This is a genomic window from Paenibacillus sp. P13VS, assembly GCF_015143645.1.
GTDB lineage: Bacteria > Bacillota > Bacilli > Paenibacillales > Paenibacillaceae > Paenibacillus > Paenibacillus xylanilyticus_A.
The window spans coordinates 57,672-173,014 of record NZ_WYEV01000002.1; the positions used below are offsets into that span (position 1 = coordinate 57,672).

General features: G+C 47.4%; 121 protein-coding genes and 1 pseudogene (2 of these 122 cut by a window edge). 14 read left to right on the forward strand and 108 right to left on the reverse strand.

What is annotated here, in order from left to right; genetic code table 11:
* On the forward strand, positions 1 to 465 hold the 3' portion of the coding sequence (locus GUA98_RS01325; RefSeq protein ID WP_193721852.1) for a LysR family transcriptional regulator. The gene continues 411 nt to the left of window position 1, outside the view; the window shows 465 of its 876 coding nt (coding positions 412–876); the start codon falls outside the window, past its left edge; the stop codon is at positions 463 to 465.
* Positions 466 to 598: 133 nt separating this feature from the next.
* Here the strand turns inward: GUA98_RS01325 and GUA98_RS01330 are convergent, their stop codons facing one another.
* The 6 genes from GUA98_RS01330 to GUA98_RS01355 all read right to left on the reverse strand — a co-directional run bounded on the left by GUA98_RS01330 (position 599) and on the right by GUA98_RS01355 (position 5,419).
* Positions 599 to 1,081 (reverse strand): tetratricopeptide repeat protein, encoded by a 483-nt coding sequence (locus GUA98_RS01330; RefSeq protein ID WP_193721853.1) that lies wholly within the window; start codon positions 1,079 to 1,081, stop codon positions 599 to 601.
* A 138-nt stretch (positions 1,082 to 1,219) separates the two neighbouring features.
* Positions 1,220 to 2,077: a heme o synthase gene (gene cyoE / locus GUA98_RS01335; RefSeq protein ID WP_193721854.1), complete on the reverse strand. Its 858-nt coding sequence runs from the start codon at positions 2,075 to 2,077 to the stop codon at positions 1,220 to 1,222.
* A gap of 154 nt (positions 2,078 to 2,231) precedes the next feature.
* Complete coding sequence (locus GUA98_RS01340; protein WP_193721855.1) at positions 2,232 to 2,798, reverse strand: hypothetical protein; 567 nt, start codon at positions 2,796 to 2,798, stop codon at positions 2,232 to 2,234.
* Between the two features lie 198 nt (positions 2,799 to 2,996).
* Positions 2,997 to 3,341, reverse strand: coding sequence for a DUF3243 domain-containing protein (locus GUA98_RS01345; RefSeq protein ID WP_095287616.1), 345 nt, complete (start codon positions 3,339 to 3,341; stop codon positions 2,997 to 2,999).
* 234 nt (positions 3,342 to 3,575) lie between these two features.
* A complete protein-coding gene (locus GUA98_RS01350) occupies positions 3,576 to 3,977 on the reverse strand; it encodes an MFS transporter (RefSeq protein ID WP_227779348.1) in 402 nt (133 codons plus the stop codon).
* Positions 3,974 to 5,419 (reverse strand): FAD-binding oxidoreductase, encoded by a 1,446-nt coding sequence (locus GUA98_RS01355; protein WP_321573821.1) that lies wholly within the window; start codon positions 5,417 to 5,419, stop codon positions 3,974 to 3,976. The genes GUA98_RS01350 and GUA98_RS01355 overlap by 4 nt, the downstream gene beginning before the upstream one ends.
* A 123-nt stretch (positions 5,420 to 5,542) precedes the next feature.
* On the opposite strand from GUA98_RS01355, the gene GUA98_RS01360 reads away from it, so the two are divergent.
* A complete protein-coding gene (locus GUA98_RS01360) occupies positions 5,543 to 5,737 on the forward strand; it encodes a hypothetical protein (protein WP_193721856.1) in 195 nt (64 codons plus the stop codon).
* A 128-nt stretch (positions 5,738 to 5,865) separates the two neighbouring features.
* Here GUA98_RS01360 and GUA98_RS01365 read toward each other — a convergent pair whose 3' ends face one another.
* From GUA98_RS01365 to GUA98_RS01505, 30 genes are all read right to left on the reverse strand, one after another.
* Complete coding sequence (locus GUA98_RS01365; RefSeq protein ID WP_193721857.1) at positions 5,866 to 6,795, reverse strand: NAD(P)/FAD-dependent oxidoreductase; 930 nt, start codon at positions 6,793 to 6,795, stop codon at positions 5,866 to 5,868.
* Positions 6,796 to 6,983: 188 nt separating this feature from the next.
* A complete protein-coding gene (locus GUA98_RS01370) occupies positions 6,984 to 8,615 on the reverse strand; it encodes an S-layer homology domain-containing protein (RefSeq protein WP_321573822.1) in 1,632 nt (543 codons plus the stop codon).
* 104 nt (positions 8,616 to 8,719) lie between these two features.
* Positions 8,720 to 9,322, reverse strand: a complete 603-nt coding sequence (locus GUA98_RS01375; RefSeq protein ID WP_153978099.1) for a nitroreductase family protein — start codon at positions 9,320 to 9,322, stop codon at positions 8,720 to 8,722.
* 124 nt (positions 9,323 to 9,446) lie between these two features.
* Complete coding sequence (locus tag GUA98_RS01380) at positions 9,447 to 9,695, reverse strand: hypothetical protein (RefSeq protein ID WP_153978098.1); 249 nt, start codon at positions 9,693 to 9,695, stop codon at positions 9,447 to 9,449.
* Positions 9,696 to 9,805: 110 nt separating this feature from the next.
* Positions 9,806 to 10,561, reverse strand: coding sequence for an acyl-[acyl-carrier-protein] thioesterase (locus GUA98_RS01385; RefSeq protein WP_193721858.1), 756 nt, complete (start codon positions 10,559 to 10,561; stop codon positions 9,806 to 9,808).
* A 76-nt stretch (positions 10,562 to 10,637) separates the two neighbouring features.
* Positions 10,638 to 11,495: an AraC family transcriptional regulator gene (locus GUA98_RS01390; RefSeq protein ID WP_193721859.1), complete on the reverse strand. Its 858-nt coding sequence runs from the start codon at positions 11,493 to 11,495 to the stop codon at positions 10,638 to 10,640.
* Between the two features lie 101 nt (positions 11,496 to 11,596).
* Positions 11,597 to 12,145: a glutathione peroxidase gene (locus GUA98_RS01395; protein ID WP_127536166.1), complete on the reverse strand. Its 549-nt coding sequence runs from the start codon at positions 12,143 to 12,145 to the stop codon at positions 11,597 to 11,599.
* 109 nt (positions 12,146 to 12,254) lie between these two features.
* Complete coding sequence (locus GUA98_RS01400) at positions 12,255 to 12,890, reverse strand: hypothetical protein (protein ID WP_193721860.1); 636 nt, start codon at positions 12,888 to 12,890, stop codon at positions 12,255 to 12,257.
* 108 nt (positions 12,891 to 12,998) lie between these two features.
* The gene (locus GUA98_RS01405; RefSeq protein ID WP_193721861.1) at positions 12,999 to 13,652 is read right to left on the reverse strand and encodes a GntR family transcriptional regulator; all 654 of its coding nucleotides are present in this window, start codon (positions 13,650 to 13,652) and stop codon (positions 12,999 to 13,001) included.
* 157 nt (positions 13,653 to 13,809) lie between these two features.
* Complete coding sequence (locus GUA98_RS01410) at positions 13,810 to 14,814, reverse strand: tyrosine-protein phosphatase (RefSeq protein ID WP_193721862.1); 1,005 nt, start codon at positions 14,812 to 14,814, stop codon at positions 13,810 to 13,812.
* 46 nt (positions 14,815 to 14,860) lie between these two features.
* Complete coding sequence (gene phnE / locus GUA98_RS01415; RefSeq protein WP_193721863.1) at positions 14,861 to 15,700, reverse strand: phosphonate ABC transporter, permease protein PhnE; 840 nt, start codon at positions 15,698 to 15,700, stop codon at positions 14,861 to 14,863.
* A complete protein-coding gene (gene phnE, locus GUA98_RS01420) occupies positions 15,697 to 16,488 on the reverse strand; it encodes a phosphonate ABC transporter, permease protein PhnE (protein WP_193721864.1) in 792 nt (263 codons plus the stop codon). Before phnE (GUA98_RS01420) ends, phnE (GUA98_RS01415) begins: the two co-directional genes overlap by 4 nt.
* Before the next feature lies 1 nt (position 16,489).
* Positions 16,490 to 17,257, reverse strand: a complete 768-nt coding sequence (phnC, locus tag GUA98_RS01425) for a phosphonate ABC transporter ATP-binding protein (protein ID WP_193721865.1) — start codon at positions 17,255 to 17,257, stop codon at positions 16,490 to 16,492.
* A 32-nt stretch (positions 17,258 to 17,289) separates the two neighbouring features.
* Positions 17,290 to 17,820, reverse strand: a complete 531-nt coding sequence (phnD, locus tag GUA98_RS29910; RefSeq protein ID WP_193721866.1) for a phosphate/phosphite/phosphonate ABC transporter substrate-binding protein — start codon at positions 17,818 to 17,820, stop codon at positions 17,290 to 17,292.
* Positions 17,790 to 18,209, reverse strand: coding sequence for a PhnD/SsuA/transferrin family substrate-binding protein (locus tag GUA98_RS30115; protein ID WP_193721867.1), 420 nt, complete (start codon positions 18,207 to 18,209; stop codon positions 17,790 to 17,792). Before GUA98_RS30115 ends, phnD begins: the two co-directional genes overlap by 31 nt.
* Positions 18,210 to 18,590: 381 nt before the next feature.
* Positions 18,591 to 19,142, reverse strand: coding sequence for a GNAT family N-acetyltransferase (locus GUA98_RS01440; RefSeq protein WP_193721868.1), 552 nt, complete (start codon positions 19,140 to 19,142; stop codon positions 18,591 to 18,593).
* 51 nt (positions 19,143 to 19,193) lie between these two features.
* On the reverse strand, positions 19,194 to 19,688 hold the full coding sequence (locus tag GUA98_RS01445) for a hypothetical protein (RefSeq protein WP_193721869.1): 495 nt from the start codon (positions 19,686 to 19,688) through the stop codon (positions 19,194 to 19,196).
* A 289-nt stretch (positions 19,689 to 19,977) separates the two neighbouring features.
* On the reverse strand, positions 19,978 to 20,175 hold the full coding sequence (locus tag GUA98_RS30120; protein ID WP_321573823.1) for a GNAT family N-acetyltransferase: 198 nt from the start codon (positions 20,173 to 20,175) through the stop codon (positions 19,978 to 19,980).
* 9 nt (positions 20,176 to 20,184) lie between these two features.
* Positions 20,185 to 20,403, reverse strand: coding sequence for a hypothetical protein (locus GUA98_RS30125; RefSeq protein WP_321573824.1), 219 nt, complete (start codon positions 20,401 to 20,403; stop codon positions 20,185 to 20,187).
* A gap of 33 nt (positions 20,404 to 20,436) precedes the next feature.
* Positions 20,437 to 21,213, reverse strand: a complete 777-nt coding sequence (locus GUA98_RS01455; protein ID WP_193721870.1) for a class I SAM-dependent methyltransferase — start codon at positions 21,211 to 21,213, stop codon at positions 20,437 to 20,439.
* 66 nt (positions 21,214 to 21,279) lie between these two features.
* The gene (locus GUA98_RS01460; RefSeq protein WP_415752990.1) at positions 21,280 to 21,843 is read right to left on the reverse strand and encodes a GNAT family N-acetyltransferase; all 564 of its coding nucleotides are present in this window, start codon (positions 21,841 to 21,843) and stop codon (positions 21,280 to 21,282) included.
* Positions 21,844 to 22,014: 171 nt separating this feature from the next.
* Positions 22,015 to 22,512 (reverse strand): GNAT family N-acetyltransferase, encoded by a 498-nt coding sequence (locus GUA98_RS01465; protein WP_193721872.1) that lies wholly within the window; start codon positions 22,510 to 22,512, stop codon positions 22,015 to 22,017.
* 50 nt (positions 22,513 to 22,562) lie between these two features.
* On the reverse strand, positions 22,563 to 23,459 hold the full coding sequence (locus GUA98_RS01470) for a hypothetical protein (RefSeq protein ID WP_193721873.1): 897 nt from the start codon (positions 23,457 to 23,459) through the stop codon (positions 22,563 to 22,565).
* Complete coding sequence (locus GUA98_RS01475) at positions 23,456 to 23,707, reverse strand: hypothetical protein (protein WP_153978082.1); 252 nt, start codon at positions 23,705 to 23,707, stop codon at positions 23,456 to 23,458. The genes GUA98_RS01470 and GUA98_RS01475 overlap by 4 nt, the downstream gene beginning before the upstream one ends.
* A gap of 314 nt (positions 23,708 to 24,021) precedes the next feature.
* Positions 24,022 to 25,104: a Gfo/Idh/MocA family protein gene (locus GUA98_RS01480; protein WP_193722232.1), complete on the reverse strand. Its 1,083-nt coding sequence runs from the start codon at positions 25,102 to 25,104 to the stop codon at positions 24,022 to 24,024.
* Positions 25,105 to 25,171: 67 nt separating this feature from the next.
* Positions 25,172 to 26,344, reverse strand: a complete 1,173-nt coding sequence (locus GUA98_RS01485) for a Gfo/Idh/MocA family protein (RefSeq protein ID WP_193721874.1) — start codon at positions 26,342 to 26,344, stop codon at positions 25,172 to 25,174.
* Positions 26,341 to 27,231: a sugar phosphate isomerase/epimerase family protein gene (locus GUA98_RS01490; protein ID WP_193721875.1), complete on the reverse strand. Its 891-nt coding sequence runs from the start codon at positions 27,229 to 27,231 to the stop codon at positions 26,341 to 26,343. Before GUA98_RS01490 ends, GUA98_RS01485 begins: the two co-directional genes overlap by 4 nt.
* A 266-nt stretch (positions 27,232 to 27,497) precedes the next feature.
* Complete coding sequence (locus tag GUA98_RS01495) at positions 27,498 to 27,995, reverse strand: metallophosphoesterase family protein (RefSeq protein ID WP_193721876.1); 498 nt, start codon at positions 27,993 to 27,995, stop codon at positions 27,498 to 27,500.
* Between the two features lie 33 nt (positions 27,996 to 28,028).
* The gene (locus tag GUA98_RS01500) at positions 28,029 to 28,463 is read right to left on the reverse strand and encodes an Rrf2 family transcriptional regulator (protein WP_110822552.1); all 435 of its coding nucleotides are present in this window, start codon (positions 28,461 to 28,463) and stop codon (positions 28,029 to 28,031) included.
* 41 nt (positions 28,464 to 28,504) lie between these two features.
* Positions 28,505 to 28,882: a DivIVA domain-containing protein gene (locus tag GUA98_RS01505; RefSeq protein WP_095287646.1), complete on the reverse strand. Its 378-nt coding sequence runs from the start codon at positions 28,880 to 28,882 to the stop codon at positions 28,505 to 28,507.
* A 252-nt stretch (positions 28,883 to 29,134) separates the two neighbouring features.
* Between GUA98_RS01505 and GUA98_RS01510 the strand changes: the two genes are divergently transcribed.
* Entirely contained in the window at positions 29,135 to 29,701 is a 567-nt protein-coding gene (locus GUA98_RS01510) for a TraR/DksA C4-type zinc finger protein (RefSeq protein ID WP_153978078.1), read from the forward strand.
* Between the two features lie 131 nt (positions 29,702 to 29,832).
* Here the strand turns inward: GUA98_RS01510 and GUA98_RS01515 are convergent, their stop codons facing one another.
* The 4 genes from GUA98_RS01515 to GUA98_RS29310 all read right to left on the reverse strand — a co-directional run bounded on the left by GUA98_RS01515 (position 29,833) and on the right by GUA98_RS29310 (position 33,790).
* The gene (locus GUA98_RS01515) at positions 29,833 to 30,477 is read right to left on the reverse strand and encodes a winged helix-turn-helix domain-containing protein (RefSeq protein WP_193721877.1); all 645 of its coding nucleotides are present in this window, start codon (positions 30,475 to 30,477) and stop codon (positions 29,833 to 29,835) included.
* Between the two features lie 98 nt (positions 30,478 to 30,575).
* Entirely contained in the window at positions 30,576 to 31,853 is a 1,278-nt protein-coding gene (locus tag GUA98_RS01520; protein ID WP_193721878.1) for an MFS transporter, read from the reverse strand.
* 405 nt (positions 31,854 to 32,258) lie between these two features.
* A complete protein-coding gene (locus GUA98_RS01525) occupies positions 32,259 to 33,242 on the reverse strand; it encodes an LLM class flavin-dependent oxidoreductase (protein WP_193721879.1) in 984 nt (327 codons plus the stop codon).
* Between the two features lie 278 nt (positions 33,243 to 33,520).
* Entirely contained in the window at positions 33,521 to 33,790 is a 270-nt protein-coding gene (locus GUA98_RS29310) for a hypothetical protein (protein WP_227779349.1), read from the reverse strand.
* On the opposite strand from GUA98_RS29310, the gene GUA98_RS29315 reads away from it, so the two are divergent.
* Positions 33,777 to 34,205 (forward strand): hypothetical protein, encoded by a 429-nt coding sequence (locus GUA98_RS29315; protein WP_227779350.1) that lies wholly within the window; start codon positions 33,777 to 33,779, stop codon positions 34,203 to 34,205. The genes GUA98_RS29310 and GUA98_RS29315 overlap by 14 nt on opposite strands.
* A 373-nt stretch (positions 34,206 to 34,578) precedes the next feature.
* Positions 34,579 to 34,932, forward strand: a complete 354-nt coding sequence (locus tag GUA98_RS29320) for a transposase (protein ID WP_227779377.1) — start codon at positions 34,579 to 34,581, stop codon at positions 34,930 to 34,932.
* A 121-nt stretch (positions 34,933 to 35,053) separates the two neighbouring features.
* Here GUA98_RS29320 and GUA98_RS01535 read toward each other — a convergent pair whose 3' ends face one another.
* The 3 genes from GUA98_RS01535 to GUA98_RS01545 form a co-directional block, all read right to left on the reverse strand.
* On the reverse strand, positions 35,054 to 36,058 hold the full coding sequence (locus GUA98_RS01535) for a Gfo/Idh/MocA family protein (protein ID WP_193721880.1): 1,005 nt from the start codon (positions 36,056 to 36,058) through the stop codon (positions 35,054 to 35,056).
* A gap of 2 nt (positions 36,059 to 36,060) precedes the next feature.
* The gene (locus GUA98_RS01540) at positions 36,061 to 36,435 is read right to left on the reverse strand and encodes a helix-turn-helix transcriptional regulator (RefSeq protein WP_095287651.1); all 375 of its coding nucleotides are present in this window, start codon (positions 36,433 to 36,435) and stop codon (positions 36,061 to 36,063) included.
* Between the two features lie 305 nt (positions 36,436 to 36,740).
* Entirely contained in the window at positions 36,741 to 37,889 is a 1,149-nt protein-coding gene (locus GUA98_RS01545) for an acyltransferase (RefSeq protein ID WP_193721881.1), read from the reverse strand.
* A gap of 63 nt (positions 37,890 to 37,952) precedes the next feature.
* Between GUA98_RS01545 and GUA98_RS01550 the strand changes: the two genes are divergently transcribed.
* Complete coding sequence (locus GUA98_RS01550; protein WP_193721882.1) at positions 37,953 to 38,357, forward strand: YidH family protein; 405 nt, start codon at positions 37,953 to 37,955, stop codon at positions 38,355 to 38,357.
* A 191-nt stretch (positions 38,358 to 38,548) separates the two neighbouring features.
* Here the strand turns inward: GUA98_RS01550 and GUA98_RS01555 are convergent, their stop codons facing one another.
* The 11 genes from GUA98_RS01555 to GUA98_RS01605 form a co-directional block, all read right to left on the reverse strand.
* Entirely contained in the window at positions 38,549 to 39,151 is a 603-nt protein-coding gene (locus GUA98_RS01555) for a general stress protein (protein ID WP_193721883.1), read from the reverse strand.
* A 232-nt stretch (positions 39,152 to 39,383) separates the two neighbouring features.
* Positions 39,384 to 41,903: an ATP-dependent helicase HrpB gene (gene hrpB / locus GUA98_RS01560; protein ID WP_193721884.1), complete on the reverse strand. Its 2,520-nt coding sequence runs from the start codon at positions 41,901 to 41,903 to the stop codon at positions 39,384 to 39,386.
* 112 nt (positions 41,904 to 42,015) lie between these two features.
* Positions 42,016 to 42,822 (reverse strand): SDR family oxidoreductase, encoded by an 807-nt coding sequence (locus GUA98_RS01565; protein ID WP_095287656.1) that lies wholly within the window; start codon positions 42,820 to 42,822, stop codon positions 42,016 to 42,018.
* A 211-nt stretch (positions 42,823 to 43,033) separates the two neighbouring features.
* Entirely contained in the window at positions 43,034 to 43,864 is an 831-nt protein-coding gene (locus tag GUA98_RS01570) for a protein phosphatase 2C domain-containing protein (protein WP_227779378.1), read from the reverse strand.
* A 20-nt stretch (positions 43,865 to 43,884) separates the two neighbouring features.
* Positions 43,885 to 44,637: a vWA domain-containing protein gene (locus GUA98_RS01575; protein ID WP_095287658.1), complete on the reverse strand. Its 753-nt coding sequence runs from the start codon at positions 44,635 to 44,637 to the stop codon at positions 43,885 to 43,887.
* A 33-nt stretch (positions 44,638 to 44,670) separates the two neighbouring features.
* The gene (locus tag GUA98_RS01580; protein ID WP_193721885.1) at positions 44,671 to 46,764 is read right to left on the reverse strand and encodes a hypothetical protein; all 2,094 of its coding nucleotides are present in this window, start codon (positions 46,762 to 46,764) and stop codon (positions 44,671 to 44,673) included.
* 156 nt (positions 46,765 to 46,920) lie between these two features.
* Positions 46,921 to 47,196, reverse strand: coding sequence for a WXG100 family type VII secretion target (locus tag GUA98_RS01585; RefSeq protein WP_017689071.1), 276 nt, complete (start codon positions 47,194 to 47,196; stop codon positions 46,921 to 46,923).
* A 197-nt stretch (positions 47,197 to 47,393) separates the two neighbouring features.
* Complete coding sequence (locus GUA98_RS01590) at positions 47,394 to 47,942, reverse strand: WXG100 family type VII secretion target (protein WP_193721886.1); 549 nt, start codon at positions 47,940 to 47,942, stop codon at positions 47,394 to 47,396.
* 6 nt (positions 47,943 to 47,948) lie between these two features.
* Positions 47,949 to 48,779 (reverse strand): hypothetical protein, encoded by an 831-nt coding sequence (locus GUA98_RS01595; RefSeq protein ID WP_193721887.1) that lies wholly within the window; start codon positions 48,777 to 48,779, stop codon positions 47,949 to 47,951.
* A 16-nt stretch (positions 48,780 to 48,795) separates the two neighbouring features.
* Positions 48,796 to 52,800 (reverse strand): type VII secretion protein EssC, encoded by a 4,005-nt coding sequence (essC, locus tag GUA98_RS01600; RefSeq protein ID WP_193721888.1) that lies wholly within the window; start codon positions 52,798 to 52,800, stop codon positions 48,796 to 48,798.
* Between the two features lie 55 nt (positions 52,801 to 52,855).
* Positions 52,856 to 53,176, reverse strand: coding sequence for a hypothetical protein (locus GUA98_RS01605; RefSeq protein WP_062326145.1), 321 nt, complete (start codon positions 53,174 to 53,176; stop codon positions 52,856 to 52,858).
* A 422-nt stretch (positions 53,177 to 53,598) separates the two neighbouring features.
* Between GUA98_RS01605 and GUA98_RS01610 the strand changes: the two genes are divergently transcribed.
* Complete coding sequence (locus tag GUA98_RS01610) at positions 53,599 to 53,838, forward strand: hypothetical protein (RefSeq protein ID WP_095287663.1); 240 nt, start codon at positions 53,599 to 53,601, stop codon at positions 53,836 to 53,838.
* Between the two features lie 100 nt (positions 53,839 to 53,938).
* Here the strand turns inward: GUA98_RS01610 and GUA98_RS01615 are convergent, their stop codons facing one another.
* From GUA98_RS01615 to GUA98_RS01640, 6 genes are all read right to left on the reverse strand, one after another.
* Positions 53,939 to 54,091 carry a hypothetical protein gene (locus GUA98_RS01615; RefSeq protein ID WP_167301694.1) on the reverse strand — a complete coding sequence of 51 codons (153 nt, stop codon included), beginning with the start codon at positions 54,089 to 54,091 and terminating at the stop codon, positions 53,939 to 53,941.
* 202 nt (positions 54,092 to 54,293) lie between these two features.
* On the reverse strand, positions 54,294 to 55,769 hold the full coding sequence (locus GUA98_RS01620; RefSeq protein ID WP_193721889.1) for an aldehyde dehydrogenase family protein: 1,476 nt from the start codon (positions 55,767 to 55,769) through the stop codon (positions 54,294 to 54,296).
* 101 nt (positions 55,770 to 55,870) lie between these two features.
* Positions 55,871 to 56,419 carry a GNAT family N-acetyltransferase gene (locus GUA98_RS01625; RefSeq protein WP_162009925.1) on the reverse strand — a complete coding sequence of 183 codons (549 nt, stop codon included), beginning with the start codon at positions 56,417 to 56,419 and terminating at the stop codon, positions 55,871 to 55,873.
* Between the two features lie 113 nt (positions 56,420 to 56,532).
* Complete coding sequence (locus GUA98_RS01630; protein WP_193721890.1) at positions 56,533 to 56,871, reverse strand: L,D-transpeptidase; 339 nt, start codon at positions 56,869 to 56,871, stop codon at positions 56,533 to 56,535.
* A gap of 55 nt (positions 56,872 to 56,926) precedes the next feature.
* Complete coding sequence (gene rsgA / locus GUA98_RS01635) at positions 56,927 to 58,006, reverse strand: ribosome small subunit-dependent GTPase A (protein ID WP_193722233.1); 1,080 nt, start codon at positions 58,004 to 58,006, stop codon at positions 56,927 to 56,929.
* A 525-nt stretch (positions 58,007 to 58,531) separates the two neighbouring features.
* On the reverse strand, positions 58,532 to 59,125 hold the full coding sequence (locus GUA98_RS01640) for a metalloregulator ArsR/SmtB family transcription factor (protein ID WP_095358552.1): 594 nt from the start codon (positions 59,123 to 59,125) through the stop codon (positions 58,532 to 58,534).
* Between the two features lie 170 nt (positions 59,126 to 59,295).
* On the opposite strand from GUA98_RS01640, the gene GUA98_RS01645 reads away from it, so the two are divergent.
* The 3 genes from GUA98_RS01645 to GUA98_RS01655 all read left to right on the forward strand — a co-directional run bounded on the left by GUA98_RS01645 (position 59,296) and on the right by GUA98_RS01655 (position 61,439).
* Positions 59,296 to 60,294, forward strand: coding sequence for a YpdA family putative bacillithiol disulfide reductase (locus GUA98_RS01645; RefSeq protein WP_153978062.1), 999 nt, complete (start codon positions 59,296 to 59,298; stop codon positions 60,292 to 60,294).
* A gap of 5 nt (positions 60,295 to 60,299) precedes the next feature.
* Complete coding sequence (locus tag GUA98_RS01650) at positions 60,300 to 60,743, forward strand: DUF441 domain-containing protein (RefSeq protein WP_095287669.1); 444 nt, start codon at positions 60,300 to 60,302, stop codon at positions 60,741 to 60,743.
* Positions 60,744 to 60,926: 183 nt separating this feature from the next.
* The gene (locus GUA98_RS01655; RefSeq protein WP_193721891.1) at positions 60,927 to 61,439 is read left to right on the forward strand and encodes an ADP-heptose synthase; all 513 of its coding nucleotides are present in this window, start codon (positions 60,927 to 60,929) and stop codon (positions 61,437 to 61,439) included.
* Between the two features lie 84 nt (positions 61,440 to 61,523).
* On the opposite strand, the gene GUA98_RS01660 is transcribed toward GUA98_RS01655, so the two are convergent.
* Together GUA98_RS01660 and GUA98_RS01665 are read right to left on the reverse strand one after the other, a co-directional pair.
* Positions 61,524 to 61,973: an NUDIX domain-containing protein gene (locus GUA98_RS01660; RefSeq protein ID WP_153978061.1), complete on the reverse strand. Its 450-nt coding sequence runs from the start codon at positions 61,971 to 61,973 to the stop codon at positions 61,524 to 61,526.
* 125 nt (positions 61,974 to 62,098) lie between these two features.
* Positions 62,099 to 62,395: a HesB/YadR/YfhF family protein gene (locus tag GUA98_RS01665; RefSeq protein ID WP_095358555.1), complete on the reverse strand. Its 297-nt coding sequence runs from the start codon at positions 62,393 to 62,395 to the stop codon at positions 62,099 to 62,101.
* 495 nt (positions 62,396 to 62,890) lie between these two features.
* Here GUA98_RS01665 and GUA98_RS01670 point away from each other — a divergent pair, with 495 nt between their 5' ends.
* Both GUA98_RS01670 and GUA98_RS01675 read left to right on the forward strand, forming a co-directional pair.
* On the forward strand, positions 62,891 to 64,636 hold the full coding sequence (locus tag GUA98_RS01670) for an ABC transporter ATP-binding protein (RefSeq protein WP_193721892.1): 1,746 nt from the start codon (positions 62,891 to 62,893) through the stop codon (positions 64,634 to 64,636).
* 12 nt (positions 64,637 to 64,648) lie between these two features.
* Entirely contained in the window at positions 64,649 to 66,739 is a 2,091-nt protein-coding gene (locus tag GUA98_RS01675; protein WP_193721893.1) for an ABC transporter ATP-binding protein, read from the forward strand.
* A gap of 164 nt (positions 66,740 to 66,903) precedes the next feature.
* Here the strand turns inward: GUA98_RS01675 and GUA98_RS01680 are convergent, their stop codons facing one another.
* The 5 genes from GUA98_RS01680 to argS form a co-directional block, all read right to left on the reverse strand.
* The gene (locus GUA98_RS01680) at positions 66,904 to 67,551 is read right to left on the reverse strand and encodes a YdcF family protein (protein ID WP_227779352.1); all 648 of its coding nucleotides are present in this window, start codon (positions 67,549 to 67,551) and stop codon (positions 66,904 to 66,906) included.
* On the reverse strand, positions 67,544 to 68,083 hold the full coding sequence (locus GUA98_RS01685; protein WP_193722235.1) for a hypothetical protein: 540 nt from the start codon (positions 68,081 to 68,083) through the stop codon (positions 67,544 to 67,546). Before GUA98_RS01685 ends, GUA98_RS01680 begins: the two co-directional genes overlap by 8 nt.
* A gap of 115 nt (positions 68,084 to 68,198) precedes the next feature.
* Positions 68,199 to 68,909, reverse strand: a complete 711-nt coding sequence (locus GUA98_RS01690) for a hypothetical protein (RefSeq protein ID WP_153978057.1) — start codon at positions 68,907 to 68,909, stop codon at positions 68,199 to 68,201.
* Entirely contained in the window at positions 68,906 to 69,973 is a 1,068-nt protein-coding gene (locus GUA98_RS01695) for an ATP-binding cassette domain-containing protein (protein ID WP_153978056.1), read from the reverse strand. Before GUA98_RS01695 ends, GUA98_RS01690 begins: the two co-directional genes overlap by 4 nt.
* 6 nt (positions 69,974 to 69,979) lie before the next feature.
* Positions 69,980 to 71,707 carry an arginine--tRNA ligase gene (argS, locus tag GUA98_RS01700; protein ID WP_193721894.1) on the reverse strand — a complete coding sequence of 576 codons (1,728 nt, stop codon included), beginning with the start codon at positions 71,705 to 71,707 and terminating at the stop codon, positions 69,980 to 69,982.
* A 139-nt stretch (positions 71,708 to 71,846) separates the two neighbouring features.
* On the opposite strand from argS, the gene GUA98_RS29325 reads away from it, so the two are divergent.
* Complete coding sequence (locus GUA98_RS29325) at positions 71,847 to 72,248, forward strand: hypothetical protein (protein ID WP_227779353.1); 402 nt, start codon at positions 71,847 to 71,849, stop codon at positions 72,246 to 72,248.
* A gap of 77 nt (positions 72,249 to 72,325) precedes the next feature.
* Here the strand turns inward: GUA98_RS29325 and GUA98_RS01705 are convergent, their stop codons facing one another.
* Both GUA98_RS01705 and GUA98_RS01710 read right to left on the reverse strand, forming a co-directional pair.
* On the reverse strand, positions 72,326 to 72,661 hold the full coding sequence (locus GUA98_RS01705; protein WP_095287680.1) for a four-helix bundle copper-binding protein: 336 nt from the start codon (positions 72,659 to 72,661) through the stop codon (positions 72,326 to 72,328).
* 67 nt (positions 72,662 to 72,728) lie between these two features.
* Complete coding sequence (locus tag GUA98_RS01710; RefSeq protein WP_193721895.1) at positions 72,729 to 73,799, reverse strand: CobW family GTP-binding protein; 1,071 nt, start codon at positions 73,797 to 73,799, stop codon at positions 72,729 to 72,731.
* Between the two features lie 173 nt (positions 73,800 to 73,972).
* On the opposite strand from GUA98_RS01710, the gene GUA98_RS01715 reads away from it, so the two are divergent.
* The gene (locus GUA98_RS01715) at positions 73,973 to 74,491 is read left to right on the forward strand and encodes a molybdenum cofactor biosynthesis protein B (RefSeq protein WP_193721896.1); all 519 of its coding nucleotides are present in this window, start codon (positions 73,973 to 73,975) and stop codon (positions 74,489 to 74,491) included.
* Between the two features lie 99 nt (positions 74,492 to 74,590).
* Here GUA98_RS01715 and GUA98_RS01720 read toward each other — a convergent pair whose 3' ends face one another.
* The 39 genes and pseudogenes from GUA98_RS01720 to pnp form a co-directional block, all read right to left on the reverse strand.
* The gene (locus GUA98_RS01720; RefSeq protein ID WP_193721897.1) at positions 74,591 to 75,148 is read right to left on the reverse strand and encodes a hypothetical protein; all 558 of its coding nucleotides are present in this window, start codon (positions 75,146 to 75,148) and stop codon (positions 74,591 to 74,593) included.
* Positions 75,149 to 75,225: 77 nt separating this feature from the next.
* Positions 75,226 to 76,082 (reverse strand): annotated as a pseudogene (locus GUA98_RS01725) (alcohol dehydrogenase catalytic domain-containing protein).
* A 37-nt stretch (positions 76,083 to 76,119) separates the two neighbouring features.
* Positions 76,120 to 76,773: a hypothetical protein gene (locus GUA98_RS01730; RefSeq protein WP_153978051.1), complete on the reverse strand. Its 654-nt coding sequence runs from the start codon at positions 76,771 to 76,773 to the stop codon at positions 76,120 to 76,122.
* Between the two features lie 383 nt (positions 76,774 to 77,156).
* Positions 77,157 to 78,611 (reverse strand): nicotinate phosphoribosyltransferase, encoded by a 1,455-nt coding sequence (locus GUA98_RS01735; protein ID WP_153978050.1) that lies wholly within the window; start codon positions 78,609 to 78,611, stop codon positions 77,157 to 77,159.
* Positions 78,612 to 78,776: 165 nt separating this feature from the next.
* Entirely contained in the window at positions 78,777 to 79,340 is a 564-nt protein-coding gene (locus GUA98_RS01740; RefSeq protein ID WP_153978049.1) for a cysteine hydrolase family protein, read from the reverse strand.
* 71 nt (positions 79,341 to 79,411) lie between these two features.
* The gene (locus GUA98_RS01745) at positions 79,412 to 80,215 is read right to left on the reverse strand and encodes an NUDIX hydrolase (protein WP_095287688.1); all 804 of its coding nucleotides are present in this window, start codon (positions 80,213 to 80,215) and stop codon (positions 79,412 to 79,414) included.
* Between the two features lie 58 nt (positions 80,216 to 80,273).
* Positions 80,274 to 80,699, reverse strand: coding sequence for a PaaI family thioesterase (locus GUA98_RS01750; RefSeq protein WP_153978048.1), 426 nt, complete (start codon positions 80,697 to 80,699; stop codon positions 80,274 to 80,276).
* 298 nt (positions 80,700 to 80,997) lie between these two features.
* Positions 80,998 to 81,411, reverse strand: a complete 414-nt coding sequence (locus GUA98_RS01755; protein WP_193722236.1) for a RicAFT regulatory complex protein RicA family protein — start codon at positions 81,409 to 81,411, stop codon at positions 80,998 to 81,000.
* Between the two features lie 266 nt (positions 81,412 to 81,677).
* Positions 81,678 to 83,234, reverse strand: a complete 1,557-nt coding sequence (miaB, locus tag GUA98_RS01760) for a tRNA (N6-isopentenyl adenosine(37)-C2)-methylthiotransferase MiaB (protein ID WP_127536216.1) — start codon at positions 83,232 to 83,234, stop codon at positions 81,678 to 81,680.
* 413 nt (positions 83,235 to 83,647) lie between these two features.
* On the reverse strand, positions 83,648 to 84,220 hold the full coding sequence (gene pduL / locus GUA98_RS01765) for a phosphate propanoyltransferase (protein ID WP_017689107.1): 573 nt from the start codon (positions 84,218 to 84,220) through the stop codon (positions 83,648 to 83,650).
* A gap of 200 nt (positions 84,221 to 84,420) precedes the next feature.
* Entirely contained in the window at positions 84,421 to 85,386 is a 966-nt protein-coding gene (locus tag GUA98_RS01770; RefSeq protein ID WP_193721898.1) for a dipeptidase, read from the reverse strand.
* A 103-nt stretch (positions 85,387 to 85,489) separates the two neighbouring features.
* Positions 85,490 to 85,750, reverse strand: coding sequence for a stage V sporulation protein S (locus GUA98_RS01775; RefSeq protein ID WP_019005392.1), 261 nt, complete (start codon positions 85,748 to 85,750; stop codon positions 85,490 to 85,492).
* A gap of 117 nt (positions 85,751 to 85,867) precedes the next feature.
* Entirely contained in the window at positions 85,868 to 86,662 is a 795-nt protein-coding gene (locus GUA98_RS01780) for a TIGR00282 family metallophosphoesterase (protein WP_095358572.1), read from the reverse strand.
* 156 nt (positions 86,663 to 86,818) lie between these two features.
* Entirely contained in the window at positions 86,819 to 88,360 is a 1,542-nt protein-coding gene (gene rny / locus GUA98_RS01785) for a ribonuclease Y (protein ID WP_153978046.1), read from the reverse strand.
* Positions 88,361 to 88,666: 306 nt separating this feature from the next.
* Positions 88,667 to 89,404, reverse strand: coding sequence for a regulatory protein RecX (locus GUA98_RS01790; protein ID WP_153978045.1), 738 nt, complete (start codon positions 89,402 to 89,404; stop codon positions 88,667 to 88,669).
* Between the two features lie 279 nt (positions 89,405 to 89,683).
* Positions 89,684 to 90,748 carry a recombinase RecA gene (gene recA / locus GUA98_RS01795; protein WP_095287695.1) on the reverse strand — a complete coding sequence of 355 codons (1,065 nt, stop codon included), beginning with the start codon at positions 90,746 to 90,748 and terminating at the stop codon, positions 89,684 to 89,686.
* 237 nt (positions 90,749 to 90,985) lie between these two features.
* Entirely contained in the window at positions 90,986 to 92,242 is a 1,257-nt protein-coding gene (locus tag GUA98_RS01800; protein WP_153978044.1) for a competence/damage-inducible protein A, read from the reverse strand.
* 108 nt (positions 92,243 to 92,350) lie between these two features.
* Positions 92,351 to 92,938 carry a CDP-diacylglycerol--glycerol-3-phosphate 3-phosphatidyltransferase gene (gene pgsA / locus GUA98_RS01805; RefSeq protein WP_153978043.1) on the reverse strand — a complete coding sequence of 196 codons (588 nt, stop codon included), beginning with the start codon at positions 92,936 to 92,938 and terminating at the stop codon, positions 92,351 to 92,353.
* Between the two features lie 322 nt (positions 92,939 to 93,260).
* On the reverse strand, positions 93,261 to 93,752 hold the full coding sequence (locus GUA98_RS01810; protein WP_153978042.1) for a YajQ family cyclic di-GMP-binding protein: 492 nt from the start codon (positions 93,750 to 93,752) through the stop codon (positions 93,261 to 93,263).
* A 149-nt stretch (positions 93,753 to 93,901) separates the two neighbouring features.
* Positions 93,902 to 94,066, reverse strand: a complete 165-nt coding sequence (locus GUA98_RS01815; RefSeq protein WP_164764158.1) for a hypothetical protein — start codon at positions 94,064 to 94,066, stop codon at positions 93,902 to 93,904.
* Between the two features lie 73 nt (positions 94,067 to 94,139).
* Positions 94,140 to 95,195 carry a helix-turn-helix domain-containing protein gene (locus GUA98_RS01820; protein ID WP_153978041.1) on the reverse strand — a complete coding sequence of 352 codons (1,056 nt, stop codon included), beginning with the start codon at positions 95,193 to 95,195 and terminating at the stop codon, positions 94,140 to 94,142.
* Between the two features lie 71 nt (positions 95,196 to 95,266).
* Complete coding sequence (locus GUA98_RS01825) at positions 95,267 to 96,034, reverse strand: DUF3388 domain-containing protein (RefSeq protein ID WP_095287700.1); 768 nt, start codon at positions 96,032 to 96,034, stop codon at positions 95,267 to 95,269.
* A gap of 187 nt (positions 96,035 to 96,221) precedes the next feature.
* On the reverse strand, positions 96,222 to 96,485 hold the full coding sequence (locus tag GUA98_RS01830) for a DUF3243 domain-containing protein (RefSeq protein WP_095287701.1): 264 nt from the start codon (positions 96,483 to 96,485) through the stop codon (positions 96,222 to 96,224).
* Between the two features lie 120 nt (positions 96,486 to 96,605).
* On the reverse strand, positions 96,606 to 97,355 hold the full coding sequence (gene ymfI, locus GUA98_RS01835; RefSeq protein WP_397332215.1) for an elongation factor P 5-aminopentanone reductase: 750 nt from the start codon (positions 97,353 to 97,355) through the stop codon (positions 96,606 to 96,608).
* Positions 97,356 to 97,377: 22 nt separating this feature from the next.
* Positions 97,378 to 98,658: an EF-P 5-aminopentanol modification-associated protein YfmH gene (yfmH, locus tag GUA98_RS01840; protein WP_153978039.1), complete on the reverse strand. Its 1,281-nt coding sequence runs from the start codon at positions 98,656 to 98,658 to the stop codon at positions 97,378 to 97,380.
* Between the two features lie 3 nt (positions 98,659 to 98,661).
* Positions 98,662 to 99,942 (reverse strand): EF-P 5-aminopentanol modification-associated protein YfmF, encoded by a 1,281-nt coding sequence (gene yfmF, locus GUA98_RS01845; protein WP_193721899.1) that lies wholly within the window; start codon positions 99,940 to 99,942, stop codon positions 98,662 to 98,664.
* A 130-nt stretch (positions 99,943 to 100,072) separates the two neighbouring features.
* Entirely contained in the window at positions 100,073 to 100,900 is an 828-nt protein-coding gene (gene sleB, locus GUA98_RS01850; protein WP_193721900.1) for a spore cortex-lytic enzyme, read from the reverse strand.
* 190 nt (positions 100,901 to 101,090) lie between these two features.
* The gene (locus GUA98_RS01855) at positions 101,091 to 103,820 is read right to left on the reverse strand and encodes an FtsK/SpoIIIE family DNA translocase (RefSeq protein WP_193721901.1); all 2,730 of its coding nucleotides are present in this window, start codon (positions 103,818 to 103,820) and stop codon (positions 101,091 to 101,093) included.
* A gap of 90 nt (positions 103,821 to 103,910) precedes the next feature.
* A complete protein-coding gene (locus GUA98_RS01860; protein WP_095287706.1) occupies positions 103,911 to 104,141 on the reverse strand; it encodes a YlzJ-like family protein in 231 nt (76 codons plus the stop codon).
* Entirely contained in the window at positions 104,138 to 104,911 is a 774-nt protein-coding gene (locus GUA98_RS01865; RefSeq protein WP_227779354.1) for a ClpP family protease, read from the reverse strand. Before GUA98_RS01865 ends, GUA98_RS01860 begins: the two co-directional genes overlap by 4 nt.
* Positions 104,912 to 105,127: 216 nt before the next feature.
* A complete protein-coding gene (locus tag GUA98_RS01870) occupies positions 105,128 to 106,807 on the reverse strand; it encodes a ribonuclease J (protein WP_095287708.1) in 1,680 nt (559 codons plus the stop codon).
* A gap of 473 nt (positions 106,808 to 107,280) precedes the next feature.
* Complete coding sequence (gene dapA / locus GUA98_RS01875) at positions 107,281 to 108,159, reverse strand: 4-hydroxy-tetrahydrodipicolinate synthase (RefSeq protein WP_153978034.1); 879 nt, start codon at positions 108,157 to 108,159, stop codon at positions 107,281 to 107,283.
* A gap of 46 nt (positions 108,160 to 108,205) precedes the next feature.
* A complete protein-coding gene (gene dapG, locus GUA98_RS01880; RefSeq protein ID WP_095358586.1) occupies positions 108,206 to 109,423 on the reverse strand; it encodes an aspartate kinase in 1,218 nt (405 codons plus the stop codon).
* 417 nt (positions 109,424 to 109,840) lie between these two features.
* Positions 109,841 to 110,437 carry a dipicolinate synthase subunit B gene (locus tag GUA98_RS01890; protein ID WP_153978033.1) on the reverse strand — a complete coding sequence of 199 codons (597 nt, stop codon included), beginning with the start codon at positions 110,435 to 110,437 and terminating at the stop codon, positions 109,841 to 109,843.
* Positions 110,434 to 111,333, reverse strand: a complete 900-nt coding sequence (gene dpsA, locus GUA98_RS01895) for a dipicolinate synthase subunit DpsA (RefSeq protein ID WP_095358588.1) — start codon at positions 111,331 to 111,333, stop codon at positions 110,434 to 110,436. Before dpsA ends, GUA98_RS01890 begins: the two co-directional genes overlap by 4 nt.
* A gap of 139 nt (positions 111,334 to 111,472) precedes the next feature.
* Complete coding sequence (gene dut / locus GUA98_RS01900) at positions 111,473 to 111,919, reverse strand: dUTP diphosphatase (RefSeq protein WP_170948039.1); 447 nt, start codon at positions 111,917 to 111,919, stop codon at positions 111,473 to 111,475.
* Positions 111,879 to 113,162: a M16 family metallopeptidase gene (locus tag GUA98_RS01905; protein WP_193721902.1), complete on the reverse strand. Its 1,284-nt coding sequence runs from the start codon at positions 113,160 to 113,162 to the stop codon at positions 111,879 to 111,881. Before GUA98_RS01905 ends, dut begins: the two co-directional genes overlap by 41 nt.
* Before the next feature lie 94 nt (positions 113,163 to 113,256).
* Entirely contained in the window at positions 113,257 to 114,252 is a 996-nt protein-coding gene (locus GUA98_RS01910; protein WP_193721903.1) for a polysaccharide deacetylase family protein, read from the reverse strand.
* 177 nt (positions 114,253 to 114,429) lie between these two features.
* A protein-coding gene (gene pnp, locus GUA98_RS01915) for a polyribonucleotide nucleotidyltransferase (protein ID WP_153978031.1) crosses the window boundary here: on the reverse strand, positions 114,430 to 115,343 show its final stretch. It continues 1,189 nt past the right edge of the window; the window shows 914 of its 2,103 coding nt (coding positions 1,190–2,103); its start codon lies beyond the right edge, outside the window; it ends in the stop codon at positions 114,430 to 114,432.

The following is a 115,343-nucleotide window of genomic DNA, read 5'->3' on the forward strand; positions in this document are numbered from 1 at the left end:
GGCGGGGCTATTGATCTCGGCTTTTTATCCCTTGGTGAATCGATGTCTTATGAGACCATCCCATTGCAAAAAGACAGGATGATGTGCATCCTGCCTCTAGATCATCCACTTGCAGATGAGACTTCCGTATCGTTTGAATTGCTCCTGGAACAGCCTTTTATCCTGCCCCGCTGGGGTGGTGACAATGAGATTGAACGTTTGATTCGGCAGCACGCCGCCAAGCTGAATGTAGTCTATGAAGTTGCTGAAGATCAGGCTATCATGGCCATGGTTCGAAACGGACTCGGGATCAGTCTCCTGCCTGAGATGGTATTACAAGGTCATACGAATAAACTGGCTCTTGTACCACTCAGCGGAGACCCTTACCGTACCATTGGGCTGGTCTGCCCTTCTCTTGCCAATTTGTCTCCAGCTACCCGCCGTTTTATTGAAGCTGTACAAGAATGGCTGGCGCAAAACCCTTAGTCTGAAAGGAGGATTAAAGATAAGCTGCAGGATTCCCTTCATTTTTCGAGCTTATGTACATGCCACGTTTCTTCTTAAGTGGGGAGTGAACCTCCCCGGTTATCTTTGCTGTTTTCATAATTAAAAATCCGTTTTACTCCCAGATGCGATCCAGTTGATCCGAATAAAAGCGAATGGCCTTATGATAATCATGTATTCCTGGATCTGTCGATGTATCCGCCAGCTGTACCAGCAGCCGTTTCATGGCTTCCGCATGTTCCCCGGTATTGTAGAGTACCATGGCATAGAAGACTTCGAATTCCCGCTGTTCCAGAAACTCTTCCATTCCCGTTTCCAACCACTTCTTAGCCTGTTCATATTGACCCAAAGTCCGATATGTACTGCCGAGACCCAGAATGGCTCCTGCTCTGTCTTCCCCCGTTAATCCCTGGCTTAGCGCTGTTTCATAATATGGAACGGCTTGGCGTTCCAATCCAAGTGAATCATGTGCCCAGGCCAATTGATACCATACGTCCGCGTTACCCGGTTCCTTCTCCGCCAAGGTATGTAATAACTCGATCGCCTCCTGCGCCTTGCCTTCCTGTCTTAACCGTATTGCCTGCTCTAGTTGACCCATATCTCTACGTCCTTTTTCCAATAATTATGTACTTCATATGAAACATCTGATAATTATAACAAAAAAACACCTCTGGTCCTTAATGAAGACAATCAGCTTGTCAAACATTGTTCCAGAAGGCGTTCGTTTTTGGATGGATTACCTCCAGGTCGTGTTCACAACCATCAAGATAAAAATAAGCATTAAGTAATTAACTGAAATCAAAAAGTTGATTTTGGCCCATTTCTCGTTATCCTGCGTCTTCAACCCGCTAAGGGTATGGACGAACCAGACCACACTGCTTAGCAGCGACACGATCAGAAAAACAAGTCCAACGTAATCGTAGTAGTACAACAAAAATACAGCAGGGAGCAGCAGGAACACATAAGGCACCATTTGAAACTTGGTCCGTGTAATCCCCTTCACAACAGGCAAAAGCGGAAACCCCGCTGCACGATATTCCTCAACCCGCCGGATCCCGAGCGACCAGAAGTGTGGCGGCTGCCATAGAAATAACAGTGCAAACAGCAACCATGCTCCCATATCAATCTGATTGGTCACCGCACAGTAACCAATGACCGGCGGCATCGCCCCGGCTATGCCGCCAAGGGAAGTGCTCCAGGTAGAGCTGCGCTTCAGCCACATCGTATAGATCACGATATAAGCAAACCAACCAAGAAGCGAAAGCCAGCCTGACAACGGGTTGACCCAGACGTATAACACGGCGAAACCGGCAACACCCAGAATAATACCGTACCATAGCACAAAGGCGGGACGAAGATGGTTGATATACTCGATGCGTTTTTTGGTTCGCTCCATCTTCTGGTCGAGCTCTCGATCCCAGTAATTATTGATGACACATGCCGAGGCGATAACCAGAGTGGATCCAATGATGACAAGCAGCAGGGATAACCACGAGATATCCCATTTTGAAGCGACCCAGAATCCTACCGCCACCGCAAATACATTGAGCCGCAGAAGTCTGGGCTTCGTTAATGCAATCATGTCTTTAAGCATGAGAAGCCTCCTGAACTATGTAAAAACACCATTCCAATAATGATACATGTACCTCCAATGAATTACAATCTTCTTTAACATTTTGTCATAATCAAAAAAGCATTCCTCACTGTTCTGACGAACAGGAGGAATGCTTACGAAGCTCATAATGATGTTATGGGATATATTGCTGAACGATTTTTGTAACCTTACCATCCTGCACCGTAAGGTGATATGGGAATACGGACAGATCCACAATGTTTTTGTTGTCGTACAGGGATTCAAATTTGCTGAGAGCAATCGGTTCATTCCACTGAATCTCTGTTCCTTTGACCGTTCCATCGCGATCATACAGCTGCATCAGCACTTCGGCATTGCTGCTGACTTCAATCTTGTCCTGCTCCTTGCTGTCGTTGATAATATAGTATCCATCCGGAGCTCCATCTATACCCGAATCAGGGTTGCGCTGCTCGAACACTTTATCCGCTTCTTCTCCCTGATACCAACCAATCCGGTCCACGATTAAATAGAGTTTGCCATTCTCCTGCTGAAGCTCATCCACATAGGCTGTATACATCTCGGAATTGGCTGCCTGAGCTTCTTTTGCAGAAGCCTGTGAGGAACCGGCACTTTCCTCGGCATTCGCCGGTGTAAGCAAATATGTAGTAAGCACGATGATACCAAGCAACAGTGCAGCAGTACCGAGTATTTTTAATTTCCATTGTTTCGCCGCGTTCTTCATAGGCAGCATCTCTCCTTATATGAACGTTACTATTTCCTTAACCGGAAGGGTTTGTCTTCAAACGGTCATGTGAAAAATCATTTCAACTTTTACTAAAATCATCATACTTGTTTACAATCATTTAAAAGTATCAGCGAGATGAAAAATAGTTACAATAAAAAGAACCTTGAATGCCTCGCATCCAAGGTTCTCTTGTTTTTAATGAGTGTGCTGTGCAAGACGGACCAGCATATGAGCCAACATATGTCGTTCCTCTTCCTTACCTACATTCCATAGCTCCTGCAGCAATTTCTCTTCACGGTTACGCGGCTCTTCCTTCGCTGCCAGATAATCGGCTACCTTCTCGGCAATTTTCGCCATCTGCTCTTCACCCAGGCCAATGGATTCTCCCATAGCAATCCGTTTACCCAAATACTCTTTAAAGGCATCGAAGTTTTGCAGAATCTGTTCTCTTTCCTCTGGTGCAATTTTATCAATTGCATTCTCAACCTTCTCCGTTGCCACTTGACCATCTTTATGAATTACATGATTACTCTCATTCATTTTGAATTCCTCCTTGAGCTTAATATTTGGCTTGTCATCTATAATATAAACGTCTCGCTGGAGTTTAATCAGGCTATTTCTATACTTCATTTATTAACGGGTTGTTGCATCATTTGACCGCCATATGGATATACTTCCCCAAACATACAACATAGCACTCAGATAAAACAAAACATCAATTGTAAGCCAATCGATCAGCAGTCCACCGATAATTACGGCAAATCCTGATGCAGCTTATGTCCAGAAATGATAATTGCCAACCGGCTTGCCCCGCTTACCTGGCTCCGTATAGTCTGCAAGCAGCACCCGTTCACTCATTCGCTGCATGGCATTGCAGAGCCCCATGATGATCTGCAGCAGCAATACCCATATGTAGCTTGTAATCCACGGAAAAGCAATCATTGCTCCTGCCATGCCCAGCGAACTCATCATTAGCCACCGTTTTGCATACACGTCCAGCCGGGGGCCCAGCCACTGTGATGCAGCCGCTGAACTGATTGTAAAAACAGCAAAAGCAAGTCCATATTTAGAGAAGCTGTTACCGAGATTTTTAAGAAACAACAAATAATAAGGATAAATCATACCTGAAGCAAGGGTAACCATGCTCTGTGAACGGACCAACCACTTCATATTCATTTACCGTTCCCTCCGTATTGCTCCATAAAATAGTTCATAAATACATGCTCTGGATCGTACTGATCCTTTGCTGCAAAGAAAACGTCCTTATGAACGTAGGCCTGATCGAATTGATCCGCTGTGGCATATGCCTCATAGGGCAAATAATAGGTCCCTTTGAAGCGAATCACCGAATCTATGATCCTCTGCAAACTAGCCTTGAACTTACTCTGTTCATCGTCCGACAGCGAGGCATGGAATAGGCATACCAGGCCGAACATATCCTGTGTTGCATAGGATAAAACGGCTTCATCGTCTTTCGGCACATAACGAACGGTTATGTTCAGCAGATCGAGTTTCTCTTGGGAAACGATCTCCCCCATCTCCTTAACGAAAGCAGGAAAAGCATCCATAGGGATAAAATACTCCTGCAGCAAGTCGTTAGTGCCGGGCTGATGATATTCCATAAACGCTGATGGGGAAGCCATCGCATTATTCCGGCTGATCCTCGTTCCGTCCTGTGATTCGAAATATCGCTGCTGCAGTTCCCAAAACCACTCTCTGCCCCAAACCGTTCCGCGATTAAGGTTGAATATAATTTTGGCAGGCAGCACGCCAGGTTCGCGTACAGACATTTTATTATAATCCTGAAGCGAGGCCCTCGTATCCATCGCATAATTAAGAGCATACATATCGCTAAAATACCCTTTACCCGGCTGAAGTGAGATGCGGGCCAGATGCATCCGCATGTCCGGATCGCCGAGTACATTTCTACGGAAATACGTTGGGTACGCTGCGGCCTGAATTCGGTCTACGCTAAGTTGATATAATTCATCGTCCGTCAGCGTCAGTGTCACATCCAAAATCAGGCCAAAGAGTCCATATCCGCCCAGAACCAACGGAAATAGTTCCGAATTGGACGTACGACTCACTTCCCGGATCTGCCCATCAGCAGTCAGGAGACGAAAGGACTCCACGCTCTGAATCAATGATCCGTTGCGAAGCTCCCTCCCGTGGGCATTCACACTAATCGAACCTCCGACCGTAAAGATATTTTGAGACTGCATATTTTTGAGCGAAAGGCCATACGGATTGATTGCTCGCTGCACATCCGCCCATGTTGCACCGGACTGAACGGTTATCCTTTTGGCTTCCGGCTGAATGTCCAGTATACGGTTATAAGAAGTCATATCAATAATGATGCCGTCTCGGTAATAGGTGTGTCCGCCCTGACTATGACGTTGTCCTGCTATGGACACCGTCAGATGATTCTCCCTTGCATCCTTGAGCAGCTCTACAAGCTGCTGTTCCTGATGACCCTGCACGACGCGTTCTACTTTTACCGGGTGTAGGCGACTGTAATCTGTAATGAGATATGGATTCTGATCTTCTCCACCCGTTCTCCAATACGTCCAAATGCATAGAACAAGGAGCAGCAGGAGTACACTCATTTTTTTGAACACATAACGACCTCCTTCCACCCAAAACGTTTCAAACCCATTCCAGCGGTTAATCGTTTACATATACATTACAACGTTTGGAGATGTTAAGGAACACCCTAGACCTGATTGATAAGGAGGATACACATGAGTGAACCTAAAAAAGAAAAGAAAAACAAAGATCTTGAGCCAGGTGTCAATACTGTCCTACATCCTGATCCCAACAATCCTGGCCCAACAGACATGATTGAGGATGCGATTGGAGATATCGTGGACAATATTTCCGGACATCCCAAAGACAAGCCGGCAGCAAACAACCACCAAAATCAATCAAACAAATAGATTCTCAACCTATTTGCAGCTCAATTTGCTGCTCAATTTGCTGCTCAATCAAAAAGTCCTTCAACCTAAACAGGCTGAAGGACTTTTCGTATATCTATAAAAGGAAAACCTGATCGTACCTGCTTTGTCTACAACTGCTTCACTTTATTTTCCTTTTTGATCTTCTGTAACTCCTTGTGAATCCAGATAGCTGCTATAGAGCCTTCGCCCATCGCTACCGTAGCTTGCTCCGCATGAAGTCCCAAATCCCCTGCAATCCAAACATTTGGGGCTGCCTGCAAACTTCGATGATCCGCTTCAACATGCTTATTATCAGTGATAACCGCTCCAAGCTGCTCTGCAAGCTCGAAATGCACCCGGTTGCCACCAAAAGCAATAAATCCGCGTTCTGATTCATAGATCTGCCCATCTTCGGTCAGTACCCCTGTAATATATCCGTCCTCTGTTTGTTGTACTTCCTGGACCGCAGCTTCAAGATAACGCACGCCTGCCTCCTTCATGCTTCGGTGAAGCTCAGCAGAGATTGGTTTCTGTTCATGGTTGATATACAGAAGATCATTGGTACGCTCGATCAGAATCATGGCCATATTGGCACCAGCTTCTCCTGATCCCAGCAATATGGTGCGACGATCCTGAATTTCATATCCATCACAGTCCGGGCACACGTAGACTGATCTGCCCAGTGTTGGCCGGAGTCCCGGAATCGCAGGGAAACGGTCACTAAGCCCGGTTGCCAGTAGCACAGTCCTTGCTGAATATATAGTGCCAGAGGAACCCGTTAATTGAATCTGTTCCCCAATCCGTTCTGCTTTAATAATACGATCCTTTTCAAATGCAACTCCAGTCTTCTCGGCTTGCATTCTGCCTTTGGATCTTAATTCTTCACCTGATACACCCTCTGGAAATCCCAAAATATTATGATAGGTTCGGCACAGGGTTGACCTGCCTTCTCCAGCATCCACCACCAGCAGCTGATGCGAACTGTAACGTCCCAGCTGAATGGCAGCCTGAAGTCCTGCGAGCCCGCCACCTACAATGATGCAATCATATTCTCGCAACCTTCATCTCCTCCAGTCCATCCTTTTGTCTTGGTATATGTAGATCGCTTCCGATCCTTCTATACATTAAACCGCTCAATCAGACTCAAACGTCCTAGCTCTAGCTTGTACAAAAAATAAATAACCCAAACCGTCCGCATGGTTCACAGTCCGGTTTGGGCCCCTTATTCCTTAGATCCCGATAAAAATTAAAACAGATATGATTCAAAGCGAGAAGCGTTGGAGATGGCATTCCAGACATCTGCGGTTTCCCCGCCCATATACCAATAAGCCAGCCCCGCTATCTTCCGGTCTGTACTCATTCTAACTTTGGCAGTTAAGGAGCGGCTCTCCTCTGCCCAGATGTATCTTGCCAAGCCGTTACTCGAATACCCAATAACATATTGCTCCAGACTTGCATTCCACTGTCTCACAGAGCCCGCAGCATGTGCCCGTGTTCCCTGCTCCGCAAGGGTAATATCCCATGAAGTTGTTGCCGGGCTAGCCGATGACCAGTCTCTGGTGTAGAGCGGAAGCGCCAAAATAACTTTGGCACGCACAACGTCCGTAAGCATGGTATCGAGGGCATTTTCTACCCAAGGAAGTGAGGCAACCGACCCGGCTATAGGATCTCCATTCCAATGTTCTTCATATCCCATAAGAACCATGTAATCGGACACGGCGCCAAGCTTGGCATAATCGAATGCTTCGGTCCAGTCCGTACCCAGATCAGGGGATACATCCACCGAGACGACAGCACCAATCGTATGCAGCGAAGCAGCAAGCGACGTCACAAAAGCAGTCATGCCTGCCCGGTCTTCTGGCAACACGTTTTCAAAATCCACATTAATACCATCCAATTGGTATTTCTTCACATAAGCAGTAACCTGAGTCACGACCGACGTCCTGTTCGCTGAACTGGATAACATCTGGTGCGTCATCGCAGCATCAGAACGGTTGCCAAGCAGAGGCCAAACTTCCCGATTGGTTGACGATGCCCATGTGAGCAGCGTAGCGTCTGTATGATCTGTAATCTGCATGCTGCTGTTCAAAAAGAACCACCGGGGAACCAGAGTATTCACCTCGGATTGTTCAACCTGCTTCTTGAATTCGGCTGTAGTGGAGTTATACTGCCAGCCCAGCTGTATTCCCAAGGAATCAGCATTCCCAAGCTGCTGCGACCATTCTTTCTTTTGTAAAATCGCATCCAGCATCACAGCAGCTTCCTCGCGAGTCACCTGATCCTGCGGTCGGAATAAACCATCACTACCACGCATCAGGCCGAGCTGATATACCTTCTGTACATAAGGCTTCGCCCATACCGAAATATCCGATGCATCAACATAAGTTGTAGATAAAAGTCCTGTAGAACCGGACGTCTGTTTCAGCATTCTCACAAGCAGGGCAGCCGCCTCTTCTCTCGTTATGGAAGCGTTCGGTTGAAACGTTCCCTGCCCTTTCCCCTCCAGAATGGAAAGGTTGGTCATTGCAGAGACATTGCCGTAATACCAAGCTGTGGTACGGGTATCACTGTATGGACTAATATTATTTTTAACAGGTTTCAGGCCGAGCAATCGAACTGCAAAAGTCGCAAATTCAGCTCGTGTCACGGCCTTCTTGGGCTCAAACCTGGTTTCAGACGTTCCGGCAGCAATACCCTCGCTCACCAAATGAGTTATCGCTTCTTTCGCATAACTGGTGCTAATATCCTGGAACTGCTGTTTAGACACTGCTGCTTCCACCGAGATGGGGAAGAATGGTACCAGTACAAGTATACAGAGAGCAACAAACAAGACTGTTGCCACTTGTCGACCAGCACGTTTCTCTATTCTATTGTTCACATCAAAAAGCCTCGCTTCATTGGAGTACGATCTTACTCATCGTATCAAATTGAAGCGAGGCCGTATGTGTTTAAATGTTGGAAATCCGCCTAAAAGTTATTACTTTATTTGTGTACTTTAACACGTTCTTCAATCGGCTGGAATTCTTTCTCGCCTGGTGTTGCTGTTGGCTTACCAAATGGCATTTGAGCGATCAGTCTCCAGTGTTCTGGAATATTCCATTCTTGTTTCACTTTCTCATCAATCAGTGGGTTGTAGTGCTGCAGGGAAGCTCCAAGACCTTCCTGCTCGAGTGCTGTCCAGATCACGAGCTGCAGCATGCCGTTGGATTGATTAGCCCAGATTGGGAAATTATCCGCATAGGCTGCAAAATTTTGTTGAAGTTGTGCAATGACATTGTTGTCTTCGAAGAACAATATTGTACCGTATCCGCTGCGGAATCCGGCCATTTTCTCAGCTGTGGATTTGAAGGCTTCTGCATCCCCAACCACTTCACGCAGGATTTCTTCTGTGTGGTTCCACAGTTTATCATGTTGTTCACCAAGCAAAACCACTGCACGGGAAGTTTGTGAGTTAAACGAAGTTGGCGTATACTTTACGGCTTCTTCAACGATTTCTTGAATTTTCGCATCCGAGATTGTGGATTCCTTGCTGATTCCGTAATAGGATCTTCTGTTTTTCAAAGCGTCAAAGAAAGATTTAGACATAACGATTCGCCTCCACATTGGTTTAATATCAAGATTTTTAAAACTAACATTAGTAACTATAATATAGTAACATACATTAGTCAACAAACTATTTTAATCTCACTGAATATCCAAATAGGCAAAATCAATCTTGATTCGTCTCCCGATAATCCGCACGGTATTTCTCTTCAGTCGAAGAGTTGCTCTTGGTTTGATCCTTATTTTTCTCTTCCTGCTGTTCCATATTCAGATCCTCCAAGGGAATGGGGTCCACGGTCTGCTCTTCTTCATACTGGTCAAGCAAACTTTCCTTCTCCGTCGGGAATTGTTCAGGATTATCGTGCGCATGTGCCTTATTCGATTCTTTATTCTGACCTGGAATCTGATTTTTCATTCTTAAACGCCTCCTCTGGTTTCATTACCCTTTCTTTACCTTTTCTGCCTGTCTTCTAAACACAACAAAAAGACCACCCCGAGGATTTGGGCAGCCTTTAATCTCAGTATTTAAGCAGCAACATCTTCAAAACTTAACTTTGCTTCAAAAATAATATGCTGCGCATCAGCTCCTGATCGTCCGCGAATCCAGATAACGCCATCTATCGCTTCTGTTCGTTCCACAACCAGTTCTTCCTGCATTCGAATTTCCCGGTGATACGATATCTGCATGCCTGTCAGACGAGCAGCAAGCTCTTCAGCCGTAAGTGCGTCACAGCACACATCGGCATATCTCGCATTATTCATATGACCGTTGCTGTCCGTGCTGCTGTATCGAACGATCAGACGGTAGTCTTCCTGTGTCTCCAATCCTGAAGGAAGCATCACTTTCTCCGGGGGTTCACCCAGCGATAATTCAGGATGTGACTTGACTTCAAAAGGCAGTGCTGCTGGTCTGAGGAGCTTTCGTTTCTCCAGATCAACAAGCGCCCAGGAAGTACGTGCCTCTGCGATATGATTCCCCTCTGTATCGGTAAGAACATAATCCCTCAGCCACATGACTCCTTTATTGCCTTTATGCCAGGTCTGGAGACTGACTTCTTCCTCCAATCGAGCTTGGCGGAATAGGGTCAAATCCGTCGTGATTAACATCCAGCCCAACCCCTGATCCAGCATTTCCGATACGGTAATACCCATCCGCGCCAGATCGCGGTCTGCTGCAAGCTGCATATGTTCCAGCAATGCAGAAGGCCTGTATAATGACTTATAGTCTGATTCGGATGACCCAATTCGGTACTGAAATGCATAAGGTAATTCCGTTGTCATTCGTTAAAACCTCCTTCGGTTCGCACCAATTGTGTGTATTGATAAAATTGATAAGAGTAATATCATGCCGCATTCATCACTGGGTCTTGTGTAAGCGAGTACGATACAAGTCAGGGGCACAGCCCACGTTTTGTTTGAATATGCGGCTGAAATGTGACAAACGCTTAAACCCCGACAACCGACTTGCCTCAGTAACCGAAATATCAGGTTGAAACTGAAATAGCAGTTTGGCCTGATTGATACGGCGGTCATACAGATACTTGAATATAGTGCTGCCTGTCATTTCTTTGAACAACCCCGCCAAGTAAGGCTTGGATAAATGAAGCTCGTTCGCGAGATCATCCAGACCGATATCCTGCATATAATGCGTATCTACATAACCCATGATGTGCTGGACATGACGCTCCTTATCCGATGAAGGGCGATGATCCACCACGATCCCATGGCAAATACCAGCCACAAAATATAACAGGTCGCACAAACGTGCTGTCATTCGTTCCTGTTTGAAATCACCCGAATGGACGGATAGCTGATCCAGGTTCAGCAGCAGGGATTCGAATTCCGCACGGATGTCACCCGTCAGATTGATTCGGCAGTTTCGGAGCTCATCAAAAGGCATAAGTACCTCGCTGATTCGATCGGGATGAAGGCTGCTGCGAATAAGTGATGGATCAAAGTGCAGTGTTGTGCGTTCATATAATCCGCCAGGTACCGGATGAGCCCGGTGAAGCGTCATCCCATGCATTAGAATGAGGTCTCCTGGTTCCAGGCTGTATACACGGTCGCCTATAATATAGGTGCACTCTCCGGCATGAAAATAATAGACCTCATAGTGCGGATGAGAATGGAATCCGTCTGACGCCCCACTGAAAAAAGTGCGCGTTGAACGATAACTGTATTCCAGCGGTGCATTAAACTGATGCATACGTGTCATTTTGAGCGCCCCCTATGGGAGAGGTTTTCTTATCTAGCATAGAAGCCATGAACGTACCGCTGTTCACGGTTCAACTCATGGCCTCTTCTAAATCTCTATAATTACAACAGCTGCTCAATGCTAGCCTGAACTTCATCCATGGAATCCACCGGTTCGAAGCGTTTAACGACTTGCCCTTCGGCATTAATCAGGAACTTCGTGAAGTTCCACTTGATTGCATCACCGTGCAGCCATTCAGGCGCCTTATCCGCGACCATTAACTTCAGCAGCTTGGCTTGCACATCGGACTCGTCAAACCCGGCGAAAGGCCCTGATTTTTTCAGAAAGTCATACAGGGGATGTGCCGTGTCTCCATTTACGTCCATTTTGGAGAACATGGGGAATTTCACTCCATAATTAATCTGGCAGAACGAAGCCGCTTCTTCACTGCTTCCAGGCTCCTGTTCAGCAAATTGATTGCACGGAAAACCGATAACCTGAAGGCCTTGATCCTTATACTTATCGTACAGCTTCTGGATATCATCAAACTGATGCGTATATTTGCATTTGCTTGCCGTATTCACAATCAGCACGGGCTTTCCTTCGTATTGATAGAGCGGGAATCGTTCTCCGCTAGTTTTGGTAACTGTAAAATCATAGATTGTTGCCATAGATTGGTGCACCTCGTTGTTATGTAGTATGTAGAATGATACGTGTCCTCTATTATATACGAAATGGTCTCTGCTGTATTAAAAAAGTATGGACCCCATCATTTCAGTACTACCTTAACGGATAGACCAGTTGAATCGGTTCTTGGATTAGTGTCTCTTGGAACAGATCATTATGATCGGCTCCTACAATACACAGAATTCTCTTATCCGGATTCGAATCAATTGTGTTTTTCACCCGCTGAATCATAATTTGATTACGCACGACCCAGCGAATGTTGTGAGCTGTTGGATTGATCTGGTTTAACCATTCATATTTCAGACGGGTCATCTCATCAAACTCCACTGAATTGAAGGGTATGTTTCCCGCTGCATGTGTACTCATTTGTTTCAAAAACCATTCATCGTCGATCCGCTGTAATTCTTCACGCTTCTCTTCGGAATAACCTCCAAATGGATCGAAATGATTCCACACATCTAGTTCAAACCAGTCAATGGGTACAAATTCAATCTGGTTTTCCTCACATAATGGAAATATGGGCTCCCAATATTCGCTTGCCGGCTCTCCCCAATATCCCTTATTATTGCGGTCCTTGAGGTATTTCTGCCAGCTTAACGGGTGTACTTCTCCGCATATGATATCCGGCTTAAATTCAGTAATAAGAGATTCATATAGGGCGAGTGAACAATGATATGTTTCTCTCAATTCCGGATTATGAATGGTTCCGAGTATACCTACAACCGTCATTTTCTTCACCTTCCTCTAACAAAATAAGCAGCCCGTGGAGGCTGCGTTATAACCTTCTGAAGCATGTGCCATATGAAAATAACCCATACCTTTTTCATAGAAAAAAAGTTAAAACTGACCTGTTGCAAGCATACGCTCTCTGGTAATAGGAATGAGAGATAACACAACCTCTTGAGCTGCGCTATAATCATTACTGGATAAGGCGTGCAGCGTATCCCGATTAATCCCGATCGCACTGTAATGTTTGATATGTGGAGTTCGCTTGAAGCGGACGATGGAATACATGTAGAGTTTATCCCGAAAGGAATCAAATGTGTTCAGCATGACACCATTGTTCAAGGATTCTACGATCTCCCGCATGAAAAGAAAATGATGCTCGGTGTATAAAGGATAATCATTCCTTTTCTCGGCGGTTCGCTGAGCCTCCACATGAGCTGCGAGTGATTCCAGATTTAAATAGATCTCTCGGTTCGGATTTTTCATCATTTCAAAAGAATAAAAAAGCATGGATTGTATCTGTTCGATTAGATCTAGAAATTCTTTCCCGCCGACATCCTTAACCAAGACACCGCGATTTTTGAGAGCAGTTACATAACCTTCGGATTCAAGACGAGCAATGGCATGACGAATTGGGGTACGGCTCATCTGGTACTCCTCGGCCAACTCGTTCTCCGATAGCAGGGTTTCGGGCATTAATTCTCCGCAGACCATTCGCTCACGCAGCATCATATATGCTGTATCGACAAGCGATATTTTGTTCATATCATAATCCCTTTCTCCCATTGATGAGGACTTCACTTGAATTTTAACGCAATCTACACATTTCACCCTATATTACCAGTCTTAGGAGAAGTTACGCAACCAGACGGAGGCAAGAAGGAGTCCGAGCACTGTATTCCAGTGTCTGGACTCCATTTTATTAAACCAGATATTTGTTTTGAAGAGCTGTCCTTTGCTCTGAGGTAATGCCTAGTCCCTCTGAAAGATATAGCTCGAAAGACCCGTAGTTTTCATCGATTGCTTCGAGTGCAGCCTGGATGAAGGCCGCTTTCATCATTTCCGGAATCGCTCCCTGTAGTTCAGGCATTTGATCCATATATTTCTGATAATCCTTGTTGTTTCCGGATAGGAAACGCTGCATGAGACCTTCCACCGCGAGATTCGTCAGCTCATAGTCTTCAATAACTACTTCTCGAGGCACACCCAGGGTGAGAAGAATCAAGGCACATACAACTCCGGTTCGGTCTTTGCCAGCGGCACAGTGGAATAAGGAAGTATCCCGCTCTTCTTGTAATAGTTCATTTAGAATGAGTGCACATTTCTCCGTATTTAAAATCATGGCTTTGTAGCCTGCATGCAGATCATGTCCGATCTTCTGCATTTCCTCCGGACTTGCTTCCGCCATAAAGGGAATATTCGTATTGATCTCATGGCCAATGGCTGGACTTGGACGGCTGGCTACTTCAAAATCGCTGCGCAGATCACAAATCCAGTCAATGCCAAGCGCAGCTGCCGTTTGCAGGTCCTGCTCACTAAGCTCATGCAGATCAGCAGATCGCAGCAGCATGCCCCAACGGGTCGTACGACCATCTTCTGTAAGGTAACCACCCATATCCCGGAAATTAATTACGCCATCCGTGTAGATCATGCGGTCGTTAATGGTGGACACCGACCCATCCGTGAATTTCACATGATAATAGTTGCGGCCAGGAGACACCGTTCTCGTAAATACCGCTCCTGCCGGGTCAATCTGTATATCTAGCAGCGTGCAGTTGGATTCAATAAATTCCGGACTCACAGAATGGTAAACTGCCTCCACCTCCATGGACTCTGCCATATTCCAGGCTAATGCTATCCCGTTATTCTCGCTATACTTAGCCTGAACCTGAGGGCCTTGTTTTAAAAGTGAATTAGATGTTGACATTGTGCTTCCTCCTCCAAATGGTACTCATTATATGATTTTATATGAATCAGTTCTGACGTGTTTTTAGCTTCATTTTGTATCGGTTTGCCACAAACTCCACGCTGAATACCATGACGAAAACGACCAATCCCACAAATAAAGCCGCTGCAAAGTTATAGGATTTCATGGCATGAGTCATCTCATATCCAATACCTCCTGCGCCAACCGCACCAAGAATTGTGGATTCGGCAATGCCGCCTTCCAGCTGCAGCACACACCAGGCGATAAAGGCTGTTTTCACCGTAGGCAAAATACCCTGCATGACAATCTGCAGCCAGCTGGCACCGGTAGACTGCATTGCTTCGAGTACGCCCTTGTCGATCTCCTCCAGTGACTGGGCAAATACTTTGACAAGCATACCTGCCGCAGACACAGCGATCGCAAGCACTCCGGGAAGCGGTCCAAGACCCACAGACACGATAAAGATGAGAGCCCACACGATAGTGGGAATCGCACGAAGCAAGGAAGCAGCGCTTCGAATGATCCAGGCAACGAACGGATGAGGCGTCAAATTGCTTGCAGCCAAAAAGGAGAGAAAGAACGCTACGACTATCCCCAGCACCGATCCAAGAATGGCCACCTGCAATGATTCTACAGCTGCTAGCAGGACATGCCGCCAGGCGGAGAAATCAGGTGGAAACATGGTTCCCATGTAACCGCCGAGTTTCGTAAAGCCTTGGGCAATCTTGGCATAATCGAACTGCAGCTGGACGAGACTGAATACAAAAAGCACAGCAATAAGCGGCAGACCGATCACTAACAGCTTGTTCCTCTTCGGCTTGGGTGGCTCTGGCATGGAAGTATACAGCGTAAAAGATGGCTTCACTTCGTTCATTTGCATACTCATATGATTCGCTCCCTTACGCGATTGGTGATCGTTTCCACAACAAGAACGATAACGAGCACAAGCAGCACGACCATGCTGGCTTCCTGATACTGAAACAGCTTCAGCTTGGATTGCAGGATAAATCCGAGGCCACCGCCTCCAACCATACCTACAATCGTGGATGCGCGTACGTTGATTTCGAAGTTGTACAAGCTCCAGCCGATAAACCCGGGAAGGAATTGTGGAAATACGGCTTGGGACAACACTTGAAAATAACTTCCGCCGGCAGCACGAACCGCTTCTACCTGCCCCATATCAATCTCTTCAAGCACCTCGGCAAAGGAACGTGTCAGCATACCGATCGAGATCAGGATCAGTGACATTGTACCGACTACAGCACCCAGTCCAAACGCTGCAACAAGCAGTATCGTCCAGATAATGACCGGAATGTTACGAAACAGCGATGTAGCTGCACGAACAAATACCTGAAGGTAAGGGTGCGGGCTTGTTGTGGCTGCGGCTAAAAAGGATAACATTCCTGCTACAACCGACCCGATGACCATCGCTACCACGCTCATATACAGAGTCTGCAGAGCAGGTTCAATGAGCTGGGAAAGTGTAGAAAGATCAGGTGGAAGAAAATCGAAAAAGATAAATCGGAAGCTCTCTCCTATCCCTGCAAATAAAGCACCTAATGAAAACTCTGCGCCGATGGAAGACCAGATGATGAGAGCGAGCAGCACAATAACAAACAATATCGTCTGGGTGCGTTTCATTTTTCGGGCAGATTGCAACTGAGCCGCATTCATGTCAGGCTGTCTCCTTCACTTGGGGATTGGTCTGGTTGTAAATGAGCCGGATCATATCTTCCGTCAGTTCTTCAGGTGTTCCGTCAAAGACCTTGGACCCTTTATGAATGCCGATGATACGGGTTGCATATTTCTTCGCGATATCCACCTGATGCAGATTGCACAGACAGGCAATGCCTTCCTCTTTGCAGATCGTATACAGGTAATGCATGATCGTCTCCGAGGAAGCAGGGTCGAGACTCGCTATCGGTTCATCTGCCAATATCAAATCCGGCTTCTGCGAAAGCGCTCGTGCAATGCCTACTCTCTGCTGCTGACCTCCACTGAGTTCATCTGCCCTCTTGTACATCTGTTCATGTAAACCAACACGGTGGAGCATAACCTTGGCTGCCTCTGTATCAGCTTTGGAGTAGAGACCCAGTGCGCCTTTGAGCGGATTCATGTAGCCTAATCGTCCATGCAGCACGTTATGAAGAACGGATACGCGAGTGACCAGGTTATATCCCTGAAAAATCATACCCATATGGCGTCGAAGTTCCCGGAGCTTTTTCCCCTTGATGCCCATGGTTTCACTGCCTTTGAACAGAATCTTTCCGTTTGTCGGCTCGATCATTCGGTTCAGGCTTCGCAGCAAAGTGCTCTTCCCGGCGCCGCTCGGTCCAATGACGACAACAAACTCTCCGGCATTAATCGTCAGGTTCAAGTTATCAAGTGCTTTGGTTCCGTCAGGATATACCTTGGACAACCCTTCCACCTGTAAAAGTGTCATATTATTTCCTCCTTATCTTTCACGTTTGAATTCTATTTCTTGAGCAGTTCCTCTGGGGACATATCCAGTGCTTTGGCGACTTCCCGGATTGGATCAAAATCACTGTCGCTGCCTTCTACAAAACGGGCTGCGCCTACACTGTCGAGGAATTTAGGGTTTTTCGTATCATAGTCCAGCATGAGCTCACGCAGCTGTGTAACCAATTCTTCTGGCAAGTCTTGACGGTAAAGCAGTGGAGCCCCACCGACGATCGGATCCGATTCGGCAATCACGCGGAAATCTTCCTCTTTAACAAGTCCGGATTCAGCCATCATCGGCACCATGAGACTTGACGTACCAATCGCATCCGCATTGCCGTTGGCCAGTGCAAGCAGTGATTTGTCATGTCCACCGGAGAACGCTACACTGCCGAAGAAGGAATCCAGCTCCTTATTGGAAAGACCCAGCTCTTTCATCAATGTGGCACGTGGGTACAAATTGCCGGAGGTCGATGCCGGATCAGCAAACAAAAAATCTTTTCCTTTAAGGTCCTTTACACTTTGATATGGAGAGTCTTTACGCACGAGGATGACCGTATTCGATTGTTGATCACTTCAGAACGAACAAGCAGCTTGGCATTGGCCCGTTCCGTAGCGATGATGTAACCAAACGGCCCGATCAGTCCAATTTCGATTTTACCTGCACGCAGGGCTTCGATAACCATGTTATAATCTTCAGCTACAAAAATTTCAGCAGGGATACCGGTTGCTTCCGTAATATCTGTTGCTAGCTGTTCCTGGGAACGGTTCATCTCGCCCTCTTCGCTTGGCATAATTCCGATGCGGATGACTTCGGGCATTCCACCTTCACTCGAGCTTGAGCTAGCTGAGGCCCCGCATCCCGACAGGATGACAAGCATAAATACAAGCGAGAGGATCAAGCTTTGATAACTTTTGCGTTTACTATTTTTCACAATGTATACCCTCCTGAAATGTGGTTGATTCCATACCGAAATCTCTGGTACACAAGTAGGATACAAGTTGAATGTAAGAAGAATGATTTGGTAAATCACCGAATTTGTAAAACATTCTAGGGTATTAGTAGTCATAAAATTGAATAAACATACTAAATTATGGGCCGAACCATTATCTTCAGGGAGAATATTTGTTGGTTTCTGAATGGAAGGAGACGTGCTGATTTATTCATATCGGAGGGATCAATTTAACAAAAATGAAGCAGAAAATGAACCGATGCATCATGTACCGTCAATGTCTGCTCGTTCATTTTAATGATGCGAAATAAAGCTGTGAAATTTCTATCTTCTGTTTACAACCCTGAGGATCATAAGCTCCGTTTATTCCTCTTCTTTTTTTACAATTCCATAATAGATCAGACTTTCGTATTGGCCCTCTTTCTTTACATGATCTATGAGGACACCTTCCTGAACCATACCTATCTTTTGAAGAATTTTTCCAGACGCCGGATTAGAGGCAAAGTGTCGTCCATATACTTTATGAAATCTCTTCACATGAAAGGCAAAGTGCAATATCGCTTGTGAAGCTTCTGTCGCATAACCCATCCCCCAATACGCCTCACCGATCCAATAAGCCATTTCGCCATGATTATACCGATGATCATAAGATAAGGCTATCGCGCCATATAGTGTTCCTGTTGCCCTATCGCAAATCGCAAATTCATAGTGTTTCTCTTTCTCGAAATTCTGTCGGTGATGCTGAATCCAGGATAACGCACAATCCAATGTGTAGGGATAGGGTAACGTAAGTGTGCTTTTATAAATATTGTAGTTGTTACACAGCTCAGTGACGGTGGCAGCATCGGATTCCTCGAACAATCTCAGGCACAGCCTCTTCGTAGTCAACGTTTGTTGAATGTCATCATACTGCATGAGGGCCCCTCCTTTCCATTGATGCTTAGCTTTTGATTCTCTTCACAACAACTATGGATGGATTAACTCCAGTTTTTTGTTATCCGTTAAGATGATCAGTTTATGATGGTATGGTTGCAATCTTTTTTCAAACTCAACTCGATTTCGCTCAAAATCCCTTGTCCATTTGTACATCATTTTTAACATCTGTACATCAGCTGTGTAATGACTCTTTTCAATGCCTAGATTTTGTTTGATAAATCGCAATAAGATTCTCGTTTTTCTTTTCCACAAGGGTGTATCCAAAAAGATAATGGTATCTGCCATGTCCCATAAGCATCGGTAAGATGCCCGATCCGTTCCATCGAATATCCATGCTCCGTGACGATCAATGTCCTGAATCACCGCAATTTGCTCATCCGGTGTTCGTTTATTTCTTCCATGAGGTGTCTCATGATGGACGATCGTATCCAGCTCATACCACGGTATATTTATCTTTTGAGAGATTTCCTTAGCCAATGTCGTTTTGCCGCTTGCCACAATACCCAGAATTAGAATCTTTTTCATTTAAAATCTCTCCTACGAATTACGCTCTAAGGACCGTGCCGAACGAAATTTTCATACTGGGTGCATACGTTAGCCAGGACTCCTGATTGAATCTCTTGGAAAACGTTAATTCAGCTTCATACTGCTCGCTTGTTTCCTCAGGCTGCATTTCTCTATTCACTAAGTTGTCTAAGATCTCATCGGAATCACCAGGTTCCTGTCCAATTCCTGTCCAATTCCTGTCCCAATAGTATTCATAGATGATCTCATACTCCCCTTTGGTGTGTAGAATGCTGTGTATAAAGTTTATTTACCGTTCCCTTAAATCATCCGGAAGTCTTACCATGAATCGATCCTGGTTTCTATGGAATTGATACTGTTCGTATAGTTCATGTGCATCTAATGTTCCGAGTAATCCCATTACATTTTTGAAGCGGTCCGATTGTGTGATTACTTCAATGAGTTTTTTCCCCAGGCCCTGTCCCCTATAATCTTCATGGATAAACACATCACAAAGCTAGAACATGGTAGCCTCGTCTGTTACCACCCTCGCAAATCCCACTTGAATCTCCGCTTTGTAGATTCCATAACATATGGAAGAATGGATGGATTTCTCAATGATTTCCTCTGAGCGCTTGTTCGCCCAGTAGCTCCTTGCAAGAAAGCATTTTACCGTAGGGAGGTCAATCTTCTCTTGGTTATCGCTAATAAGATATTCTCCATATACGAAATTCATTGTCCCATCTCCTTCGGATATGTTTCTCTCTTCCTACAATAATTTTCTCCCTAAAAATAATGCCACTCTGTGATCTTTACAAATCGTTCCGCCTGATCTATCAATTGAATTTTTTATCTTATTTAATAAGATATCTTTTTGTTCATTAGGAAGCTGTCTATGCTTCGAATTCGTGTTAAGCAATGCAACGTAGTCGTCGCTTGAATATGTAAGGAATTGACTATATTCTCTAACCATTATATTTGTAAAGATTCCTGTCTCCTCCGTGATTGCTCTTCTTTCATCGATGGTTTCTTCGGGGGTTTGGAACGTTGAATCGTCTAGATGTGGTGCAAGTTCTTTATAGTGAGATCGTATTTCGTTATGGAGCTCATCAAACATGGGCACATGTATAGTCCAAAAAAAGGCAGTCGAACCCGAACTCTCAAGAAGTTCCCATACTTTTCGATAACCAAACTTGGGTTCGATAAAATGAAACGCTGTGCCTGAAATGGCTAACTTAAAAGGACTCCCTTCACCGTTCCATTCTTCAAAGGAGCTATTAATCACCTTGATCGTTTCATAGGATTTAAATTTCTCTGCAGTGAACTGGGCCAATCTATCACCATATTCAATACAGGTAATTTGTTTGTAATCTCTTTCGACCATTCCTCCCGTGGCTTGGCCTGTCCCGCAACCAATCTCCAGAATTTTATCTTCTCTATCCAGATTTGAATAATCAAATATATCGTTATACATTTCATTTGGGTAGGTAGGTCTATATTTTTCATATTCATTTGCAATTGAATTAAACGTCTCTTTATTCTCCAATTCAATAACCTCCTACGATTCTAATTTAATATTCATCTGCATGACTGAAGTGAATGGCAAGTATACTCAAAATTGTTGGCTCATCCATTCCTCTCTTAATAATCCCATACGGATCGAATCATAGTATGTATTATTGTAAAAGCGGCACTTCCGAAGTCTTCCTTCCAGCTGCATGCCCAGTTTCTCTGCGACCTTCATCATCCTTTCATTTCCTGACCATGTTGTTAATCCTACTCGGACTATAGGTAGCTTATTGAACAAATAGTCGATCCACATCTTCAAAACAGCCGTTCCATATCCACCATTCCAATACTTTGGTTTATATATGACGATCCCCACTTCCATCCAATTGGACGGTTTGTGCTCCCAATAATAATTCACTGTGCCTACGATCTCATCATTAATTTGAATGATCATTCTATGAGCGGGCTCACCGTCTTCTAGCATTTCCTTACTCGTATATTCTTGAAACACAGTATAACTGACATGCTCCAACGGAAAATAAGGTGCGTCCCACTTTTTCCACTCGGGTTGTTCATCTTCATATATCAGCTCGTAGAGCTCAGGGATATCTTCGTGCTCTATCTCCCTAATTAGAACGTTATGATTTAACACCATGGTTTCGCTTATGATCATAGAGGGTTTAACTCCTTTTCTTTTTCGATGTATTAGTTCTATGTTCAGTTAATTGTGCAGTGGTGTTCGTATAATCGAACAATATATATCACCCTTCTTTTTAATCCATCTCATGACTTCATTGTCTGTACCGCTATTACTTTCATGAAGATCCAGCTTTCACATCTATAATTCCAATTCATATTTAAGCTGTTTTTTGGTATTACCTCCGATTACTTCAACCTTTTCTTCTGTTTCTATAAATCCACACTTCTCATAGAACCCTTTTCCTATATCATTGTCTTTCGCTACCCAGGCAAATAGATGCTTTATCGGTGCTAACACTTGAATATATCTCTGAATGAAGCCTGTTCCAATTCCCAGCTTGTGATACTCTGGCCGTATATAGATTCGGGTTAATTCATACTCTTCTTCATGAACTTGAGTTGTTTGAGCAAATCCAGCGATGACGTTGTTATATTCCGCTATTAAAAACTTTCGTTTGGAACTTTGCTGGTCTCTCTCTACAGAACGACTTAAGTTCTCAGTCGAATAAGCAACATTTAGAAAGTTATGAATGTAATCTTTGGAGTAAATGTCCCCATAAGTAAACATCCACGTATCGCGAGCAATAGATTGGATATGAGAGATATCCTCGTCCGTAACAAATCGATATGTAATCATGTGGTCACCTTTCTTCCGTTAAAATTGTAACTTACACGGAAATTCATGAGTTACACGGTTTCTTCTTTTCGGTATATCTCGAACTTGTATGCCTCCCACTCCTGCCTAAGTTCATCCCAGTTCATAATTCTCCATGGATTAAAAAATGTCTGACCATTTTTATTAAAGAATACATTGTGGCTAATATGGTAGGATGCATGCTGGACCATTCCACCTTCGTTCACCCAAACGACAACATCGCCATGATGTAATTCTTCAGTGTTTATAATAGAATAGTTAGCTCTATTTAATCCTTCCAAAAATGTTTCGGGATGAACCCACTCATGGATGATCCATTCTTGTTGATTTACAGCAAATAATGTTGCAGACAAGCAATTGCCACCTGAAAGTAAAGGAAAAGTATTCGCATACACTCTTAAATGAGGCGGTGCCGATTCAGGCAATTCAACACATGTCCAATCATCCCATTTGGATGCGTATTCAATTAGTAAATTTTCTTTGATCTCATAAGGGAGTGTTCGCCATATCTCCCGATGCAGCACGATATACTGCTCCTCCTGACCCTGTACTAAATACTCCTCCGGAAAAGAATAATTACTGCAGAAAGGCGTAAGCGGCAAAATTAAGCCTCTGTTTAACTCGAATTGAATATGATTGATTTGCTTTTGTACATTCCTAGATAGATTGGCAAACCATTCAGAATTACTTATAACAACATATTGAACTTCATTTGATAAATTCCAATACTCGAAACTGTTTACCAGTTGAATTTGCTTATAAGAAGCGTGGTTAAAGAATTCTTCCTTAGGGATAATTAAAGTACGGCTAAGAGAATCAGCTATTAGCGATAAGTCCTCTTCTTTAAGAAACAGAAATTCTCTTACTGGTACATATATCTCCAACCAATGATCAATCACTCCATTTGGTGGTTCTATCTTTATTTTCATTTTTCTCTCCTCCGATAACTTCCCGGAAAGCCGGAAACGAGCAGCACAAATCCGATAAAAAAGAGGAAGTAGACAAGCCAGCCTGATCCATTGTCATTCAGTGATACAATCTCTCTTGGATTGCCACCGGACGCATAACCTGCTTCCACAATTGCTGCAGAAAGTCTTACGGAGATTCGCTCTACGGTTACCAAACCTACACTTCCCAACATTAGCGCCGCACCTAGTATCTTATTCGTATTATTCATAAGTTAGCACTCCTATTCAGCAAATTCTGCAATATCTCATTATCCTCATTAAGGACGATTACACTTGCAGAAACGATAAATTTCATAAAAATCTCTCCTTGTGTTTGATGTACTTACGACTCTCAATTCTAAAAAACACCCTTCTAATCTATGTAATCATATTTACTATTATTTTTAACAACTCACTAACTTCATCCATGATAACCCATATAATGCCATTTGCGAAGCCGTCTAATAAAAAAAGCAGCCTGGCTGCAGGCTGCCCACTCAACATTGAAGATGACTCATAAACTATAGATTCACTTGAATAACCTTTACTTCGCGCCGGTGCTCCAGACAACTCTTTCACTCATGGCTTTATGCTGGGCAATCAGGCTAAGCTCTGCTGCCTTAAATGCATGTTCCTGTGTCATAGCCGTCTCCGTCCGCTCCAGACAATCCCGGATGAGATCTCCGAAGAACGGATAGCCGACCTGTCCTTTGACACTGTAGCGGTATTCACCTTCATGGTTAACCAGATAGACCTGATCTCCCACCCGCTCTCTCGCGACATCGATGTATTTCCGCAATTCAATGTACCCGTCTGTTCCCAAGATTACAGTACGCCCATCTCCCCATGTTCCGAGACCGTCCGGTGTGAACCAGTCTACCCGTAAGTAACCCGATGCCCCATTGTTTCCAATGAGCGACGCTTCGCCGAAGTCCTCCAGTTCAGGGAATTGTGGATGATGGAAGTTATGCACCCGGCTGAACGCCACTTCCGCATCCGTACATGAGGCGAACGTGAGGAACTGTTCAATCTGATGACTTCCAATGTCACAGAGGATACCGCCATATTTATCATGTTGGAAAAACCACTCTGGCCGTCCTGGAGCATTCAATCGATGCGGCCCTGTTCCCATCACCTGCACAACCTTACCGATGGCTCCTTGCTCAATCAGCTGCCCGGCATAGATTGCACTTTCGACATGCAGGCGCTCACTATAATAAACCATGTATTTCTTCCCGGTCCGTTTAACTTCTTCCCTTGCCTTAGATAATTGGTCCAATGTAGTGAATGGGGCTTTGTCCGTAAAATAATCCTTGCCTGACGCCAAAACCCTCATGCCTAGTGGCGCACGTTCCGAAGTAATGGCTGCTCCGGCCACTAACAGCACCTGATCATCTGCCAGCACTTGTTCTTCCGAAGCTGCGACCTGTGCTTGTGGGAACTGTTTGCGAAATGCCTCCACTTTGGCAGGATCCGGATCATATACCCACTTAAGGGTTGCCCCTGCTTCCAATAAACCTCCAACCATACCATAGATATGCCCATGATCGAGTGCAACAGCAGCAATAGTGAACTCACCTGGTCCGCATACCACCTCTTTTTTCACACTTTTGGGTGCATAAAACATTCCATCCTTAGCCACGTCATCTCCACCTTTTTCATTAGATTCAAGTACAACGCTTGATATAAACTGTCTACTTAAATGTTTGCGTCAGGTCCGCAGGCTGGCTGCTGCTGTAACTTTTGTCTTTCTTGGTGTTCGAACTGGCAATACGCTCCTGCAAATGTTCATAAAATAACTCCTCATCGATGGGCAGCTCAACCCAATTGTCCGTCCAGGTCGAGAGAAGCATTGCATTAGACAAGGTTAATCCGTGTATACCTTCTTCTCCTGGAGCAATGAGCGTGGCACCTGTTCGGATGGCGTCAATCCAGTTTCGAATCAGTCCTGGGTGGCCGGATTCTGTACCTGTAATCGGAACTTCACACTTCCAGCATTCCGGCTGTCCAAAACCTCCGGTAAACCGTTTATTAAATTCAGGCTCGGATTCCCGAAGGCGCCAGAAGGTCAGCTGACCATCCTCAATCACGATTTTACCGCGGTCTCCGTTGACCTCGAATCGGTTGGTACCTGGAGCTTCACCCGTAGTTGTTACAAATACGCCTGTTGCTCCGTTTGCGTACTCCACATAAGCTGTCACATCATCTTCCACTTCAATATCCCGGTACTTGCCAAACGAACAGAATGCACGCATTCGCACAGGCATCATGCCGACAGTCCACTGCCACAGATCAAGCTGGTGAGGATCCTGATTGATCAGCACGCCGCCTCCTTCACCTGCCCAGGTTGCCCGCCAGCCGCCGGAGTCATAGTAGCTCTGGGATCGGTACCAATTCGTGATGATCCAGTTCGTGCGTCTTACTTCCCCGAGTTCTCCTGAAGCAATAAGATCTCTCAGTTTGATATATAGAGGATTGGTCCGCTGATTGTACATCATGGAAAACACTTTGCCGCTGGCTGCAGCAGCTTCATTCATCTTGCGCACCTGTTTGGTGTAAACACCGGCAGGTTTCTCGATCATGACATGCAAACCGTGCTGAAAAGCCTGGATTGCCTGCTCAGGGTGATCATAATGAGGTGTTGCAATAATGACCGCATCTATAGTGCCGGATGCCATCATCTGCTCCGCATCCTGCCAGTAACTGACCGAAGCCGGGAAATGACTGGCCACCCAGCTCTCCATTTCCTTTCGGACATCACATACGGCTACCAACTCCGCACCAGGCACATCTCCGGCAATCAGGGTTCTGGCATGTGCGGCACCCATGTTTCCAATGCCAATTACGGCTACTCGAATCAAACTCATACCTGTACCTCCTCTTCCAGACGACGCCCAATTTCGCCGAATACCTCAGCAAAATGCTGCAACATCGCTTGGGAATTAAACTCTCCACTGAAATCTTCAATACCGTAGTATCCGTCATATCCCACTGATTTCAGATCACGGAACACTTGCATCCAATCCACGATACCTTCAGTCAGCGGTGACCATTGACATCTCCATTTCGTGGATACAGAACTCTCCGCACTCTCTCCGTTTTGTTCCTCCTTATACCAAGCTGCATTCTTCACATGAACGTGGGCAAGGTAAGGACCCAGCAGCTCCAGTCCCATTCGATAATTTTCATATCCTTCGTGTACCATGTTGCCTGGATCATACAACACGCCAACATGCTGGGCATCCAGCGACTGCACCAGTCGGTAGGCCAGTGAAGCGGTTGGAGCGATCGTCTGGTGATGCGTCTCTACCACGGCTTTAACATGATACTGCTGAGCCATCTCCTGCACTTCGGATAAATACCTAACGGCTTGGCTGTACAGCTCGGGATAACTGGTACTCCGATCATATCCCGGCACACCCACACGCATCATGGATGCACCCAGATCAGCCGCTGCCTGAAACGCCTGCTCGGTCGATTGAAGATCTCCACAGCTCAGATACGGTACCAGCGCAATGGAACGTCGACCATGTTTTGCAGTTGCTTCACGAAAACCAGGGACCTGTTCCTCCCATTTGGCCGGATCAATTGAACTCCGGTTATGCCTCCAAAAAGAGGGTTCCTCCGTACGTGCGTCTTCCGGTATTCCGCGGAACCTCCACTCGATTCCGTCGATACCTGCTGATGCTGCCGCTGCAGCGAGTTCTTCTGCGTTCAGGTCAGGCGTCGCTACAGTAAATACAGACAGTTTCATCTTGGTCATCTCCTTATGTAAACGTATTCAAAATTATTAGATAAACGAATTGTATCATTCCTGAATATGTACAAATAGTGTTCTGCTCCAACAGATGAATAAGAGATAAACGTGAGGCAACATTCCCCATTCAGGGATAACTGTAACTTGGCTGTGGTGGATGTCTCCTTACTTCTCCAGGGTCATTCATAAACAAAAAAACATCCCTGTTCAGATGTTCATTCTGAATGGGGATGTCATGGTTATTTCATTCATTTAGTCGTTACTTATTTTCGATCAAAAAAAACATGCTCCGCATGCAATTTTCCAAGACGAGTCGTCATGATTCCAAACGAATACTGCGGCTGTCGGCGCCGATCCGTCGGTGAACCCGGATTAAATATCAGCACATCGTTGACGGTATGCATCAAGGGAATGTGCGAGTGGCCAAATATGATGGCATCCACCTGCTGACCGGCAAATGTATGAATGGCATTCTGCTCGGTCGTTTTCGCCCCCTGGTGCCCATGCACCAGACCTAGACGCAAACCGTCCGCCTCTACGATGCGGGAAAAGCCCAGCTTCTTCCCAATTTCCGGCGGATCCGTATTGCCTGCAACGCCAGCAACGGGAGCATACTCGCTTAACAGCTTATATACACTCCAATCCGACCAGTCGCCTGCATGTAATATGAGGTCAGCCTCCGGCAGCACTTGAAGCAGTGGTTCTGGCAGCTGCTTAGCTCTCTTGGGCAAATGTGTATCCGAGATTACAATTATTTTCATATCCAAGCACACCTCCCTGGTTCAGACAGTAGCCTACTCTGCAGACGGAGGCACAGTCTCCATCTGGGAGCAGGAACGTTCCATATCTTCAAGCGTAATCGATGCGAAGAACTGTTCGACTTTTGCCTCTGCCACCTGATACAGATTCGTCAGCAGACTGTCTATGCGAAGTCCAACATCACAATTGGGGTTGCAGTTGCCATGAATCGGAAATAGCGGACCTTCGTCCTTGGCAGCCTGATAGATCATGGCCAAGGTAATTTCACTAGCCGGTTTGGCCAGATAAAACCCTCTCGTTCCGGGAGAGGATTCGACCAAACCAGCCTTTTTCAGCCCGCCCAAAATACGCCGGACAACAACAGGGTTGGTGTTGACGCTTCCTGCAATCATTGCGGAAGTGATTCGTTCAGGCGCGCTGAAGGACAACAACAACAAACAATGCACACTGACCGAAAAATGTGTACTCATGATTAACCACCTTTAACGTAATATAATCCTGGTGCTTCAATCTATTCAGGGAAAAGACTCTGTTCCGGGCGTGCCTTGATTTTCAGCTGCCGCACGCTGTATTCCAGCTGCTTCACAATATCATCCAGCTGTTTGCGATCGATTTTCGTCGGATCATCGACGGGTCTGGCCGTCGACTTAAGATCTCGGATCGTAAGCTGCTGCTCCTGCCATTTATCCATCAGATCGGCAATATTGGCATAAAAGCGTTCGTAATCCTTGATGACCAGGTCAAGATATGCATCGACTTCATCCGGATCATAGCCACGGAGCTTATAATTGAACTGTTTTTCATGAATTGATAAGGCATCGAGCTGTACGCCCAGTTGTTTAAACAATTGTCTCTGTTTATCCAATCTTCGTTTCATATGTTCATCCATCTTGACAACCTCCATTATAAGAAAAACGTCTATCGACGTATGTTCAAAAGTAGCCGGGACCGTCTCTTCGAGGAGCACGGTGCAATACGACTTCGCGGGGAAATCGCGGCAGTTTCTCTCTCTATTTTTTATAACACATTATCGGCCAGATATAAAATCAAACGCCTCTTCAAGATGCAAAATGATTGTATACCTCCAAAATCGGGTAAGGACAGACTACACACCCCTAAAGCGGGAAAGGAGCATGTCGTTATGAGTACATTAACCAAAGATCAACTTCAGGAACTTAAGAGCGCTCTTCTGGAGCAGCGTGATAATCTGCAGCGTCATTTTGAATCCAACATGGAAGATGGTGCTCCAACTGCGTCGCTCAAAGATTCTACAGGCGAGCTGTCATCATACGATAATCACCCGGCTGATGCGGGGACGGAGACATTTGAACGCAGCCGTGATCTGGCTGTAGACGATACATTAACGGATGAATTTAACCAAGTAATTGATGCCCTGGAGCGTATGGAAAAAGGAACCTACGGAACATGTGTCACTTGTGGACAGGATATTCCGTTTGAGAGGCTTCAGGCCATTCCATACACGGCCTACTGTATTGACGATACACCGAACCGGGAGCTCAGCAATGACCGCCCTGTGGAAGAGCAGGTGATGACCATGCCCCCAAGTGGTGCCGGGGAGGTCAGACAGCGGAATGCCGGCAAGTTCGATCATGCCGAAGCTTGGGAAGCTGTTGAGGATTATGGTACATCCAATTCGCCAGCTACCGCAGCCAAACGTGAAGTTCGGGATTACGATGAGAACATGTAGTTCTGAACATGATTGCCGACCTCTCTCCATGTAGATATGGTAGGGTTGAGCAGTGACCATTGGTCCTCATCACACATCAAAAAGCCGCCTTCAGGCGGCCTTTTCTTTGTTGTCGCTTCGGTCTCCCTGGATCATTTTTCCTTTGCATCGTCCTTCAGATCAGAACCCTGGTCTCCCGGCTGATGCGGTGGCACTTTACTTTTCGGAGATTCAGTCGGTTCATCCACATGTTGCGACAATGTCGTAAACAGCTGAAAAACCTCCTGATTTTCCTTCTGATCATTCCGCTTCGTATAAGGCTCACACATTTTCGTGATATCCTTGTACAGCTTCTCGACTTCCTCACGGCTCGCATATAACGTCATGTCCGAGATTTGTCCAAACATGTTCTCACCGTGCTTGGCCTGTTTCATAAACATCTGGCGGCTCTGTTCATACATTTCATTTAACAGTTTAAGCGTCTCAGAACGAAAAACCTGCTTCAGTGGGGAGTGCTCCCCATCTTCATGACGAAGATGTATTTCTCCCTGAAAAGGTTCGTAGTATTTGGCAATGATGCCATTAATCTCTCGTGTGGATACGATAGTAAGCAAACCAATCTTCTCCAGCTTTTTCACGTGATAATGTACTTTCGCGGGCACTTCCCCAAGTTTATCGGCTATTTCTTTCACGGTAGAAGGTCTTCCCTGTTTATTAAACATATTCAGGATCTGGATCCGATACGGGTCGGAGTAGATCTTGATCTCTTCGATCGTTGACAGTACTTTCTGCTGCATACCTGTATCCTCATTTCCGGAGTACCGTTTGTCCTTATATATGCATATTATACCGTTCAGTCTGGTCCCCGGTCAAAACAGGTCTTACAGGAATTAGGCTACATACTGCGCCGGAATGTTTTGCTGAGCAGGAGCGATATGGCTGACATGGCAAGCAAAATGCCAAAAGCAATAAATAACACAGGCGTGGACAGCACTTCTGCTGCAGCACCCGCAACCAGACTTCCAAGCGGTATAGCACTTACGATCAGCATACTTTGTAGTGCAGACACCCTGCCGAGCATACCCGCTGGCGTAACCTCCATCAGATATGAAGCGAGAGGGGTCGTAGCTAATGGTATGCCGAGCCCCATCATCAAGCAAAACATAGCTGCCAGCGGTAGCTGATAAGTGGACATATACGCAGGAAGCGCGGTCATGGCATAACTAAGACCCAGCATGGTAATCCCACTAATAATCAATACACTCTTCCGATATCTGCTGCCTCTGTGAGTCATCCACAATCCACTCAGCACCATACCACCCACCATTAACCCGCTCAGCAAACTTAAGCCCCCTGCTCCAGCATGCAAAATATCGATAACATATGGAGTTCGGAGAACATTGAATGGCATCAGGCAGAAGTTGACAAAGGCAAATAAAAGGGAGCCAATTAGCAGCAGGGCATGCTTGCGCATGAAATGAAAGGCTTCAATCATATCCGAAAGCAAACTTCTGGGAGCATCTGTGGAGGATAACTTCTCAGCTGATCCTTCTTCCATGCTGGGATCGGATGGATAGACAACCCGGCTCATTAGCACAGCACTTAATGCAAATAGGCCAGCATCCATCAAAATCGTCCACGTTATTCCAACAGTTGCAATAAGAGCACCTGCTAAGGCAAGCCCGGCAAGTTCAGCCAATCGGGTAGCCGAAGACGACATGGCATTGCCGGATAGCAGCATGGATTGCGGCAGCAATCGCGGCACGCTGGACATTTCGGCAGGTGACGTGAAACATTCAAGCAGCGAATTGAGAATCGTGACGACGAACAAATGCCATACTTGCAGTTCTCCCATACCAAATAACAGAGCAGTTATGCCAACAAGCAGTCCACGGCCTGAATTCGTCAGCACGATGACCTTCTTGAGAGATATGCGATCCACGACCGCTCCGGCAAAAAGGCCAAGCAGAATGTTCGGCAGAAAGTTGACTGCGAGCAGCGTACCCATCAATAGTTTGGAACCCGTTAACATGTACACCATCCAGCTATATGCAATGGAGTCAATGGAATCCCCAAACCTCGCTACCATCTTCCCCAGCATAAACTGCATATAAGATTTAACTCGTATTAATTCCCCAATCCCTGGCTTGTTTACCGCTGTGCCTTCTCTCATTATTGGATTCCGCCCTTCAACGTTAAAATATTTTTAATGTTAATATTATTTTAACGTAGAATCTCTGGAAATCAACCCTCTCGTGAAAATTTTTTTAACGTTTTGCCGATTGGGTTTACACTAAAAAGGGGGTGTCTCAAAAGCCATGAAATGGCTGCTTGAGACACCCCCTTTGAGTTGGAGATACGTTAGCTCTTGGTGAGGACGCCCTGCGGACGGACCAGACTGGCCGATCCACGGCTGGAACATAGGCCTTGTCCGCCTCATTGCCAAACCGAACGTTTACTTTCAACACATCTCACCCAAAAAAAATGGTTATACAGCTAACGATTCCAGCCGGAGGTTAAACCGTTTCGGCAGAAAAGTCCTATGTCCAAAGTCCGTACGCAGCCAGCAAAGAAAGGCTCACGCCTGCCTCATTACCTCAGCGAGCAGCTCATACATCCGGCATTTATGTCCAAAATCCGGCGATACCGTAGCCAGCATAATCTCATCGGCATTGTACCGGTCCGCCAGTCGGATCAGCTGGCGCTTCATCCGTTCCGGGCCGCCGACAAGCATCCGTCCGCGTCCGGCCGCCATGATCTGCCGCTGCTCTGGCGTATACTCTCTGGCAGCGACATTCTCGATGGACGGAACCCTCAGCAGTCCGCCGCCTTCCCGGATGTTCAGCAGATAATCGTCGAACACGCCGGCCTGCTTCTTCGCCTGCTCGTCCGTCTCCCCGCAGACGGCAAAAGCGGACACCAGCACCTGCGGTTTCCCGCCTGGAGCTGCGGGAACAAATTGCTCCCGGTATGCCTTCACGGCCTCCGGTCCCCCTTGCCCGCTGATGAAATGGCCGAACGCAAGGCCCATCCCGTGCCGCGCGGCAATTTCAGCGCTGCCGGAGCTGGAGCCCAGCAGCCATAAGTCCGGCGGCTCCGTTGGAACCGGCCTTGGCAAGGGCTGCTCGTCGGAGCGGCGGACATAACCGGCCAGCCGGGCAATCTGATCCGGATAGTGCCGGAACGAGCCGCTGCGCCCGTCCAGCAGCACCCGCGACACATCCGCCGGGCCTCCGGTAGACCGGCCAACGCCGAGGTCGATCCGCCCCGGGTAAAGGGCGGCCAGCACCGCGAAGCTTTCTGCCACCTTGAACGGGCTGTGCATCGGCAGCATGACGCCGCCGGATCCGGTCCGGATCCGGTGGGTGCCGGCAGCAATAGCCCCTGCGAGAATTTCCGGCGCAGAGCCTGCCAGCACATTGTTGCCGTGATGCTCTGATACCCAATACCGGTGGTACCCCCACCCCTCTGCAAGCCGGGCCAGCCGGACGGAATGAGCTAAAGCCTGTTCGGGAGTCTCCCCTTCGGCAATTTCCGAATAATCCAGGATCGACAACTTCACTATGATACCTCCTATGACAACAGGCGCCTTCTTTCCGACACCGGTGCTCACTGATTTCTATTCATTCCTGTTTAGTTTATCCATGTTATGCCCAGGCGTCCAATGAAGGAATAGAATGCCGGCTGGCCACGCCCTTTAAATACGTTTAGCGGTTATTCCCTGCCCCGTGATTCATGCCGCCAAAGACGAAAAAAGACGCCCCCTGCGACGCCAGCACAGGAATCATCTTCTGTTAATACACAGCCTTCCTTTCCGTATTACATTTTTCCGCAGCGGGACTATTCTGCCTGCACCTTCAGATTAGTGAGAATTCCCTCAAACCACCCTGCTGCATAATAATTGTGAATCGCCTTTTCGGCTAACGATGTACTTTCTTGTCGTTGGTTTTCAACAAGAACACATGGTAACGCTCCGACTTCCGCACCCTGAATCGCTTCCGTTCCCAGCGCATGAAAAGTGTTCTTGAAACCGTATTCACTGCCGTGCTTCAGTTTCTGGTTGACGAAAAAATACGTATCGCTGGAGCATTGCTTTGTGGATGGCACCAAGATCGAGGCCAATGCCAATCGCTACACCTTTGTTTGGCGCAAAGCGGTCAGCAAACACAAAGCGAAGTTGCAGGAGAACGTCCATGCTCTGTTTGCAGACATTCAAGCGGCAGAGCACCAAGAAGAACAGGAGTGCCGAGGAAAAGACCTTACCGAACTCGGCGAATGTGGCGAGATGAGTAGTGAGAAACTGGAACACCTGACCCAGGCGCTGGAGTCAAAGCTCATGGACAAACCCAAAGACAAGCCTCTGAAAAAAGCCGTTCGGAAGCTTCGCAAGGGTTTGCTGCCCCGGCTGCTGAAATATGAACAGTACCAAAGGCTGCTTGGCGACCGGAACAGCTTCAGCAAAACCGACCCGGATGCGACGTTTATGCGAATGAAGGGAAGACCACATGCGAAATGGTCAACTTAAACCGGGTTACAATGTACGAATCGGAACCGAAAACCAGTTCATTTAAGCCTATAGTCTACACCCCAGACCGACCGATACCCGCTGTTTACAGCCACATCTGGAAAAGGCGAGGCAGATGCTGGGAAAACTCCCGAAGACGGTCATTGCGGATGCAGGTTACGGTAGTGAGAAAACTACGCCTATCTGGAGAAGAAAGAGATTCAAGTGGTCGTAAAATACGCCAGCTATCACAAAGAAAAAGTAAAATCCTAGAAATCAAATGTCGGCAAGATTGAGAACTGGACGTACAGCGAAACCCAGGATACGTGGACGTGCCCCGCCGGAGAAACGCTGCATTTCCGCAAAGAGAGCAAGGAGACTCTCCCAAGTGGCTATGAAATTCACAAACGTATTTTACCGAAGCCAGAGCTGCGAGGGCTGTCCGCTGAAGGAACGCTGCACGATGGCCGCAGGAAATCGGGAAGTGGTTGTCAGTCTGGAGAGGCTGCATTACCAGAATCAGGCTCGAGACCTCCTGCGAAGCGAAGAAGGTTACTCCCTGGCCGTACGTCGAATGACGGAACCGGAAAGTGTATTTGGACAACTGAAGAACAACCGGGGCTTCCGGCGTTTTCTGCTTCGCGGCATGGAGAATGTGACGCTCGAGGTCGGTTGGCTTTCGCTTGCCCATAATGTACTGAAGCTAGCAGCAACGGACCAAAAACGCAGAGCAGCGATTCTCCAATAACAGGAGAATCGCTGCTCTGCTTAAATTTTAGACTTTTGAGAAGAGAATGAGCCTGTCACTATCAGTAGAATATCTACTTATGGGACAGCCTCCTGGTGTACATATTGTTTTAATCGTTTTTTTAAATCAATGAAACGCGCTGCCGTGTCCGTGCCGATTGCAAACAGGCATCAATCACCCGCATATTTGCTATCGTATTATCCGGAGTAAATGGCAGTGGTGTCCCATCCAGCACTGCGGCAGCAAAGGTTTCCGCCTGCAGAACATAAGAATTGGATACGGATACCCGTTCTTCCCGACTGACCGAATCCGTGTGAACGATAATTTGCGGTGGAATATCACTATTCTCCCAGCCGAAGACTTTTGGCAACTCGATTCGTCCATCTGTCCCGAGGATCTCCATCTCCGCCCTCCCGGAAGCCCACATGCCGCAATCAAACGTTAACGCCACGGATCCTGGAAATTCAACAAGCCCCGAAGCCATCATATCCACTCCATCATGTTCCTCGGAGAATAAGGCATGTACCGTAACCGCTTCGGGTTCCTGGCCCAGGTACATCCGTGCTGCCGAGATGGGATACACACCAAGGTCAAAGAGCGAGCCTCCGCCCATGTCCCGTTTGAACCTTACATTATCCTTATCATCCGCTGTATTACAGGTAAAGTTGCCATGGATCGCACGAACAGCACCAATCTCTCCACTCGCGATAATCTCCTGAACACGCCGATGCTTGGGATGATAACGATACATGATTGCCTCTGCGAAAAGAACGCCGTGATCCTTGCATACCTGAATCATTTCAGCAGACTCGTCCGCGTTTAGTGCAGCTGGCTTTTCGCATAATACATGCTTTCCGGCCTGAGCAGCTTTTATCGTCCATTCCTTGTGCATATGGTTAGGCAACGGAATATATACGGCTTCAATATCGGGATCTGCAATGAGCTCTTCGTAACTTCCATAACATCTAGCAATGTCCAATTCTTCGGCGAGCGCTTCAGCCTTCTCCTTGCTTCGACTCGCAATAGCAAGCACTTCTCCCCGTTCGGATTGCTGGATTGCCGGAATTACTGCATTCTTGGCAATGGTGGAAGTACCGAGTACTCCCCACTGTAGCTGCTTATTCATGCTCATCTTCCTTTCGTCCCGTAATTGTCCTCTTCTGCCTTGTGCAGCATGCCCAGACAACGGTCTAGATCTGCCTTGACCTGCTTTTTGTACAATTCGGCTTTTTCCGCTCCATCATCCGTAAAGTGATATAAAACGATTTCCTGAAAATCCACTTTGGGATCGCTGCCCTTCAGCTTCTTCGTCCGATAAAATACACCCTGCTGTACCAGTTCATGCAATGCCCGATATACCTCACTCTGAGGCGGAACATAGCCGTAATCTTTAAATTCCTGCTTCATGGCCTCCAGCATTTCGTATCCATATCCTCTATGCTGTTCAACCATGGTAATGAGATACAGCTTGATAAATGCCCGCTGGGCGATCATAAAAGCCATGCTTGTTCCCCCTATCCTCTACCGCTCTACTTCATATTATAAAACTTGTGTTCGGTTTCTGCCATCATTCTCCGTTTTTCCCGGTGAAGCAGCAGGTGAGAACAAAGCACAGGATAGATACGCATACAAGTGTGATAGAACGGCATTAGGGTTTTTATTATGAATTTTTCATATAATGATTTTTTAAAATGTAAACCCAGATAAGCTTCCGTTCGACAAAAGCAAACGCTGACTTACATCACAACCCTAGATCACTACCTTCAAGAATGATCACTCTATTGTGAATTTTTCATTTATTGCCTCTTTCACTTTCTGAAATTGGCCTTCGGTACAGTACCCACGATCCATTTTCCCCAGCTTACACGTGAAATGCACCAAGTGAGCACACAGGATAGCGCTAAGGCAAGTACCCACGTTAGAATCATTCGTAAAGTCGGATTCAGGCCCCATGTCACGTAAACATATTCATCTGGAATGTAACTGTACCGCAGCATGAGCATATGCATGAGATAACCGCCGTAAGAAACGCTGCCGATCCATCCAAGCCAGCCCACGGCCAGGTGATTATGCAGTTTGCCTGCGAGCTGATACATGACCATGATCGATGCGATTAGAAAGAGAGCCATATCCGGCCTAATCAAGCTAACGGTATAAAATGAGATCTGAATGCCTTCCGGCTTTTGAAATTCCAGCATTAATAAATATGTAAACCGAAGACCCATGGTTATAAACACGGTCCAATATACCCAGCGCAGCCGATGTATCCACATGTTCCAGCTTTTAACAGATAATCCGGCAGCAGCACCTAACACAAAATAGAAAAAGAAATACAGGAAATTGCGATCGGCATAGGTTGTGAATACATCGGTCAGTACAGGAATATTGAGTCGCTCCATAACTCTTGCAATATTCCCCAATTGATCGGCTAACACGAGGTATACGGCTCCCGTAATCAGGACAGCAACCAGGCGTCCCCGTGAATCATAACGGTTATATACATATCTTACGGCCTTTAGAAACAAGGGAAACAGCAAATAAAATTGAATCAGCATGATAATGTACCAAAAATGAGATGTGGTCTTGCCGGTAAGCAGCTTCAAACCAAGTTCAGGGAGATCCTGCCAGCTAATGCCAGCCCACCCCTGTGGTGTCAAGGTGAAGTACACCAACGACCACACGACATAAGGTGCAATGACATCCGTTAATCGTTTCTGCATGAAACGGCCGTATTTCAGCTGCTCTCCTGTGTTATAAAACAATACCATGCCCGTGATGAAAATAAATAAAGGGACGGCAAATTTGGAAGCCATCAGCAGGATTGCAAGCAGAACCCCATCTTCCAGTCCGGCTTCCGGAACCAGCGAAAAATGGGCAATGGAATGCTGGAGTACAACAGCTGCAAAGGCAATCCCTCTTAAACTTTCAATTTCAGCAATTCTTTCTTTTCGTGGCATAACGTCCAGCCGCCTTTCTTGGTTTTACAGCAAAAAATAAGTACAATGATAATCGTATAAAAGATGAACGGAGGGATTCCTATCGCTGATTCCGAACTAGACACCCCCACGATTGACTCTCAATACGTACAACAGCATATGGCCAATGAACGGACATTCCTGGCCTGGGTTCGTACAGGAATAGCCATGGTCGGCGTCGGATTCCTGGCTGCCGGATTGGGGTTCAATTCTTCCTCTTATGACCAGATTGCACACATTGCAGCCATTATAACCGGAGTAACCTCCTTGGTCAGCGGCATTGCCATTATTCTGTGTTCTGCTGCTTCGTATCACCGCAAACGCAAACAAATTAATTGGCAAACCTTTCAAGCCTCTACCCGATTGATTCGCTTCCTGACACTTACTCTGTTGGTCATTGGCCTAGCGCTTGCTATTCTGCTCTATGTATTGTTATTCCCTGCTCCTTAGACTTACCTTTAAACACAGTCAACACTTCATCATGATTACAGGATGGGATTACAGGGACAAAAGCCGGCTTCCTCGAAGGAAACCGGCTTTTTGAACGCCTGACGGCTCACATAAACCAAATCATGATTTATATGTGGGCCCCTGTTTAACCTTGTATACCAATCCAGTGTACTAGCCTGAACAATCCAAGCTTACAGGAACGTGTTGTTTCCAAATCGTGCTGCTTTCTCCTGAGCTTCCAGTCTCCGCTCTTCCATGTCGAGATCCGTTCGCTCTGCTGGCACATCCGTACCATGAGCTGCGTATCGATCACGATTCAGATAGCTCGTGTTGCTGAATACATCATAGACATCCGAATCGCGATCGGTGGAGTCAACCAAGAGAAGGATTTTGCCGTTTTGTACATACTCCTCATACTGTTTGGCATCCTCTTCGGGAATACCGAGTCCGACAAGTCCACCGACCAAACCGCCTGCACCGGCACCTACTGCCGCTCCCGTAAACGCTGCTGCAATCGGACCCGCCGCTAGAATTGGACCTATACCTGGAATGGCCAGAGCCCCGATACCCGCCAACAGCCCGGCTACGCCACCTAATACGCCACCAGTGGCTGCACCTGCTGCCACACCTTCCGGCGCCTTGGTTCCCGTCTCTTCCCGGATGGCCTTCAACTCGTCCCGGTCCTGCGTCACTACCGAAATTTCATCTAAACTGAATCCTTGCGCTTTCAAGCCCTCTATGGCTTGAGATGCCTCACGTTCTGTATCAAAAACACCTACGATTTTCTTCTGCATAGTGAATTCCTCCTAATTATTTAAGAGTTCGCTTCGCTATGTTATTACCCGCACCATTTTCTTTCAAACGCTTCCAGCCATTATATCGTGCGCAAATACGAATATATACAGCTTTATTCCCTCATAAAACATAAGCTTATGAAGCCATTTTTATCAAAGGGTTCTCTGAAAAGCCAGATCAATATCCAAGCTTTTGAATATGATTGGTGAGCGAAAAAAAACATCAAGCTCTCTATGTGCGCGGCTTCGCCCGATTGGTCGCCATGGCCTCCAACGGATTGTCTGGCCAGTAATGCTTTGGATATCGGCCTTTCAGGTCTTTTTTCACCTCGAAATACGTCTCCCGCCAAAAGTTCGTCAAATCCCGGGTCACCTGGACAGGACGGTGCGCAGGGGACAGCAGATGCAGGGTTAACGGCACCCGACCTCCAGCAATACGCGGTGTATCCTGCTGCCCGAACATTTCCTGAAGTCGTACCGCCAGTGTAGGATCTTCAGGTCGGCTATAATCAACCGGAATGCGTGATCCGCTGGGAACCTGAATATGAGTTGGCGCCTCCCGGTCCAATTGCTGCCGTTGTTCCCAGCTCAATCCGCTAAGTAACACGTCCTGCATGGACAGTTTCTTCAGATCCGAAGCTGAACGCATTCCTGCCAAAAAAGGACTGAGTTGATCTTCGAGTTCCGCTGATACATGATCCGCCGCGAGATCCGGCCACCCCGGCAGATGACGATGCAGAAAACGCAATCTGTCCGCCAGCTGCCTGGATGATTTGGTCCAAGGCAGACAGTCCTGACCTTCTGTGCGGATTCCGCTTAGCAGCGCCTCCAGCACCAGATCTTGCGGAGGCTGTGCGATACTGCTCTCCTTCATCAGGATTGCTCCAATTCGCAGCCTTCGATGAGCCCGCACACTTCGTGTACTGCGATCCCATGCAATCTGCACATCCTCTTCTAGGAGATCAGCACCATAGTCCAGCAAGAGCTGCTCACCCACCGGTGCAGCCAGCAGGATGCGTGCATCCGCGCCCTGGTCGTCCGCCTCGGCAGCGACCAGATAGGCTGAACGGCTCAGCGACTCCGCCTGGCTGAGCCGTACCCCGCGGCCGCTGCTCAGCAGGTAGCGGCCGTCCTCCCGGCGCTGCCCGATCCGGTCCGGATAGGCGAAGGACAGCAGCAGCCCGCAGCTGTCCTCATCCGGCCGTTCCGGATCCTCCGGCGCCGGGCCGAGAGCCGTGCGCAGCTGTCGGCTCTCCTGAAGGATGCGCCGTACGGCAGCGAGGTCTGCGACCGACGCTGCCGCTTGCGGCGTCCCGCTGCTGCTGGCCATCAGCAGCGCTTCCACGCGCGGGCGCAGATCGGTGCCCGCGCCTGCACTGCCACTGCTGCGGAGGCCGGCAGGCTCCTGCAGCAGTGCCGCCAGCATGCTGGCGTAGCTGGCCAGCCCAAGCTCCGCCGCGCGGAGCAGCATGCTGGCCAGTCGCGGATGCACGCCAAGCGCGTTCATCCGCCGCCCGAAGGGCGTAATGCGGCCTGTGTCATCCAGGCCGCCCAGCTGGCGCAGCAGCGCCTGTGCCTGGCCGTAGGCCGCGGCAGGCGGGATGTCCAGCCACTGCAGTTCTGCAGGGGACTGGACACCCCAGGCGGCAAGCTCCAGCGCCAGCGGTGCGAGGTCCGCGGAGGCAATCTCCGGTCTGGCTGCATCTGGCAGACCGTCATGAACCTCTTCGCTCCACAATCTATAGCACACCCCAGGTGCAATTCGCCCTGCACGCCCCCGCCGCTGATCGGCTGAAGCCTTGGACACCGGCTGGGTAACAAGCCGGCTCATGCCTGTGCGCGGTGAAAATACGGATGCACGACTCTGTCCGGCATCGACAACCACTCTGACACCCGGAAGCGTAAGGCTTGATTCCGCAATGGAGGTAGATAGCACGACCTTACGATTTCCTTCCACTGCCGGGCTCACAGCCTCATCCTGACGTTCAATCGGCATGCTGCCATACAGGCAATGCACCTCGACATGAGAAGCAAGATTAAGCTTCGACAGTTCTCGCTCTGTCCGGTGAATCTCTCTGGCTCCTGGAAGAAAGACCAGTACGTCTCCTTCCTGCTGTGCCAAAGCTTTTACAACCGCTTGAGCCGTGAACGCCTCCAACACAGCTGAAGCGGGTTTTGATACATAACGGGTTTCCACTGGAAACGTGCGTCCCGGACAATCAATCGAGCGGGTCCCTTCCCCAAGCAATGTACAGATCGGGTCAGGGTCGAGCGTTGCCGACATAATCAGAACCTTCAGATCTGGACGCAGCATCGCCCGTGATTCCAGAGCCAGAGCCAAACCAAGATCGCCGTGCAGATGACGCTCGTGAAACTCATCAAAGATAATCATCGCTGTATCTTCAAGCCCCTGATCCTGCTGAAGCATGCGTGTAAGTACCCCTTCTGTGACAACTTCGATCCGCGTGGCCTGACTGACCCGAGTGTCCATGCGGACACGGTACCCTACCGTCTGTCCCACGTTTTCATTCAGAGTTGCGGCCATCCGCGCCGCGGCTGAGCGCGCCGCAAGTCTGCGGGGCTCCAGCATTATGATCTTGCGCCCGTCTAACCATGGTTCCTCTAATAAGGATAGAGGGACTACGGTTGTTTTACCTGCCCCGGGCTCTGCGATAAGCACACCCGTATCCTGCTCTCGAAATAGCTGTTTCAGCTCAGGCAAAACCTGTTGTATCGGTAATTCTATATTCATATTATCGCTCCTAATTCATAAGGCACCATACAATATCATCAATCCAAAGTGAATGTTAGCATTATAACAAAAAAAGCCGTCCCAGAGGAACGACTACTTTGGATCAAGTGTATTAACGCAGCAACGATTCGGCGCCATCAATGACAATCTCTGCACCCGTAATGTGTTTGGATTCAGACGATGCCAGGAAGGCGACGAGATTGGCCACATGCTCCGGCTGACCAGGGCCATCTGCGAGCGGCTGCTCCCCTTCCGGGAACTCCATTGGAATAACGATTTGGTGCAATTCATCCGTTTTTACCGTGCTTTGATCAATATTCGTTGCGATGGCTCCCGGACATATGACATTAACCCGGATTTTGAACCTGGCCAATTCCAGTGCAGCCATCTTCGAAAAGGCAACCTGTCCCGCTTTCGATGTACTGTATGCCGACATCCCAAAGCTGGTGAACCGTTGGTTACCATTAATGGAACTCGTAATAACAATGCTTCCCCCGCCGCGTTTCTTCAGATGTGGGAGAGCGTACTTGATTGTAAAGAAGGTGCCATCCAGATTGGTCGTAATGATCCGCTGCCAATCCTCCACCTGAATTTCCTCAATTGGTGCCGAGACACCGTTAATGCCAGCATTGGCAAACACAATGTCCAAACCGCCGAACAGCTCCACCGTTTCCAGCACCGCTTTTTCCACCCGGGCCGGATCGGAGATATCCACATCGAATGCGCGTGCAGCACCTGGATGTACGGCATTAATTTCGGCTTCGGTCTGAGAGATTCGATCATTCACCAGATCAAACAACGCAACGTGAGCACCTTCATTCGCCAATTTTAACGCCGTTGCCTTACCAATGCCGGAACCGGCTCCAGTAATGATAGCTATTTTGTTTGCAAACCGAGACTTGTCGTTATGTTGTGTCATGCTCCATTCCACTCCTTCTCAGCAATTATGTAAGAATGTACATCCAAGACTTGTGTATCAGCATGATGCAGCATGCTAACTAAGTAGATTCTTCACAAGATTACCCAAAAAGAGCGCCTTTTAAATCAATAACGACAAGTTTTTTCTCAGCTGTTTTTTTACCGCTAATGAAACATAATCAAGACGAAGGATTTATTCGAAAGTAGTTCATCTACCATTCCAGCTCAATGAAAGCGGCATCATCTTCAAGCCCCCCGGTGTGGGCAGCATCCAGCAGTACCTGAATGTGTTCATCCGGGATATATGCCTGTATGGCATCCAGATCATTCAAACCATCTGTGTACAGCTGCAGACGAATTGGTTCATTGGATAGCTTCGCCTCATAAATATGAGGCTTGCCTCCAACTGGCCCTTCCAGGGTAGACCAGCGTTCATTCGTCCGGCAGTGGTTCTGAAAAGCTCCGGATTGTTCCTGACCATTGCGCCATAGACGTATGCGTGAATCCCCTTGCCAAGCCATCCAGATACGGCTTTTTCCCATACCACGAGACAGCTCAATTCGACCACAGACATACATCGCCTGGCTACCTCTGCTTCGCTTCTCCATTAACACTTCGCGTAAAAGCAGGGGCGAGTTGTCCAATAGCTGAATTTTCTTCAACTGCTCGGATGCGGGAACCGTCAGTTCTTGAAGCAGATGCTCCATCGCTTCTACTGTAGGATTAGAGGTTTTTTCCAACCACTCGAGGAGCGCATTGCCCAGAAAACGCGCGGCAAAATCTCCAAGGTAACTCATGCCCACACCATCACACATGACGAACGTACATACATTCCCGTCCATGCGAACGGCAGCAAAGTCTTGACCCGAATCCCCCTGATGAACCGTCTCTGCAGCTCTTCCATAGCCATAGCGACACTTAAAAGCACCCTGATAACGAGTAAGCGGCTGTTCTCCGGTCTGTGCGCTAACATAACGAAAGATTCCACGACGCTGCTTCCCTTGGCTTCCTCTCTCACCAGCAGGCAATGCTGCCAATCGCATCGTTTTCAAATAATCCCCTCCTATCTCACAGGCGTAGCAGCAGACATCTGAAACCCGATGGACACCAGTTCTGCACATGTGCCTGGCAGCATCATCAATGCACCGGGTGCGAGCAAATAGTCCGCCTCGACAAGCATTTCACGGTAACTTTCAGGCAGAACCGAAGACATATTGCGCAGCTTCTCTCCATGCTCATCCTTAAGAACGGTTTCCGGTGATATCCCCTTCCATCTTCTAGGTTCAGGGATAGGACCTTCCAATAGGTGATCGGATATAAAAATATTTTCAACGAGTACATTGCCATCAGGCACACTCATACCCATAATTCGTTTGGCAATGGGTTCCGGATCTTCACCCGTAGCCACTCCATCCGTCATATGACAGACAAGCGGAGCAGGACAATCCTGCATATTCGGTATTTCAGCCTGTAGAATCTTCTCTGCCTGCAGAAAGGCTTTGGCCGAATCCGAGAAACGTTTAGGTGTCAGGTCTGGCAACGAACCAACCGCTGCAATTTCGTCGATTCCCTTGATTCCATTCAACAAGTCATAGACGTCATCGCTGTATGCAAGGATGGCAATCCGATAGCGAGGTGTCAATCGATTCCCTTTCGTTGAGCGAAACACCATCTGACGTATGGCCAGGGCCAGGGCATCATAGACGACATCAATCCGTCTGCGGTTTTCCAGAACCATATTCATGGAGGCACTGATATCAATGAGATAAATAATAAGTGCGGGTGTGCGCTGGGATGCTTGTATTGTATAGTTCATCTGGGCCTGAGCCACCTCCGTCGTTCACTTAATTTACAAGTTGGGAAGATTATAGTTGTTATTGCTCAAAAATTTATTAATGGCACTCATTCGCGCTGCGACTTTGCCTACCCCTTTGAAGTATGAAGCATCCGAGTTATACAAATTTTTAAAATCACGGGCATAGGACTCTGCGTTTTCGATCTTTTTACCTTTTTGTGCATTATACGCCTTGTTATAATGAGCAATCAGCGTAACCACGTTCTGAGCACGTTTTTTCTTCAGTGCAGCCTTTCGAGCAGCTTCTTCGGCTGCTTTTTGCGCTTCCAGTTTACGCTGAGCTTCAGCCGCTGCCTTGCGCTCCGCTTCCTGCTTCGCTACTTGAGCATCATGCTCTTTCTTCCAGACCAGGTAGGCTTCATACTTCGCCTGCTTGTCATACTTCTCCTGCAGCGCCTTCTTGGCTGCATCTTTCTTCTGCTGTTCCTGCTTTGCGAGATAAGCCTCGTATTTTGCCTGTTTATCGTATTTCGCCTGAAGAGCTTTCCGTTCTTCTTCCTTTTTCTGTGCTTCAGCCAGTTTTTGCTTTTCCTCGGCTTCCAGCTTCGCCGCTTCGGCCTCCTGCTTCTTCTTCTCTTCTTCCTTTTGCTTCAGCGCAGCAGCTTTTGCGACTTCTGCTTCTTCGGCAGCCTTGATCTCTGCAAGTCTTGCTGCTTCTTGTTCCTCCTGCTGCTTGACTTCGGCCTGATCAGCCAAAATTTTGACAGTCGGCACGGTACCGGCGAGCAATACAACAAGGACAGCGGAAGAGATCATGAACTTTTTGGATCTGTAAAAAGGAACGCGGACAGGCTGTGCGGCTTCTTCCTTGGGATTCAGCTTGGCATCCAGCCCGGTGATGGCAGCCTCAACTTCCATCTGAATCGCACTGTTAGCCGGAATGAAATGATACAGCGAACGGTATACTTCCAGGGCTGCTGCAGGCTTATCTTCATCCTCAAGAGCGCGGGCCTGCAGGAAGAGTCTGTTGACCACAGCTTCCTGTCCAGGCGGTGCTTCAGGTATCGACGTGGACGAATGATGTCCATTAGCTGAATTCGAATCGGCTACGCCAGTATCCGGTGCACTTGCGACTGTCTGGCTCGCCGCTTCACCATTGGCCACATCTGCTGCTTGGTCCTCAGGTTCCTTCACTCCAGCCGCTTCCGCCTGACTGGCATTAGCTGATGCCAAGGCAACAAACCATTCACCAAATGTTGGGCAGCTGCTCAAATCGTGACTCTCCCAGGCACGGATGAACAGATCGGATATTTTGGAACCCCATCGATTCTGAAGTGAGTCCCGCATGGCAATATAGCGCTCACTCACCGTTTGCATTTCATGCTGGTCAAAATAGCTTTCTCCCCATGCCTTCTCCACAATGTTCGAATCCGACCAGCTCAGCATCTCGGCGATAATTACTGCACCAGCAAAACGATCGGCATAGGAGCTCCACAGACCACTGTGTACTGCCCGGTGAGCTGCATACCCAGGTGAACCGGCAAGTAGAGCATCTGGACGATCCATTTTGGAACCGTACATCTGCTCTACATCGACAAGTTCAACCGCGGATGGAGCTCCCAGGTTTTCCACTTCGGAAAAAAACGGAATCATCACATTGGGTGCGGACAAATCACAATGAGCAAGTCCTCGTTGCTCCATGGCCGAACCAGTCCCTGCTAGTGCTCTGGCCAACTTCAGACTTTCTTCTGCAGTCAGCTGTTTCTGATCACTGATTACATCAAACCAGGTCAGACCCTGCACCCACGGCATCAAAACCGCGTACAACAAATCGGGATGTTCACCAATGAGCGCTCCGTTTCTTTCCGGAGTGAGCACATCACGCTTGCATACCTGCAAACCTGGCAGTTCACTATAAGGCTCCATATGCTCAGACTGATAGACCATAGCCGGGATACGGAATTTAGGGAAAAATACTTTTAGTGCTTTGGCCCCACTTATTGAACCATTTCGGGGTATTAACTGGTAAACGATCCCTTGCCTTCCGGCTTGGGCGTATGCCAGACCGGGCGCAGCCGGGTGCTGCCCAATGGTATAGGCAATGTCATTGATCACCACTTCATCCCCGGGATTCGGTTGAAAAGACATGCTCATCCCTCTCTCTGTCATTCTGTCATAGTGCAGCAAAAACCGGGAGTCGTAAAACGCCCGGTTTTTGCTGTAGTTATACATCTTCAGCTTGCTGCCTGCGTACGATCCAGTGCCGGGTCAGACATGACATCGGCCTGATCTATGTAAAGCAGTTTAGCGAGCTTGGTCAGCTGTACGGAATTTGTTGGCAATAGCCGTCAGTTCCGCGCTGATGCTGTTCAGCGTTTGAACGAATGATTGCATTTGTTTGCTTGCTTCCTGGAACTCTTGGAAGAAGCGTTGTTTTGTCATACCTTCCCATTGTCCTTCCATGCTAGTGATGGATTGAGTCAATGTAGAAACGATTTGCTGACTTTGCTCACCGCTTTGTTTGAATTGGTTGGAAACTTGATCAAGTTGTTCTGGGGTAACTAAAATGCGTCCTGCCATGTGTAAATTCCTCCTTGGTTTGTGCAATTAAATTTTTGCTTGTTCAAATTGTACTATACCAGGATCGATCGAACAAAAGCCGAAGGACCTAATCCTATTTACCCCATTTTTGGTGATTGAAACTTCCCCTAACAGACTATTTACATAAACGATTCACTTTCTGCTGTCCTTATTTCGCACTTCGGTAAACGGCTTAATCAGGATACCACAGGTTCGGTTCCTCTTCTCCCCCGAAAGGTAGGATCTGTGAATCTCCACGCTACAGGTTCTGGCTGCATCGCCTGGATCAATGTAGCCGGAGAACCGTCGGGCGGCGCAGCATCCTGCACCCGGTATACTGCCGCCACCGCGGAAAGGGGATCGGATACTACAGCAGCAGCTGCGGCGTGTGTAGGCAAGATTTCCCCTACACGATTGTTTTCTAGAACGTTAAGCATATTGACCGCATTGCCATAGGCTGTGTTCACATGACTCAGCACTGTACGATACTCCATGTCTGCCTGCTGGAATAACAAGGCTTTGCGTCCCAACTGCACGCTTAAGTCCATAAAACGACGCACCGCATCTTCGCCAAGTCGCTTGCTGTGACTCCATTCACTCATCACCGCAGCCCGGGCCTCAATATCCCACTCCAGCGAATGGATTGCCTGTTCCAACACTGTCATCTTTTGCTGTATTTGCTCCGCCGCATACTGAATCTGCCTGCTCAGTGCCCGAAGCACATCCGGTTCCACACGAATGCGCATTTACCATCACCTTTCCTCTTCCCCTGCAGGCTGTTTAAGCCAGTCCAGCAGCATCTCGTGAAACTGTTCTCTCGTCGTCAGCGCCGCTACAAGCCAATCATCTGAAGCGGCTGTACTCATGCGGAACAACCAGTTGGATACAGTGCTAGCAGCGAATGCTGCTGACTGTGACTTCCAACCTTCTCCGTTCCATACAAGCAATCGCAGTTCACCGTCTGATTCTTTGTTAACCAGACAACGTGCAAGAGCCAGCGAACCTTCCGGGTCGTTTGTCTCCTGTGCCAGTTCATCAGCAACTGCAGATTCTTCTTTGTTGTTAAGCTCGTTCATAACATCATAGAATTTTTTCTTGGAGCACATCAATGCTGGCTTCTCTGCTGGTGAATGGCCACTCCATTTCATCCTTTGAATCAGGAAGTCAATCGCTTCACGAACGTTCCCGAGATCGGATAACCGGAAGGAGTCCGGTTCATCAGCAACACGGGAAACTTCAACGACCCGTTCGTCCGTGCAATGGATATAACTTTCATACGAAGTGCCGCTGGATGTGTAGCGAATCCAGCAAGCCCTGTCTGACAATCCAGCAATGGCTACTCTGGAGAAAACGGTCGGTGTCATGATCAGCTCATTGCTGTCCTGATCCTGAATCAAATATCCCTTTTCGAGCAGAGAAGTTTTGACGTGCTCCCATTCCACAGCGATGTCTTCTGCCATGTAACCGCGGAAGGGGTCTTCAACGCCAAGCAATCGGTCTGAACCGAGAATCCCGGCCAGGAAAAAAAGTTCTTTTATTTGCAAAGTGACTACCTTTTGCTTGGAATCATGAACCGTCAACATTATGAGCCACCTCCCCTCAAACTACAACATGCCATCGGTCACGAATTTCAGAAATCCAATCTGTCATTTTCCAGGTGTCATCACAAGGAACTGCACCTTTAACCCTGGAATATTTGCGTTTAACATAATAACCTTGACCTGGTGGCAGTACCTTCAGCCCAGCTGAACTGCCCCCAGATTCGGTATAAGGAATACGGAAGAACGAGAGATCGTTAGGGTCTAAAGTCCCGAACAACAATCCACTCTGGGAAGCCTTCACATCACTTACCCAGTCTGAACCAAACGTTGGGAAATCAGCTGGAACACCCGAAAGTATAACATGTATTCCGCGATCCCGTCCTTGACGAACAATCGCTCCCAATTGATCTTTCACATTAAAATCATTCAACTGTTTGGACAGGGTATCCGCATCATCGATGACAAGCACGATCTCCGGTCCACCCTTTAACTCGCCTCTTTTTAGAACTTCATCGTACAACTGTTGGATCACAGGCGCAAGCTGTTCTTCACGAGACACATGTCCGCGGACATGGGGCAAACTGCTGATCTCTCCCAGTCCTCCGGTACCATATCTCATATCTACCGTATATATTTGCACATCTTCAGGAGAAGCATGATACGCCAGAGATAACATCCATGTCAACAAAAATGTTGTTTTACCGCCCTCCATGGGACTAGTGACCATAAAATGCGGACCTTCACGCAGGTTCAGCAAGAAAGGTTCGAGATCATCGGTCAACAAGCCTACAGGAACATTGACCGTTGAGAATTCTCCTGCTTGGGCAAATGCCCCCGTACCTCCAAGTAAATCCTTGAGCTTCACTTCTTCAGGAAGCGGAGCAATCTGCGGAGCCTCTTCTCCTGACCAGCTATCCCGAATCTCTGCGATCAAACCGCGGAGAGCAGACGAACGTTTCCCTTCATCCTCACCGGACGAAGGCAAAGCCGCTTGGAACATTAATGGTGGCACCTGTCCTTTTACAAGACCTCTGCCTGGTGGAAGCTGGCTTGGTGCCTTGGAAGGCCGTCCAACTGCGTAATAATAGTCACTTGGATCGGATAGTTCAAAGGAGACCGCGTTTGGTATGTTGCTTCTGAACTTCTCGAAGACATCAGTCACCCGATTCGCAGTCAGAATGAACGTGATGCCAAGACTTCCACCTTCACGAAGAATCGTTTCCAGCAGTTCATTCTCTTCTGGATAAGCATTACGGAATGATAGATAACCATCAATTACAACAACAATCTGTGGAACAGCAGCATGTGCTGTACGACGATAAGCCGAAATCGTTTTAACCCCTGCCTCCGAGATCATATCCTTGCGCTGTGCTGACAGCTTCAGAATATACCGGAAAAGACGCTTGATACGATCCTCCTCTTCGGCCATCAGAACGCCACCAATCTGCGGCAGTCCTGTAAAGTCCTTCATCATCCGTCCCATATCAATAATGTATCCATGCCATGGATCCGTACGACGAGAACGTGCCAGTGACATCAGCAAAGTCTGGACAAACGTCGTTTTACCCAAACCAGGCATACCGTACACAATCAAATGCCCTTGATCTACGGGGAGTGCAAGAGGCATCTGACGCTGGTTAGGCAGATCGTCAAGCAACCCAACCACCGGCTTCAATCCACTTGCTCCGCCGTCAAGCAGCAGCTCTCTGTGCTCTTCATCCTGCCAATCCGTCAGACTGTCCCATTCCAGTGTCTCTGGAAGGGGAGGCAGCCAAGGACCAGGCAATCTTTTGATACCTGCATCTGCGGCAGACTGTGCGACATAATCAATGAAGACCTGTAGTTGCTTAGGAACATCTTCGCCTTTGAGGACTGCCCTGCGTTCGCCAGTCAAAAGTGGTTCTCTCTTACCGTTAAGACGCACTTCCATGACAGGCAGTACAGTTGATGTGTCCTCCTGCTGGTTATAAGGCGCACCACTCCAGGCAAACTGCATCTCCTCAAATACCTCATCACTGCCGACCTGGAAATATCCGCGGCCGGGCTTGGTAATCCATGCTGCATTAGGGATTTTGATCATATCCCGGCTGTCTCCCTCGCTCTGTACACGAAGACAGATGCGGAAACGGGAGTTACTCCAAATTTTGTCATCCACTACGCCTGCCGGCTTTTGAGTTGCCAGAATCAGATGGACACCCAGTGTTCGGCCAATAGCCGCAATACTAATCAACTCGTCCATGAATTCCGGCTGGTCCCGTTTCAATTGGGCAAACTCATCAATAATAATGACCAAATGAGGCAATGGCTGTTCGTGTCTGGAACGTAAAATCTTGTAATATTCATCAATGTGCTGAAGGTTGCCGGCATCATTCAATATCTTCTGCCTTCTGACCAATTCGGCACGAAGCGAGATGTTGGCACGTTCAATCAAATTGCCATCCAGGTTGGTGATCGTACCCACCACGTGAGGCAGGCCTACGAACGTATTGGACATCCCGCCACCTTTATAGTCAATTAACATAAAGGCCAGGTCATGGGGATGGAATTCGGCAGCCAGGGATGCCACTATAGACTGAATGACCTCACTTTTACCGGAACCCGTCGTCCCTGCGATCAATCCGTGTGGCCCGTGACCCTGACGTTCAATTTTATCATGCAGGTTGATGGCAATTTTCTTGCCACCTGCGCGCACGCCCATGGGTACAGGAAGCGTATCCGGATATCGAGTCTGGCCCCAGCGGGTGATTACATCCAGATCTTCAACACGTGAGGTGCCAAGCATATCAAATAACGGAAGGATTTGCGGGATGTCCGAAGCCGAAGATCGCTTCAGCCGAATGGGAGACATGTAACGTGAGAGTGCCTCAGCGGTCTCTTTTGATATTACATCCGGTGTGTACGTCTGCTGTACAACGTCAGCATCTTCCGTTTTTTTGATGTACACGCCTTTGCCTTTGGATGCTTCCATGATCAATTGACAATGCATCGGAAGGGATTCCTTGCGGTTTGCCAAAATAATGGTACACACATCAATCTCCTGTGCAGATTCAAGCAATAATGGAAGAAGAGGCTCTTCTTCAATAAGCTGCGTGTCCGAGAGAACTACCACATAACATGGAGTCTGCACACTTTTTTTGTATCGGTCCTCTTTGTTGTTCCGACGACGGTTTAACACGGAAAACAAGCTGTCCGCCAATTGATGCGCACCGCTGTGCCTGTCGGCCATATAGCGTTGTCCCTGATCTTCATCCCAGATATGGGGTAACCAGCGCAGCCAGTCCCATTCCTTCGCTTCTTTTTCTTCATAAAAAGCAGCAAGTTTCAATTCATCTGGCGAATGCCGCACCGTGAGTTGTGAAATGATGACGCGCAGGGAAGCAAGCACTTCCTCCCGATTCCCCACCAATCCCATCACTTTCGACTGGAACAGCGGGAGTGTAATGGAAGCATCGGATACCGTCTCAAATTCTGCTGCAAGTTCATGAGCTGCCTCAATTAATTCATCTTTTTCATAACCATCCACTCGTGGGACCTGCAGTTTAATTCGGAATGGAATTTCTCCCGTACCGATCCGGACCTGCAAGAAATCGTCATCTTCCGGTGAACGCTCCCATAAGGAGCTGTTGCGATTCTTCACGACTTGCAGACAAACATTGGGATCACCATGAATTTCGTACAGGCTCTTGACCTGCTCGGCTTGAGCTTCCTTGAGCTCTTCACGGTGCTTATCCAGTTGTGCTCGGTACATGGCCTTACGTTCTTCGATTTTTTTGCGATACGTCTTTTTGTTACTCAGATACACAAAAAACGGAATGGTATATGACGTAAGCATCATCATGACAGTCATCATCTGAAACATCATAAAACTGGGGTTGCCCATTTTGCCCGTCATGTTGATATATACGTAGAATCCGATACTGACCATCGTCATCATGATCGGTATTATAATAGAAATCATTGAAAACGTAGGTTTGCTCGGCTCTGTTGGAGGTCTGAGAATTTCCAGCCTTTCTTCCTTAAGAACCGGTGTCATTCTTGGAGAACGTTGATATAACACATTCACGAAGAGAAGACCTCCTTATCATTGGTTCGATAATGAATGTATACGTCAAGTAACCTCATTCGTTGCTGTCCTGCTGAAATAATGAACGTCTTCCGTATACAGGTGCTTCTTCTGTAGTGGTGGAGAATGCCCGCTGAACCCGTACACAGCTTCCTTGCCGCAGGCCCGTTTCCATCAGCTGCTGCGAGTTCTGCGGAGAGAACCACAGACCTTCGGGAAATTTGGCTTCAAGGATGTACTGGATACCATCACCAGGCGCCTGTCCAAAGATCCGCACCCCCAGCAATGTTTTTAAATGTTCAATCGTACACTCATCCGGGACTTCAATGTCGAACCATTCACCTTCCTCCCGGCCGGAATACACGGTAAGAATCATCATAATCCCTCCCATGGTCTCATATGTAAATTGTCCTAATGTCAAATTAAATCAAAAAAATGCGGATGAATCGTTATTCCAACCCTATTTTCTTACATTAACACCCTGTTTGCAATGTACAACCTGTATTTTTGTTACATATGACCCACATAATTATTAAAATATCGTCCGATGGACTCAGAACTTTTGAGGCATTAATCACGTTACTGGTTGCGAGGATGCGAAAACGCTTCTCTTTTTCCCATATAAATGGGAGAGAATATTCTGTATTCGGGACTTCCTATTCCTTCGTCCACAATCAAATTGTGAACACTTTTCAAACATTGCCCACCTTTATGTTTTCATAAGCTGATTTTAAGGTAATTTTAAGCATTGGAATTTAATATAACCAGTATGAAATAACTCTCGTGAGGTGATTTCTAGTGAGAACACTAATAACTTTTCAAAACAAATCAATCCCTGTATATTTCAATCAAGAAAACAAACAACCTATGCAAAAGACATTAAGACTGCTTAGCAGTGCCCTTGAGCATAAAATCAGTAATGGTAAACGCGCTTTGCAAAAATGTCTGCACTCTTTGATTAGCATTGAGATTGTCGGCTGTGAGGCCATTCTGCACAGCCGCAGTGAAAATGACTCTCTAGCCTTGTCGCTTTATTAAAGCAGAGTCAGTAAAGAAAATTGCATATGCAAGGAAAAAAGGAAGCTGTCCATGAAGACAAGCTTCCTTTTTTTGATGAAGGCAAGGTTCTCTATTTATTTTAATGTACTTTGCTGACAGCATAAGTAGTCTCATACTCCTCTGCAATTTCGGCTCTGCGAATCCGAATGACAAACAGCCGAACCAGATTGGCACGTGTATGCTCTTCCTGACAAGTGTTCAATTTTCTCAGAATAAAACGGTCAATGGACATGGAATTCAAGCCCCTTTACCTTTGGATTTACGGATCGGTACTCCCGTGTATCCATAAATAACCAGATTGGACGAGCCCCAAACAGGTTTTCCCTCGGATTTCTTCACGTCCAAATTGATGATGTAAAAACGTGCAAAAGCCCGCTACCTCAAGCCAGGAGCGGACTTTCGCATACCATGTCGATCTATCTCGAACGATTGGTTTAATTGATGCCAGGGTAATCCCGGTATTCATGCTGCAGACTGATCCAACGGGTACGTGTGAATTTCTCGATGGCCCAATCGCCACCAAAGCGGCCAATCCCGGAGGATTTTTCGCCGCCAAACATGACATGTGCCTCATCATTTACAGATTGGTCATTCACATGTACCATGCCGGATTCAATACTCTGAGCTACCCGGTAACCTCTCTCCAGATTGCTTGTAAATACAGAACCACTTAATCCATATGGTGTATCATTCGCCAGACGGACAGCTTCTTGCTCGTCCTCTGCTCGCATGAGGACGGCCACCGGACCAAACAGTTCCTGTTGGACAATATCCTGTTCAGGTTTGACATCCACAAGCACCGTCGGTTCCAACACACTGCCCTTACCTGATCCGCCATGAAGCAAACGCGCTCCCTCTTCCTGAGCAGTTTGAATCCATTCCAACAAGCGTTTTACTTCTTTTTCACGAATAAGGGGACCTATCATCGTTTCTGAATCTGCAGGATCGCCTGTCCGTAAGCGCTTCGTTTTGTCCACGAACGATTTGACAAATGAGTCATATACGTCGGCATGTATGATGATCCGGTTGAGTGCCATGCAGATCTGCCCCTGATGAAGAAATTTGCCAAAAACCGCAGCCTCGGCGGCTTGCTCAATGTCTGCGTCTTCAAGTACCACCATTGCATTATTACCGCCAAGCTCAAGTGCTGTTTCTTTCAAATGTTCTCCTGCCAGCTTCCTGATCCCCTGCCCGACTTTGGTCGATCCTGTAAAGGAAATCACCTTGGGAATGGGATGAGCAACAAAATAATCTCCTATTTCACCGCCACTTCCGGCAACCACATTCAGGACACCTTCAGGTAATCCGGCTTGTTGAAATAAATCCGCAATCAACCAGCCTGCCGTAATTGGCGTGTCCGATGCCGGCTTAATAACTACACCATTCCCCAGTGCAATGGCCGGAGCAACGGAGCGAAGACACAAATGGAGCGGGAAGTTCCAGGGTCCAATGACGCCGACCACACCCTTGGGTTCGCGTATGACTCGGTTTTCTTTGCCTGGTGTGTTAGAAGGAATCAGCTCACCTTTCATTCGGTAGGGGAACGAAGCTGCTTCATCCACTATACGTTTCGCTGCGGCAAACTCCGATTCTGCCTTAATACGCGTACTCCCCGATTCTGTAATCAGCAGATTCAATATTTCTTCTTTGCGATCGGTCATCAAGGATGACACTTTTCGCAATATGCCTTCTTTTATACCTGGCAGGGACTTTCTCCATTCCAATGAACTTTTTTGGGCGGCTTCATATGCCCGATCTATGTCCGTCTTACTGGAAGAACGCCACGTTGCAATCACTTCGCCTGTATAAGGGTTCATGTTCTCCATCGTTTTCTCACCGGAGCCTTCAACCCATTCGCCATTGATATACTGTTTGGTCCAAGTTGCAGGTGTTTTCTCCATTAAAGTCATCTGGCTGCGCCTCCTAATCAAGATTAGATGTCCTTCTTCTATAAGAAGTGTAGTACTTCATTAACCTGATTAAAGATTGCGCAAACGCGTCACTGATGACTCTACCAATCCGACGGAGGGGCCTCCTGTCTGGCAAACTCATTCAGATTCTCCCAGCCGTAGGCTATCTCAATCAGATCTTGCTCTCCTATTCGTATGGGTTGTGTATGGACAGGACTTCCACCCATCTTTTCATAAAAACGGCATGCCGAATTTCGCTCCAAAGCCCAGATCAACAGACCCTTCATGTCCAGAGAATGAAGATACCGAACAACTTGCACAGCCAGTTGCTGACCAATTCCCTTTTGCTGCACATCTTGAAGCAAATAAATGGCATATAACTCTGCATCATAAGGCAGCTTACCTTCGCGCTCCCTTCCTCCGCAGGCAAATCCGACAATATTCCCTCCCGGCTGTTCAGCCACCACCAGGATCTGATTTTTTTCGTCAGAGCGAATGGTTTGCTCCCATTGAGATATTCTTGATTCTGTAGTCAAATGATCCAAAAAATCATCCGGTACAATATTGCGATATGTCGTCTTCCAACTCTCTGTATGTACACGGGCAATTCCTTCTGCATCCCCTTCACGGGCTCGTCTGATCTGTACCAAAAACGCTCACCTACCTCTCCGATTGTAGTGGTTGTACATTATTATAAGCATGCATATCCCATTCACCAAATATATCCACAAAGTCCGATATAAGAGAGAGTAGCGATCAGCCCTTAGGGCCGGATCGTTACTCTTGTGCCTACGGATACCTTGGAAGAGAGATCCAACACGTCTGGATTGTACATACGGATACATCCGTGTGATACAGACTTGCCGATAGACGAAGGTTCATTCGTCCCATGGATACCATAATGAGGTTCAGATAACCCCATCCATAGAACACCAAAGGGTCCACCCGGATTTGCTTGTTTATTGACTATGGTAAATTCTCCGTTTGGAGTCTGCGTAAGCATCTTCCCTGTTGCTACAGGATACCCCTTAACTACCTGATCGCCATCTAGAAGATATAACATGTGATCCGACAGATCCACGATAATTCTGTATTCCGTCATTACGACATCCCTCCTGACCTATTCTATGCGGAAGCCATAAGGATGCCCGCCTAATTTAAGCCTCTTCCCAATCGTTCACTCTCTGGGCATGTTTGGGTTTACGCGAATTCGAAGGTTTGCTTGTAGCAGTCCTCCGCTTGGAAGCAACTGCTTCTTTCCTCTGCTGATACTGCAATTCCTTCTGCATTTTCAGGTAATTGTTTAGCCTTTTTTCTTCCAGAAACCCATTTTGAATGGCTTCGATAACAGCACAGCCCGCTTCACGTGTATGACTGCAGTCTACGAATCGGCATGCTTCTGCAAGTTGTTCAATTTCACCAAACGCCTGGGAAAGTCCGTCATTCCCTTCATCCCACAAGTTCAGTTCACGCATGCCAGGTGTATCAATCAGCACAGCCCCTTGGGGCAAAACGAACATCTCCCGGTGGGTAGTCGTATGCCTTCCCCGACTGTCGTCCTCCCGAACGGATTGGGTAAGCTGCACATTCTGTCCCATCATCCAGTTGACAAGAGTAGACTTGCCACTCCCAGAAGAGCCCGTCAAGGCTACCGTAGTCCCTGGCTGCAGATAAATTTCAAGGGAGGCTTTTCCATAACCCTCAGCCGCCGACAGCGCAAGCACTTCAATACCAGGGGCAATTCCCTCTACCATCACCCTTTTTTCCTCTACATCAGTGCATAGATCACTCTTGCTCAAAACGATGACAGGTCTAACCCCTCCATTCCAAGCCATCATAATATATCGCTCCAACCGTCTAAGGTTAAAATCATGATTAAGCGCTGCGACGATCAGCAACGTATCTACATTGGCAGCAATTAGCTGCTCTTTCGTTACCGACCCAGCAGCCTGCCTGGATACTCGGCTCTTCCTTGAGAGAATACCGTGAATTGTAGCCTCTTCTCCGGGCTCTCCCGTAATGGCTACCCAATCCCCTACCGCAGGAAGTGTCCCTGTCTCCAGGTTGTCATGACGCATACGTCCCGATACCCTTCCCCAGCATTCGCCACCGGCTGTAATAAGACGCTGCAATTGTCCGTGGTCGGCTATGACTCGCGCTGGTTTTCTCAGTTGCTGTTCCATCCCGGATTGCTGCCAAAATTCCTGCCATTCAGCAGACCAGCCGTACTTCTCCATGTAATTGTTCAAATTAGAATTTCCTCCTAAAATATGTTTTTATAACTACCTACCAATAATGTGAACGAGCCCTCCAGATTGGATTAAACGCAAATAAAATAAACCACGAGTGATAAACCACCCGCGGCAATTCGATGTTAACAGAATCAAGATTTTCCTATAAGCACCTATCCGCAGAACGTTACGTTTAACAACCTGCAGCACGCAATACAGGACACCCTTCTTTTCCGATAATCAAAAAAAGCCACGGGTGCGTCACCCGTGACTTCATCTGCACATGTAATCGTACGCTATACGAATGTGGACACACCTGTCCAATCCACATACATTTACATGCTTTGATCCGTTCCGGAGACGCTGTCCATATTCAAATTAACGTATACTGCCGTTAGGTTTGTCATATAACATCGCCTCCCTTGTAGATTTATCCAACATGTTACACACTGTACTCTGCTTTTGTCAAGCCTAATTATACGCTTCCTGTCTGATTTAATTTCATTGCTTTCATTTCTTTTATGATAATCGCTATTTTACCTGATCCCAGCGTGTCCACATTTCCTTCGGATTAAGCTCGTAGATCCCATCTTCCCGATACATAAATTGATGCATGATGAATTCACGGCGAATGGTGGCAAAATCCTCATGGTACGTACGTATAAATTCATTGATTTCTTTCTCCGTATACTTGCGTCCGAATTCAAGCTGTTCAACCAGATGACCAAGCACGATCAGCTTCTTCTTGTACTGCGCAGGAATTTGACGCAAGCGTCCATCTTTGGAAAAGAAATTTCGCATAACCGATGCTTTTAGCGTTTCGTTCACATCACTCATATCGGCTACCTCCTCCCTTTTAAAAATAAAGTCAACGGAAGCCTGAGCATGCTCCCGTATAAAGGATGGGTTAAGGGAAAAAAACACCGTATTTTTCTCTCTCCGTTCCTTGATCAATGCTGCTTCTCTCAACTTGGATGCGTGATGAGTAACTGTGGGCTGTGACAGATTCAGCTTCTCGGCAAGAGCCTGTCCGTGCAGTTCACCCTCAGACAGCAATAACAGCATACGAAGCCGGGTAGGATCAGCCAAGGCTTTGTGGTAAGCCACGATTTTCTCCAATTGCATAGGCGTCGCCTCTTTCGTTTAGATAAATATCTAATTTGATGTTAATCTTTTCTCTCAGCAAAGTCAAACCTGTTATTCGGAATTTTCTTCCGTCAATTCCTGGCGTGAACTGGCATTACATGACTATTTACGGTAGGATAATATTGCTTGAATGAAGGAGGAGTAAGAACATGGAAGATGTAATTATCATTGGCGGAGGCCCTTGTGGTCTATCTGCTGCCATCGAATGTGAACGGCTGGGTCTGTCAGCTGTCATTGTAGAGAAGTACAATATTGTCCAATCCATCTATCTGTATCCAACCCATATGCAATTTTTTAGCACAGCGGAACTGCTCGAGATCGGAAATGTCCCGTTCAGTTCGCCAAATGACAAACCTTTTCGCTACGAGGCACTCGCCTATTATCGCAAAGTAGCCGAACACTTCGGCCTGCGTGTTCATAATTATGAGGAAGCCCGCGAAATCAAACGTAGAGACGATGGAACCTTTGAAGTACATACGGTCAACCGCCGCGGGGAAAGCCTTGTTCATCAGGGACGCAATGTCGTTGTCGCAACAGGATACTTCGACCACCCGAATTACCTCGGTATTCCGGGAGAAGACAAAGATAAAGTGACTCACTATTTCCGGGAAGCACATCCCTACACCCGTACGCGTGTAGCAATTATCGGTGGCAGCAATTCGGCTGTGGATGCAGCGATGGAACTCGTCCGTGTAGGCGCCCACATTGACATGGTATATCGGGGTACGGGTCTGTCCGAGCATATCAAGCCATGGGTACGCCCTCTATTTGAGAGCATGGTCCAGAAAGGCCGCATTACGCTCCATCTCGGTGCACGGGTTAATGAGATTTTGGATGATTCCATTCGCCTGCTTCATGCAGATGGATCAACAAGTGAACTTGATAACGACTTCGTTCTGGCTTTGACCGGTTTCCGTCCGGATCGCAAACTGCTTTCTTCCGTCGGCGTTGAAATGTCAGATGACCTGGACAAACCAGTGTACAATGTGGAAACGATGGAAAGCAGCGTACCAGGAGTTTACGTTGGCGGAGTCATCGCCTCAGGACGCAATGCCAATGAAGTATTCATCGAATCCGGTCGCTGGCATGGAAAATATATTGCAGAGCATATCGTAAGTCGGCAACGCGGGCAGGCTGAAGGGAATTGAAATCCATGGATATGACCTCTTTGCTGTTGCTCGTCTTTGCAGCACTTGGTATTATCAGCAGCAATACCCCTGTGACCGTAGCCATGGTATTTTTGCTCCTGTTACGTGTATTGAATGTGAACCAGGCTTTTCCCTGGCTTGAAAAATACGGACTAACGCTTGGCATCATCATCTTGACCATCGGGGTCATGGCGCCCCTTGCCAGCGGCAAGATGAGTCTGCAGACGATCGGGGAGTCTTTCCTTCACTGGAAATCGCTGCTCGCCATAGGTGTGGGTTTACTGGTGGCTTATCTGGGTGGACGGGGCGCTACGCTCATGAGTACGCAGCCAACCGTTGTTGCTGGGTTACTTATTGGAACCGTACTTGGGGTGGCCCTATTCAAAGGAGTCCCTGTAGGACCACTGATTGCGGCAGGTATACTATCCCTGCTGCTCGGCAAATCCTGATTGAAGTTGGGACTTGACATTCTACTGACTGGCTGTATTTCCCACCGTTGTATGATATACTACTATTCATGCAATTCATGCATCCATGTCCATAGCAGAGAAATCAATTTAATTTGTATTCGTTTGCATAACCAAATTGATTCACCTCGCAATTATTAATGGCCGCAGGAGGATTCAGGTACCATGTCACGTCAGTTTATTACAGAAGCCGTGATGGTGGCTATTTACGGTCAATTGCTCGCGCCACCCGCGCCTGTTGAATATATTGTTCCTTATACCACCGTCTTGGAGTTATATGAATTTCAGGTCAGCCCGGATCCTTTGATGGATAACCCGGCTGATGATCAGCATGTTAAATCGAAAATTAACGAGATTATTTCTTATTTTGAAGAACCGCTGAATAAGAAAAAGATTGAACGTGCCCTATCCGTTCCGTGGGCGAAAAGCCCGTCCATCCTGTTTGGTGATCAGGTGTCCATCGCTATTATCAATGCGGTGGATACAGCTCAGTATGGGGAGTATTTCGATCCGATTGAGACAGAGCTGCTGCTCACTTCACAGCGCCTGAACATCCCCATTCTCACGGATCAGGTTGAACTGATCGCACGAATTATAGAGTCATCGGCCCCTGTACAAGTATTTGATATTGATGATTTTGATTTTGCGATGGACGAAGAACCGCTCGATCAGGTCTAGCTGATCTGAAGAGTTCTGTATGCGCATGTGATAATAGACCAAAGAAGCCTTCCCCCGTTGGAAAGGCTTCTTTGGTCTTGACGTTTAATCTAGTATTTTACCGTCAAGCAACATACGACTTAGACTATTCAGCACCGGAAGTGATTTCGGGTCAAAAAACTTCAACCCTGCCTCACTGTTTACTCGCGACTCCACCAGATGATCCTGAATGATTCGGGCTCGGAACAGGGCGATCACATAATAATCTTCATCCCCGCTGGAATGCAGTTGTCTCAGGTCGGGACCCGAATGCAGTGTTTCAAGTGTCATGCTGTTTGCTGTCCATCCCGTCTCCTCCCACAATTCCCGATGAGCTGTATCTTCAATGGCTTCGCCAGGACGCATCTGTCCAACGGGAATACGCCAATGACCTTGCTCGGCGTGCTGGATCAACAACAATTCACCTCGTTCGTTTTCAGCCCAAACTGCAGCCTTCACCACAATATGGGAGCGGTGTGCAATATATTGGGCCAAATCTCGGGCTGGCGGATTCAATTCCTATCCCTCCTGTTCGAAGCCGGCAGAAGCCAGCGGTACAATCCATGCTTAGACACATCTCAATTCAGTTCCTTCACCTCGTTGCACAGGACGAACTGAAGGTATCGCGAGAACAACCCTGATTAGACCTCAGTATAACGATATTCGATATCTTGTCCTTCTTCCACTACATCGACATGCAGCTTGTGGCCCTTCAGGTACCAATAATCGTGATCTTCCATAAAAAAGCGAATCCCCGAAACTTCGGTTTGTTCAGCCGGGTGACGCGGTTCCTCAACAGCGATTCCCAGTGAAAAACCTGGGTGAAGACCTCCGCCGGAGCTATAACGCGCAAAGAATCGGATGCTGTCTCCTTCGTTCAGGTTTAGTTCCTCTTTATACCAGCGGGCAGCGCGGTCAGATACATGTATGGTACTCATTTGATGTCAGCTCCTTCTCTATATATATGTTACATCATATCGCTTGATGGGCTTGAGTTCAAACATTACACCACAGAAATAAACAAAAAAGAGCTGCTCATGTAATTGTGAAAAAAGTTTGACAGATCCCAAAAGGCGGTGTTAAGATGCAAACATACGAGATCCACATTCAATTTATTTCCAAAACAGAAAGGGTGATTACGGTGTTTAACATTCATATGGATGGTCTATTCAGCTCACAATTAAATACCGGAGCACCCTCGAAATCGTTATTCCGTACTTAAGTCAGCACTGCAGTAATCCTGAATAAGGTTAACTGCTGCGCACACTTTCGATACTTATGTTCAGCGGTGGCTCTGCTCTCGGAGCCATGCGCCGTATGATTGATATCCAAGACATACCGCCTGCGTGCGGTATGTCTTTTTTTGTGGGTAGAAACCGGTACACATGAGTAGATAACGTATTTCACTGACACTTGAAAGGAAGGGATACTACTTGTTCTCTGTACTCAAAAACCTGGCCTGGTTCTTCCGGCTGGAACGCAAACGATACCTGATTGGTGTCATTTTGCTCATTCTCGTGGGTGTAGCCGAACTGCTCCCCCCTCGTCTGTTAGGCAATGCCATTGACGAGATTGTGCGCGGTTCCATTACTGGCGCCTCACTCACACGTTACATTTTACTTATTCTAGGAACAGTCGTTATTATCTATCTGACCACGTACATATGGATGCACAAACTGTTTGGTGGTGCGAATCTGGTTGAACGCTTGTTGCGTTCGCGCTTCATGGATCACCTGCTGCGGATGACCCCGCCTTTCTTTGAGAAGAACAGAACGGGAGATCTGATGGCTCGTGCAACCAACGACCTTCGTTCCATTGCCACAACAGCAGGCTTCGGCATGCTGACACTAACGGACTCAACGGCCTTTCTGGCAACCGTATTGTTCGCGATGGGTTTTCTGGTGAGCTGGAAACTGACCCTTGCTGCGATTCTGCCGCTGCCATTTATCGCGATTGCCATGATGATCTACGGGAAAGCCGTCCATCAACGTTATACCTTGGCACAAGATGCGTTCGGGGACATGAATGATCAGGTTCTTGAATCCATCGCGGGTATTCGTGTGGTTCGTGCTTATGTTCAGGAACGTCTGGACCAGAAGCGGTTTGCTGATGTCACCGAAGACGTTTATCGCAAAAACCTGGCTGTAGCCAAGATGGATGCACTGTTTGAACCTACCATTCGGCTGTGTGTCGGTCTCAGCTATGTAATTGCGTTAGCCTATGGGATATATCTCGTGTTTCACAATGAAATTACCCTCGGAGATCTCGTATCGTTCAACATGTATCTGGGGATGATGATCTGGCCTATGTTTGCCATTGGCGAACTGATTAACCTGATGCAGCGTGGCAGCGCCTCATTGGACCGGGTTAACGAAACTTTATCTGTAGAGCCTGCTGTCCAGGACGTTGATCAGCCAGCTCATATTACGAATCCTGAAGAAATATCGATGCAGGATGTGACATTCCGTTACCCAAGTTCCACTGTCGATAATCTTAGTCATGTCAGCTTCTCGCTTCGCCGTGGTCAGACACTCGGTGTCGTGGGACGTACGGGAAGCGGTAAGTCCACCCTGCTCAAACAGCTGCTTCATGAATACCCTGCCGGTTCCGGCACATTAAGCATATCGGGACATCCGATTCAGGAGATCGCCAAGGATGACTTACACAGCTGGATCGGTTACGTTCCGCAGGAACAAGTGCTGTTCTCCAAGTCGGTTCGTCAAAACATTCAATTCGGCAAGCCGGGTGCAAGTGATGAAGTCATTATGGAAGCCATCCGTACCGCAGCCTTTGACGGAGATTTGGAGACATTATCGGATGGACTGGATACCCTTGTTGGTGAAAAGGGAATTGCACTGTCGGGCGGACAAAAACAGCGGGTATCTCTGGCACGTGCCTTTATTGCCGATCCGGATATTCTGATCCTCGATGATGCCTTATCAGCAGTCGATGCAAGAACGGAAGCCAAAATCATTGAAAATATACGCAACAAACGCTCGGGCAAAACCACGCTGATCTCAACGCACCGCCTGTCCGCCATTGAACACGCAGACCGGATCATCGTACTGGAGCACGGGAAAATTACGGAAGAAGGAACCCATCAGGAACTGCTTGCCATGAACGGCTGGTACCGTGAGCAATATGAACGGCAGCAGGTGGAATCCAATCTGTCCACGTAGGAGGTCAACGTTTTGAAGTCGAATACAGGCAAAAGGCTGCTTCAATATGCCCTGAAAGCCAAAGGTACTTTTATTGCAGCATTAATCATGTTAACGATCGGTGTAGCCGCTGAGCTCGCTGGTCCGTTCATCGCCAAGTCGATGATTGACAATCATCTGCTCGCCATTGAACAGCCGTTCTATGAAACGGAGGCTTCATCCGAAGCCGCTGTATACAACGGCAAGAATTACAAACGAGAAGGCAGATTCGAAGCCGGTGAAGTGAAAGGTGCCGAAGTCAGAGTACTTCAAGCCGGCAAAAGCTTTTATTTCGTCAATGAAGCCGTAACTGCACCCGATGGGGATCGTTCATATGAGAATGGAACCTTAACGGTTACGCGTGCGGGTGAAGTGACCGGCCAATATGCGGCAGAGCCGCTTTCCGCTGGTGAACTCTTTGCTTTTTACAAACCTGAAATGCCAAGCATCTATCAATTAATTGTATATTACATGATCTTTCTCGTGATCTCGGTCATTATGGAGTTTGGTAAAACCTACTGGCTGCAATCCTCTGCAAACAAGGTCATTCAAAGGCTTCGTAATGATGTCTATGCCCATATTCAAAGGCTGCCCGTACACTTTTTTGATAATCTTCCCGCAGGTAAAGTCGTTTCTAGGGTCACAAACGATACGGAAGCTGTTAAGGATCTGTTCGTTGCCGTGCTATCGAACTTTTTCTCAGGGATCATTACGATTACAGGTGTATATGTCGCCCTCTTCCTGCTGGATTTCCGCCTCGGACTGATCTCGTTGTTCGTTGTACCGATGCTGATTCTGTGGATTGTGCTCTACCGTAAGTTCGCTACCCGTTACAATACCATTATTCGTTCACGGCTGAGTGAGATCAATGCGATCATTAATGAATCCATTCAAGGGATGTCCATTATTCGCGTATTCCGTCACCAGAAGCAGACCAAACAGGAATTCGAAGATCTGAACGACGATTATATGAAACATCAGAACAAAATGCTGAACCTGAACGCCTTCACTTCTCACAACCTGGTAAATGTACTGCGGAATATCGCATTTGCCGTTGTCCTGTGGTACTTCGGCTCTGGGGTACTGGGCGGAACAAGTATCATCTCACTGGGTGTTCTGTATGCATTCGTTGATGTTCTGGGTCGTTTGTTCCAGCCGATCACCGGCATGGTCAACCAACTGGCAAACCTGGATTCCTCCCTCGTATCCGCTGGACGTGTATTTGAGCTCATGGACGAACAGGGAGAACCTGTAACCGATGGCTCGATGCCGAGGTACAAGGGAAATGTGGTATTTGACGATGTATCCTTCGCCTATAAAAAAGACTTCGTGCTGAACAATATTTCGTTCAAAGCCTCCCAGGGCCAAACCGTTGCCTTGGTTGGTCATACCGGTTCGGGTAAAAGCTCGATTATTAACCTGTTATTCAGGTTCTATGATCCGCAAAAAGGCAAGATTACCATCGACGGTCAAAACGTCAAGGAATTGCCGAAACAGTGGATTCGGCAGCATATGGGGATCGTGCTTCAGGATCCATATCTGTTCACCGGCACCATTGCGTCTAACGTAAGTCTTGGAGATGAACGAATCACCCGAGCACAGATCGAGCAGGCGCTTCGTGATGTGGGAGCAGAACGGATCCTGGCACATCTGCCTCAGGGATTCGATGAACCCGTTATCGAAAAAGGAAGTACGCTGTCTGCCGGACAACGTCAATTGATTTCTTTCGCCCGAGCACTCGCCTTCGATCCGGCTATTCTTATTCTCGACGAGGCAACGGCCAATATCGATACGGAGACGGAAGCCTTGATTCAAAATGCACTGGAAGTCCTCAAAAAAGGACGGACCACATTCATCATCGCTCACCGACTCTCAACGATTCGTTCTGCTGACCAGATTCTGGTCCTGCACCGCGGTCGCATTGTGGAACAGGGTGCTCACGATGAACTGATGGAGCTTCAAGGACGATATTATCAGATGTATCAGCTTCAACAAGGCGCACAAGCGGTTGGCGGAGGAAATGAGAGCAGCAGCTCAGGTCAGGCTATCCCTACAACCCCTTCCTTGGCTGGAGGTAATCTATAACTCTTTATTCGTAAGACATTCATTGACCATACAATGTCTAAAGGTTCTCTTTTCCCGCCCTGCGTGCAGACTTTCCGGTCTGCGCACAGGGCGTTTTTCTAATGTAAACAAAGCGAAGTGCCAGTTGTGCAATAAGAAAAGACAACCCACATTTCGCCTGAAGGCTACTGCAGATTGTCTATCCATCCTTTTACCGTATACCCCATATATAACACAGTCTCTCGTGCCAAAAATGGAATTTGGCTGCGCCAGGTCTGATAGGCTGTCGTTTGTGTTGGAGACGGAACAGCATCCATGCCTAGCTCGCTTGCCAGCTTCATGGCCCGCTTCATATGCAGCGGGTCACTTACAATCGTATATTTCTGGTATCCTGCCTGATCCCCAATCGCAATGGTATTAACCAGGTTTTCCTCTGTAATTCTTGATTGTGTTTCGATCAGAATATCTCTGGGATCTACACCATGTTCAACTGCGTAATCCCTTCCCACTTCTGCCTCAGAGCGCCCCCCCTCACGTCCAGAACCGCCGGTAAAAATGAGTTTGGGTATTATACCCTGACGATATAATGCAATCGCATGTTCGATTCGCTCTCGAAATACAGGTGAAGGACGATCCCCGTCCACAGCAGCACCAAGAATGACCGCCGCATCACTTTGTCTGGTCGATTGCTCTGACGTGTATTCCGTGATCAGCCAGGCCGTAATGAGGGTCCAGAGAATGCCTATCAGCGCCAGGGATGTAATGGCAATGAACAGCCAGCTTCGCATTCCTCTTTTTTTCCGTTTTTGTTCCCCTACTTTGCCTTCAATCAAGCTGATTCTCCTCGTCCATGCTTGGAGCATGTAAGCTCTCTGAATGCATTTGTTCAAGCCGCCGCAGCGCCGCAGCCGACTCAGCGTTCAATCCAAGCTGTGCTATCCAGGCACCCGTATACTGTTGAAGGCTGATTTCAAGTTCCTGCGCACGGGATTTGAAATCCTCCAGTTCCTTGATCATGCGCGATCGTCCCTCAGGGCTAAAGGTTTCGTGAATGCGTTCCTTGAAGTAATGGTGCACAATGCTGTTCCGCTGCTGCCATAATTCATTCAACTGACGGGTTTCTTCATCTGAAAACGTAAAGTGATGCTTAACCTCATGAATGAGTTGCCCAAGTGAACTGCTCATTTTCCGCTCATACAGATCTTCCAGATCTTCATCGGATACAACTTTGCCTTGAGACAGCTTCATCAACAGGATCAGATTGACCAGCTGCTGCTCAAGAGCCTGTCCATAGTAAACAGCTAATCCATAGTATGCAAACAATTCTCTGGAGTGTTCGCTATCCAGCATGTCACCATGCTGCATGTCTGAGTTTTGCAAAAGCGAGCGCCCCTTTCATTCCCGTACCCATTTCCCGTTTTATGTTCCTCTATCGTAACTAAAGAAAGAGCAACATTCAAGTCGTAGGGATTAACGGCTTCTAACTCCGTAGATCACTTCTTCCAGCAAGCCATATATGAACGGAGAGCAGGATGAATGCGTACATTATAGCCCACAGGATGGGCACTAAGAGAGTTCCCCACTTCGCTTCTTCAAATAACATCATTTCACGCACAAGATAGAAAGCTGGGGGCAAGACTTTGCTTAACCATTGCAGCCAGTTTGGCAAATGACTTGCGAGTGAACCCTGCACAAATGAAAGAAGCAGCATAACAATCAAACCAGACAGACTGCGACTAAGCCGGGGAATATACGATTTTTGAAAGAAAAGACTTACAGCTAAACCCAGTAGAGATAATGCCAAATGTCCCGACCACGCCATCGTCCACTCTCCGCCAGTCGGCCGTCTCTCGAACATGCCAAACATCACAGGATACAGCACGGTGATCACCACAAGCGCACATTGCATCAGCCAGGTGCACCATAATTGGCCAAGGATAACTTTTCGTCGGTTTCCTGCATGCAGCACAAGCAATTGAATTTGCCCTGCTGGCTCTGCGTTCATTACGGTCAATCCCAGCCAGGCAGATCCAAAAAATAGAAGCATGGCCGTAACACTATAACTGTCCGCCACCGGGTTCGGCTGATATGAGTAGATCAGGAGCATGGAGATGATATACATCACAACGGGTGCAAAATACTTCTGTGAACGGATGTATTGCCTAAGCAAATACCGGGTTAGATAAATCATGGAGATTCTCCTTCCATCGTTTCCAAGCGAGAATGGGAGGAAGCAGGTTCGGCGGTGCTTTTCTTCCGATGATCGGCCGGATGATGACCTTCCAGCAAATGCTCCATATGTACTCGGCTTTCCTCTTGCAAAACAGACACAATCGAACCACCCGCCGCAATAATTTCATGGATCACATGATCGGTGGTACTGCGTTCAACTATCCAGTCCCATACTACCTTGTTGCGATCAGGCATCTCCCCATGACGATGGATCTGCAGAACACCCTCCTGTTCAACAAGTTTCGAATATGTATTGAACAGCTCCGTATTCGATCCCTTCATTAAACTCTGGACTTGGACAATGGGCTCTCCCAACTCTTTTAGATCTTCGCGTTTCCAATGCCGTAATACACGACCGTTTTGAAGCACATAGACCTGATCGGCCAAACGCTCAATAAATAGCGGTTCATGACAAGCTGTCACAATGGAGGTGCCTTCCTTCTTCCATTGCTGCAGCAGGGTTACGACCGCCTCCTGGGCAGGGAGGTCCAGGCCGGATAACGGCTCATCCAGCAGCATGAGCCCATCTGGACCTGGCAGCATCGCTTGAATCAAGTTGACCTTTTGAAGCGTTCCTTTGGATAACAAGGATAATTTCTGATCGAGCGCAGACCCAAGATAGAGTAACTCACTCAGCTCGTTTATTCGTTGTCGCAGCAGCGCAGGTCGGATGCCACGAATCCGGCCCATTTCCCACAAATATTCGTCTGAAGTGAATGGCAAACGTGGCAATCCGTCGAGCGCGTACATCTTCTTTTCTTTTATCGTCTGATACACCAAGCCATGATCAGGAACCAGGAATCCTGCCAAGGTGCGCAGCAGGGTACTTTTACCTGAACCATTTCTGCCCACCAGCACAGCGCATTCTCCAGCTTCCACATGTAAATTAATCCCGCTCAATACGGACACGCCTCCGAGTCGTTTGCTCACATGCTGAAGCGAGATACCTTCGCGCAACTTGCCTGCTTCCTCATGTTTAGTACCATCTGCTTCACAACCAGTTTTACGCTTCCCCCATTTCACAGTACATCACATCCGCTCAGGTGCCCGGACGCCGAGCAAATAGAGACTGCGGACAATACGTTCAGCTGTGCACTTGGTTAGATTCACCCGGAACGGCCGTACTTCAGCGGGGGCGTCAGCGATCCGTTCGGCGTGATAGAAACGGTTGAATGCCTGAGCCAGATCAATTGCATACTTGGCAATCACCGAAGGTTCATTGCGCCCAACGGCTTTTTCAAGATATTGCGGATAATCAGCCAATAACTTAAGCAGCGTCCAAGAAGTGTCTCCAACGGTTGCTGCACGATCTGTCACATCATTAAACTCTGTATCATTTGAGGAAGTCACTTGGCTATTTTCATTATCATTGTTCGCATCCTTCACCTTGGCAAGTACACTGTTAATCCGCGCATAGGTGTACTGCACATAAGGTCCGGTCTCCCCTTCGAAACTAACTGCACTTTCCAAAGAGAAATCCACATCATTCAGCCGGTTATTGCGCAAATCACCAAAAACAATCGCTCCTACACCTACGGCTTCCGCAACGTCCTGCGCGTTGTCCAGATGGGGATTCTTCTCTTCAATGATCTGTAAAGCCCGAGCAACCGCTTCATCCAGCACTTCCTGCAAAAAGACGACTTTACCGCGCCGGGTGGACATCTTCCGCCCTTCAAATCGCATCAATCCGAACGGAATATGCTCACAGTTCGCAGCCCACTCATATCCCATGCGGGACAGTACGGCAAACACCTGTTTGAAATGCAGCTTTTGCTCTCCCCCAACGACATATAACAGCTTATCTGCCTTCATCACATCATGACGATAAACGGCTGTGGCCAAATCCCTTGTCGGATAGATCGTTGTTCCGTCCTTTTTAATAATCAGGCAAGGCGGCATATTCTCTTCCTCCAGACGCACGACTAGCGCTCCGTCGCTCTCTTCCAGCAGACCCTTGGTTTTGAGATCTTCCACAACGGCTCCCATCTTGTCATTATAAAAACTCTCACCGAGAGTATGATCAAATTGTACATTCAGACGTTCATACATTCGGTCAAATTCCTTCATGCTCACCTCAACAAAGAACGCCCATAACCGTCTGGCCTCTTCATCTCCCTGTTCCAGTTTGCGGAACCACTCACGTGCCTCGGTCTCCAGGGTTGGGTCATTCTCCGCTTCGTCGTGGAACCGTACATAGAGTTCAAGGGAAGTACGGATAGGTTCTGCCTGAAGCGCTTCATCGTTACCCCAGCGTTTGTAGGCAGCAATTTGTTTACCAAACTGGGTTCCCCAGTCTCCAAGATGATTAACACTCACCGGGACATATCCCGCTTCACTGTATAACCGATATAGCGCTGCACCAATAACCGTTGAACGAAGATGTCCAATACCGAACGGTTTCGCGATGTTGGGAGATGACATATCAATTAATACACGTGCATCCTCGCCGATCTTGAGCTTACCGAACGAAGGTTGGTTCACCCATTCCAGTAATTCCGAAGACCACTTTTCCCGGTTAAACTGGATATTCACATAAGGCCCTGCTGCTACAGCTGTAAAGTCTGCTGTCTTCAGTTCGCCGGCAATCTCCGCAGCAATCGCAGCAGGTGCTTTCTTCCGTGATTTGGCGAGTACAAAACAAGGGAATGCTGCATCCCCAAGCTCCGGTTGTGGGGGGATTTCCAAAAGCTTGAGAACCTCTTCTTCCTCCAGCCCCGTAAGAGGAGCAAGATGTGCTGCCGCTTGTTTCATTAACATAATAAACACTCCTTTATCTGATATGGATTAACAACATATAAAATAAAAAAGCTCTCGTCTCTATAAAAGAGACGAGAGCTGATCTGACAGTTCCCGCGGTACCACTCTAGGTGAACAACCTCGTACGGCCATATGTTATATGGCGCCCGAAGCTGCTCCGCTTGGTGCGAATAACGGCCGCATGCCGGATTACCCTCAAGAAGATGCTTCGTCTTTCACTCCAAAAAGCATCACTTCGGATAACCATCTCACGGGTGCGGTTCACACAGGTCATGTCATACCGGCTTTCACCTGCTCCGGCTCGCTGTTAAGCATGATTCTGGTTACTCTCCCGATCACGGATATTCATCGTTTCAATTCATTGCCATCATTATACATATCGCTTCTGACTTTGGCAACCTGCGGGAAACATTCTCCGATGAAGGCAGCTCCGCTTCTATCATCCTGTTCTGTAAGCATCCCATATGCGGTGCATGCTTTCACGTGCTCCTCATCGCAAAAATCCCCTCCTGATTGCACCGTATCCGCACATCTGGTTTGATGTACTCTGCGTTGATTTCAAGAGGGGATTGCGCCATTCATATTCAAATCCATTGGGCCGCTCATTCATGCATCTATTTAAGCTACTGCTGCCATCAAACGGCAAGCTTCTGCACATTTACGGCAAGCTTCGGCGCATGCCTGACAGTGATCGTGTTCATGTTTGCTGCATTCTGCTGCACATGCTTCGCAAGCTTTTACGCAAAGTTCGCAAATTTCAGCGATAAAATCACTTCCACGCGTCATGGCTTGAGCAGCGAAACCACAGATTTCGGCACATTCGCGGTCCAGTCGGATACAGTCACGAAGCATCGCCAGATCGTATTCTTTCAAGCTGGATATGTAACATACATTGCAAGCATTCATGCACTCCAGGCAAGCATCAATACATTGTTGATATTGTTGTTGTGTCATTTAAAGTTACCTCCCAGGCAAAGTTTGCTATGCTTCTTAATACCCAGTTCGGAGGAACCTTGAATCATCAAGCCTGATTTATGGATTCCATTTCCAGTAATTGATGACGAATAACAGACTGGTCAAAATGCTCACCTATGAACACAGCCACGTTGGGCACGTCTCCCTGAGGCGTGATTTTCATATAGTCCGATTCCCGATATGCATACTGAAACCAGAAGCGGCTAGCTGTATCACTAAAGGAGAGAATGCCCTTGGCTCGGTAAACATCCCGCGGCAATCCAGCTATAAACCGCTCAAAAGCTTCGCTGTTCACCGGTTGGTTGAAATAGTGCGTATATACCATAACATGCTCATGTGATGCGTGCGGGGTGTGATGTTCATGATGATGTTCATGGTGATGTTTATGACTATGACCACAACCATGCTCTGAACATGCCTCAGTATGGACGTGCTCTGTCGCAGCCTCTTGATGATCCGATTCAGCTGCAGCCTGATAGGCATGCACTCCATCGCCGCTTTGAAGGAGCAAATCCATGTCGACTTCACATCTCACGGCTTGAATAACCGGGGCAAAACCGTTCCACTTCGTGAGCAGCTGCTGCAGATCACTTATTTCCTGTTCACCAACCCGGTCTGTTTTGTTCAGAATCAGTACCGAGGCACAGCGAATCTGCTCCTGCATCAGCTTGAACGTCTGGCCCTTCTGCTCTTGGTACAAGCCAGACAGATGTGCTGCATCCACAACGGTAATCAGACTTTTCAGCTCAAGACGCATGTACAGGGACGTCTCTGTCACGGCATCTAGAATTTCCATCGGGTTGGCTGCTCCCGTCGCTTCAATGACAATGACATCCGGCGACTCCTCCTGCACAAGATCAGCAAGCTGAAGTCCCAGGTCTCCTCGAACCGTACAACAGATGCAGCCCCCGAGCATTTCGGTCATGGGTACTTCAGCATCTACCACCTGACCATCGAGGTTTACCTCACCAAGCTCGTTCATGACTACTGCAGGACGCAAGCCTGCTTGCTGCCAATGTTCAATCAACTGCACAAGAAGCGTCGTTTTTCCGCTCCCCAAAAAACCTGACAATATATATACGGGTACAGACTTTTCTTTTTCACTCGTTACACTCATTGCTATACACCTCTCTGGCTGACCATTGTGTGAAACATACTAGTTTTATATCTTGCGAGTGTACACCATCCTGCATTCAATGTGCAATATGGAGCAATTCTTTCCGGCCGCGCATTGCCTGAAACTGCCGAATGGTCTATGCTATGAGAAAATATGGATTAGGAGGGTGTCTCATGACCAACTCAGTGGAACAACATCGTCAAGAAGCACCGGACAAGGTCTCTTGCATGATTGTCACCGTATCCGATACCCGCACCAAGGACACGGATACCAGTGGACAACTCATGCATCAACTGCTGAGCGAGGCAGGATATGAAATAGCCGAATATATCATTACGCCAGACGAAACCGAGCGTATCCGCACCATTCTGCAGGATGCAGCCGTACGGGATGATATTGAAGCCGTACTGCTCAGTGGGGGTACCGGAATTGCTCCCAGAGATACAACATATGAAGCCGTATCCTCCCTGCTTGACAAGGAACTGCCCGGCTTTGGTGAAATCTTTCGTTTCCTCAGTTATACCGAGGATATCGGTTCAGCTGCGATTCTGAGCAGAGCCGTAGCCGGAACGATTGGACGTACGGCTGTTTTCTCCATGCCGGGCTCCAAAGGTGCAGTCAAGCTGGCAATGGAAAAAATCATTATTCCAGAGCTGCGGCATGTGATGCGCGAAATATACAAACCCGTCTGAATCATCAGACGGGTTTGTTATTTTTTATCCATTTATTTAATTCATCCCATGAATGAACAACTAAGTTTGACGATGCTGCTGCTTCTCCTGCCTTTGGGATCAGTTCAACTGATTCAGCACATGCTGAAACACTTGGGTTACCTTTTCTTCATAAATGTCCTTCTCTCCACCTGAAGCGGTGTATACAAGGGACACATACCCTTTGCTTCGAATCGTTGTTTGGCCAAGTGCATTTTCAATCACTGCCTGCTCGTCAGAAATCCCGTACATTTCTTTCATTCGTGCGGTTCGTGTGTCCGGATCACCAAAAATGTGAACCTTCACAATATGTCGGCCGCTGCCATTCAGCAGGTACATATAGGAGATTCCACCCTCCCCATCATCTGCGGACATGTTGTTCATTAACTTGATGTCTTTGGCGGCAAAAGCTTTATCCAGCTCCTGTATCAGTGGGCCGTTTAAGCCGTGCCCCTGACTCTTGGCTCTCATGTTGCCCTCTTCCGTCGCTTCCCCACTGTATACCTTTCGCTCCTGCTGAACTGATTCACTTGAACAGGCAATAAGCGCTCCCAAGCATAGTACGATCATAACTCCAGCAAACAAGGACCTCGAACCTCTTTCTACTGCCCACCGCGTTCCTTCTTTTCCAACACGCATACGTTCCCTTCCTTTCGCACCACTTCTTGCTTCGTGGCAATCTTAGGTAGGATTAGCATGTCTAGGAGAAAAGAATCTTATTCGGTTGGTATGTCTGCCATCGTATTTACCACGGTGCGACCGACCGCGCCACCCTGCAAAATGTTCTCCAGCGTGTGTGGCAGCTGTGCCCAGGTGATCTCCTGAATGCCCAGCTCCAGCGCGCGATCCGGCTTCCAATCCCCGCCAAGGAGGTTCCACAAGCGTTCCCGTCTCTCCATTGGACAATACACTGAATCAATCCCGATTAACTGAATGCCCCGTATGATAAACGGAAATACGGTAGATTCAAACCGGGATCCAGCAGTCAATCCGGATACGGCAACTGCACCTCCATATTGAACCTGTTTCAGGCGTTCGGCCAGTGCCGGGCCTGCGGCAGGATCAACAACCCCTGCCCACAGCTGTTTGCCCATGCTCCCGTAACCAAAATCTTGCCCATGTCTGGTGTAACCCCTGCCTGAAGTAAAGCATCTACCGACAACGCCGCCGTAAAACCAGCTGTACCGATTGCCATCGCTTCCTTCTCGCTGAGACCTGGTGGCAGCGGAACCAGCCACTCGCTCCGTAGACGAGCGTATCTGCTGAAGCCTCCAAAATGAGACACCCCTGGCTCAAAGCCTGTGCTGATCACCCGGTCACCCGGGGCAAATCGTCCACTTACGGACTCTTCTACCATACCTGCCAAGTCGATGCCAGGTACCATGGGATATTCACGAACAACTCCGCCTTTTTCGATTGTAGCGAGTCCATCCTTATAATTGACACTGGAATACTGTACTTGCACAGTCACATCTCCATTCGGCAGATCTTCTTTTTTCAACTGTTCTACCGCTGCCTTAACTCCGCCTTGTTCTTGACTTCGAACGACATATGCCGGAAACGTATTCTCCATGTAAATCCTCTCCTTATGTTTGGTGATTTTTCTGATCTTAAGCTGTACTTCTTCTATCCACTAGCAAATACACGAGCGGTCCAATCAGTGGCACCAATCCTGTTAATGCCCATACACGCGATCTGCGGCTGAACACGGCATCCCTATAGATTGCAATAACGGAGAGCAGTGTCAGCACAACAAAATCAATCGTCATAATATGTACAAAGGAAGATTGCCTGAATGCTTCCATATATACAGCCGGATGGCCTTGAATGAATCCGTAGCATGCCGTACCCAACGTCAACAATAAAAGTATACCATACGTCAGTTTGTGTCCTGCAATCCGCCCAATGATAGATCTGCGACGATAGCCAAAATGAAGCTGTTCCGTTCCCCGTCTACTCCGCTTTGGTGACGACCATGCGAAATAAGGAAGCAGGGCAAAGGCTCCCAAGCCAAAAGACAAGAGCACGAACGGCCAAACAGGCATACGGCTTCCACGCTCATTGGCAGGTGTTTTCAACAGGAGACATGCAAAGATCGCTGGATAAATGCCCAGCCATGAGAACACGGTCATCAACCATGCTTCCTTGCTCTGCAGCGTAATCAGCTCTCTGAACACAGGATCGCTCCCCACCTGCTTTCCAGGCGCCCAAATCCATGCATATGCCAAGAAGGCAAGCCAGATCATTCCCAAGATCCATTTCACGATGAACACCTCCCTCAATGTTTCATCCCCCGAGGCTGCAGGCTTGAAACAGAAAACGTACGATTCTAGAATTGCTCGCGAATTGGATTCTGTCCGTGATGTCCATGTGCCACTCCTTAAGACTATGCAGATCCATAATTTCTGAACGATGTAGAATTTTGACGTCTTTTACCATTTCCCGAGAAATAATGAAGCCATGTCCAATTACATTCTATCTTCAATCCTTAGTATACTGCGACTCCTAGACCATCTGTCATGAAGTTGGACACAGCCGCATGAATTCATAAAACCAAGCCTGCTGCAGTCGATGAACGGCTGTAGAACAAATCTGAAACCAAAAAGGCATAACTCGGTAAATATACCGATTATGCCTTCTTCTGTTCTCATTCCTCTGTAAATTGTACGTGTTCAGCAATCAGCTTCTGCTTCATATTCCATGCGGCCGGACTGATGTTCACACGGTAAATCTCCGGATTGAGTTTACGCAAATACTCTGGCCAGAACAGATCCATCTGTTCACGATGGTATCTGCGGATTTCATCCAGGGTAGGCAGATCATATACTTTCAACCCATTCACAAAGATTGGTTCAAGCATATTTACCGCTTCATAGCGCGTTACGGTCTTTTTGAGATACGGGTGTAGCGGGTTGAACAGCTTGAGCGGCCCGCCCTGAAGCGGCTGTTCTTCTCCAGGATAGCAGATATAGTCTGCAATGGCCTTGCCATGCTTCGGATCAATGATCCGGAATACTTCTTTTTTGCCTGGGGTGGATACCTTCTCGGGGTTGGCCGATATTTTGATCGTTGGCAGCATCGCACCATCCACTTCACGTTCGACCAGTTTGTAAACACCGCCAAGGGATGGCTGATCGGATGCTGTAATCAGCTGTGTACCCACGCCCCATGTATCGATGCGAGCGCCCTGAGCTTTCAGGTTGAAGATCGTGTTCTCATCCAGGTCATTGGACGCCACAATTTTAACGTAATCCAGTCCTGCCTCATCCAGCATTTGACGTGCCTGAATGGACAGGTAGGCAAGGTCACCGCTATCCAGACGGATGGCATTCATTTTCTTGCCCTGGCTTTCGAGCATTTTGGCGGTTTTGATCGCATGAGGTACTCCACTGTTCAGGGTATCAAAGGTATCTACGAGCAAGGTCACCTGATCGGGCAGCACTTTGGCATAGACGTCAAACGCCTCCTGCTCACTCATGAAACTCTGTACCCAAGAGTGGGCATGTGTTCCTGCTGTCGGAATGCCAAAACGTTCTCCTGCCAGCATGTTGGACGTTGCATGGAATCCCGCGACATATGATGCCCGAGCACCCCATATGGCTGCATCAGCTTCCTGAGCCCGCCTGGTTCCGAATTCTAGCAGCGTGTCCTGACTCGCCACCTGTTTGATCCGCGACGCCTTCGTTGCAATCAACGTCTGATAGTTCATGAAGTTAAGTATTGCCGTCTCCACCAGTTGGGTCTCCATAATGGAGCCTTCTACCCGAATGAGCGGTTCATCAGGGAAAACGAGCGCACCTTCCTTCATGGAATGAATTGTCCCCTGAAATGAAAACTGGAGCAACTCTTCCAGAAAGACCGGATCGTAATTTTCCTCTTGTTTGGATAAATACTTGATGTCTTCCATGGTGAAGCGAAGCTGGCTGATATAGTTCACAATCCGTTCCAATCCGGCGAATACGGCATAACCGTTACCAAAAGGAAGCTTGCGGAAATAGGCTTCAAACACCGCTTTTCGTTTGTGAGTTCCATTCACCCAGTGTGCATACATCATATTAATTTGATATTTATCCGTATGTAAAGCCAGGCTAGTCGTCTGCATTTGTCTCATCCTCTCTGACTTCCGCTCGTTACACAAGTGTATCCTGTGCACTCGGGTCAACATGTGGAGACTCCTTACTTTTGTATCAGAACATGTGTAAGGATACGAGTCTCCGGATTATTTCCTGCTCATCATCATTTTATTAACACCATCGCTGAACCCAGGCTAAGCCCTTGCAAGTACGGTCTCACTGGCCTTAATGACCTGAGCCCCAAGGCTTGATTGAAAATGTCCGAGTGCCCATTCATGTCCCGCCGGGTTGAAGCTGGCAACGGCATCTTCATACACCGTAATGTGAAAACCTTTGTTGTACGCATCCACTGCCGTATGCAGAACGCAAATATCCGTACATACCCCAATCAGTGCAATGTCTGTAATCCCGCGTTCACGCAGCCTGAGTTCCAGGTCTGTACCACAGAATGCGCTGTATCTTGTTTTGTCCATCCACCGAATATCTTCATGACGTTCCTGCATCACCTGTGCCAGACGGCCATATAGCTGCCTTCCCTCAGTCCCTCTAACATTATGCGGTGGGAAAAGAGCCGTTTCCGGATGGTACGGATCACTCTCTTCATGCAGATCAACTGCCATGATGACTTCATGCTTATTATTACAATATGCTTCCGTTATCGCGGCAACTGTCTCCTCAATCTCGATCGCAGGCTGGCCTACAGGCAAGGATCCGTCTACGAAATCACGGGTAAAATCAATCACAATCAGTGCTTTCATCGTCCACACTCCCTTTTGAGAAATAGGTTGGGTTGATCCAGATACACTCCTTAATGATGAACCTTCCGAAATTAAGTATAGATCGACAGACGGGGTACAAGTTCCGTGAAACGATAAAGCTGTGCCGGACGCTGTGAGTACTGGTTGGAGCTTAGCAGGTTCCCTTCTTCGTCTCGCACCTCTTCCACAATCCCTTTTCGACTGCGAGTGGAAGTGATTTTCCGAATGAAGTTTGGTTCTTCAAAATCTGGTACCACACTCTGAATGACCTGGTATAATTCGCTTAACGTAAAATCACGCGGCAGAAACTGTCTTGCAATCGTCGTTTCCAGCATCTGCTGCTGTATGCGGCGATATGCATCCTCAATGATTGTCCGGTGATCAAAGGCAAGCTCCAGCTCCTGCAATGCTTCCTGTATGGTAAACAGGCCTACATCTTCAGCATCATCTGCCGCCTGGCGATGCTCCAGCATCCATTCTTCTACAAGCGCGAAAAATGCATGAGAGATGATCCATCCCCTCGGATCACGCCCGGGTTGACTATATACATTTAGATATTCCAGATGTCCGCCGTCGACACCGGTCTCCTCCATTAGCTCCCGCTTAGCAGCATCATAGATGGACTCATTTTCCTGACAGAATCCACCGGGCAAAGCCCAGCGACCTGCAAAAGGCCAGCCTTTGCGCTTGATCAGCATCACTTTCAGTTCACGAATGGGAAGTGTCTTGGTTACCGTCTTGCGTTCTCTCTTGGTTAAGGTGAACATCACGATATCCGCAGGAACGCCATCGGGGGTACGATATTTCTTGGAACTATAGGCAAGTGCTGCCTGTTCATCGTTCTCTTCATTGACGTGTTCGTAGTTTTCGCTCATGGGCACCACCGACTACTTTCATTTTGATAATCTCATTATGACATAATTATGCCGTTTGTCAACCTTTGGATTCTGTGCTTGGTGTTTTTGATCGTGCTACACGGAATGTGGCTGTTGCCATACATCCCAATGTACCTGATGCATCACGAATTTCCGCTTGAGCGGTGAGGCTCCGTCCGGCTTGGTGCAGCACCGTTGCTGTCACCATTAACTCCCCCTGTTTCATCGGTGCCAGAAAATGCACATTCAGATTGGTCGTCACGCAGCTGTCCACGGCCATTGCTGCAGTGGCTACCATCCCCATCGCTTGATCCATCAGGGAAGTAAGCACTCCGCCGTGAATAATCCCCATCGAATTCGTATGATGTTCGCCAGCCGTTAATGCGATCTGTACTTCCTTTTCATTTCCTTTGATATAACGACAACCCAGGAACCCCCAGAATCGTTCACTGCCCTCTTCGACCATTTTATCCAAAATATCCATTTTCCATTTCCCCTTTGTTGCACATTAATGTTATCGACTAAGTTGTCTATAATTTTTATTGCACCTGTAATTCTGCTGCGGACTCTCGGATGCTATCTCCTTCATACCGTTGGTCATTACTAATAAGCCTGCTCTTGCCAGCCTGGTCTTATTCCTGTTAGGCGTTCGTCAACCGTACACGCACAAAAGAACCCCACTGCGTGGAGCTCTTCGAAATGTATTTCAAGATCGATTGTGTTAGCTCCCTCTTCCTATAAGTCAAAAAAGGCACGGACCGCGTCCGCACCCTTCTTGTCCATTAACCGCAGTTGGTCGGAGGTGAATCCGTGCCTGCCTCCACATTCACTTTTTCGGAAACGGTATCCCGAATGACAGAGATGACAAGTTGAAGCAGGTAGTTGATATCGCTTTGGCTCTGCTGGAACTCGGTTACCAATGGGATGCTGTCCAGTTCATCCTGCAATTCTTCAATTTCCTGTTCAATTTTGCTGACCATCTCAGCATTTTTGAAGCTTTCGAAGGCAACGATCTCCTTCTGTTTCTTCTTGATTGTTGCAATCAATTGCTGGATACGCTCATGATCGCGAATTTTGGACTCAGCCTGTTGGAAATGTCTTACTTCCTCGCTTGTGCCGAGCATATCAGCCAATTCTTTGGCTTTTCCCATAATGTCGTCGCGTATGACCAGATTGCGCGTATCGTAGGTAGGCATTCCATAATGGTTGTACTGCACTTCTTCTTCCTGCGCCACTGAAATCGCTCCATTTCTATGAGATATTATAAGATGAATGTTTATTTTCGCATCAGCCGCTCCGATTACATTGCCATCTTTCAATCGCTGTTACCCCCGGATTTTCTGAACTAATTTTCATAGGGTAAAATCCGGTTGTAAAGGCGAACGCTACGCTTTTCCAGATTGGCACTGCACTCTCCACTACGTGCAAACCCAACATTCATCTTATTCGGTTGTGTTGAGTATTACTGATTAGCGGCTACCGGCTCGGTAAGCAGGTTGCCACGGATATAAAAAGTCATCGGATCGGTAATTTCCACGTTCACAAAAGTACCAATCAATTCTTTGGGTCCTTCGAAATGTACCAGCTTATTACTGCGTGTACGTCCTGCCAGGACGTTGGAATTCCGCTTGCTCTCACCCTCGACGAGCACTTCAACGATCTTGCCACGCTGCTGTTCATTGCTTCTGTGGCTGTATTCGTTGATGGTTTCATTCAGGCGTTTCAAACGTTCCTTCTTCACTTCCATCGGCACGTTATCCTCCATCACCGCAGCAGGCGTACCTTCGCGAGGAGAATAGATAAAGGTATAAGCAAAGTCATACCCTACTTCGCGCACCAGTGACAACGTGTCTTCGAACTGCTCATCTGTCTCACCTGGGAAACCCACGATAATGTCCGTGGTCAGAACGACATTAGGGATCGCTCTCTTAATCTTATCCGCCAGCTGGAGATAGTGTTCACGGCTGTACTTACGGCTCATGCGCTTCAACACTTCCGTGCTACCAGACTGTACTGGCAAGTGGATATGTTCCACCAGGTTTCCGCCCTTGGCAAGCACCTCAATCAGTCGATCATCGAAATCACGAGGGTGACTGGTTGTAAACCGCACACGCGGAATGTCGATTTTGCGAATATCGTCCATCAGGTCACCGAAGCTGTATTTCAGATCCGTAAAATCCTTGCCATAAGCATTCACGTTCTGCCCCAGCAATGTGATTTCCTTGAATCCCTGTCTTGCCAGCTCACGAACCTCGGCGATTACATCTTCCGGTCTGCGACTGCGCTCTTTCCCCCGTGTAAATGGAACGATGCAATATGTACAGAATTTGTCACAGCCATACATGATATTCACCCAGCCGCGCATGCCTTCACGTTTCTTCGGCAGGTTCTCGATAATGTCGCCTTCCTTGGACCAAACCTCAACAACCATTTCCTTGCTGAAGAGTGCTTCCTGAATCAGATGTGGCAATCGGTGAACGTTATGCGTACCAAAGATCATATCCACAAAGCCATGCTTTTGCATGATCCGGTTCACGACACCTTCTTCCTGAGACATGCACCCGCATACGCCAAGCAGCAGTCCTGGACGCTCCGTTTTCAGCGTTTTGAGGTGACCCAGCTCACCAAACACCTTATCTTCCGCATTTTCACGGATGGCACATGTGTTCAGCAATATAATGTCCGCTTCTTTGCGGTCCTCGGTTGCCTGATAACCCATGGATTCCAGGAGTCCCTTAATGGTCTCGGAATCATGCTCGTTCATCTGACAGCCGTACGTGTATACGATATAGTGTTTGCCTTTACCAATCGTTTTCAGTTCATCCGGCACTGCATTCTCATAGAGCACCTGAACGTCTTCCTTGCCCCGTTGTTTCTCCTGACGATGATTAGGCTCCGACTTGATGTTGATCTCACGGCCCCGAATTCGAATCTTTTTGCTGAATTCATCTTGCGAAATTACTTTGGCATCGGAGAAATCAAAATACTGGGAGTAATCCTTTTTTGAGTCTTTAGCCATTTCCTTCGGTCACTCCTTACAGCCTCTATTAATAAAAGTTTCAAGTTCTTAAGACAACACGCTGCATCAGGCAGTTGTATATACGTTCGATATGAGCAGCAACCTCTACAAAAAAAGTCACCATCTCATATTTCTAACTTCGTTATCTCTCTTGGATTCTTATCGATTTCATGCAATATGCACCAAAAGAGCATTACATCAAATTATAACATGAACTGGGCTGTAATTCCACATTCCAAGCCGCCATTGATTTAACTATCCTACCATACAAACTCTGCGTCATACGTGACACAAAATACACAAAAACCCGAGCACAACCCCCTTCGCTGTGTAAAACAGCTTACCAGGATGTACTCAGGTTTTTTTAAGTTACACCAACCGAAGAAAACTCAGTTGAATGTCGGTTCATTTGATTAGTCGATGATTTCAGCAGTGTCGCCGTTACGAGCGCCAGCAGCATTTGCTTCATCTGTGTCAATATGCATGTCCAATGCGAAAGAGTCAGATACACGAGCCAGTACATTTTCAAGTACCAGTCCACGATCTCCGCCAAGGCGAACTTTCAGCATTTGTTTGTCTTCGATACCCCATTTAGCAGCATCGGAAGTATGGAAGTGGATATGACGGGCAGCAACGATAACACCTTTATCAATCGTAACTTCACCAGCTGGGCCTTTGATCGTGATGCCAGGTGTACCTTCAATGCTTCCGGACTCGCGAACAGGTGCCTTAACGCCAATGGCGAAAGAGTCTGTCATCGAGATTTCCAGTTGTGTCTCAGGACGCACAGGTCCAAGGATACGCACTTTATCAAACTGTCCTTTGGAACCGATAACTGCTACTGTTTCGTTCGCAGCATATTGACCAGGTTGGGACAGAGGTTTAAACTCAGTCAATTCGTAGCCTTTACCAAACAAAATTTCAACGTGCTCTTGGGATACATGAATGTGACGGGCAGATACGCCCACTGGTACTGTTTTACTCATCGTGAATTTCACTCCTTGTTTATCTGTGGCCTACGATTAGGCTCTTAACAATCCAATGGTATTATACCCCTTTTTGACGTGAAATGAAAACGAACTGCTGAAAATTCATGAAATACACTTATTTCACTATCAATAATATCCTTATTCTGTAAAACAATCTGTAGTGAATGCAGTGCTCTCGCTGTAGTAATTGGTGTTTATTACAAATTCCCCTCAGGCAGATGTTTCCCAAGATAACTCATGGCATTATCCCACAACCAGCCGCGTACCAGCTTCTCGTCGTAATGTTGGAGAAGGTTTTCGATCAGCCTCGGGTACTGGCCAGTGTGTTCAAGATCTTGAATGTATGTGGGTATGCCATCAAAATCCGAGCCCATCATCAGGTGCTGCTCCCCGCCAAGCGAACAGATCTGTTCAATATGAGGCAGCAAATGTTCGATTCTAACTTCTCCCTCCTGCTTCACAAACCATGGAACAAACGTTAACCCAATTCGCCCTTCCCGTGCAATGATCGCCCGGATCTGGTCATCCTTCAGATTACGCACATTTGGACAAACCGTATAGCTATTGGAATGCGAAGCAATAAACGGACGCTCACTCAGCTCAGCCAGTTCCCAGAATCCCTTCTCCGTGAGATGTGACACATCCAGCAGCATGCCAATCCGGTTACAAAGACGGACCAGCTCCCTGCCCCTCTCGGTCAATCCTGCTCCGCGCTTCTCCAACACACCATCAGCTGCCCAGTTGGCATAATTCCAGGTGAGCCCTACTATCCTTACTCCCATTTGGTAACATAGCTCTAGATAAAACAGGTTCCCCTCGAGTCCGTCTACACCTTCCAGCGTCAACAGCCCCCAAGGATTTGACGTTTGACCGACCTCACCAACCTGTTCCCGCCATAATAATTGGTTTACGCCCCCAAGCCGTTCAGGGCTCTTCTCCACACGTGTGCGATATACTTCCAGCTGACCAACCACATGTTCAAACTTGCCCCTACCGAGCACTTTAGGCAAATAAATGGCAAATGCCTGCAGAGCCACATTCCCTTGCATCATCCGCTCCAGATTGACATCCAGTGCGGCACCATCCTCGAAGGACAGTTCAGATTGCATTAACATTTTGCTGAGCGCATCGCAGTGAAAATCGGCTACATTCCACTTGGTCATGATTAACCCTCCCTATGTAAACCCTAATTCGTATTAAACCTATAGACAGAATGCAAAAAAACCTGTCTACTCTGTAAACAGGTTCAATGCATGATCACATGTATTATCTGGGCTCCACAATCAGCTTAATGGCCGTTCGATCCTCACCGTCTATCACAATGTCTGTAAAAGCTGGAATACAAATCAAGTCAACTCCGCTTGGTGCTACAAATCCCCGGGCTATCGCTACCGCTTTAATGGCTTGGTTCAGTGCTCCCGCTCCAATGGCCTGCAGTTCAGCATTTCCACGTTCACGAAGAACTCCTGCAAGTGCGCCGGCTACGGAATTGGGATTGGACTTTGCTGAAACTTTTAATACTTCCATGGTAAGTACCTCCCTGGGAATGTTGAATGTTTGTTTCCACTTACTAGATGTTATTCGCGGGAGGTAAAAAAATTCCTTCTTTTTAGACGGGTTTCCTTGCAAAATGGGACAATACCCCTATTCCATGCGCCACTCATCTTCCATCAGTCGGATTTTTTCAATTTTCGTTGCTGCACCTGTGGACTCGTCAATTTCAACGAATACACCGTGGAAATGCCACTTGCCGTCATCAACTACAAAGCGTACCGGCAGCTGGGTGTAAAATTTCCGCAGCACCGCTTCACGCTCCATACCGAGTATACCGTCACGCGGCCCAACCATGCCTGCATCCGTCAAGTATGCTGTCCCACCCGGTAAAATACGGTCATCGTTGCTTTGTACATGTGTATGTGTGCCTACTACCAGTGACGCACGCCCATCCAGATGCCAGCCCATGGCAATTTTCTCGGATGTCGCCTCGGCATGCATATCAACCAAAATGCATTTATGATCCCGGCGCAATTCATCCACAATCTCATCCGCAACGCGGAATGGGCAATCAAGTGCAGGTAAAAACGTACGACCCTGCAAATTCACGATCGCCAGCTCCTTGCCTTCACCCTTGACCACCGTGTATCCTCTGCCTGGTGTTCCTGGTGGAAAGTTGGCAGGTCGGATCATGCGTGGTTCGTCATCTATAAAATCAAAAATGTCCTTATTGTCCCAAGTATGGTTGCCAAGCGTAATCCCGTGCACACCCCAGTTGAAAAATTCGTTGGCAATAGCCCCCGTGATTCCACGGCCAGCTGCTGCATTTTCCCCATTTACAATAACCACATGTGGTTTATATTTCGTCTTCAGATATGGCAAGTTCTCCTTCAAAGCCTTACGTCCAACATTACCCACAATATCACCGATAAACAGCACTTTCATTGCATTGCCTCCTTAATTCCCCGCAAGCTTAACTTGGTATAACCAGCATCAAGCCTTTGCGGGTATCCCTAACCCATTAGTTCGTCCAATCAAGCCCATTACCGGGCTTTCAACAGGAAAAGTGGCCCACTACAGCGGCCACTTTTCCGTAAAGCTCTATTTAGCGTATTCAACCGCCCGGGTTTCCCGGATGACGGTGACTTTGATATGACCCGGATAATCGAGTTCATTCTCGATCATCTTCGTGATGTCACGTGCGAGACGGAATGCTTCCGCATCGTCGATTTTCTCAGGCTGCACCATAACGCGAACTTCGCGTCCAGCTTGAATGGCATACGATTTCTCGACACCTTCGAACGATTCCGAAATCTCTTCCAGTTTCTCCAGTCGCTTGATATACGTTTCCAGTGTTTCGCGGCGAGCACCCGGTCTTGCTGCAGACAGTGCATCTGCTGCACCAACCAGCATGGCAATGACCGAAGTTGCTTCGCAATCCCCGTGATGGGACGCGATACTGTTGATTACTACCGGATGTTCTTTGTATTTCTTCGCCAGCTCCACGCCGATTTCAACGTGTGATCCTTCCACTTCGTGATCCAGCGCTTTACCGATGTCATGCAGTAGACCTGCACGTCTTGCAAGTGTAACGTCTTCTCCGAGTTCGCCAGCCATCAGTCCAGCCAGATAAGCGACTTCCATCGAATGCTTCAAGACGTTCTGACCGTAACTTGTACGGAACTTCAACCGGCCCAGTATTTTGATCAGATCCGGATGCAGACCATGTACACCCACTTCAAAGGTAGCTTGCTCACCATATTCACGGATGCGCTCGTCCACTTCTTTGCGGGATTTCTCCACCATCTCTTCAATGCGTGCCGGGTGAATGCGTCCGTCAGCTACCAATTTCTCGAGGGCAGTACGGGCAATCTCACGACGGATCGGGTCAAAGCCCGACAGAATAACTGCTTCTGGCGTATCATCGATAATAAGGTCAATCCCCGTAAGGGTTTCAAGTGCACGGATGTTACGTCCTTCACGACCGATAATCCGGCCTTTCATTTCTTCGTTAGGCAAAGTGACAACAGATACGGTTGTCTCTGCCACATGGTCAGCCGCACAACGCTGAATGGCAAGGGTAATAATTTCGCGGGATTTCTTGTCCGCTTCTTCCTTCGCCTGCTGTTCAATGTCCTTGATCATTTGAGCCGTCTCATGACGAACTTCCTGTTCTACGTTGGACAGTATGATACTGCGTGCATCTTCCATGGTGAGGTTGGAAATACGCTCCAGCTCCGTCACCTGATTTTTGTAGATCATTTCGATCTGCTGCTGTGTCTCATCAATACGTTTCTCTTTGTTGGCCACTTGCTCTTCTTTACGTTCGAGTGATTCCATCTTTTTATCCAGCGACTCTTCTTTTTGCAACAATCGTCTTTCTTGTCGTTGAATTTCGTTCCGACGTTCACGAGTGTCTTTTTCAGCTTCGGCCCGAATGCGATGAATCTCATCCTTTGCTTCCAGCACCGTCTCTTTCTTCTGTGCTTCTGCCTCTTTCTTCGCGTTCTCAACAATCTGTACGGCAGCTTGTTCCGCACTGGAGATTTTAGCCTCTGCAAGAGATTTGCGAATAAAATATCCGACTCCGAACCCAATAACGAGCGCGGCCACAACGAGAACGATCGTGATTGCAGGATTCATACTGTTCACCTCCTCGTTGGTTCCTCCAAGGCACTCCTTGGGTCAATTTGCTGTTTTCAAGCTTACATATGTTTGGGAATAACGATACCTACGGCGATCCCCCGCCGATTTTCATTTCAAGTGTACATGTTACCACGTACTATTCGCCGCCTTCAGCGAATCCATAATCATGAAGGGTAAATCCTAAGAAACCGAAACCGCTTTTTTGGAAGGAAAAAGGGTTGTCCATTTCTTACAGACTCATGTCCATTTTAGTATTTGACGAAAGAAATTGTCAAGAGAATGCAGTACACTGTGTAGTCTCTGTTAATCCCATGGTAACAACTCGTCATCTTCAGAATCTTCGGCTTCATCTTCTTCAATTAAACAATTCACAACCTTACGTACCATATCCATAGGAAATCCACGTCTCATCAAGAAGGGAAGCGTTTTGCGTTTCTTCTCTGCAATGTCCCCTTTGACTTGGTTCCATTTCTTCCGCCCTGCGGTCAAAGCTGTCTCAAACTCCACATCCGCATCGACGCCTTCAAGCGCTTCAACGATGAGCTCATTGGCAATGCCCTTTTGACGAAGCTCTTGCCTTATCCACAGTTTTCCCTTCCTCTGGCCTGTCATACGCTGCCTTGTCCATTCCTTCGCAAACCCTTCATCGTCCACAAGCTTCTCCTGCTCAAGCCGGTCCAGCACTTCTTCAATTAATGGTGCTGCAAACTCTTTCTGACGAAGTCGCTGGCTTAATTCATGCCTTGTACGCTGTTTGTGCTCTAAGTAACGTAATGCCTGAACATAGGTTTGCTGCCGCTCATCCGCTACTATGATCTCTTCGAGATCTTTCTTCACAAATGTGTTGCCCCGGGTCATTCTATATTTGATCATTACATCTTCCAGAACCGTAATCGAGTACATACCGAACGTGATCCGGTACCGGGCCTGCCTGCTTTTTGTTCGTTCTACCCGTGTAATCGTAAGTTCTTCGTTATCCGGGAATTGGGAGATCCCCTCCAGTTCTGCTGTTTCGTACAAATCATCATCATGTTGATCCATTCAGGTCTCTCCCTCCTTTTTGTTTTGTTCAACTCTTTATCTTTCTGATTATGAAGTACCTATCTACTTAAAGAAAACTGCGACCAAAATGCAAAAAGCCGGGATTCCCACCCGGCACCAGCTCACTCAATAAATGTGCTAACAGCTCCTGTCCAATGGACAGGAGCTGTTAGACAGCGCGAGATCACGCGCCGTCTCCCTAGCAGGATCGAATCAATTCATCCCAATCCGGGAAGTCCAGTAAATGAACGCCTTCTGGGGCCTCCCAGCCAGGAAGAATTACTCGTTAATCTCAAACAATTCTTGTTCTTCTGCTTCTTCTTTTTGTTGATCTTCGCTCGTTGGAGCTGGAACTACTGTCGTCAGATTGCTCGCTTCACGAATTTTTTGCTCGATCACTTGAGCGATCTCTTTATGTTCTTTCATAAACTGCTTCGCATTTTCGCGACCTTGACCCAGGCGTTCGCCTTCATAGGAATACCAAGCACCGCTTTTATTAACGATATCGAGTTCTGTACCAATATCAATGATACTACCCTCTCTGGAGATACCTTCACCGTACATGATATCTACTTCTGCTTGTTTGAACGGTGGTGCAACTTTATTTTTGACAACCTTCACACGAGTACGGTTCCCGATGATGTCATTACCTGATTTAATACTCTCAATACGGCGAACATCCAAACGAACTGTAGAGTAGAATTTCAGGGCACGTCCACCAGGTGTTGTCTCAGGGTTACCAAACATTACGCCAACTTTTTCACGAAGCTGGTTGATAAAGATGGCAATGGTTTTGGATTTGCTGATTGCACCAGACAATTTACGCAACGCCTGAGACATCAGACGTGCTTGCAAACCAACGTGGGAATCCCCCATTTCGCCTTCGATCTCAGCTTTTGGTACCAAGGCAGCAACAGAGTCAACAACGATAATGTCAACAGCACCACTGCGCACAAGTGCTTCTGCAATTTCCAATGCTTGTTCGCCCGTATCCGGCTGGGACAAAAGCAATTCATCAATGTTAACACCCAGTTTACTAGCATACGTTGGATCAAGTGCATGCTCGGCATCGATAAATGCAGCTTGTCCACCGACTTTTTGCACTTCAGCAATCGCATGCAATGCTACAGTTGTTTTACCTGAAGATTCAGGTCCATATATTTCAACAATCCGGCCTTTAGGCAAGCCGCCTGTTCCAAGTGCTATATCCAGAGCCAAGGATCCGCTGGGTATGATTTCCACTTGCATGTGAGTTGACTCACCCAGTTTCATGATAGATCCTTTACCAAATTGCTTCTCTATTTGACGGAGCGCCATATCAAGCGCGGCACGACGGTCTGACAATATGCTCACACCCTTTACTGTTTATAAGATAATGATACCTTGTTTTAACACGTTTGCCAAGCTTTTTTTCGAACATACATTCGTTTTTTTTTGTAAGGCCGAGGCGCCTCTTCCTGGGCAAAACTTGCAATGAAACAGAAAAAAGAACCGCAAACAAGGCTAAATGCCTAATTCTACGGTTCTTCCGTCTGCTATGATTATACTTGATTACCGCTTTAAAAGCAATTCAAGGTATACCTAGTCCATCGCGACGAGTTTGCGCCATAAGCGGTATAAAATAGCCTTGGTCGAACGGATGCGGACCGTCTCCCGATTACCATTGATACGCAATTCGTGAATCTCCGTCTCTTTTCCCCGCTCAGCAAGAGCGATAAAAACCAGACCTGGAGGCTTACGCTCAGAGTAACCTGGACCTGCTACTCCTGTAACGGCCAGACCAAAATCGGAATCCCCTATCATGCGTACCTGCTCAGCCAATACTTTAGCAACTTCAGGGCTTACAGCCCCGGGAGCATCTTCCCCCTCCAGATAGTCATGAGGAACATTCAGCAGCTTTTCCTTGATCTCGTTGGAATAACATACGATTCCGCCTTTGAGCATGGAAGCACTGCCTGGAATCGAAGTCAGACTCTGCATGACAAGCCCTCCTGTACAGCTCTCAGCGGCGCTCAGGGTCAGACCCATATCAGCCATCATGGTTACAATTGTGTACTCTATAGGCACATCCTCGTTCGCGTAGAGGTGTTCAGGCAACCGTTCCCGAATGAGTACCTCCATGGCATCCAGCTTTTGCTTGGCCTCATTCTCACTCGGCGCCTTCGTGGACACCCGTACCGTTACTTCTCCTTCACTTGCATAAGGTGCAATCGTAGGGTCGGTTTGGCTATCAATCAGGTCGAGCAGACGGTCTTCCAATGCCGACTCACCGATCCCGGCAAATTTCAGCATTTTCGAATAAATTGGCATCTCTTTCGTAAGAACATGCTGGAACAACCAAGGTTTGACCTCCTGCTCAAACATGGGGATCAGTTCTTTCGGTGGCCCAGGCATGACAATATAATGCTTCCCGTTATCTGAGATGGCATTACCCGCAGCAAGGCCGGTTTCATTAGCCAGCGGGGTCCCTCCTTCAACCACGATGGCTTGACGCCGGTTATTCTCCGTCATCTCCACATTGCGATCCCTGAAGAAGCTTTCGATTTTATCCATGGCCATCCGATCAATATGTAGGCTGCGTCCCAACACTGCTGCTATGGCATCCTTGGTTAGATCATCCTGCGTAGGTCCGATACCGCCTGAGAACAAAATGACGTCAGCACGCCCTTGGGCAATTCGAATAGCTTCACTTAGACGATTCAGATTGTCCCCTACTACAGTTTGAAAATAAACATCAATCCCGATAGCAGCCAATTCACGGGATAAATATCTGGCATTCGTATTTACGATCTGTCCGAGCAGCAACTCTGTTCCGACTGCGATAATTTCTGCCTTCATTCAGCATCCTCCTGTATACAATGTGAGTGATCAAAGGGCAATAGGATGTTTTCCTATTGCCCTTTGCGCAAGCTGTCCTTCATAAATTACCCGTTTTACCTTAAACTTTTACGCTTTTGATAAATTAAGCAAATTTTTGTTTTTGATGAAATAATCAATGCCGGACCAAATCGTAATGATCGCTGCCGCCCAAACGGCTATAACATCAACATGTACGCCCGTATAAGAGAACGGGAAGTTGTTAAGCAGAAGCAAAACGATGGCTACGATCTGTATTACGGTTTTCAGTTTGCCCCAGCTGCTGGCCGCCACAACCGATCCATCCAGCAGAGCAATTTGGCGAAGGCCGGTCACCGCAAACTCCCGGCTGATAATGACAACAGCGATCCATGAATCCAGCTTACCCATCTCAACAAGTGAAATGAGTACTGCAGTCACTAACAGCTTGTCAGCCAGCGGATCGAGCAGCTTGCCCAAATTGGTGACCATATTGTTTTTCCGTGCCAGGTATCCATCAATTCCATCCGTACTGGCTGCAATGATAAAGATAATAGCAGCGATCAGCTGATTATACGGAAGCGAAAAACTTCCAATCTGCATAGGCTCCGGATAAAATGGAAAGTCCACGAGCAGAAACACCATTAAAAAAGGGATTAAGCAAATTCGTGCAAGCGTAATCCGGTTGGGTAAATTCACAAGACGCCCTCCCTCTTATCCTCCAATACTTCAAACAATCATCTTAATCCCGTATCCATCATTCGGAAGGTGAACATGTAAAATGCACTGAGTACACCACGGATCTCATATGTAAAAACGCAAAAAATAAAGTCAACCGTTCAAACGCAAAATCGTTTAAAACGTTCCGGCGACCTCCAAAAGATGTACTGCTTTTCACAAAGTCAGCAAAACGATGATGACTGGGCTTTATGCTTGATTGCTAGCAATGCACACTTAGTATAATATACGCCAATTGCAGTGTCAAAACACGTTTTTCACAACAAAAATGGACGTAACAAACTTATTTGAAATTGGTATATTGCAAATCAAGAGGCAGATTGGCACCATTCAAAAGCTGCATAACCGCTTGCAAATCATTTTTACTCTTACCAGTTACCCGGAGCTGGTCCCCTTGAATCTGGCTCTTCACTTTCATTTTGGAATCACGAATCAGAATATTGATCTTTTTGGCGACATCCTGGTCAATCCCCTGTTTAAAACTCAGACGCTGGCGCACTGTCCCGGATGAAGCTGGCTCCACTTTGCCATAGTCAATGTTCTTGAGCGGCAGATTCCGCTTGGCCATTTTGGATTGAAGTACATCAATGACAGCCTTAAGTTTGGTCTCATCGTCGGATACGATTGTCAATGCATCCTTATCCAGCTTCAAGCTGCTTTTGCTGCCTTTAAAATCGTAACGTGTGCTGATTTCCTTTTCGGTCTGTGTAACGGCATTCGTTAATTCCTGCAAGTCCATTTTGGACACGATGTCGAACGAATTTTCTGAGCTCAATCTGGTCACCCTTTCAATTAATCATTTGTTCTGTGTAACATTATAGAGGATTCGCCCCGGAAAAGTCTAATTTTGAGGGGTAAACAAACGAAAAAGCATTTTCAGCCACCGCTTTTGCAGTAACCAAAAATGCTTTAACGCACAGCAATCTAATATCGGCTGCGGTTGGGCTGTCTGAACATGTCGAGCACACCCAGAACGACGTGCGCAAGTCCGAAGCCCAAAATTCCGTAACCCCAAGCGCTTGGAGTCAAATAATAACCCAGGAGGCTGACAATGATTCCTAAACCTGTGACGATCCAGCTGACTGTCATAGCCATCCACCTCGCTTTACCGAAAGTTAACTGCTAGTGAAGACAACCTTATTGTCCCCCGCAGTTAAAGCCCTTATTCGCCGCTTGTGGCAGAGCCTTCGGTTCCTGCATCGGAGCCTTCGACAGAGTTCGCATTCGTTCCGGACGACGCGCCTGTGCTTTCATCTCCCAATTGGAGACGAATCCGGTTCGTGGCCTTACCATCTGTTACGACTTGCCCACCAACTTCAATGGTCGTAGCCGCAGCATATCCAGACTTAATGTACAAGCCGGTACTATCCAGATCAAACGACATACTGTCTCCATCGGCTGTCATACCAAATTGCAGTTTTTCCCCACTTGAATTTTCACCTTTATACACTTCCAGCCAGCTCTGACCTGAAGCATTAATGGTAACCTTAACCGGTTTACCTGCACTTCCGTTTACTTTGAAATTTGTAATATTACCGGATTTACCATCTTCAGCAACCGTTACAGTCCCAGCATTATCTGCAGGCTCTTGGTCTTCGGTGTCATCCGGGGTTTGTTCGTCCGTCTGACCTTCGGTACCCTCACCAGTCACGTCGGTACCCCCACCATTGCCGCCTGCTTCTCCTTCTGGCTGACCGGTTTCTTGTCCTCCAGATTCGTTATCCGGTGGAGTGGACGCTTGACCGTTATCCGTCGTCTCATCCGGTTGATCATTCGGCGTTTGCTCACTATCTGTAATTTTGGTTTGATCCACGCCTTGTGTATCCGCGTCATCCCTGTTCATGACCACATACACGTACAGCAAGGCAACAATCAGAATCGGAAATGTCCACATTAATGCTACAGACATCCATCGATTGCTGCGCTCCACAGGTCGACTCGACCGTTTTTGAATCACGGGCTCCATGGTTGCTTCCGTTTCCTCTGCCGGTACATCTTTCTTGTGTCCCTCCAGCAGCTCATCAGGGTTTAGTCCCACCGTCTCCGCATAGGTTTTAATGAAAGCTCGCACGTAGAAGCTGCCAGGAAGCACTTTATAGTCCCCAGCCTCTATTGCTTCCAAGTACCTCTTGCGAATTTTAGTCATTTCCTGTACATCGTCGAGACTCATCCCTTTTTGCAGCCGGGCCTCTCTTAACTGCTGACCCAGTTCAGACATGCTATCTCCTCCTTATGTTTATCTTTTTCTCTTTGGTTGTTGCTATCTATTCCATGATTCCGTACGGAGCATTACAGTTCGTCGGTGTAACTGGCCGTAAACGTATCATAAATAATTTCCTCATTCGGATTGTTGCGAAGTTCAATAATGATATCAAAATCGTTATAGTCATATTCTGATTCCTGCACAAAAATATCAGGATGCTCAATGACCTTGGTACTCGGCATCGTCATAATGTCCTGCAACAGATTATAATGCCGTTCACTGGAACGAATCGTACTTACAATACCATCAATGATGAAGACATTGTTTGGGTTCATTTCATCCTCGGAGAGTTGGCTTCTTATCGTTTGACGAAGCAAAGTAGACGAAACAAACGTCCATCGTTTCATCGCGCACACGCTACCGGCGATAATGGATTCCGTTTTTCCGACACGAGGCATGCCCCGAAGGCCAATCACCTGATTGCCTTCCCTTTTAAATACTTCACCCAAAAAGTCCACGAGTAACCCAAGTTCGTCCCGTGTGAAACGAAAAGTTTTGCGATCGTCCGAGTCGCGGTCAATGTAACGGCCATGACGCACAGCCAAGATGTCGACCAATTTGGGTTGGCGCAGAGCGGAAACCGTAATGCTGTTCACCTTTGCAAGCATTTCACCCAGCAAACGAATCTTCTCATCGTCGTCGGATTCGAGCAGCATTCCTCTTGTTTTGCCTTCAACACCATTAATGGTCAATATATTTACTTCAAGCATCCCCAGCATGGAGGCAATGTCCCCCAACAAACCGGGTCTGTTCTTATGTATTTTATATTCCATATACCATTGTTTAGATTCCATTTAAACACCCCGTAATGCAATATTCCACATTGTTCGACAGCAACAGATCGTGCCCGAAGGACACCGAACTGAGACATCTTCTAAAAATGGGTCACGTTAATGATATATAAAAAGAAAATGAATTACAAGAACAGGTCTGTAATCATTAGAGAAAAGCCCCCTTGCGGGAGCTTTCCATCGGTGAATCTTATGCGTTTTGTTTGGCCAATTTGACCATCAGGCGCGCAATCGTACGACGCTCTTCAGCATCGCCGACATCCCATATTTCCTTCAATGCCCGGTTGGAATGGTTCGCTGGATCCACTTTCTCATCCAGAAAGTCACCAATCTCATACGCAAGTTTGTTGATGGTGTCTTCACTCATGCCCATCTTCTCTGCTTGCTGTACGCGATCACCCAAGAACTTTTTCCATGTGTCAAAACTGCTGAGCACCGTTTTTTCTGTTGACATGATAAATCCTCCTTAGCTGTCGCATGAGATTTAAAATCAACAGTTGTAATATGTGCCTATCGAGCAATTAATATTCAGGATAAATCATCCAGCAGCCGAGACGTGCCAAGCCGTTATTTTTCAAGTAAGCCAGCCGCCATTCGGGCTAATGATCTGGCCGTTAATATAACCGGATTCCGGCAGCGCGAGAAAATAAACAAGGGAGGAAATTTCATCTGGCTGCGCAAGTCTCCCGGCTGGAATTTCCTCCTCCAGCATTTTCAGTTCATCCTGATCCAGATGATTCAGCATGGAGGTCTGAACGGCTCCGGGGGCAACTGCATTTACAGTAACACCGGAAGGTGCAAGCTCTTTCGCAAGAGCTTTTGTAAAGGCATTTACGCCCCCTTTCGTGGTGGAGTACAGTACCTCACATGATGCACCTGATAATCCCCAGATGGAGGATACGTTAATGATTCGTCCGTATCGCTGTGAAATCATGTGAGGCATCATGATCTGAGTACACAAAAATGTGCCTTTCAAGTTAATGGCCATTACTTCATCCCATATTTCATCCGTTACGTCGGACAACAACCCATAATGCGATATGCCTGCGTTATTTACCAAAATGTCAGGCAATAATCCATGAGACTCCAATTTCTCACGCATACGCTCAATCTGTTCCCGGCTGCGGAGATCCGCTGACACCGTCATGACTTTGCCGCTGCCCTTTTCCATGCACCTTCTGGCTGCTTCATTGGCTGCCTCATGGGATTTCATATAGTGAATAACCACGTTCATACCGACCATTGCAAATCGTTCTGCAATAGCCGCTCCTATACCTCCGCTTGCTCCAGTAACCAGTACTGTCATGTCTCCAATCGGCTTCATTTGTCCTGTTCCCCTCTCCATATTACGGACTCACGACAAGCGATACAGCCAGCTGTTCCCAGCGAATATGCTCTTCCAGTCTGCGATTTACTTCTTCGAGTGTGATGGATTCATAGATCGGAATCATGTTGAAGAAATCACCGCCACGGAACTGCTCACGTGTAAATTCATGAGCAATATTCTCCGGTGAATTAAGCATGCGCAGATATCCCCCGATTTTCTTTTTGCGTGCGCGCTCAAAGTCCGAAGCTTCGAATCCCTTTTTTACAATAACATCAACTTCTTCCCGTATGCGGGCCAGCAATAGATCCGGGTCTTTCGTATCACCACCAACAACCGAGAATGCATACTGCGGCGAACTAATGTATTCGTGTCCGAAGCTATCCGAGATGAGATCCTCATCATACAGTTTTTGAAATAGGGCCGTGCTAGCGCCAAACAAAAGATCCAGCATTAACTTGGTCGTCATATCACGCCGGAGCAGGTCTTCCCCCGAGAATCCAACTTCCGTTTCCTTAAAGCCAAACAGACACTTGGGCAACGAAACCGCGAGTCGTGCTTCTCTCCTGGACTCCACAACCCCAGCAGGCTCCTGTTCAAATATCCGTTTGATTTCACCTTGAGGTTCGTAGTTTTTCTCTGCCTGGTTCGAACGAACCATATCCATGACTTCTTGAGGCTCTACTCCACCTACAACAAATAAAAGCATATTGCTTGGATGATAAAACGTATTGTAACACGTATACAGCGTCTCTTTAGTTATCGTGCCGATCGATTCTACCGTTCCCGCAATATCGATATGGACGGGGTGTTTCTGGTACATTGCTTCAATCAATCCAAAATAGACACGCCAGTCCGGATTATCGGCATACATATTAATTTCTTGTGCAATAATGCCTTTTTCCTTGTCCACATTCTGGTCTGTAAAATAAGGATTTTGCACAAAGTTGACTAATGTTTGTATATTTTCATTCACATGTTCTGTCGCAGAAAATAAATATACGGTCTGGTCAAAACTCGTAAATGCATTGGCAGATGCCCCATTGGATGCAAAAGTTGCAAAAATATCACCTGTTGGTTCCTCAAACATTTTATGTTCCAGAAAATGAGCGATACCGTCGGGAACCTGAACTTCTTCCTGACCTTTCACCTGAAAATGATTGTCTACAGAGCCGTATTTGGTTGCAAACGTGGCAAACGTTTTTTGGAATCCGGGTTTAGGCAATACATAGACATGAAGCCCATTATCCATGACTTCGTAATACAGCGTTTCCTGCAAATGTTCGTAATGTATGCTCTCCACCAGTTATTCCCCCTTCTCATCCCGCAAGAAGTAGATCGTGTCCAGACGGAATTGCTCTGCCGCCTCACGAACGTTTTCTTTGCTGATTTGCTCAACCTGAGCGAGCAGCTCGTCAGCGGTCCGCTCCTTACCCGATAACTGACGATTGAAGTCGTACGCAATCATCTCAAAAGCGGAATCCTGCATTTCTTTGAGCAGATTGCGGATCATCGCTTTGGTCTGGGACATTTCCAGATCACTAATATTTCCGTTTTTCATTTCATCTAACTGCTGCTTGATGATCGTCACGGCTTTTTCATAGTTGGGGATTTCAATTCCGGATTGGATCGTTGCGATGCCTTTATGTCCGTCATACCGGGAGGAAGCATAGTACGCCAGACTCTCCTTTTCACGAACATTAACGAACAATTTGGAATGCGGATATCCTCCAAGAATACCGTTGTACATTAATGCTGCTGCATACTGCGAGTCGCCATACGTAATGGATGTGCGAAGTCCCATATTCAGTTTACCTTGGTTAACATTTAGTCGTTCAACGACCGTCTCCACTTCTTTGTCACCGCGAACGGCCTGGTTGGTCTCATAGTTAGAAGAATGGGTACGATTTACATTGAAGTGTTTTTGAACTAGACTCTCCACTTCTTCGAGCGTTGTATCGCCTACAACATACAGATCCATGCTGGCCTGCTGCAGCCACGTCTGATAAGCGGTCGTTAGCACATCGGGTTCAATTCCCGGCAGATCCTGACGTTTCCCTAATGGATGCAAGCGGTACGGCTCATTTTTACACATTTCCTCGATACAGCGTTCTGCCGCATAACGCATTTTATCATTAACAACAGACTCCAGCTGTTTGCGGACGGTCTCACGTTCTGAATGCACATAGGTCCTTCTGAAATGCCCATCTTCCATTGCCGGACGGGTAAGTACCTCCCCCAAAAATGCAAAGGAACGATCCAAAAGCTGTTCATCCCCACCTACAAAGGAATCATTAATTGTGTCCATCCTGAACTGTACAATCTGATAGTCTCCACGCTTGTAAACGTCAAAACCAAATCCAGCTCCATACAAATGCTCCAACTGTTCACGAAACTCCGTTGTTTCAGGATAAGACTGGGTACCACGACGTAGCACAAATGGCGTAAGCGCTACTTTGGTGACCGTTTCTTCCTGCAGCGGGACTCCTGCATACAACGAAATGGCAAAAGTCTTGAAACGTTTAGTGGGCAATACATGGATACGAAACTCCTTTTGACTGCCCCGTTCAAATCCTGATGTATTCAAATGTCAAAACCCCTTTACGGCGTCATTTGTTAGGCAATATTTCAGTAACTCTCAAGTGCAACAACCATTTTAACCCATGCAAAAGGCAAGAAGCAACCGAAGACGCCTCTTCTGGTTGCTTCCAACATCATCACATACAAAAGATATGCTGACCGATTGTTTTCACCTGAGGACGGGTCCAGATCCACTTGGAAGTAGCCGTCTTGGGATTGAAGTAATACAGGCAGCCACCGGATGGGTCCCAGCCATTCATTGCCTGCTCAACCGCTTTACGGGCCTGAGCATTGGGTTCCAGATAGATCTGCCCGTCAGCTACAGCGGTAAATGCACCAGGCTGGAAAATGACACCGGATGGTGTATTTGGAAATTCCGGTGATCTGACACGATTCAATATAACTGCAGCTACGGCTACCTGACCTTCGAAAGGTTCACCCCGGGATTCACCATATACTGCATTGGCCATAATCTTAATTTCATTTTCGGTAAGGCCCATGGAATTGGCAGAACCCATGTTGTCCTGCTCTTTGTTTGCATTATCGGTTTTGTCCGTACCCTGGCCTGACGACTCCTTGTGCAGTGGAGGCTCGGTTGGGGACCATTGTTTAGTTGCATTGTACAATCTCAGTTTGGTTTTAGCACCAACCACGCCATCCGCTTTCATACCGAATTCAGACTGAAACCACTTTACGGATTTTAGCGTGCTGCTGCCAAAGTTACTATCGATTTTACCATTGTAAAAACCTAAGTACTTCAGTCTGCCTTGTAGCTCGTATACATCCTGCCCATAACTTCCATATTGCACGGTGTTGCTGCTGAAGGTGGGAATCGACTTCTCTTCCACCTGGGAAGGATTTGGTTTGGATTCTTGGGTTGCCGAATGGTCAGGGAGCAAATAACGAATTCCCAATGCAGACATCAGCAAGATCGCAGTGAAAAGCCATATGTTCATTTTTCGCATCGACTGTGCTCTACCTTTCTCTTGTGGGATTAACAGAATCGCTAACGTTATTATGACAAGCCTGCTTGCTTCCTATGCACCAAATCATCCGATCTTTGGACAACATGGCAAAACCTCAACGACCATCAACAACAAAAAAAGCCCCCAACTTATTGTCAGGGGCTTGCATAGATACAATTCTTAGTCGTACTTAAGAACTTATTTTGTTTTGTTGATATTGTTCCAGCGAAATTAGAACCTCCCTAGGCTTACTGCCCTCATACGGGCCAATAACGCCACGTGCCTCCATGGAGTCGATCAGACGTGCGGCGCGAGTATAACCCACACGCATGCGCCGCTGAAGCAAGGATACGGAAGCTTGCTTCGCTTCCAATATAATTTGTACAGCCTGCTCGTACAGTTCATCCTGTACTTCATCTGCCGCTTGAACGGAGTCATCGACTTCAGGAACAAGTGATTCATCGTACTGGGCTTCGCCTTGTCCACGCACATAATTAACAATATTCTCAACTTCTTCATCACTCATGAAGGCTCCCTGCACCCGTACAGGCTTGGAAGCGCCCATTGGCATAAACAGCATATCGCCGCGACCCAGCAGTTTCTCGGCTCCTCCCATATCTAAGATCGTCCGGGAGTCCACCTGTGATGACACACCGAATGCGATCCGGGAAGGGATATTGGCTTTGATGACACCTGTAATGACATCTACGGAAGGCCGCTGCGTGGCGATGATGAGATGGATTCCGGCTGCACGCGCCATTTGCGCAAGACGGGCAATGGCATCTTCCACATCCCCGGCTGCAACCATCATCAGATCCGCAAGCTCGTCCACTATAACAACGATATATGGCAACACGGCTGCCGGATTATCCTTCATCAGGTTGTTGTAACCTTCGACGTTCCGTGTACCCGATTTGGAGAACAGCTCATACCTTTTTTCCATCTCGACCACTATCTTTTTGAGGGCCAGCGAGGCTCTCTTGGGATCCGTAACTACCGGAGCCATTAGATGAGGAATGCCATTGTATACATTAAGCTCAACCATTTTCGGATCGACCATCAGAAATTTAACTTCGTCCGGTTTCGCTTTGTACAGAATACTTGTGATAATCCCGTTAATACATACCGATTTACCAGAACCCGTAGCACCTGCAACAAGCAAATGGGGCATACGGGCAAGGTTGCCTATGATGGTCTGACCAGAAATATCCCGTCCAAATGCAATCGTCACTTTGGATTCTGCATCCTGAAACGTAGATGTTTCCATAACCTCACGCATCGTTACAACGGAAACTTCACCGTTAGGCACTTCGATACCGATTGCTGATTTACCCGGAATCGGTGCTTCCATCCGAATATCCTTGGCCGCTAATGCCAGTGCAATATCATCCGTCAAACTTACAATTCGGCTAACTTTTACACCTATATCCGGCTGAATCTCATAACGCGTAACAGCTGGTCCTCTAACCACTTCAAGGACTTTCGCCCGCACACCGAAGCTTTCCAGTGTGGCTTCAAGCTTCCGGGCCGTTTGCATATAATCTTTTTGATCTCCGCCCTTACCGCCGTTATTAGGCTTCGCAAGCAAACGGAACGAAGGCAGTTTATATGGCTTCGGAGGTGGTGGAGGCGGTTTAACAGGCTCCATCTCCTGCCCCTCAACACTTTCGCCGTTCATCACCGAAGATGAATCATTTACCCCACCAGATTGTCCTTCCGGGCTGTTCTCCATTTCACTCAGGTCATCAGCACCCGCCTCGTTTACAGGCCAATCCGCTCCATCTACCAGTTCATCACTAATTTTGATCGGAATGTCGTCATCCTGACTGGAATCTGAAATGTCATCAGGAAACGGGTACGCATCGTCCAAATCGTCATCCTTCAGATGATCCTCGGATCTGACGTGTTCGAAGAAATCACGAATAATCGGAGCTGAACTGGTTTTCGGTGCAGCAGTCCTTTCAGTAGAGGCTGGAACATCTGAGACAAATGCTGGCTCTTCATTCCATGATTCTGCGAAATGATCCGGCTCAGCGCGGTATAACACTTGCTCTGCCGGTGGCTGCTCTTGCTCCATCTCTCGGTCTGATTTGGTTGTCTCCCGATCCGCACCCCACTTACCAAACAATTGAAAGAAAATGGGTGCTTTCCGCTTGGGAAGATGCATCTCTTCCAAGTCATCCTCTTCATCGTCTTCGATATCCTCCGGAATAGGAACCACTTTACGTGCTGCTCCACCTTTTTTTCCCGAGGATGCTGCAGCAGATCGTGCGGATGGCCTGGACTCCAGCTTTTTGTAGATCGAACTGCCGGCATCCCATACCTTGGTTCTGAATATACGCACCAGATCGACATAGGACAGATTCGTAATCAGCATAAAACTGATAATAAACATCACGATCATGATCAAACGCGCGCCTAGACTGCCGAACAACCACAGAAACAGAGCAAACTGAGCAGCCCCAATGTAGCCGCCACTTATGTCCTTATTCAACATGGAATCACGTTCACCTGGGGCAGGTTGAAGCAGTTCGGTTTGCATATCATTATGTACTTGTGTAATAACCGCTCCAGGCTCGAGCGCACCCACAGGGATGAGCTTCTGATGCATTGCAGATACGGTACTCATCAACGTTAACGCAAACACCAGAAGAACAAGTCCCGTCTTGCGAGTAGTCCAACCGCTTGGCCACTTTCGATGAATCATAACCATCAATCCGTAGTAGATCCCAACCAGCGGAATGGCAAAATAGAACTTCCCTAGCATTAATCCGAACATTTTGGATAGTGAACGTCCTACGGTTGCTTCTCCGGATAGAGCGATAACCGCCAGCGTAATGAGCACAATACCATAGATTTCATATTTTAAAACGCCGCTGAACGCAGCGCCTTTTTTCTTCTTCTTTTTTCTTCTGGCCAAAATCAGGTCACCCCCAGAAGAATATTATACCATACAAATATAATCCGTACATATGTTCTTTTCTTGCCCTATTTGTCTTTTTTCGTCATGTTATGTTGGTCCCGGGTTACCGGAAAGAGGAACTTTGGAGCCAGGCATATTAGCAGGATCAAGGTACGCTTCCAGCGGGCAGTCAAGCAAACGCACGATAACTGCTTCGCTCTCACTAACCGGTCTGATCTGCATCAATAAACCGTTAATCTTGACTTCACGCGTATCCTCCCCTTCATTCCACATCCCCGACCAGAGATGTTCCGGCGGCATTACAGTATACATGGTCATTGCGTAAGCCCTCCTGCCTGCAGGGTCTGTCTCTTGTCTCCGATAAGTTTGTTCAGTTGAGCAATGGCTTGTCCAATGCCGCCAACCGCATCCATTAATCCGTATTTGACTGCATCTGCACTCCCCACGGCGGTACCGATATCCCGGTTCAATTCCCCTGTCTTAAACATGAGTTCTTTGAACATGTCCTCCGAAATATTCGAGTGCGTGGTGACAAAGCGAACAACCCGTTCCTGCATTTTCTCCATATATTCGAATGTTTGAGGTACCCCAATGACCAGTCCATTCATTCGGATGGGATGAATCGTCATTGTTGCACTTCCGGCAATCAATGAATAGGTGGAAGCTACTGCAATTGGAACCCCAATGCTGTGTCCTCCCCCAATAACAACGGTAACGGTAGGCTTGCTCAGAGAAGCTATCATCTCGGCAATGGCCAACCCTGCCTCTACGTCTCCTCCCACGGTGTTCAGAATGATCAGGATGCCTTCAATCCGGGAATTCTGTTCAGCAGCAACCAATTGCGGGATAATATGCTCATACTTCGTTGTTTTATTTTGCGGAGGCAGAATCAAGTGACCTTCAACCTGTCCAATAATCGTCATACAGAAAATATTGGACTCTCCTGCAGGTGACTGAGTCTGTCCGAACTGCTGGATGGCCTCAGTAACGGGAGCCAATCCTTTGTCATCTTGGGCAGGTATGCCCGGTGTCTCTGTCTCGGGTTGATTCGACTTGGATGTCTGTTTGCCATTCATATACTCACTCATTAGATTAATCCCCTTCCCCATAACCATTTTAATGTATTCCTTAGTATGGGGAATTTTCCAGCCTACTTATACCCAACAACCTGCCAAATATCTCTCACATCCTCCATGAATGTAATCCGAAAAAAACAAAAAAAGCCCCTGATCTACGAGGAACCGTCCAATATTACTCGTAGATCAGGGGCGACTGTGTGCCTGAATATATAATTTTAATGTATTTTAAACTTCCATGATAATCGGCAAAATCATCGGTCTGCGACGAGTTTGCTCATACAGGAAGCGTCCCAGTGCGTCTTTTACATTCGTTTTGAGTGAAGCCCATTCGTTTACGTTCTCACTCATCAACTTTTGCAGAGTGCTGCTGACAATACGGTTGGCTTCATCAAGCAATCCTTCGGATTCCCGTACGTATACAAATCCACGGGAGATGATATCCGGACCGGATACAATTTTACCATCCTGTTTGCTCAGGGTAACTACAACGACAAGAATACCATCTTGGGATAACAGTTTGCGATCACGCAATACGATGTTACCTACATCGCCTACACCCAATCCGTCGATCAGTACGTTGCCTGCAGTAACTTTACCTGCCTTGCGTGCTGCTCCGCCTTGAATCTCAACCACTTCACCGATATCCGTGATGAAGATATTATCAGGGTCGATACCTACAGATTCAGCAAGAACGGCATGGCGGCGCTGCATACGGAACTCCCCGTGAATTGGCAGGAAGAATTTAGGTTTCATCAGGTTAAGCATCAGCTTGAGCTCTTCCTGGCTACCGTGTCCGGATACGTGTACACCGCTGTTCGCACCACTGTAATGAACATTAGCTCCGAGACGGAACAGTTCATCAATGGTACGGCCCACATACTTCTCATTACCTGGTACCGGTGTTGCTGCGATAATAACGGTGTCTCCAGGAAGAATGTCTACTTTACGATGAGTAGAACGAGCCATCCGAGTCAATGCGGACATTGGCTCGCCTTGACTTCCTGTGCAGAGAATAACAACTCGGTCAGCTGCCATTTTACCTACTTCTTCAGGTTCAATGATCATGCCGTCCGGAATATCCAGATAGCCCAAATCCGAAGCAATACCTACAACATTCACCATACTGCGTCCAATGACAGCCACTTTGCGGCCAGTTACTTCTGCTGCGTTAATGACCTGTTGAATCCGGTGTACGTTGGAAGCAAAGGTAGCCACAACAACGCGCTGGCTCGCTTTACGGAAGATATCTTCTAGAACGATACCCACATTTTTCTCGGAAGGCGTAAAGCCTGGTTTCTCGGCATTGGTACTGTCAGACAAAAGCGCAAGTACGCCATTCGTACCGATCTGTGCCATACGTTGAAGATCCGCATATTGACCATTTACTGGTGTGTGGTCGAATTTGAAGTCACCTGTGTGAACTACAGCACCTTCTGGTGTTTCAACACATACACCAACGGAATCCGGAATACTATGGTTAGTAGCAAAGAATGTTGCTTTCAATACTGATCCAAGTTGGATCTCGGAATCAGCATCAATCAGAATGCGTTTGGTTTCACCCAGCAAATTGGCTTCTTTCAGCTTGTTTTCCACCAGTCCGAGTGTAAGCTTCGTTCCGTATACAGGAACGTTAAGGTGTTTCAGAACATACGGCAATCCACCGATATGATCTTCGTGACCGTGAGTCAAAATGATACCTCTTACTTTGTCACGATTCTCAGTCAGGTACGAAATGTCAGGAATGACAATGTCGATTCCAAGCATATCTTCTTCAGGGAATTTAAGGCCAGCATCTACGACTACAATGTCGTTAGCGTATTGGATAACATACATATTTTTACCAATCTCGCCTACGCCGCCCAGTGCAAAAATCATCAGTTTATCGTTATTATTTTTCTTAGACAAATGAATCTGAACCTCCTATGGTAGTTGGACGTCGTACCTTATTATTTTATTTATTGTAAGTTAAAAAAGTAATCTCCACATGACAAACCAATAGATAGGCATGTATGCAAAAGAACACCTTTATTCACGATATTTGGAAGAAGTTCTTCGAAGCAATTCCCCTTCACCAACAAGTTGGATTTGAAATCATTCCTTCTTAGCCGTTCCTTCCCTTTTCACCGCAAAGCCACATCTCGAAACGATGTCGCTTTCAATTTCAAAAAAATACCGCACCCAGTCACTTGACATCATTATACATGATTAAAAACAAAAAAAACAAGTCACTCTGTCGTTGAGCACTAGGTTTCCCTTTATCAGCAAGGTTGAAACAACCCAAAAAAGCGAAAAAAGAACCGCTTCTTCTTTCGCAGAAGAGCGGTTCCTGTCTGATTAAAATAGGTTACCAAGATTAATAATTTCAAGTCTTGTGACTGCTATTCATTAAACAAGGCACGGATAAAGCCCTGCTCGTCTTCGGTTGGGGCAATGAGCGGCAGACGTACAGAACCCACATTCATCCCACGTAACGTCAGTGCATATTTCACTGCAACCGGGTTCGGCAAAGGCTGAGGACACTCAAACAAACCTTTGAACACCGGGAAAAGCTTCTGATGCAATTTCGTTGCATTTTGAGTGTCTCCGCCGACAAAGGAATCAATCATCTGCTTCATCTCTGAACCAACCACATGGCTCGCGACGCTAACAATGCCGTAAGCCCCCACTGTGATTGCTGGTAAGCCTGACGCATCGTCTCCCGTATATACTTTAAAGTGATCGGGTGCACCTGCAGCGACGAGTGTCACATGCTCCAACGAAGCACATTCTTTCGTAGCCACGATATTCGGTATCTGAGCCAGTCGAAGCGTTGTAGCAGCAGACAAACAGGCTGAGGTACGCCCTGGGACGTTATATAGCATCACGGGCAGTTTGGTTGAGCTCGCGATGGCTTCGAAATGTTGGAACATGCCTTCCTGGCTTGGTTTGTTGTAATAAGGAACGACCAAAAGGACCCCATCCACGCCGACACGTTCAGCTTCTTGAGTCAGATGGATCGAATGGGCAGTATTGTTAGACCCTGTTCCGGCAATGATTTTGCATCTTCCTGCAGCATGCTTAACTGCAAACTCAAAAAGCTGCACCTTCTCACTGTCGCTAAGTGTAGGAGATTCACCGGTTGTACCGGACACCACAAGTGCTTCAGATTTTTGATCTGCAATTAAATAGTCTATTAGCCTTGCAGTTTCCTCCCAATGAATCTCCCCCTGTTCGTTGAACGGAGTGACCATTGCTGTAATCAATCTTCCAAAGTCCAATTCGATTTCCTCCTTCAAAACAGGTCTGGCTCCGATCGCTTCTAAATTACAGATGAAGTTCGAATGAGGTATGAAGCGCCCTCAGGGCCTGAACCATATCTTCTTTTTTTACAAGTACCCAGATGGTTGTGTTCGAATCTGCCGATTGCAAAATCTGAATGTCAGCCAGTGTTAACGATTCAACGATTCTTGCCATGATGCCAGGCACACCGTTAATTCCACCGCCGATCACCGAAACTTTGGCACAGCCGGACAGACTTTGAGGTTTAAGACCAATCTCTTGCAATACTTGAATTGCTTTTTCAGAGTCACTGTCAAATACCGTATAGACGACTCCTGAAGGGGTAACATTAATAAAATCAACACTAATCGAATTTTCAGCCATGGTTTTGAAGACTTTCAGCTGCAGCCGGTCTGCGCCTCCAGGTACATCTACTGTGATTTGGGTCACATTGCTAACGTAAGCAATACCCGTCACATAACGATCTACTATGCCTGTCTGCACATCCTGGAAGCCTTCCGGATGGGTAACAAGGGTTCCTTCGCTGTCTGCAAAAGTGGAACGCACGCGCACAGGAATCTGGGATTGCATTGCAATTTCAACTGCTCGGGGGTGAATAACCTTGGCCCCGTGATGCGCCATATTACAGATCTCCGCATAACTCACCACAGTTAACGGACGTGCATCCTCTACAATTCGCGGATCGGCAGTCAAAATGCCGTTTACATCCGTGTAGATATCCACCATCTCCGCATGAAGAGCAGCCCCCAATGCCGTTGCTGATGTATCACTACCCCCACGACCTAAAGTGGTAAAGTCCCCGCTCTCTGTCTGCCCTTGGAAACCCGTAACAATAACAACACGATTCTTTTGAAGTTCCTCCAGCACACGAACAGGACGGACATCCAAAATCCGGGCATTCCCGAAATTGTCGTCCGTCACAAAGCCTGCCTGCGCACCAGTCAGTACAGTGGTGGGGATGTTTTCATGTTCCAGAAGACTGCTGAGCGTTGTAGCTGATATGATTTCACCGCAGCACAGTAATAAATCCTTTTCACGTGCAGACAGCGAATTACCATTTTGTGCTGCCCAGTCGAGCAGTGTATCTGTAGCATAGGGTTCACCCCGGCGGCCCATAGCGGACACAACAATGACAAGACTAAGTCCTGCCTCAAGTTCACGTTTAATATGACGGAGCACGTGCTCTCTCGCCTGAACTGTAGAGAGCGACGTGCCTCCAAATTTCTGTACCATGATACGCATCTTAATTCCTCCATTTGTGTACGCAAGAAGACTGGACACGGTCAAATCAACAAATGGATCAACCCAGGGAGCGTTCCGATGCAATAAATTCAGCAATGATTACGACATTATATGCCGTTTTTCCTCTGTAGATTGCTCAAAGCAATTTACAAACTGAAGCTCGGTTGTACACCGATCACGACATGCATATCTTCATGAACGCATCCCGCTTGCGATCATTTCACTGCAAGCAGGAATGCCCTTCAACGACAGGAACGCGTACACAGAAAGCTGTTAAACTTCCGACATATCGTCCCCCATGATTTTCTTTGTCTACCCTAACCAAGTTCAATTCTTCATGCGTATAACCGTTATCCTGGAACTTCTCCACTGTGAAATCAAACCCGTAAACATTAGTTAAACTTGGTTAATAAACGATTAAGCCTGTGCAGAACGTTCCACAATCATCGGCTGTAACTGTTTACCTTCCAGTGCACTCCAGCATGCTTCCGGAATAAGTTCCATTTTTGCTACTAACGAGTTTGGTTTCTTCACCGGATCATCCTGCCCGAACGGTACAAAGTACATATATTTTGCCACAAGCAGTTTGGCGATGTTCGCGGCATTCAGTCCCAGACCATCATTTGTGGAGATGGCAAGCACGACCGGACGCTGATTCCTCATCTGGGCTTTGGCTGCCATCAGCACAGGGCTATCGGTCATCGCATTAGCCAGCTTACTGGTGGTGTTCCCTGTGCAGGGAGCAATCACGAGCACATCAAGCAATTTGGATGGCCCGAGCGGTTCCGCCTCAACAATTGTAGAAATGATATCATTACCTGTTATATCTTTCAACTGTTTTTGCCAGTTCTGAGCCGTACCAAAGCGTGTATCCGTTGTTAATACCGAATTGGAAATAATTGGAACGACATTTGCACCCTCAGCCACAAACCGGCTAATTACCGGCATAACCTCTTCAAACGTACAATGAGAACCCGTAATCGCATAACCTACCGTTTTACCCTTCCAGTTCATAGTTCAACCTCCCGTGCGTTTTGTTCTTCCAAAAGCAAACGGATCAACACGTCGGCAATGATGCCGCCAGCCGTTTTGGGAGCAACAATGCCGGGGAGGCCTGGCGCTAGAAGCGCTTTGATGCCGCGTTTTTCAGCATATCTGAAATCGCAGCCGCCAGGAGCGGATGCGAGGTCAATAATGACTGCTTTTTGCGGCATTCTGGACAGGATTTGTGCTGTGATTATCATAGTCGGTATCGTATTAAAAAGCAAGTCAACTGCCCCGGTTTGAGCGGCCAAATCCGTTGTCATGAAGGGCTTCCAGCCCATGATGTTAGCCCGGGCCGCATCTTCTTCCCGCCTGATTCCCACCCGTACATTTGCCCCTAGACCCTGGAGCGTTTTCGCCATTGTGAATCCCGTTCGGCCGAGCCCAAGCACAATACATTCCGACCCGTGGATCGTGAAGTCCGTCTCCCGAATCGCCATAGCGACCGCTCCCTCAGCTGTCGGTATCGAGTTGTAGAGCGCAATATCATCACGATCCAATACCTCAATAAGCCGCAATCCGTTATCCACGCACAACTCACGCAAAAATGGCTTTGCCATTCCTGTGAAAACAATACAATGCTCTGGCAATGCCGCTATCTGTTCTTTTTTAAGGAAAATCGGCAAGTCACTGAATGAGGTGCTCACTTTCCCCTGATCATCACATCCAACCACGGGCAGCACCAGCACATCCGCTGATGCCAACACCTCATCCTCCAGCTCATGATGTTCGATCCCCGGAATAGAACGCTCCAGCTTGTCGAAACCGACCACACTCACTGTGGCATCCAGCTCTGCGCATTTTTGAATGACTTCAAGCTGCCGCGCATCTCCGCCCAGGACTACTATCCGGACTCCGGTCAGCATCGGGACGTCACTCCTTTCACCACATGTATGCCTTATCGTATGCAGGGGCCCACAGGGGGGTGAAAACATTTCCTATCTCTTCTTCAAACAAAAAAGGCCTTCCCATATGGGAAGGCCCTTCGTCATTCGTAGCCGTTTATTATTTTCCGGTATGACCGAATCCGCCTTCGCCGCGAACCGTTTCCGAAAGCTCGCTCACTTCGGTTAGTTCAACAGCAGGCACAGTCTGAAACACGATCTGAGCAATGCGTTCACCCCGTACAATAGTGAATGGCTCCTGGCCTAGATTAATCAAAAGCACTTTAACCTCACCCCGGTAATCCGCATCGATGGTACCCGGTGTGTTTAAACAGGTAATGCCATGTTTGAACGCCAGGCCACTGCGTGGGCGAATCTGTGCTTCAAGGCCCGCAGGCATAGCCATAGCCAGACCTGTCGGAATCAGCGTGCGCTGTCCCGGCTGCAGTACAACGTCCTCCTGAAGCGCAGCAACTACATCAAAGCCTGATGCAAGCTCCGACATTTTTTGAGGCAGTTTAATATCTTCATTGCCCGGTAACTTTTGAATTTGAACGTAATGCAACAAAATCATCCCTTCTTAATCCAGCAATGGTGCGATCAGAGGCACCGACCATAGCAAGCGCAAACGGCTCCGCGAACATCAGGTCAAGTACAGCATCGATATCTTCCATCGTTACTTGTTCAATTTTGGCTATCATCTCATCCAGCGTATGGTGTCTGCCCAGCATCAGTTCGTTTTTACCCAAACGATTCATCCGGCTTCCCGTGCTTTCCAAACTGAGAATCAGGCTTCCCTTCAGCTGTTCCTTTCCTTTGCGCAGCTCATCTTCCGTCAGACCGTTAACGGCAAGATCCTGCAGAACCTCTTTGGTCAGATCCAACACTTCTTTCGTTTGTTTCGGTGCAGTACCTGCATATATCGTAAACAGCCCGCTGTCCGCATGAGAACTGTGATAGGAATATACGGAATATGCCAGTCCGCGTTTTTCACGAATTTCCTGGAACAGTCTGGAGCTCATGCCGCCACCAATAGCATTGTTTAATACTACCATGGCAAACTGCAGTGGGTCTCCAATTTTGCAGCCAGGGAACGAAATACAAATGTGGTTCTGTTCCGTTTTCTTCTTGTGAAAGAGCTGCCCGCTCTGGAATTTGGGAACGGTAATCTGTTCGGCCGCACCATGAACGTCAAATGATCCAAAGTGTTTTTCCATCAACTCTATGACACTGACATCAATATTACCTGCAATACTAATCACGGTGTTCTCAATGGTGTAGTGCTCTTTCATATAAGCACGCAGATCGTTCGAACCCATCGCTTTGAGTCGTTCCTCCGTACCCAAAATCGGGTAAGCCAGTGGATGCTCTCCATAAGCAGCCGTAGCCATCAGATCATGCACCATATCATCCGGTGTATCCTCGTACATTGAAATTTCTTCCAGGATGACGTTTTTCTCTTTGATAAGCTCGCCATCATCCATTTTGGAGCGGAAAAACATGTCAGACAATACATCTACAGCGATAGGCAGATGCTCATCCAGTACTTTAGCATAATAACACGTGTATTCTTTTGAAGTGAACGCGTTTACGTTACCACCGATAGCATCAAACTGTTCCGCAATTGCCTTGGCATCGTAACGATCCGTTCCCTTGAACAACATGTGCTCAATAAAATGTGATACTCCATTGTTAACAGGCTGCTCGTTGCGCGATCCTGTCTTGACCCATATACCAAAAGACACGGAACGACAGGTCGGAATCTGTTCCATGACTACCCTGAGGCCATTGCCCAGCTGAATTTTTTTCACGGTTGGCCCTCCTACATCTCTATAATTGCCCTGATCTCCAAAAACGAAATCGACATTTGGTTCCAACTGTTTGATATTAACAAAAAAACGCCGCTCACTCAACCGCTGGAGCTTTTATGCGTTCCGAAGATAACGTCTCACTCACAGTACCAAGAACGAGCCCTTTTGCACGAATCGACTCAATCATACCTTTCAGTGCTCCTGACGAGGATGCCGTAGGATGCATCAAAATTAACGTGCCCGCTTCCACTTTTGCCCCAATTTTATTTACAATGGAAGCTGAACTTGGCTTTCTCCAATCGACGGTGTCCAGTGTCCATAGGACCGTCTGCAACCCCATGCTTGAGGCAATGTCTACCGTTTTCTGATTAAAGTCACCTGACGGGGGAGCAAACCAGCGGTTTTCCACCCCTAGCGTCTCCTTGAGCAGATCCTCTGTCTTGCTTATCTCAAGTCTGGCCCGTTCTGCGCTCAATCGACTCATGTTCGGATGAGAATACGCATGGTTGGACAGTTCATGACCTCGTTTCTGAATCTCTTTGGCGAGCTCGGCATTTTTCTTTAACCAGCTTCCATCCAGAAAAAAGGTCGCCTTCACCTTCTCGGCATCGAGCGTGTCAAGCATCGGGATGATATACTCATTCCCCCAAGCCACATTAATCATAAACGAAACCATCGGTTTTGCCGGATTCCCCCGGTATACCGGATGAGCCCCAAGATCCTTGAGCTGGATTTCCGGTTCAACCTGACGATAAACATATGCAATTTTGGTATTGAGATTGCCACCAAGTGCCTTGCGATACGTGGCTTCCACATCAATCTCCAAGCCGTTATATCCCGGTATCGCCTTCCATACCCTGTCCACTTTGGCGTTGACCGGAGCTACTTTTGTTTCGGCCGCTTTATCCCGGATCGCCGACAACAGAGCATCCTCTCCAGTCGCCTCCTGAAACATATCAAATGCATTTTGTGTCCCCGGGCCATCCCGAATCTCCGTAATGTATGTACGTACACTGCCTACTTGTCCGACCAGTATGACAGCCGCCACACCCGCCAGAACTGCAACCAGCTTTTTGGATTGGTTTTTCACAGTTCCATCCTCCCGCCGTCTTTGTCCCCATCATATGAGGACAAGGGCAAGAATATGAACAAATTCAGGCAGTCTTTCGAAACCCATTACCGTTTCCGATTTTAGGCGTTAAAAAAAGAGCCAGAAATACACATTCTGTCTCTTCATTCAATGGATCTGTAAAAAGTAAGGCAGAGCTTAGGACTGTGCCGGAGCTTCAGCCGTCAATACTGCTTTGCGGGACAAGTTGATGCGACCTTGTTGGTCAATTTCCGTTACTTTAACGGTAATGGAATCACCTACGGCTACAACATCTTCTACTTTGGCAACACGCTCTGTTGACAGTTGTGAGATGTGAACCAGACCCTCTTTGTTCGGCAGAACTTCGACAAATGCACCGAATTTCTCAACACGTTTTACTTTGCCGACATAAATCTCGCCGACCAGCACTTCGCGTACGATTCCTTCGATAATCGATTTTGCCTTATCGTTCATGTCCTGGTTGGAAGAAGCGATAAATACGCGTCCGTCTTGTTCAATATCAATTTTAACACCAGTTTCCTCGATGATTTTATTGATAATTTTACCACCAGCACCGATAACATCACGGATTTTATCCGGATTAATATGCATAGTCGTAATTTTAGGCGCATATTGAGACAGCTGCTCACGCGGTGTTTTCATTACTTCGGTCATTTTGCCCAGGATATGCATACGGCCTTCTTTGGCTTGAGCCAAAGCTTCGGACAAGATTTGACGATCAATACCATCAATTTTAATATCCATCTGGATCGCTGTCACACCTTCAGGTGTTCCTGCCACTTTGAAGTCCATGTCACCCAGGTGATCTTCCATACCTTGAATATCACTAAGAATGGATACATGCTCTCCATCTTTGATCAGACCCATAGCCACCCCTGCAACCGGAGCTTTAATTGGTACACCAGCATCCATCATGGCAAGCGTACTTGCGCAGATACTTGCTTGTGAAGTTGATCCGTTTGATTCCAATACTTCTGATACCAGACGAATGGTGTACGGGAAGTCCGTCTCCGAAGGAATAACTTTAGCAAGAGCACGTTCACCCAATGCACCATGTCCAATTTCACGAC

Excerpts from the sequence above, each read along its gene's own strand:
- GUA98_RS01330 (WP_193721853.1), bottom strand. The coding sequence starts at position 1,081 with ATGGGTCAACTAGAGCAGGCAATACGGTTAAGACAGGAAGGCAAGGCG.
- cyoE (WP_193721854.1), bottom strand. The coding sequence starts at position 2,077 with ATGCTTAAAGACATGATTGCATTAACGAAGCCCAGACTTCTGCGGCTC.
- GUA98_RS01340 (WP_193721855.1), bottom strand. The coding sequence starts at position 2,798 with ATGAAGAACGCGGCGAAACAATGGAAATTAAAAATACTCGGTACTGCT.
- GUA98_RS01345 (WP_095287616.1), bottom strand. The coding sequence starts at position 3,341 with ATGAATGAGAGTAATCATGTAATTCATAAAGATGGTCAAGTGGCAACG.
- GUA98_RS01350 (WP_227779348.1), bottom strand. The coding sequence starts at position 3,977 with ATGAATATGAAGTGGTTGGTCCGTTCACAGAGCATGGTTACCCTTGCT.
- GUA98_RS01360 (WP_193721856.1), top strand. The coding sequence starts at position 5,543 with ATGAGTGAACCTAAAAAAGAAAAGAAAAACAAAGATCTTGAGCCAGGT.
- GUA98_RS01375 (WP_153978099.1), bottom strand. The coding sequence starts at position 9,322 with ATGTCTAAATCTTTCTTTGACGCTTTGAAAAACAGAAGATCCTATTAC.
- GUA98_RS01380 (WP_153978098.1), bottom strand. The coding sequence starts at position 9,695 with ATGAAAAATCAGATTCCAGGTCAGAATAAAGAATCGAATAAGGCACAT.
- GUA98_RS01385 (WP_193721858.1), bottom strand. The coding sequence starts at position 10,561 with ATGACAACGGAATTACCTTATGCATTTCAGTACCGAATTGGGTCATCC.
- GUA98_RS01390 (WP_193721859.1), bottom strand. The coding sequence starts at position 11,495 with ATGACACGTATGCATCAGTTTAATGCACCGCTGGAATACAGTTATCGT.
- GUA98_RS01395 (WP_127536166.1), bottom strand. The coding sequence starts at position 12,145 with ATGGCAACAATCTATGATTTTACAGTTACCAAAACTAGCGGAGAACGA.
- GUA98_RS01400 (WP_193721860.1), bottom strand. The coding sequence starts at position 12,890 with ATGACGGTTGTAGGTATACTCGGAACCATTCATAATCCGGAATTGAGA.
- GUA98_RS01405 (WP_193721861.1), bottom strand. The coding sequence starts at position 13,652 with ATGAACAAAATATCGCTTGTCGATACAGCATATATGATGCTGCGTGAG.
- GUA98_RS01410 (WP_193721862.1), bottom strand. The coding sequence starts at position 14,814 with ATGTCAACATCTAATTCACTTTTAAAACAAGGCCCTCAGGTTCAGGCT.
- phnE (WP_193721863.1), bottom strand. The coding sequence starts at position 15,700 with ATGAGTATGCAAATGAACGAAGTGAAGCCATCTTTTACGCTGTATACT.
- phnE (WP_193721864.1), bottom strand. The coding sequence starts at position 16,488 with ATGAATGCGGCTCAGTTGCAATCTGCCCGAAAAATGAAACGCACCCAG.
- phnC (WP_193721865.1), bottom strand. The coding sequence starts at position 17,257 with ATGACACTTTTACAGGTGGAAGGGTTGTCCAAGGTATATCCTGACGGA.
- GUA98_RS01440 (WP_193721868.1), bottom strand. The coding sequence starts at position 19,142 with ATGCAGTATGATGACATTCAACAAACGTTGACTACGAAGAGGCTGTGC.
- GUA98_RS01445 (WP_193721869.1), bottom strand. The coding sequence starts at position 19,688 with ATGAAAAAGATTCTAATTCTGGGTATTGTGGCAAGCGGCAAAACGACA.
- GUA98_RS30125 (WP_321573824.1), bottom strand. The coding sequence starts at position 20,403 with ATGAATTTCGTATATGGAGAATATCTTATTAGCGATAACCAAGAGAAG.
- GUA98_RS01465 (WP_193721872.1), bottom strand. The coding sequence starts at position 22,512 with ATGATTACATATCGATTTGTTACGGACGAGGATATCTCTCATATCCAA.
- GUA98_RS01470 (WP_193721873.1), bottom strand. The coding sequence starts at position 23,459 with ATGAAAATAAAGATAGAACCACCAAATGGAGTGATTGATCATTGGTTG.
- GUA98_RS01475 (WP_153978082.1), bottom strand. The coding sequence starts at position 23,707 with ATGAATAATACGAATAAGATACTAGGTGCGGCGCTAATGTTGGGAAGT.
- GUA98_RS01480 (WP_193722232.1), bottom strand. The coding sequence starts at position 25,104 with ATGTTTTATGCACCCAAAAGTGTGAAAAAAGAGGTGGTATGCGGACCA.
- GUA98_RS01485 (WP_193721874.1), bottom strand. The coding sequence starts at position 26,344 with ATGAGTTTGATTCGAGTAGCCGTAATTGGCATTGGAAACATGGGTGCC.
- GUA98_RS01490 (WP_193721875.1), bottom strand. The coding sequence starts at position 27,231 with ATGAAACTGTCTGTATTTACTGTAGCGACGCCTGACCTGAACGCAGAA.
- GUA98_RS01495 (WP_193721876.1), bottom strand. The coding sequence starts at position 27,995 with ATGAAAATAATTGTAATCTCGGATACACATTTGCCCAAGAGAGCTAAG.
- GUA98_RS01500 (WP_110822552.1), bottom strand. The coding sequence starts at position 28,463 with ATGAGTACACATTTTTCGGTCAGTGTGCATTGTTTGTTGTTGTTGTCC.
- GUA98_RS01505 (WP_095287646.1), bottom strand. The coding sequence starts at position 28,882 with ATGGATGAACATATGAAACGAAGATTGGATAAACAGAGACAATTGTTT.
- GUA98_RS01510 (WP_153978078.1), top strand. The coding sequence starts at position 29,135 with ATGAGTACATTAACCAAAGATCAACTTCAGGAACTTAAGAGCGCTCTT.
- GUA98_RS01515 (WP_193721877.1), bottom strand. The coding sequence starts at position 30,477 with ATGCAGCAGAAAGTACTGTCAACGATCGAAGAGATCAAGATCTACTCC.
- GUA98_RS01520 (WP_193721878.1), bottom strand. The coding sequence starts at position 31,853 with ATGAGAGAAGGCACAGCGGTAAACAAGCCAGGGATTGGGGAATTAATA.
- GUA98_RS29320 (WP_227779377.1), top strand. The coding sequence starts at position 34,579 with ATGAAATTCACAAACGTATTTTACCGAAGCCAGAGCTGCGAGGGCTGT.
- GUA98_RS01535 (WP_193721880.1), bottom strand. The coding sequence starts at position 36,058 with ATGAATAAGCAGCTACAGTGGGGAGTACTCGGTACTTCCACCATTGCC.
- GUA98_RS01540 (WP_095287651.1), bottom strand. The coding sequence starts at position 36,435 with ATGGCTTTTATGATCGCCCAGCGGGCATTTATCAAGCTGTATCTCATT.
- GUA98_RS01545 (WP_193721881.1), bottom strand. The coding sequence starts at position 37,889 with ATGCCACGAAAAGAAAGAATTGCTGAAATTGAAAGTTTAAGAGGGATT.
- GUA98_RS01550 (WP_193721882.1), top strand. The coding sequence starts at position 37,953 with ATGAACGGAGGGATTCCTATCGCTGATTCCGAACTAGACACCCCCACG.
- GUA98_RS01555 (WP_193721883.1), bottom strand. The coding sequence starts at position 39,151 with ATGCAGAAGAAAATCGTAGGTGTTTTTGATACAGAACGTGAGGCATCT.
- hrpB (WP_193721884.1), bottom strand. The coding sequence starts at position 41,903 with ATGAATATAGAATTACCGATACAACAGGTTTTGCCTGAGCTGAAACAG.
- GUA98_RS01565 (WP_095287656.1), bottom strand. The coding sequence starts at position 42,822 with ATGACACAACATAACGACAAGTCTCGGTTTGCAAACAAAATAGCTATC.
- GUA98_RS01570 (WP_227779378.1), bottom strand. The coding sequence starts at position 43,864 with ATGCGATTGGCAGCATTGCCTGCTGGTGAGAGAGGAAGCCAAGGGAAG.
- GUA98_RS01575 (WP_095287658.1), bottom strand. The coding sequence starts at position 44,637 with ATGAACTATACAATACAAGCATCCCAGCGCACACCCGCACTTATTATT.
- GUA98_RS01580 (WP_193721885.1), bottom strand. The coding sequence starts at position 46,764 with ATGTCTTTTCAACCGAATCCCGGGGATGAAGTGGTGATCAATGACATT.
- GUA98_RS01585 (WP_017689071.1), bottom strand. The coding sequence starts at position 47,196 with ATGGCAGGACGCATTTTAGTTACCCCAGAACAACTTGATCAAGTTTCC.
- GUA98_RS01590 (WP_193721886.1), bottom strand. The coding sequence starts at position 47,942 with ATGCGCATTCGTGTGGAACCGGATGTGCTTCGGGCACTGAGCAGGCAG.
- GUA98_RS01595 (WP_193721887.1), bottom strand. The coding sequence starts at position 48,779 with ATGTTGACGGTTCATGATTCCAAGCAAAAGGTAGTCACTTTGCAAATA.
- GUA98_RS01605 (WP_062326145.1), bottom strand. The coding sequence starts at position 53,176 with ATGATTCTTACCGTGTATTCCGGCCGGGAGGAAGGTGAATGGTTCGAC.
- GUA98_RS01615 (WP_167301694.1), bottom strand. The coding sequence starts at position 54,091 with ATGTCCATTGACCGTTTTATTCTGAGAAAATTGAACACTTGTCAGGAA.
- GUA98_RS01620 (WP_193721889.1), bottom strand. The coding sequence starts at position 55,769 with ATGACTTTAATGGAGAAAACACCTGCAACTTGGACCAAACAGTATATC.
- GUA98_RS01630 (WP_193721890.1), bottom strand. The coding sequence starts at position 56,871 with ATGACGGAATACAGAATTATCGTGGATCTGTCGGATCACATGTTATAT.
- rsgA (WP_193722233.1), bottom strand. The coding sequence starts at position 58,006 with ATGGAGAAGTACGGCTGGTCTGCTGAATGGCAGGAATTTTGGCAGCAA.
- GUA98_RS01640 (WP_095358552.1), bottom strand. The coding sequence starts at position 59,125 with ATGCAATTGGAGAAAATCGTGGCTTACCACAAAGCCTTGGCTGATCCT.
- GUA98_RS01645 (WP_153978062.1), top strand. The coding sequence starts at position 59,296 with ATGGAAGATGTAATTATCATTGGCGGAGGCCCTTGTGGTCTATCTGCT.
- GUA98_RS01650 (WP_095287669.1), top strand. The coding sequence starts at position 60,300 with ATGGATATGACCTCTTTGCTGTTGCTCGTCTTTGCAGCACTTGGTATT.
- GUA98_RS01655 (WP_193721891.1), top strand. The coding sequence starts at position 60,927 with ATGTCACGTCAGTTTATTACAGAAGCCGTGATGGTGGCTATTTACGGT.
- GUA98_RS01665 (WP_095358555.1), bottom strand. The coding sequence starts at position 62,395 with ATGAGTACCATACATGTATCTGACCGCGCTGCCCGCTGGTATAAAGAG.
- GUA98_RS01685 (WP_193722235.1), bottom strand. The coding sequence starts at position 68,083 with ATGCAGCATGGTGACATGCTGGATAGCGAACACTCCAGAGAATTGTTT.
- GUA98_RS01690 (WP_153978057.1), bottom strand. The coding sequence starts at position 68,909 with ATGATTTATCTAACCCGGTATTTGCTTAGGCAATACATCCGTTCACAG.
- argS (WP_193721894.1), bottom strand. The coding sequence starts at position 71,707 with ATGTTAATGAAACAAGCGGCAGCACATCTTGCTCCTCTTACGGGGCTG.
- GUA98_RS29325 (WP_227779353.1), top strand. The coding sequence starts at position 71,847 with ATGGCGCCCGAAGCTGCTCCGCTTGGTGCGAATAACGGCCGCATGCCG.
- GUA98_RS01705 (WP_095287680.1), bottom strand. The coding sequence starts at position 72,661 with ATGACACAACAACAATATCAACAATGTATTGATGCTTGCCTGGAGTGC.
- GUA98_RS01710 (WP_193721895.1), bottom strand. The coding sequence starts at position 73,799 with ATGAGTGTAACGAGTGAAAAAGAAAAGTCTGTACCCGTATATATATTG.
- GUA98_RS01715 (WP_193721896.1), top strand. The coding sequence starts at position 73,973 with ATGACCAACTCAGTGGAACAACATCGTCAAGAAGCACCGGACAAGGTC.
- GUA98_RS01720 (WP_193721897.1), bottom strand. The coding sequence starts at position 75,148 with ATGCGTGTTGGAAAAGAAGGAACGCGGTGGGCAGTAGAAAGAGGTTCG.
- GUA98_RS01735 (WP_153978050.1), bottom strand. The coding sequence starts at position 78,611 with ATGCAGACGACTAGCCTGGCTTTACATACGGATAAATATCAAATTAAT.
- GUA98_RS01740 (WP_153978049.1), bottom strand. The coding sequence starts at position 79,340 with ATGAAAGCACTGATTGTGATTGATTTTACCCGTGATTTCGTAGACGGA.
- GUA98_RS01745 (WP_095287688.1), bottom strand. The coding sequence starts at position 80,215 with ATGAGCGAAAACTACGAACACGTCAATGAAGAGAACGATGAACAGGCA.
- GUA98_RS01750 (WP_153978048.1), bottom strand. The coding sequence starts at position 80,699 with ATGGATATTTTGGATAAAATGGTCGAAGAGGGCAGTGAACGATTCTGG.
- GUA98_RS01755 (WP_193722236.1), bottom strand. The coding sequence starts at position 81,411 with ATGCCTACCTACGATACGCGCAATCTGGTCATACGCGACGACATTATG.
- miaB (WP_127536216.1), bottom strand. The coding sequence starts at position 83,234 with ATGGCTAAAGACTCAAAAAAGGATTACTCCCAGTATTTTGATTTCTCC.
- pduL (WP_017689107.1), bottom strand. The coding sequence starts at position 84,220 with ATGAGTAAAACAGTACCAGTGGGCGTATCTGCCCGTCACATTCATGTA.
- GUA98_RS01770 (WP_193721898.1), bottom strand. The coding sequence starts at position 85,386 with ATGACCAAGTGGAATGTAGCCGATTTTCACTGCGATGCGCTCAGCAAA.
- GUA98_RS01775 (WP_019005392.1), bottom strand. The coding sequence starts at position 85,750 with ATGGAAGTATTAAAAGTTTCAGCAAAGTCCAATCCCAATTCCGTAGCC.
- GUA98_RS01780 (WP_095358572.1), bottom strand. The coding sequence starts at position 86,662 with ATGAAAGTGCTGTTTATCGGTGATATTGTGGGTAATGTTGGACGTAAG.
- rny (WP_153978046.1), bottom strand. The coding sequence starts at position 88,360 with ATGAATCCTGCAATCACGATCGTTCTCGTTGTGGCCGCGCTCGTTATT.
- GUA98_RS01790 (WP_153978045.1), bottom strand. The coding sequence starts at position 89,404 with ATGGATCAACATGATGATGATTTGTACGAAACAGCAGAACTGGAGGGG.
- GUA98_RS01800 (WP_153978044.1), bottom strand. The coding sequence starts at position 92,242 with ATGAAGGCAGAAATTATCGCAGTCGGAACAGAGTTGCTGCTCGGACAG.
- GUA98_RS01815 (WP_164764158.1), bottom strand. The coding sequence starts at position 94,066 with ATGACAGTCAGCTGGATCGTCACAGGTTTAGGAATCATTGTCAGCCTC.
- GUA98_RS01820 (WP_153978041.1), bottom strand. The coding sequence starts at position 95,195 with ATGTCTGAACTGGGTCAGCAGTTAAGAGAGGCCCGGCTGCAAAAAGGG.
- GUA98_RS01825 (WP_095287700.1), bottom strand. The coding sequence starts at position 96,034 with ATGGAATCTAAACAATGGTATATGGAATATAAAATACATAAGAACAGA.
- GUA98_RS01830 (WP_095287701.1), bottom strand. The coding sequence starts at position 96,485 with ATGTCAACAGAAAAAACGGTGCTCAGCAGTTTTGACACATGGAAAAAG.
- ymfI (WP_397332215.1), bottom strand. The coding sequence starts at position 97,355 with ATGAAGCCGATTGGAGACATGACAGTACTGGTTACTGGAGCAAGCGGA.
- sleB (WP_193721900.1), bottom strand. The coding sequence starts at position 100,900 with ATGCGAAAAATGAACATATGGCTTTTCACTGCGATCTTGCTGATGTCT.
- GUA98_RS01860 (WP_095287706.1), bottom strand. The coding sequence starts at position 104,141 with ATGACCATGTATACTGTAATGCCGCCGGAACATCTCTGGTCGGGGATG.
- GUA98_RS01865 (WP_227779354.1), bottom strand. The coding sequence starts at position 104,911 with ATGAGTGAGTATATGAATGGCAAACAGACATCCAAGTCGAATCAACCC.
- dapG (WP_095358586.1), bottom strand. The coding sequence starts at position 109,423 with ATGCGTATCATGGTACAGAAATTTGGAGGCACGTCGCTCTCTACAGTT.
- GUA98_RS01890 (WP_153978033.1), bottom strand. The coding sequence starts at position 110,437 with ATGAACTGGAAGGGTAAAACGGTAGGTTATGCGATTACGGGTTCTCAT.
- dpsA (WP_095358588.1), bottom strand. The coding sequence starts at position 111,333 with ATGCTGACCGGAGTCCGGATAGTAGTCCTGGGCGGAGATGCGCGGCAG.